101 protein-coding genes, 4 pseudogenes and 1 riboswitch (1 of these 106 cut by a window edge) are annotated in these 113912 nt (G+C 70.1%); of the genes and pseudogenes, 44 read left to right on the forward strand and 61 right to left on the reverse strand.

The window, feature by feature from the left end:
* Positions 1-116 precede the first annotated feature (116 nt).
* Positions 117-569 (reverse strand): hypothetical protein, encoded by a 453-nt coding sequence (locus ACGFNH_RS29620; RefSeq protein ID WP_393658945.1) that lies wholly within the window; start codon positions 567-569, stop codon positions 117-119.
* A gap of 234 nt (positions 570-803) precedes the next feature.
* Here ACGFNH_RS29620 and ACGFNH_RS29625 point away from each other — a divergent pair, with 234 nt between their 5' ends.
* Positions 804-1286, forward strand: a complete 483-nt coding sequence (locus tag ACGFNH_RS29625; RefSeq protein WP_393658947.1) for a hypothetical protein — start codon at positions 804-806, stop codon at positions 1284-1286.
* 70 nt (positions 1287-1356) lie between these two features.
* Here the strand turns inward: ACGFNH_RS29625 and ACGFNH_RS29630 are convergent, their stop codons facing one another.
* The 3 genes from ACGFNH_RS29630 to ACGFNH_RS29640 form a co-directional block, all read right to left on the reverse strand.
* Complete coding sequence (locus ACGFNH_RS29630; protein WP_393658949.1) at positions 1357-1611, reverse strand: hypothetical protein; 255 nt, start codon at positions 1609-1611, stop codon at positions 1357-1359.
* Between the two features lie 135 nt (positions 1612-1746).
* Complete coding sequence (locus ACGFNH_RS29635) at positions 1747-2181, reverse strand: VOC family protein (protein WP_393658951.1); 435 nt, start codon at positions 2179-2181, stop codon at positions 1747-1749.
* Positions 2182-2482: 301 nt separating this feature from the next.
* Positions 2483-3559, reverse strand: a complete 1077-nt coding sequence (locus ACGFNH_RS29640; RefSeq protein ID WP_393658953.1) for a protein kinase family protein — start codon at positions 3557-3559, stop codon at positions 2483-2485.
* Between the two features lie 822 nt (positions 3560-4381).
* Between ACGFNH_RS29640 and ACGFNH_RS29645 the strand changes: the two genes are divergently transcribed.
* The gene (locus tag ACGFNH_RS29645) at positions 4382-6793 is read left to right on the forward strand and encodes an ATP-binding cassette domain-containing protein (protein ID WP_393658955.1); all 2412 of its coding nucleotides are present in this window, start codon (positions 4382-4384) and stop codon (positions 6791-6793) included.
* 200 nt (positions 6794-6993) lie between these two features.
* On the opposite strand, the gene ACGFNH_RS29650 is transcribed toward ACGFNH_RS29645, so the two are convergent.
* The 3 genes from ACGFNH_RS29650 to cobN all read right to left on the reverse strand — a co-directional run bounded on the left by ACGFNH_RS29650 (position 6994) and on the right by cobN (position 12677).
* Positions 6994-7893 (reverse strand): hypothetical protein, encoded by a 900-nt coding sequence (locus ACGFNH_RS29650; RefSeq protein WP_393658957.1) that lies wholly within the window; start codon positions 7891-7893, stop codon positions 6994-6996.
* A 248-nt stretch (positions 7894-8141) separates the two neighbouring features.
* Complete coding sequence (locus ACGFNH_RS29655) at positions 8142-8642, reverse strand: hypothetical protein (RefSeq protein ID WP_393658959.1); 501 nt, start codon at positions 8640-8642, stop codon at positions 8142-8144.
* 435 nt (positions 8643-9077) lie between these two features.
* On the reverse strand, positions 9078-12677 hold the full coding sequence (gene cobN, locus ACGFNH_RS29660) for a cobaltochelatase subunit CobN (RefSeq protein ID WP_393658961.1): 3600 nt from the start codon (positions 12675-12677) through the stop codon (positions 9078-9080).
* A 33-nt stretch (positions 12678-12710) separates the two neighbouring features.
* Positions 12711-12862, reverse strand: a riboswitch (cobalamin riboswitch).
* A 55-nt stretch (positions 12863-12917) separates the two neighbouring features.
* Here cobN and cobG point away from each other — a divergent pair.
* Genes cobG through cobJ form a run of 3 tightly spaced genes read left to right on the forward strand, consistent with a single transcriptional unit; the run spans position 12918 to position 16407 of the window.
* A complete protein-coding gene (gene cobG, locus ACGFNH_RS29665; protein WP_393658963.1) occupies positions 12918-14210 on the forward strand; it encodes a precorrin-3B synthase in 1293 nt (430 codons plus the stop codon).
* 14 nt (positions 14211-14224) lie between these two features.
* A complete protein-coding gene (locus ACGFNH_RS29670) occupies positions 14225-14851 on the forward strand; it encodes a precorrin-8X methylmutase (RefSeq protein WP_393659205.1) in 627 nt (208 codons plus the stop codon).
* A 59-nt stretch (positions 14852-14910) separates the two neighbouring features.
* Complete coding sequence (gene cobJ, locus ACGFNH_RS29675) at positions 14911-16407, forward strand: precorrin-3B C(17)-methyltransferase (RefSeq protein WP_393659207.1); 1497 nt, start codon at positions 14911-14913, stop codon at positions 16405-16407.
* On the opposite strand, the gene ACGFNH_RS29680 is transcribed toward cobJ, so the two are convergent.
* Complete coding sequence (locus ACGFNH_RS29680) at positions 16392-17204, reverse strand: cobalt-precorrin-6A reductase (protein WP_393658965.1); 813 nt, start codon at positions 17202-17204, stop codon at positions 16392-16394. The genes cobJ and ACGFNH_RS29680 overlap by 16 nt on opposite strands.
* Before the next feature lie 11 nt (positions 17205-17215).
* Between ACGFNH_RS29680 and ACGFNH_RS29685 the strand changes: the two are divergent.
* The 3 genes and pseudogenes from ACGFNH_RS29685 to ACGFNH_RS29695 form a co-directional block, all read left to right on the forward strand.
* Positions 17216-17506 (forward strand): annotated as a pseudogene (locus tag ACGFNH_RS29685) (cobalt-precorrin-5B (C(1))-methyltransferase); the annotation flags it as partial.
* A gap of 82 nt (positions 17507-17588) precedes the next feature.
* Positions 17589-17912: a hypothetical protein gene (locus ACGFNH_RS29690; RefSeq protein ID WP_393658967.1), complete on the forward strand. Its 324-nt coding sequence runs from the start codon at positions 17589-17591 to the stop codon at positions 17910-17912.
* A 128-nt stretch (positions 17913-18040) separates the two neighbouring features.
* Positions 18041-18211: pseudogene (locus ACGFNH_RS29695) on the forward strand (transposase); the annotation flags it as partial.
* 148 nt (positions 18212-18359) lie between these two features.
* On the opposite strand, the gene cobM reads toward ACGFNH_RS29695, so the two are convergent.
* Entirely contained in the window at positions 18360-19109 is a 750-nt protein-coding gene (cobM, locus tag ACGFNH_RS29700; RefSeq protein WP_393658969.1) for a precorrin-4 C(11)-methyltransferase, read from the reverse strand.
* A complete protein-coding gene (gene cbiE, locus ACGFNH_RS29705) occupies positions 19106-20359 on the reverse strand; it encodes a precorrin-6y C5,15-methyltransferase (decarboxylating) subunit CbiE (protein ID WP_393658971.1) in 1254 nt (417 codons plus the stop codon). The genes cobM and cbiE overlap by 4 nt, the downstream gene beginning before the upstream one ends.
* 392 nt (positions 20360-20751) lie before the next feature.
* Here cbiE and ACGFNH_RS29710 point away from each other — a divergent pair, with 392 nt between their 5' ends.
* Entirely contained in the window at positions 20752-21792 is a 1041-nt protein-coding gene (locus tag ACGFNH_RS29710) for an AI-2E family transporter (RefSeq protein WP_393659209.1), read from the forward strand.
* A gap of 365 nt (positions 21793-22157) precedes the next feature.
* A complete protein-coding gene (locus tag ACGFNH_RS29715; RefSeq protein WP_393658973.1) occupies positions 22158-22610 on the forward strand; it encodes a Sec-independent protein translocase subunit TatB in 453 nt (150 codons plus the stop codon).
* A gap of 137 nt (positions 22611-22747) precedes the next feature.
* Here the strand turns inward: ACGFNH_RS29715 and tatA are convergent, their stop codons facing one another.
* Both tatA and ACGFNH_RS29725 read right to left on the reverse strand, forming a co-directional pair.
* On the reverse strand, positions 22748-23029 hold the full coding sequence (gene tatA / locus ACGFNH_RS29720; RefSeq protein WP_393658975.1) for a Sec-independent protein translocase subunit TatA: 282 nt from the start codon (positions 23027-23029) through the stop codon (positions 22748-22750).
* 129 nt (positions 23030-23158) lie between these two features.
* Complete coding sequence (locus ACGFNH_RS29725) at positions 23159-23353, reverse strand: hypothetical protein (RefSeq protein WP_393658977.1); 195 nt, start codon at positions 23351-23353, stop codon at positions 23159-23161.
* Here ACGFNH_RS29725 and ACGFNH_RS29730 point away from each other — a divergent pair.
* A pseudogene (locus tag ACGFNH_RS29730) lies at positions 23352-24392 on the forward strand (LCP family protein); the annotation flags it as partial. The gene ACGFNH_RS29725 and the pseudogene ACGFNH_RS29730 sit on opposite strands and share 2 nt — an antisense overlap.
* A gap of 104 nt (positions 24393-24496) precedes the next feature.
* Here ACGFNH_RS29730 and mgtA read toward each other — a convergent pair.
* Positions 24497-27190 carry a magnesium-translocating P-type ATPase gene (mgtA, locus tag ACGFNH_RS29735; RefSeq protein WP_393658979.1) on the reverse strand — a complete coding sequence of 898 codons (2694 nt, stop codon included), beginning with the start codon at positions 27188-27190 and terminating at the stop codon, positions 24497-24499.
* Positions 27191-27220: 30 nt separating this feature from the next.
* Entirely contained in the window at positions 27221-27583 is a 363-nt protein-coding gene (locus tag ACGFNH_RS29740) for an ArsR/SmtB family transcription factor (RefSeq protein WP_393659211.1), read from the reverse strand.
* Positions 27584-27948: 365 nt separating this feature from the next.
* Between ACGFNH_RS29740 and ACGFNH_RS29745 the strand changes: the two genes are divergently transcribed.
* Positions 27949-29046: an NAD(P)-dependent oxidoreductase gene (locus ACGFNH_RS29745; RefSeq protein ID WP_393658981.1), complete on the forward strand. Its 1098-nt coding sequence runs from the start codon at positions 27949-27951 to the stop codon at positions 29044-29046.
* Between the two features lie 181 nt (positions 29047-29227).
* On the opposite strand, the gene ACGFNH_RS29750 is transcribed toward ACGFNH_RS29745, so the two are convergent.
* The 6 genes from ACGFNH_RS29750 to ACGFNH_RS29775 form a co-directional block, all read right to left on the reverse strand.
* Positions 29228-32203: a BTAD domain-containing putative transcriptional regulator gene (locus ACGFNH_RS29750; protein WP_393658983.1), complete on the reverse strand. Its 2976-nt coding sequence runs from the start codon at positions 32201-32203 to the stop codon at positions 29228-29230.
* 312 nt (positions 32204-32515) lie between these two features.
* The gene (gene rpmF, locus ACGFNH_RS29755; RefSeq protein ID WP_393658985.1) at positions 32516-32686 is read right to left on the reverse strand and encodes a 50S ribosomal protein L32; all 171 of its coding nucleotides are present in this window, start codon (positions 32684-32686) and stop codon (positions 32516-32518) included.
* A gap of 272 nt (positions 32687-32958) precedes the next feature.
* Complete coding sequence (locus ACGFNH_RS29760) at positions 32959-33843, reverse strand: cytochrome c biogenesis CcdA family protein (protein ID WP_393658987.1); 885 nt, start codon at positions 33841-33843, stop codon at positions 32959-32961.
* Entirely contained in the window at positions 33840-34616 is a 777-nt protein-coding gene (locus tag ACGFNH_RS29765; RefSeq protein WP_393658988.1) for a DsbA family protein, read from the reverse strand. The genes ACGFNH_RS29760 and ACGFNH_RS29765 overlap by 4 nt, the downstream gene beginning before the upstream one ends.
* A gap of 118 nt (positions 34617-34734) precedes the next feature.
* Positions 34735-35241, reverse strand: coding sequence for a hypothetical protein (locus tag ACGFNH_RS29770; protein ID WP_393658990.1), 507 nt, complete (start codon positions 35239-35241; stop codon positions 34735-34737).
* A gap of 119 nt (positions 35242-35360) precedes the next feature.
* Positions 35361-36554: a hypothetical protein gene (locus ACGFNH_RS29775; protein ID WP_393658992.1), complete on the reverse strand. Its 1194-nt coding sequence runs from the start codon at positions 36552-36554 to the stop codon at positions 35361-35363.
* Between the two features lie 459 nt (positions 36555-37013).
* Here ACGFNH_RS29775 and ACGFNH_RS29780 point away from each other — a divergent pair, with 459 nt between their 5' ends.
* The gene (locus tag ACGFNH_RS29780; protein ID WP_393658994.1) at positions 37014-37439 is read left to right on the forward strand and encodes a VOC family protein; all 426 of its coding nucleotides are present in this window, start codon (positions 37014-37016) and stop codon (positions 37437-37439) included.
* A gap of 396 nt (positions 37440-37835) precedes the next feature.
* On the opposite strand, the gene ACGFNH_RS29785 is transcribed toward ACGFNH_RS29780, so the two are convergent.
* Positions 37836-38786: a hypothetical protein gene (locus ACGFNH_RS29785; protein WP_393658996.1), complete on the reverse strand. Its 951-nt coding sequence runs from the start codon at positions 38784-38786 to the stop codon at positions 37836-37838.
* Positions 38787-39047: 261 nt separating this feature from the next.
* Between ACGFNH_RS29785 and ACGFNH_RS29790 the strand changes: the two genes are divergently transcribed.
* The 6 genes from ACGFNH_RS29790 to ACGFNH_RS29815 all read left to right on the forward strand — a co-directional run bounded on the left by ACGFNH_RS29790 (position 39048) and on the right by ACGFNH_RS29815 (position 44748).
* On the forward strand, positions 39048-39884 hold the full coding sequence (locus tag ACGFNH_RS29790) for a poly-gamma-glutamate hydrolase family protein (protein ID WP_393658998.1): 837 nt from the start codon (positions 39048-39050) through the stop codon (positions 39882-39884).
* A gap of 108 nt (positions 39885-39992) precedes the next feature.
* Positions 39993-40844, forward strand: coding sequence for a GNAT family N-acetyltransferase (locus ACGFNH_RS29795; RefSeq protein ID WP_393659000.1), 852 nt, complete (start codon positions 39993-39995; stop codon positions 40842-40844).
* 269 nt (positions 40845-41113) lie between these two features.
* Complete coding sequence (locus ACGFNH_RS29800) at positions 41114-41926, forward strand: polysaccharide deacetylase family protein (RefSeq protein WP_393659002.1); 813 nt, start codon at positions 41114-41116, stop codon at positions 41924-41926.
* 409 nt (positions 41927-42335) lie between these two features.
* The gene (locus tag ACGFNH_RS29805; protein WP_393659004.1) at positions 42336-42473 is read left to right on the forward strand and encodes a hypothetical protein; all 138 of its coding nucleotides are present in this window, start codon (positions 42336-42338) and stop codon (positions 42471-42473) included.
* Entirely contained in the window at positions 42470-43942 is a 1473-nt protein-coding gene (locus ACGFNH_RS29810) for a peptidoglycan D,D-transpeptidase FtsI family protein (protein WP_393659006.1), read from the forward strand. The genes ACGFNH_RS29805 and ACGFNH_RS29810 overlap by 4 nt, the downstream gene beginning before the upstream one ends.
* 95 nt (positions 43943-44037) lie before the next feature.
* On the forward strand, positions 44038-44748 hold the full coding sequence (locus tag ACGFNH_RS29815; RefSeq protein ID WP_393659008.1) for an alpha/beta fold hydrolase: 711 nt from the start codon (positions 44038-44040) through the stop codon (positions 44746-44748).
* On the opposite strand, the gene ACGFNH_RS29820 is transcribed toward ACGFNH_RS29815, so the two are convergent.
* On the reverse strand, positions 44681-45433 hold the full coding sequence (locus tag ACGFNH_RS29820) for a TIGR03943 family putative permease subunit (protein ID WP_393659010.1): 753 nt from the start codon (positions 45431-45433) through the stop codon (positions 44681-44683). The genes ACGFNH_RS29815 and ACGFNH_RS29820 overlap by 68 nt on opposite strands.
* Positions 45430-46440, reverse strand: a complete 1011-nt coding sequence (locus tag ACGFNH_RS29825; protein WP_393659012.1) for a permease — start codon at positions 46438-46440, stop codon at positions 45430-45432. Before ACGFNH_RS29825 ends, ACGFNH_RS29820 begins: the two co-directional genes overlap by 4 nt.
* 1160 nt (positions 46441-47600) lie before the next feature.
* Between ACGFNH_RS29825 and ACGFNH_RS29830 the strand changes: the two genes are divergently transcribed.
* Together ACGFNH_RS29830 and ACGFNH_RS29835 are read left to right on the forward strand one after the other, a co-directional pair.
* Complete coding sequence (locus ACGFNH_RS29830; RefSeq protein ID WP_393659014.1) at positions 47601-47786, forward strand: hypothetical protein; 186 nt, start codon at positions 47601-47603, stop codon at positions 47784-47786.
* A 393-nt stretch (positions 47787-48179) separates the two neighbouring features.
* On the forward strand, positions 48180-49037 hold the full coding sequence (locus ACGFNH_RS29835) for a maleylpyruvate isomerase family mycothiol-dependent enzyme (protein ID WP_393659016.1): 858 nt from the start codon (positions 48180-48182) through the stop codon (positions 49035-49037).
* 75 nt (positions 49038-49112) lie between these two features.
* Here ACGFNH_RS29835 and ACGFNH_RS29840 read toward each other — a convergent pair whose 3' ends face one another.
* The 5 genes from ACGFNH_RS29840 to ACGFNH_RS29860 form a co-directional block, all read right to left on the reverse strand.
* The gene (locus tag ACGFNH_RS29840; RefSeq protein WP_393659018.1) at positions 49113-50153 is read right to left on the reverse strand and encodes a S8 family peptidase; all 1041 of its coding nucleotides are present in this window, start codon (positions 50151-50153) and stop codon (positions 49113-49115) included.
* Positions 50154-50556: 403 nt separating this feature from the next.
* Positions 50557-51741, reverse strand: a complete 1185-nt coding sequence (locus ACGFNH_RS29845; protein WP_393659020.1) for a beta-1,3-glucanase family protein — start codon at positions 51739-51741, stop codon at positions 50557-50559.
* A 194-nt stretch (positions 51742-51935) separates the two neighbouring features.
* Positions 51936-52934: an NAD-dependent epimerase/dehydratase family protein gene (locus tag ACGFNH_RS29850; protein WP_393659022.1), complete on the reverse strand. Its 999-nt coding sequence runs from the start codon at positions 52932-52934 to the stop codon at positions 51936-51938.
* Positions 52935-53026: 92 nt separating this feature from the next.
* Positions 53027-54151, reverse strand: a complete 1125-nt coding sequence (locus tag ACGFNH_RS29855) for a Gfo/Idh/MocA family protein (RefSeq protein ID WP_393659024.1) — start codon at positions 54149-54151, stop codon at positions 53027-53029.
* 308 nt (positions 54152-54459) lie between these two features.
* Positions 54460-55047 (reverse strand): ATP-binding protein, encoded by a 588-nt coding sequence (locus tag ACGFNH_RS29860; RefSeq protein ID WP_393659026.1) that lies wholly within the window; start codon positions 55045-55047, stop codon positions 54460-54462.
* 357 nt (positions 55048-55404) lie between these two features.
* Between ACGFNH_RS29860 and ACGFNH_RS29865 the strand changes: the two genes are divergently transcribed.
* Positions 55405-55896, forward strand: coding sequence for a MarR family winged helix-turn-helix transcriptional regulator (locus ACGFNH_RS29865; RefSeq protein ID WP_393659028.1), 492 nt, complete (start codon positions 55405-55407; stop codon positions 55894-55896).
* A gap of 139 nt (positions 55897-56035) precedes the next feature.
* Here ACGFNH_RS29865 and ACGFNH_RS29870 read toward each other — a convergent pair whose 3' ends face one another.
* Together ACGFNH_RS29870 and ACGFNH_RS29875 are read right to left on the reverse strand one after the other, a co-directional pair.
* On the reverse strand, positions 56036-56218 hold the full coding sequence (locus tag ACGFNH_RS29870) for a hypothetical protein (RefSeq protein ID WP_393659029.1): 183 nt from the start codon (positions 56216-56218) through the stop codon (positions 56036-56038).
* 132 nt (positions 56219-56350) lie between these two features.
* On the reverse strand, positions 56351-59101 hold the full coding sequence (locus tag ACGFNH_RS29875) for an AAA family ATPase (RefSeq protein WP_393659031.1): 2751 nt from the start codon (positions 59099-59101) through the stop codon (positions 56351-56353).
* Between the two features lie 573 nt (positions 59102-59674).
* Here ACGFNH_RS29875 and ACGFNH_RS29880 point away from each other — a divergent pair.
* From ACGFNH_RS29880 to ACGFNH_RS29890, 3 genes are all read left to right on the forward strand, one after another.
* Positions 59675-60955 (forward strand): ATP-binding protein, encoded by a 1281-nt coding sequence (locus tag ACGFNH_RS29880; protein ID WP_393659033.1) that lies wholly within the window; start codon positions 59675-59677, stop codon positions 60953-60955.
* 439 nt (positions 60956-61394) lie between these two features.
* Positions 61395-62168, forward strand: a complete 774-nt coding sequence (locus ACGFNH_RS29885) for a hypothetical protein (RefSeq protein WP_393659035.1) — start codon at positions 61395-61397, stop codon at positions 62166-62168.
* 18 nt (positions 62169-62186) lie between these two features.
* The gene (locus ACGFNH_RS29890; protein ID WP_393659037.1) at positions 62187-62417 is read left to right on the forward strand and encodes a hypothetical protein; all 231 of its coding nucleotides are present in this window, start codon (positions 62187-62189) and stop codon (positions 62415-62417) included.
* A gap of 37 nt (positions 62418-62454) precedes the next feature.
* Here ACGFNH_RS29890 and ACGFNH_RS29895 read toward each other — a convergent pair whose 3' ends face one another.
* From ACGFNH_RS29895 to ACGFNH_RS29915, 5 genes are all read right to left on the reverse strand, one after another.
* Positions 62455-62961, reverse strand: a complete 507-nt coding sequence (locus ACGFNH_RS29895) for a hypothetical protein (RefSeq protein ID WP_393659039.1) — start codon at positions 62959-62961, stop codon at positions 62455-62457.
* A gap of 118 nt (positions 62962-63079) precedes the next feature.
* The gene (locus ACGFNH_RS29900; RefSeq protein ID WP_393659041.1) at positions 63080-63751 is read right to left on the reverse strand and encodes an O-methyltransferase; all 672 of its coding nucleotides are present in this window, start codon (positions 63749-63751) and stop codon (positions 63080-63082) included.
* Positions 63752-64206: 455 nt separating this feature from the next.
* Positions 64207-64611: a hypothetical protein gene (locus tag ACGFNH_RS29905; protein WP_393659043.1), complete on the reverse strand. Its 405-nt coding sequence runs from the start codon at positions 64609-64611 to the stop codon at positions 64207-64209.
* Positions 64608-65297, reverse strand: coding sequence for a hypothetical protein (locus tag ACGFNH_RS29910; RefSeq protein WP_393659045.1), 690 nt, complete (start codon positions 65295-65297; stop codon positions 64608-64610). Before ACGFNH_RS29910 ends, ACGFNH_RS29905 begins: the two co-directional genes overlap by 4 nt.
* On the reverse strand, positions 65288-65935 hold the full coding sequence (locus ACGFNH_RS29915; RefSeq protein WP_393659047.1) for an RNA polymerase sigma factor: 648 nt from the start codon (positions 65933-65935) through the stop codon (positions 65288-65290). The genes ACGFNH_RS29910 and ACGFNH_RS29915 overlap by 10 nt, the downstream gene beginning before the upstream one ends.
* A gap of 193 nt (positions 65936-66128) precedes the next feature.
* Between ACGFNH_RS29915 and ACGFNH_RS29920 the strand changes: the two genes are divergently transcribed.
* From ACGFNH_RS29920 to ACGFNH_RS29940, 5 genes and pseudogenes are all read left to right on the forward strand, one after another.
* Positions 66129-66614: an Asp23/Gls24 family envelope stress response protein gene (locus ACGFNH_RS29920; RefSeq protein ID WP_393659049.1), complete on the forward strand. Its 486-nt coding sequence runs from the start codon at positions 66129-66131 to the stop codon at positions 66612-66614.
* Between the two features lie 48 nt (positions 66615-66662).
* Positions 66663-66845: pseudogene (locus tag ACGFNH_RS29925) on the forward strand (hypothetical protein); the annotation flags it as partial.
* Positions 66846-66979: 134 nt separating this feature from the next.
* Entirely contained in the window at positions 66980-67399 is a 420-nt protein-coding gene (locus ACGFNH_RS29930) for an Asp23/Gls24 family envelope stress response protein (RefSeq protein ID WP_393659051.1), read from the forward strand.
* A gap of 259 nt (positions 67400-67658) precedes the next feature.
* Positions 67659-68162 (forward strand): DUF6286 domain-containing protein, encoded by a 504-nt coding sequence (locus ACGFNH_RS29935; protein ID WP_393659053.1) that lies wholly within the window; start codon positions 67659-67661, stop codon positions 68160-68162.
* A 103-nt stretch (positions 68163-68265) separates the two neighbouring features.
* Entirely contained in the window at positions 68266-68871 is a 606-nt protein-coding gene (locus tag ACGFNH_RS29940; protein WP_393659055.1) for an alkaline shock response membrane anchor protein AmaP, read from the forward strand.
* 904 nt (positions 68872-69775) lie between these two features.
* On the opposite strand, the gene ACGFNH_RS29945 is transcribed toward ACGFNH_RS29940, so the two are convergent.
* Positions 69776-70576 carry a MerR family transcriptional regulator gene (locus ACGFNH_RS29945; protein WP_393659057.1) on the reverse strand — a complete coding sequence of 267 codons (801 nt, stop codon included), beginning with the start codon at positions 70574-70576 and terminating at the stop codon, positions 69776-69778.
* Between the two features lie 82 nt (positions 70577-70658).
* Positions 70659-71363 (reverse strand): DUF2470 domain-containing protein, encoded by a 705-nt coding sequence (locus ACGFNH_RS29950; RefSeq protein ID WP_393659059.1) that lies wholly within the window; start codon positions 71361-71363, stop codon positions 70659-70661.
* Between the two features lie 385 nt (positions 71364-71748).
* Here ACGFNH_RS29950 and ACGFNH_RS29955 point away from each other — a divergent pair, with 385 nt between their 5' ends.
* Together ACGFNH_RS29955 and ACGFNH_RS29960 are read left to right on the forward strand one after the other, a co-directional pair.
* Positions 71749-72090 (forward strand): PadR family transcriptional regulator, encoded by a 342-nt coding sequence (locus tag ACGFNH_RS29955; RefSeq protein WP_393659061.1) that lies wholly within the window; start codon positions 71749-71751, stop codon positions 72088-72090.
* 86 nt (positions 72091-72176) lie between these two features.
* Positions 72177-72758 carry a hypothetical protein gene (locus ACGFNH_RS29960; RefSeq protein ID WP_393659063.1) on the forward strand — a complete coding sequence of 194 codons (582 nt, stop codon included), beginning with the start codon at positions 72177-72179 and terminating at the stop codon, positions 72756-72758.
* A 269-nt stretch (positions 72759-73027) separates the two neighbouring features.
* On the opposite strand, the gene ACGFNH_RS29965 is transcribed toward ACGFNH_RS29960, so the two are convergent.
* From ACGFNH_RS29965 to ACGFNH_RS29975, 3 genes are all read right to left on the reverse strand, one after another.
* Complete coding sequence (locus ACGFNH_RS29965) at positions 73028-73984, reverse strand: glycoside hydrolase family 6 protein (protein ID WP_393659065.1); 957 nt, start codon at positions 73982-73984, stop codon at positions 73028-73030.
* A 421-nt stretch (positions 73985-74405) separates the two neighbouring features.
* Entirely contained in the window at positions 74406-75356 is a 951-nt protein-coding gene (locus ACGFNH_RS29970) for a LysR family transcriptional regulator (RefSeq protein ID WP_393659067.1), read from the reverse strand.
* A 92-nt stretch (positions 75357-75448) separates the two neighbouring features.
* Positions 75449-76243, reverse strand: coding sequence for an ATP-binding protein (locus ACGFNH_RS29975; RefSeq protein WP_393659069.1), 795 nt, complete (start codon positions 76241-76243; stop codon positions 75449-75451).
* 820 nt (positions 76244-77063) lie between these two features.
* On the opposite strand from ACGFNH_RS29975, the gene ACGFNH_RS29980 reads away from it, so the two are divergent.
* The 4 genes from ACGFNH_RS29980 (at position 77064) to ACGFNH_RS29995 (ending at position 81664) form a co-directional block, all read left to right on the forward strand.
* A complete protein-coding gene (locus ACGFNH_RS29980) occupies positions 77064-78602 on the forward strand; it encodes a cellulose binding domain-containing protein (RefSeq protein WP_393659071.1) in 1539 nt (512 codons plus the stop codon).
* A 98-nt stretch (positions 78603-78700) separates the two neighbouring features.
* Positions 78701-79690: a hypothetical protein gene (locus ACGFNH_RS29985; RefSeq protein WP_393659073.1), complete on the forward strand. Its 990-nt coding sequence runs from the start codon at positions 78701-78703 to the stop codon at positions 79688-79690.
* Between the two features lie 115 nt (positions 79691-79805).
* A complete protein-coding gene (locus ACGFNH_RS29990; protein ID WP_393659075.1) occupies positions 79806-80684 on the forward strand; it encodes a spherulation-specific family 4 protein in 879 nt (292 codons plus the stop codon).
* 128 nt (positions 80685-80812) lie between these two features.
* Positions 80813-81664, forward strand: a complete 852-nt coding sequence (locus ACGFNH_RS29995) for an endo alpha-1,4 polygalactosaminidase (RefSeq protein WP_393659077.1) — start codon at positions 80813-80815, stop codon at positions 81662-81664.
* 752 nt (positions 81665-82416) lie between these two features.
* Here ACGFNH_RS29995 and ACGFNH_RS30000 read toward each other — a convergent pair.
* Positions 82417-82620: a hypothetical protein gene (locus ACGFNH_RS30000; protein WP_393659079.1), complete on the reverse strand. Its 204-nt coding sequence runs from the start codon at positions 82618-82620 to the stop codon at positions 82417-82419.
* Positions 82621-82664: 44 nt separating this feature from the next.
* On the opposite strand from ACGFNH_RS30000, the gene ACGFNH_RS30005 reads away from it, so the two are divergent.
* Positions 82665-83444, forward strand: a complete 780-nt coding sequence (locus tag ACGFNH_RS30005; RefSeq protein ID WP_393659080.1) for an IclR family transcriptional regulator — start codon at positions 82665-82667, stop codon at positions 83442-83444.
* A gap of 150 nt (positions 83445-83594) precedes the next feature.
* Here the strand turns inward: ACGFNH_RS30005 and gap are convergent, their stop codons facing one another.
* The gene (gap, locus tag ACGFNH_RS30010; RefSeq protein ID WP_393659082.1) at positions 83595-84605 is read right to left on the reverse strand and encodes a type I glyceraldehyde-3-phosphate dehydrogenase; all 1011 of its coding nucleotides are present in this window, start codon (positions 84603-84605) and stop codon (positions 83595-83597) included.
* 145 nt (positions 84606-84750) lie between these two features.
* Positions 84751-85677: a DMT family transporter gene (locus ACGFNH_RS30015; protein WP_393659084.1), complete on the reverse strand. Its 927-nt coding sequence runs from the start codon at positions 85675-85677 to the stop codon at positions 84751-84753.
* A gap of 170 nt (positions 85678-85847) precedes the next feature.
* Between ACGFNH_RS30015 and ACGFNH_RS30020 the strand changes: the two genes are divergently transcribed.
* Positions 85848-86384 carry a CGNR zinc finger domain-containing protein gene (locus tag ACGFNH_RS30020; protein ID WP_393659086.1) on the forward strand — a complete coding sequence of 179 codons (537 nt, stop codon included), beginning with the start codon at positions 85848-85850 and terminating at the stop codon, positions 86382-86384.
* Positions 86385-86483: 99 nt separating this feature from the next.
* Here ACGFNH_RS30020 and ACGFNH_RS30025 read toward each other — a convergent pair whose 3' ends face one another.
* The 6 genes from ACGFNH_RS30025 to dhaL all read right to left on the reverse strand — a co-directional run bounded on the left by ACGFNH_RS30025 (position 86484) and on the right by dhaL (position 91789).
* Positions 86484-86888 (reverse strand): cupin domain-containing protein, encoded by a 405-nt coding sequence (locus ACGFNH_RS30025; protein ID WP_393659088.1) that lies wholly within the window; start codon positions 86886-86888, stop codon positions 86484-86486.
* Between the two features lie 55 nt (positions 86889-86943).
* Positions 86944-87948, reverse strand: coding sequence for a TauD/TfdA family dioxygenase (locus tag ACGFNH_RS30030; protein ID WP_393659089.1), 1005 nt, complete (start codon positions 87946-87948; stop codon positions 86944-86946).
* Positions 87949-87953: 5 nt separating this feature from the next.
* Positions 87954-88574, reverse strand: coding sequence for a cysteine hydrolase family protein (locus ACGFNH_RS30035; RefSeq protein ID WP_393659091.1), 621 nt, complete (start codon positions 88572-88574; stop codon positions 87954-87956).
* A complete protein-coding gene (leuD, locus tag ACGFNH_RS30040; RefSeq protein ID WP_393659213.1) occupies positions 88571-89170 on the reverse strand; it encodes a 3-isopropylmalate dehydratase small subunit in 600 nt (199 codons plus the stop codon). The genes ACGFNH_RS30035 and leuD overlap by 4 nt, the downstream gene beginning before the upstream one ends.
* A 14-nt stretch (positions 89171-89184) precedes the next feature.
* Positions 89185-90588 carry a 3-isopropylmalate dehydratase large subunit gene (gene leuC, locus ACGFNH_RS30045; protein ID WP_393659093.1) on the reverse strand — a complete coding sequence of 468 codons (1404 nt, stop codon included), beginning with the start codon at positions 90586-90588 and terminating at the stop codon, positions 89185-89187.
* A 442-nt stretch (positions 90589-91030) separates the two neighbouring features.
* On the reverse strand, positions 91031-91789 hold the full coding sequence (gene dhaL, locus ACGFNH_RS30050) for a dihydroxyacetone kinase subunit DhaL (RefSeq protein ID WP_393659095.1): 759 nt from the start codon (positions 91787-91789) through the stop codon (positions 91031-91033).
* A 326-nt stretch (positions 91790-92115) separates the two neighbouring features.
* Here dhaL and ACGFNH_RS30055 point away from each other — a divergent pair, with 326 nt between their 5' ends.
* Positions 92116-92847 carry a DNA-binding response regulator gene (locus ACGFNH_RS30055; protein ID WP_393659097.1) on the forward strand — a complete coding sequence of 244 codons (732 nt, stop codon included), beginning with the start codon at positions 92116-92118 and terminating at the stop codon, positions 92845-92847.
* Between the two features lie 99 nt (positions 92848-92946).
* Here the strand turns inward: ACGFNH_RS30055 and ACGFNH_RS30060 are convergent, their stop codons facing one another.
* From ACGFNH_RS30060 to ACGFNH_RS30075, 4 genes are all read right to left on the reverse strand, one after another.
* Positions 92947-94119: a pyridoxal phosphate-dependent aminotransferase gene (locus ACGFNH_RS30060; RefSeq protein WP_393659099.1), complete on the reverse strand. Its 1173-nt coding sequence runs from the start codon at positions 94117-94119 to the stop codon at positions 92947-92949.
* A complete protein-coding gene (locus tag ACGFNH_RS30065; RefSeq protein WP_393659101.1) occupies positions 94116-96050 on the reverse strand; it encodes an FAD/NAD(P)-binding protein in 1935 nt (644 codons plus the stop codon). Before ACGFNH_RS30065 ends, ACGFNH_RS30060 begins: the two co-directional genes overlap by 4 nt.
* Before the next feature lie 85 nt (positions 96051-96135).
* Positions 96136-97323, reverse strand: coding sequence for a LeuA family protein (locus ACGFNH_RS30070; RefSeq protein WP_393659103.1), 1188 nt, complete (start codon positions 97321-97323; stop codon positions 96136-96138).
* 417 nt (positions 97324-97740) lie between these two features.
* Entirely contained in the window at positions 97741-98070 is a 330-nt protein-coding gene (locus ACGFNH_RS30075) for a hypothetical protein (protein ID WP_393659105.1), read from the reverse strand.
* Between ACGFNH_RS30075 and ACGFNH_RS30080 the strand changes: the two genes are divergently transcribed.
* Positions 98051-98575 (forward strand): hypothetical protein, encoded by a 525-nt coding sequence (locus ACGFNH_RS30080; RefSeq protein WP_393659107.1) that lies wholly within the window; start codon positions 98051-98053, stop codon positions 98573-98575. The genes ACGFNH_RS30075 and ACGFNH_RS30080 overlap by 20 nt on opposite strands.
* A gap of 457 nt (positions 98576-99032) precedes the next feature.
* Positions 99033-99818: a hypothetical protein gene (locus ACGFNH_RS30085; protein ID WP_393659108.1), complete on the forward strand. Its 786-nt coding sequence runs from the start codon at positions 99033-99035 to the stop codon at positions 99816-99818.
* 15 nt (positions 99819-99833) lie between these two features.
* Here ACGFNH_RS30085 and ACGFNH_RS30090 read toward each other — a convergent pair whose 3' ends face one another.
* Both ACGFNH_RS30090 and ACGFNH_RS30095 read right to left on the reverse strand, forming a co-directional pair.
* The gene (locus tag ACGFNH_RS30090) at positions 99834-100118 is read right to left on the reverse strand and encodes a beta-1,3-glucanase family protein (protein ID WP_393659215.1); all 285 of its coding nucleotides are present in this window, start codon (positions 100116-100118) and stop codon (positions 99834-99836) included.
* A 107-nt stretch (positions 100119-100225) separates the two neighbouring features.
* The gene (locus tag ACGFNH_RS30095; RefSeq protein WP_393659110.1) at positions 100226-100870 is read right to left on the reverse strand and encodes a CatB-related O-acetyltransferase; all 645 of its coding nucleotides are present in this window, start codon (positions 100868-100870) and stop codon (positions 100226-100228) included.
* Positions 100871-101090: 220 nt separating this feature from the next.
* Between ACGFNH_RS30095 and ACGFNH_RS30100 the strand changes: the two genes are divergently transcribed.
* Both ACGFNH_RS30100 and ACGFNH_RS30105 read left to right on the forward strand, forming a co-directional pair.
* Entirely contained in the window at positions 101091-101432 is a 342-nt protein-coding gene (locus ACGFNH_RS30100; RefSeq protein ID WP_393659112.1) for a hypothetical protein, read from the forward strand.
* 1624 nt (positions 101433-103056) lie between these two features.
* A complete protein-coding gene (locus ACGFNH_RS30105; RefSeq protein WP_393659217.1) occupies positions 103057-104709 on the forward strand; it encodes a CocE/NonD family hydrolase in 1653 nt (550 codons plus the stop codon).
* A gap of 164 nt (positions 104710-104873) precedes the next feature.
* Here ACGFNH_RS30105 and ACGFNH_RS30110 read toward each other — a convergent pair whose 3' ends face one another.
* The 5 genes from ACGFNH_RS30110 to ACGFNH_RS30130 form a co-directional block, all read right to left on the reverse strand.
* The gene (locus ACGFNH_RS30110) at positions 104874-106232 is read right to left on the reverse strand and encodes an EamA family transporter (RefSeq protein ID WP_393659114.1); all 1359 of its coding nucleotides are present in this window, start codon (positions 106230-106232) and stop codon (positions 104874-104876) included.
* Positions 106229-107575, reverse strand: a complete 1347-nt coding sequence (locus ACGFNH_RS30115) for an ATP-grasp domain-containing protein (RefSeq protein ID WP_393659116.1) — start codon at positions 107573-107575, stop codon at positions 106229-106231. The genes ACGFNH_RS30110 and ACGFNH_RS30115 overlap by 4 nt, the downstream gene beginning before the upstream one ends.
* A gap of 1268 nt (positions 107576-108843) precedes the next feature.
* Positions 108844-109554, reverse strand: a complete 711-nt coding sequence (locus ACGFNH_RS30120) for an MBL fold metallo-hydrolase (RefSeq protein ID WP_393659118.1) — start codon at positions 109552-109554, stop codon at positions 108844-108846.
* 61 nt (positions 109555-109615) lie between these two features.
* Entirely contained in the window at positions 109616-110494 is an 879-nt protein-coding gene (locus tag ACGFNH_RS30125) for an SDR family NAD(P)-dependent oxidoreductase (protein ID WP_393659119.1), read from the reverse strand.
* A 21-nt stretch (positions 110495-110515) separates the two neighbouring features.
* Positions 110516-111100, reverse strand: coding sequence for a TetR/AcrR family transcriptional regulator (locus tag ACGFNH_RS30130; protein WP_393659121.1), 585 nt, complete (start codon positions 111098-111100; stop codon positions 110516-110518).
* 393 nt (positions 111101-111493) lie between these two features.
* On the opposite strand from ACGFNH_RS30130, the gene ACGFNH_RS30135 reads away from it, so the two are divergent.
* Positions 111494-112105, forward strand: coding sequence for a hypothetical protein (locus tag ACGFNH_RS30135; protein WP_393659123.1), 612 nt, complete (start codon positions 111494-111496; stop codon positions 112103-112105).
* Positions 112106-112435: 330 nt separating this feature from the next.
* On the opposite strand, the gene ACGFNH_RS30140 is transcribed toward ACGFNH_RS30135, so the two are convergent.
* On the reverse strand, positions 112436-113912 hold the 3' portion of the coding sequence (locus ACGFNH_RS30140) for an SMP-30/gluconolactonase/LRE family protein (protein ID WP_393659125.1). The gene runs 104 nt beyond the window's last position; only the last 1477 of its 1581 coding nucleotides appear in the window; the start codon falls outside the window, past its right edge — the gene reads right to left on this strand; the stop codon is at positions 112436-112438.

Here is a 113912-nt window from a genome sequence, read left to right on the forward strand (position 1 = left end):
CCCCGCCCGCCCCCCCCCCCCCCCCCCGCCCCGGGGCGGGCCCCCCCCCCCGCCCCCCCCCCCCCCCCCCCCCCCCCCCCCCCCCCCCCCCCCCCCCACGGCCGGTCGGTCGGTCGCTATGCGGTACGCGGGGCGGGGGAGAAGTACGCCTGCGAGCCCGGCAGGAACATCAGCACGACGACCGCGACGGCCACCGCGTCCGGGAGCGAGTGGACCACCTCGTCCCACGCGAAGCCGCTCATGCTCAGGCTGTTCATCAGGAACAACACGCTCAAGCCGGCGCCGACCGTGAGCACGATCCGGGCCCAGTTGCGGCCCGCCCGCATCATCACGGCGACGAAGAGCCACAGCCCCGTGATGACGACCGTCACGGCGCCGGAGACGGCGGCCTGCACCATCGCTGTGTCCTGCCCGTCCGCATCGCGCATCTGCTGCAGTCCCGTGGGCGCGATGACGAACACGTCCAGCACCCACATGACGGCCTGGATGGCCATTGCCGCCACCGACAGCCAGAAGGCCATCTCGACTTCTCTCGGGCGCTCGGACCGTCCTGTTCCTGCGCTGATCATCGTTCTCCCTCTCCACCGGGGCGGTTCGCTCCCGCCGTTGTCACTCGCCGTGACTGCGACCCTGCTCCACGTCTGCTCCGGGAAAGACTGCCAACTGCACTGCCGGGTTCCACATCGCGACGCGATCTTCACGTGCACGCAGCTGAGGTACGGCCGTACGCGTCGGGGCGTGATGGCCGTACCTCACGGACGGTAGAGTCGCCGCCCCAGAGAGGGTTCCTGGAAGGGGATTCCATGGCCGAGCTCCCGGAACCGCGCGTCTTCTCTCCGGTGACCAAGGACGGCTACGTGCTGGAGTTCGAGGACACCTTCGACGGCGACGCCCTGGAGGAGAGCCGCTGGCTGCCGTACTACCTGCCGCACTGGAGCTCCCGCGCGTCGACGGCCGCGCGGTACCGGATCGGGGACGGCACCCTGCGGCTGCTGATCGAGCAGGACCAGCAGCCCTGGTCCCCGGAGTTCGACGGCGGCATCCGCGTCTCCTCCCTGCAGACCGGGCTGTTCTCCGGCCCGGTCGGCAGCAACGTCGGGCAGCTCCGCTTCAAGCCCGGCCTCACCGTGCGGGAGGCGCAGGAGGACGTCCGCCTCTACACGCCGCACCACGGCTTCTACGAGTTCCCCGACGACCCCAGCGCCCCCGCGCCGGCCCGTCCCTACCCCAAGGAGTTCGCGGTCGACTACGTCCGCGGCTACCGGCCTGCGCGACACGACACCTAGGCGGCGGGGCCCGGACGGCCGAGGCCGGTCATCGGAGAGGCGGGCCGGTGCCGCACCGCTCATGGTGCGCCTAGGCGGGGTCGAGGTGGAAGACCTCGGGCGGCCGCCGGTACCACTGGTCGAACGGGTCGTCCGCGACGGTCCGGAAGATCTCCTCGGCGGACGCCTGGAAGGCCTCCTGTGATTCCCACAGGGCGAGGCCGATCAGCCGGTCGCTCTTCTGATCCCGCCAGGCCCCGATCCGGATGAGACCGGGGGAGCCCTGCGCGGCCTCGTCGACCCGGTGCATCGAGGCGAGGAGGCGGGACGCGCGGCTTGAGGGCATGGGTGTCCGGGCGCTCGCCCGAAGGCACGGGTTCCATCGCCGGAACGTGCGGGAGGGGCTGCAGCGCCCCGACAGGTCTGGGGCGGTTCTTCGTCCTGGCCCATGGGGACAGAACGAGGACACGTTCGCGGCCCCTCAGTCGAGACAGAACTCATTGCCCTCGATGTCTTGCATCCCGAGGCACGACTCGTTGACTCCATCGGCAAGCAGCAGTTGCCCGCGTACCGCGCCGAGCGGGACCAGTCGTGCGCACTCGGCCTCAAGTGCGGCCAGGCGCTCCTCACCCACGAGTCCGGTGCCGACCCGCACGTCAAGATGCAGCCGATTCTTGACGACCTTGCCTTCGGGGACGCGCTGGAAGAACAGTCGCGGGCCCACACCTGTGGGATCACTGCAGGCGAACCATGAATCCCGCTCCTCAGGTGGCTGCGAGCGCTGGAAATCCTCCCACGTGGCAAACCCCTTCGGTGGCGGTGGTACGACGTATCCCAACACCTCGCACCAGAACCGAGCGACGCGCTCGGGTTCGGCGCAGTCGAAGGTGACTTGGAACTGCTTGATCGATGCCATCAGCCCTCCCGATCGCGTGCTGTTCACCGAACCCCGGACGTCATCGCCGCGTGGAGAGCAGACGCGACCACCAGGACGCATCGATGTCCACCCCGTCGCCGTGCAATTTGGTGATCCGGTCAAGGCTGGCGAGCCTGCCACATGATCACCCGAGGCTCAATGAATTTTCCACCTGCTGACCGGGGCCGTGCCTGACGTGCCTGGGGGCAGCCGTGCCATCCGACGCGGACGGATGGAGCAGAGCCTCCTGGGAGGCGTACGGACAACACCATCTGCGGTGCGGCCGGCCGCCAGGTGTACGTCAGCAAATGGAGGAGCTGTGTATCCCGCCAAGCCGGCGGATCTCCTCCAGCGGGTATGGCGTCTGCCTGCTCCGGCGCTGGAACTCGCGGTTGAAGTCGGACATCAGCGCGGCGATCGGCGCATGCCGGGCGAGGATCGCCGCGGCCTCCTCCGGGATTCCTGTGGGGCGCTTGCCCTCTGCGTAGGCGCGCACCAGTGCGTAGCGGCCGTCCTGGTCCTCCCTCTGGTATCCGTGCAGAGCGGTGACCAGCCAGTTCACCAGATATGTGGCGGTGTAGCACTGGTCGTAGGTCTGGTGCCGGTCGAAGAAGGCGGCCTCGTCGTGCGACAGCGCGAACCCGGAGGACATGGCGAGGCCGTAGTCCGCGAAGTAGAGGCGCCGCCCGTCGGTCAGGACGTTCTCGAAGTGCGCGTCGAAGTGCAGGAGTCCGCGGCTGTTCATGTACGAGGTGCCGGCTGCCAGTTCTCTCTCCACCATGGCGCAGGCTCGGTTGGCGCTCTCGTCGCCTGCTTCGACCTGGGTGCCCAGCCACTGGTGCAGGTTCTCCGGGATGTACTCCAGGAACAGCGCGACGCTCGCCGAGGACTGTTGAAGAGCCTCGATCCGGCGGCGAACCGACGATCCGCCGCCCCAGTAGGCAACAGCCCGTTCGACGTCGGCCAGTTCCTCGGGCAGTGGCATCGAGTCCGGCAGCACCCTCCAGTGGTACATCAGGGGGAAGCCCTCGTGTTCTGCCGCGAGCACCCAGTTCGTCGTCATGGTGTGCACGGCGAGCTCTCTCCAGGCCCCGAAGCCCGGCCCGCCGATGGTGCCGACGCCGTACTGGCAGAAGACAGGCAGCTCGAACAGATTCGCCGTGGACCGGACGTGCTCAGGCTGCCTCTCCACGTCCGTGAGGGGCACCCGCTTCACGAAGACCGGGGTTCCGGCGACCTCCATGAGGGCCGACTTCCCGCCGATGCCGGATCCGATCGGCACGGCCGTGTCCACGAGTTCGCGCAGGGCGCGATCACTGCGCAGGGCCAGGGATGTGGAGACGGCACCATGGGCGGTCAGACGCGCACCGCGCGACATGTCAGGGCACTTCACTTCGGCCTCCACCTGGGTGCCGACCTCGATTCTGCAATGGCTCCGCAGTCCCGCAATAACTCCGCAGTCCCGCCGAGCGCAACGACGCGTGGCTCCGCGGTTCGGCTTCCGGAGCGGGCAGAGGGCGTCCAGATCCGTGCGTGACGACGACCTGAGCACCCTCCTGACCGCAGCCTATGTGAAGATCGACGACGAAAATGGAGGAACCCGGTGCCTCGGCAGACCGCCGCTGCTCGTGACTCCGAACCCCTCTGTCGTGCTGTGGCTCAGGCTTTCTTCGGGTGCCACTCGGAGGCCCGGTGGCGGGGCGGGTCCGCCGGCCGATCGAGTCGGTCGACTGCACCCTCGATCCAACGGCTACGGCGAGTCACCGTACGGCTACCTCATGACGCGGATCGAGCGCGCGATGGCGCTGTTGCATGGCGGCGATGGCGACCTCGGCGTCACCGCCCACCACCTACAAGCACCACGCGGCGGGTTCGACAGACGGGATTCCGTCGTGCGTGACGAAGGGGAGACCGGACCGATCAGGATTCGAGAAGCGGAGGTCACCGGGCCGCGGCTAGCGTCACGCCATGGACATCACGATGCCATCGCATGCGCCGCGATGAGCTGGGTCACGACCCACGCCGGACGGGCGCGCTTCGCGCCACCCCGGCCGACACCGCCGATGAGGTGGGCAGCGGACCGTTGCTGCGGCCGCGCCGACGAAGTAGAACGAGACGTACTGCTCGGAGCTGGGCAGATCGAGCCAGGCGACACCGACGGAGACCGCGCAGACGGCCCCGCCCAACAGATGGAGACACGATGAGCAAGGCCACGAGGACGGGCCCGCAGTCGCCTGCGTCGCACGTTGCCGACAACCACGATCTGATCCGCGTGCACGGCGCCCGTGAGAACAATCTCAAGGACGTCAGCATCGCGATCCCGAAGCGCCGCCTGACGGTCTTCACCGGCGTCTCCGGCTCGGGCAAGAGCTCCCTGGTGTTCAACACGATCGCCGCGGAGTCGCAGCGGATGATCAACGAGACCTACAGCTCCTTCGTGCAGGGCTTCATGCCGACGCAGGCGCGGCCCGAGGTCGACGTACTCGACGGGCTGACGACCGCGATCATCGTCGACCAGCAGCGCATGGGGGCCGACATCCGCTCCACGGTCGGCACAGCCACCGACGCGAACGCGATGTTGCGCATCCTCTTCAGCAGGCTCGGAAAGCCGCACATCGGCTCGCCCAACGCCTTCTCCTTCAACGTCGCCTCGGTCAAGGCGAGCGGTGCGATGACGGTCGACCGCGGGCCCTCCAAATCCAAGGCCGAGAAGGTGACCTTCAGCCGCACCGGCGGCATGTGCACGCGCTGCGAAGGCCGGGGCACGGTCTCCGACATCGACCTGACCCAGCTCTACGACGATTCCAAGTCGCTCGCCGAGGGCGCGTTCACCATCCCCGGCTGGAAGTCGGACAGCTTCTGGACCGTGCGGGTCTACGCCGAGTCGGGCTTTCTCGACCCGAACAAGCCGATCCGCAAGTTCACCAAGAAGGAGATGCACGACTTCCTCTACCGGGAAGCGACCAAGGTGAAGGTCGAGGGGGTGAACCTCACCTACGAGGGGTTGATCCCCAAGATTCAGAAGTCCTTCCTGTCCAAGGACAAGGAGGCGCTGCAGCCGCACATCCGGGCGTTCGTGGAGCGGGCGGTCACCTTCACGTCCTGCCCCGAGTGCGGTGGCACCCGGCTCAGTGAGGCGGCACGCTCGTCGAAGATCAAGAAGATCAGCATCGCCGACGCCTGCGCGATGCAGATCAGCGACCTGGCCGAGTGGGTCCGCGGCCTCGACGAGCCGTCGGTGGCGCCGCTGCTCACCACGTTGCAGCAGACCCTCGACTCGTTCGTGGGGATCGGCCTCGGCTACCTCTCGCTCGACCGGGCGTCCGGCACGCTGTCGGGCGGCGAGGCGCAGCGCGTCAAGATGATCCGCCACCTCGGCTCGTCACTCACCGACGTCACCTACGTCTTCGACGAGCCCAGCATCGGCCTGCACCCCCATGACATCCAGCGGATGAACGAGCTGCTGCTGCGGCTGCGGGACAAGGGCAACACGGTGCTCGTCGTGGAGCACAAGCCGGAGATGATCGCGATCGCCGACCACGTCGTCGACCTCGGCCCCGGCGCCGGTACGGAGGGCGGCACCGTCTGCTTCGAGGGCACCGTCGAGGGGCTGCGGACCGGCGGCACCATCACCGGCCGCCATCTCGACGACCGGGCCGCCCTCAAGGAGACGGTGCGGAAGCCCACCGGGGCGCTGGAGATCCGCGGCGCGACGACGCACAATCTGCGCGACGTCGACGTGGACATCCCGCTGGGGGCGCTCGTCGTCGTCACTGGCGTCGCCGGCTCGGGCAAAAGCTCGCTCGTGCACGGGTCGCTGGTCAAGAACGCAGATGCCGCCGACGCGGGCGTGGTGGCGATCGACCAGACCGCGATCCGCGGCTCGCGACGGAGCAACCCGGCGACGTACACAGGACTGCTCGAGCCGATCCGGAAGGCGTTCGCGAAGGCCAACGGCGTGAAGCCCGCGCTGTTCAGCGCCAACTCCGAGGGTGCCTGCCCCACCTGCAACGGCGCCGGCGTCATCTACACCGACCTGGCGATGATGGCCGGAGTCGCCACCCCCTGCGAGGAGTGCGAGGGGAAGCGGTTCCAGGCATCGGTGCTGGAATACCACCTCGGCGGCCGCGACATCAGCGAGGTGCTCGCGATGTCGGTGGCCGAGGCCGAGGAGTTCTTCGGCGCCGGGGAGGCGCGCACCCCGGCGGCGCACGCCGTCCTCGACCGGCTCGCCGATGTGGGGCTCGGCTACCTCAGGCTCGGCCAGCCGCTCACCACGCTGTCCGGCGGCGAGCGGCAGCGGCTCAAGCTGGCGACCCACATGGGCGAGAAGGGGGGTGTCTACGTGCTCGACGAGCCGACCACCGGCCTGCACCTCGCCGACGTCGAGCACCTGCTCGGCCTGCTGGACCGGCTCGTCGACTCCGGCAAGTCGGTCATCGTCATCGAGCACCACCAGGCGGTCATGGCGCACGCCGACTGGATCATCGACCTCGGCCCCGGCGCCGGTCACGACGGCGGCCGGGTCGTCTTCGAGGGCACACCCGGCGACCTGGTCGCCGACCGCTCCACCCTCACCGGCGAGCACCTCGCGGACTACATCGGCGCCTGACCGAGCCCCTCGCGAACACCACCGGGGCCCGTTTCCTGTCGCGGGACGCGCGTCAGGCATACGGGCCCCGGCAGTGCGGGTACGGCGGTGCGGGAACGGCCTTCGAGTACAGGGGAACGGCCTTCGAGTACCGCAGTGCGGCCCCCGGCAGTGCGGGCACGGGAGTTCGGGCCCGGACGAGCGGGAGCGAACGGGCGAACTCAGTAGTGCGGCGTGCCGATCGGGCCCTCGTCGCTCAGCAGGTTGGCCAGTGCGGAGTCCGCCACGACGTCCGCGAACGGGCGGTCCTCACCGTCCACCCGTACCGTCCCGCCGACCAGGCGGATGCCGTGGCTGTAGTCGGTGTAGGCCTTCTCGTGGGCGGTGCTGAGCGGCTGGATCGGGACACCGTCCCTTCCGTGCCAGCCGTAGATCGCCACGGAAGAGGGGTGGGATGTCATGCGGTTGCTGACGACCACATCCTTCTTCTGCCCGGCCGTGAGGTCGTGCGGAGCGTCCCCGCGCTGCTCCTCGATGAGCTTCTGGTGCTTGGCGATATAGGCATTGGACCCCATGTCCGGCCCGGCCGGGAGCGGGGACGGAGTGAGCTGGAGCGCGGCCTGCTTCCAGGCGGCGTCCACGACCTTCGTGGTGGGAATCTGCAGACCCCAGGCGTCGGCCAGCCGTTGGGCCGCCACGCACGTCAGGGGTACGCGCAACCAGTCCTCGTCCGAGCCCACGGCGAGGTAGTCGGGCATCACCAGGACGACGGCCGTCTGTGCGCCGGCAGCCTCCGATGCGGTGAGCTCGATCTCGGTGAAGGAGCGCAGGAAATCAGGGAGATTGCCGTTGGCCAGTTCGTCGGCGAAGACCTGGTCGCGCTCGGCGGAGGACAGGCCGTCGGTCGCGGCCAGTACGGCACTTCCGGTCCGCGCGTCCGCGGGGCGGTCGGGTATTCCGTCCGCCGACGCTCGCCTCGCGCTGCCGCCGGCGGAGCGGCCCGGGGCGGGTTCTCCGGCGGTCGCTCTGGTTCCCACGAGTCCCATCGCCCCGGCCGCGCATCCCGCCATCACGGCTTGGACGAAGCGGCGGCGGCCTGGATTACTCGGTGTGCTGATCACGGTCGACCTCCGGTGTACTGCGGCTGCTGGTCACGGCTGCGATACCTGGTGGCGCTCTGCCAGCGGGTGGCTGGGGACGGTGCAGGGCCCTCGTACGGCCTGGTGAACTCTCGTACGAAACCGGGCCCGTACGCATGAGTAAGGACTACCTCCCTACGCAGCGGAGCAGGCCGCATTCGAGAACAGCGCCGTCGGCGCAGTGCGGCAACTGCTCCCGCGCGTACCCGGCGGTCTGTGCCGGATCAGGGTCAACGCGCGGCACTCACCGAGTGCGTCCGCTTCTTCCAGCAGGCCCACAGAACCACGGCCAGGGCCAGGTTGGCGGGGGAGGCGCCGGTGAGGAGGACGCTGCCCACGGAGGAGAGCTGACTGCTGGCCCCCACGTAGGTCCAGTCGGTCGCCATGTCGCTGGCGCGCAGTGCGGCGATGGCGAACAGCCAGGCGGGTTCCTGCCGCCAGCGGAGCGCTGCCGTCGCCTGGAGCAGGGCGAACATGGCCCATGTGGCGCCGGTTCGGGGGAGGAGTCCTTGCGGGTCCACGTAGGGGGCGCCGTGCATGATGTCGAACCACCACGCCGGGGCCGTGAAAGCCGTCAGTGCGAGCCCGAGGTCGAAGGCTGCCAGCGTCCAGAGGAGCGCCGATATCCACCGGGGGCCGGTATCGTTCCGCGCCGCGGCCGGGCTCTGCGGTCCCGGTGTCGCGGATTCGGTACGCCGGGCCTCGGTCCGGGGGTGTGCGATCTCATCCATGGGCCCCAGATGTACACCAATCTCCACTCATACGTCCGTTCCCTTTCGTGCTCGCGGCATGTGGCCGTCGCTCGGGGATCCGCACGGACACGGGCGCGCCGGGAGCCCGGCCGAGGCTTCCTCTCGATGCGGCGTCGGGGGAAGGGAGGCAGTCGGTGGGCCTGGGGATCGGCGACGAGCTCTCCGGACCGGCCACTCCGACGGTCTCGAACCCGGCAACGCCTCGGCGGGCACACCGATCGGTACGGGCCGCCGTAGCTGCGAACGCCTGAACTGCCCCCCATTACGCCCCCGCTGGGACAGCCCCTCGCCGTCGACGAGCACAGCAGCACGTCGTGCCCTACCCGGTCATCGGCGGCGAACCCCGGTGACCGGTGGGCCAGTTGGTGGCGAGGGGCCCCCGCGTCCGGATGCCCGTCTGCGTCCGGACGCCCGTCAGTCGTCGCCCTCCAGGTCGCCCTCCGCCTCCAGGAAGACCTGCCGCAGCGCCTCGAGCACCGCGGGGTCGGGCTTGGCCCACATGCCCCGGGACTCCGCCTCCAGCAGCCGTTCGGCGATGCCGTGGAGCGCCCACGGGTTGGCCTCCTGGAGGAAGGCCCGGTTCTCCGGGTCCAGGACGTACGTCTCGGTGAGCTTGTCGTACATCCAGTCGGCGATGACGTCGGTCGTCGCGTCGTAGCCGAAGAGGTAGTCCACGGTCGCGGCGAGTTCGAAGGCACCCTTGTAGCCGTGGCGGCGCATCGCCTCGATCCAGCGGGGGTTGACCACACGGGCGCGGAAGACGCGCGAGGTCTCCTCGACCAGCGTGCGGGTGCGGACGGTCTCGGGGCGGGTGGAGTCCCCGATGTACGCCTCGGGCGCCGAGCCGCGCAGGGCGCGCACGGCCGCGACCATGCCGCCGTGGTACTGGAAGTAGTCGTCGGAGTCGGCGATGTCGTGTTCGCGCGTGTCCGTGTTCTTCGCCGCCACGGCGATGCGCCGGTACGCGGTCTCCATGTCCTCCCGCGCCGGGCACCCGTCCAGTTCGCGCCCGTAGGCGTAGCCGCCCCACACGGTGTAGACCTCCGCGAGGTCGGCGTCGGTGCGCCAGTCGCGGCTGTCGATGAGCTGGAGGAGGCCGGCGCCGTACGTGCCGGGCCGGGAGCCGAAGATACGGGTGGTGGCGCGGCGTTCGTCGCCGTGCGCGGCGAGGTCGGCCTGCGCGTGCGCGCGGACGAAGTTGGACCCGGCGGGCTCGTCGAGCGACGCCGCCAGCCGTACGGCGTCGTCGAGGAGGCCGATGGTGTGGGGGAACGCGTCGCGGAAGAAGCCCGAGATGCGCAGGGTCACGTCGATCCGCGGGCGGCCGAGCTCGTCGAGGGGGATGGGTTCGAGGCCGGTGACGCGGCGGGACGCGTCATCCCAGACGGGCCGGATGCCGAGCAGGGCGAGCGCTTCGGCGACGTCGTCACCGGAGGTGCGCATCGCGCTGGTGCCCCACAGGGACAGTCCCACGGAGGTGGGCCATTCGCCGTTGTCGCCGCGGTAGCGCTCCAGAAGGGAGTCGGCGAGAGCGACACCGGTCTCCCACGCCAGCCGTGAAGGTACGGCCTTGGGGTCGACGGAGTAGAAGTTGCGCCCGGTCGGCAGCACATTGACCAGACCGCGCAGCGGGGAACCGGAAGGCCCGGCCGGGACGAACCCACCGGCCAAGGCGTGCACGGCGTGGTCGAGTTCGGCGGTCGTGGCGCCCAGCCGCGGGACGACCTCGCGCGCGGCGAAGTCGAGGATGGGGGCCGTGTCCGCAGGGTGCCCGTCGGCGACGCGCTCGACGGCTGCCGGATCCCAGTTCGCGTCCTCCATCGACTGCACCAGCGCGCGCGCCTGTTCCTCGACCGCGTCCGCGGAGGTACGGGTGGCCGCGGACTCGTCCAGGCCAAGGGCCTCCCGCAGTCCGGGCAGGGCCGCCGTACCGCCCCAGATCTGGCGGGCGCGGAGGATGGCGAGAACGAGGTTGACGCGGTCGGGCCCGGTGGGCGCCTGGCCGAGGACATGGAGGCCGTCGCGGATCTGGGCGTCCTTGACCTCGCACAGCCAGCCGTCGACATGGAGGAGGAAGTCGTCGAAGCCGTCGTCGTCCGGGCGGTCGTCGAGGCCGAGGTCGTGGTCGAGCTTGGCGGCCTGGATGAGTGTCCAGATCTGGGCGCGGATCGCGGGCAGCTTCGCCGGGTCCATGGAGGAGATCGCGGCGTACTCGTCGAGGAGTTGCTCCAGGCGCGCGATGTCCCCGTAGGACTCGGCGCGGGCCATGGGCGGTACGAGGTGGTCGACGAGGGTGGCGTGGACGCGGCGCTTGGCCTGCGTGCCCTCGCCCGGGTCATTGACCAGGAACGGGTAGATGAGCGGGATGTCGCCGAGGGCGGCGTCGGGGGCGCAGGCGGAGGACAGGCCGGCGTTCTTGCCCGGCAGCCACTCCAGATTGCCGTGCTTTCCGAGATGGATCATGGCGTCGGCGCCGAAACCGCCGTCGCCCGCGGCGGCCGCGATCCAGCGGTAGGCCGCCAAGTAGTGGTGGGAGGGCGGCAGATCGGGGTCGTGGTAGATGGCGATGGGGTTCTCGCCGAAGCCGCGGGGCGGCTGGATGAGGATGAGCAGATTCTTGCGGCGCAGCGCGGCGAGGACGATGTCGCCCTCCGGATTGCGGCTGCGGTCGACGAACATCTCGCCGGGCGCGGGCCCCCAGTGCTCCTCGACGGACTCCCGCAGTTCGGCGGGGAGCGTGGCGAACCAGCGCCGGTAGTCCGCGGCCGGGATACGGACCGGGTTCCGGGCGAGCTGTTCCTCGGTGAGCCAGTCCTGGTCGTGGCCGCCGGCCTCGATGAGCGCGCGGATCAGCTCGTCGCCGTCGCCGGACTCCAGGCCGGGGACGGGCTCGTCGCCGAAGTCGAAGCCCTCGGTCCGCAGCCGGCGCAGCAGCGCGACGGCGCTGGCGGGGGTGTCGAGCCCGACCGCGTTGCCGATGCGGGAGTGCTTGGTCGGGTACGCGGAGAGGACCAGGGCCAGTCGCTTGTCGGCGGCGGGGATGTGGCGCAGCCGGGCATGACGGACGGCGATCCCGGCGACACGGGCGGCCCGTTCGGGATCCGCGATGTACGCGGGGAGACCGTCCTGGTCGATCTCCTTGAAGGAGAACGGCACGGTGATGAGCCGGCCGTCGAACTCCGGTACGGCGATCTGGCTGGCGGCGTCGAGCGGTGAGACACCTTCGTCGTTGTCCTCCCAGTCGCCGCGCGAGCCGGTCAGGCACAGCGCCTGCAGGATGGGGACGTCCAGGCCGGTCAGCGCCCCGGCGTCCCAGCTCTCGTCGTCACCGCCCGCCGACGCCTCGGCGGGCCGGGTGCCGCCGGCCGCCAGGACGGTGGTGACGATGGCGTCCGCGCCGCGGAGCGCGTCGATGAGGTCGGGTTCGGGGGCGCGGAGGGAAGCCACGTACAGGGGCAGCGGCCGGCCGCCGGCGTCCTCGATCGCACCGCAGAGGGTGTCGACGAAGGCGGTGTTGCCGCTCATGTGGTGGGCGCGGTAGTAGAGCACCGCGATGCACGGGCCCTCGGCGTCGGCACGCGCGGTGCGCTCCAGCGGGCCCCAGGTCGGCGCGGGTGCGGGCGGCTCGAAGCCGTGCCCGGTGAGCAGCACGGTGTCGGAGAGGAACCGGGCGAGCTGGTCGAGGTTGGCCGGGCCGCCGTGGGCCAGGTACGCGTGGGCCTCCGCGGCGATCCCCACCGGGACGGTGGAGGCCTCCATCAACTGGGCGTCGGGGGCCTGTTCGCCGGTGAGGACGACCACCGGGCGGCCGCTGCCGCGCAGTTGGTCCAGGCCTTCCTGCCAGGCGCGGACGCCGCCGAGGAGACGTACGACCACCAGGTCGACGCCGTCCAGCAGAGCGGGGAGCTCGTCGAGGCCGAGTCGCGAGGGATTGGCGTAGCGGTAGGGCACGGGCCCGTTCGCCGCACGGGCGCTGAGCAGGTCGGTGTCGGACGTCGACAGGAGCAGGATCATGCGGCGTCTGGCCTTCCTCGGGGTGTCCGCGCCCCGGGCGGTGTCTGACGGCGGGAGTTCCTGGCTCATCCGGCTGTCACCGGATTCACAGTGGCGGGACCGCGCCGGATTCTCACCGGGCTTCCTCCCCTGTCGCCGTCGATGGCGATGGCAGGCCGGCCGGCCCGCCGGGATCATAGTAAGGGCGGGCCGGTGGATGCGGGGCATACGGCCGATGTGCCGATGGGTATGCTCGCCGCCATGCCCTCCCCCTCCGCACCGCTCCCACCTGCGCGGAACCGTGACGACGCGTGCCCCGGTGCGCTCCGTCTCCACTCCGCGGACGATGGGGCGCTGGCGCGGGTGCGCATACCCGCGGGGGTGTTGGACGTCGATCAGGCGGGTGTTCTCGCCGACGTCGCCGAGCGGCTCGGTGACGGTGAGCTGCACCTGACCTCGCGCGGCAATGTGCAGATGCGCGGGCTCGGCGACGGCTGCGGGAGCGAACTCGCGGAACTCCTCGACGCCGCGGGACTTCTGCCCTCGCGCCGGCACGAGCGGGTGCGCAACATCGTGGCCTCACCCCTGTCGGGCCTCGACCGTACGGGCCGGCGCGATGTGCAGCCCTGGGCCCGGGGGCTGGACGGCCTGGTGTGCGTGAGCGGGACCGCCGCCGACCTGTCCGGAAGGTTCCTCTTCGCCGTCGACGACGGCCGCGGCGACGTCGCGGGGCTCGGCGCCGATGTGACGATCGTCGCAGAGGCGGAAGGACCGTACGCCGCCGTGCACATGGGAGGCTCACCGGCGGTCCGCGTGCCGGGCGATGACGCGCCGCGTGCCGCCCTCGCCGCGGCCGAGACCTTCGTCACCTCGGTGCGGGAGCGCGGCATCCGCGCCTGGCGGATCCGCGAACTGCCCGACGGCGGCGAGGCGTTGGCCCGCGATCTGCTCCGGTCTCTCGTGACGGAGGGCGTGGCCGCCGCCCCGGCCGGTGCGGTCCTGCCCCACGGCTCCGAAGGGCCCGAGCCCGGCTTGATCGAGGGACCCGACGGCGCCCGAGCGGTGTCGGTCCTGGCCCCGCTCGGCAGACTCACGGTCGCACAGTGGCGGCTGCTGGCGGCCGTCGCCGGCCATGACGGCCGCGGTGAACTGCGCCTCACCCCTTGGCGGGGAGTGGTCGTGCCCGGGCTTCCCCGTGCGTCGGCACCCCGCCGCCTCGATGACCTCCGGGCCGCAGGTCTGGTCACCGACCCCGGGTCGCCCTGGCTCGGGGTCGGTGCGTGCACGGGGCGGCCCGGATGCGCCAAGTCCCTGGCGGACGTACGGGCCGACGCCGAGGCGGCCCTGCTGCCCGCACCCGGCGGACTCCCCGTGTACTGGTCCGGCTGCGAACGCCGCTGCGGCCACCCCCGCGGGGAGTGGGTGGACGTCCTGGCGACCGGCGACGGCTACGACATCTCCTTCGGCGGCCTACGGCAACACCCGGCCGTCACCCACCCTTCCGACCTCGCCTCCGCGGTAGCGGCGGCGCGGACCACACCACCCAGGCAGTGACGAGAGAGAGCACCGTGTTCGACTACGAGAAGGACGGCGCGGCGATCTACCGCCAGTCCTTTGCCACCATCCGTGCGGAGGCGGACCTCGCGGGCCTGCCCGCCGAGGTGAGCCAGGTCGCCGTCAGGATGATCCACGCCTGCGGCATGGTCGATCTGGTCCGCGATCTGCTCTACACACCCGACGCGGTGCTCGCCGCGCGGAAGGCCCTGCGGGCCGGTGCCCCCATCCTGTGCGATGTGGCCATGGTCGCCAGCGGCGTCACCCGCAAGCGGCTGCCGGCGGACAACGACGTGGTGTGCACGCTCTCCGACCCCGCCGTGCCCGGACTGGCCAAGACCCTGGGCACCACACGCACCGCCGCCGCGCTGGAGTTGTGGGGTGACCGCCTGGACGGCGCGGTCGTGGCCGTCGGCAATGCGCCGACCGCGCTCTTCCGGCTGCTGGAGATGATCGAGGACGGCGCCCCGCGCCCCGCCGCCGTCATCGGTGTGCCGGTCGGGTTCGTCGGCGCGGCCGAGTCCAAGGACGCGCTCGCCGCGCACTCCTCGGGTCTGGAGCACCTGGTGGTGCGCGGACGCCGCGGGGGCAGCGCCATCGCGGCGGCGGCGCTCAACGCGATCGCGAGTGAGGACGAGTGAACGAGCAGAGGACCGGACGGCTCTACGGCGTCGGGCTCGGCCCCGGCGACCCGTCGCTGATGACCGTACGAGCCGTGGAGGTCATCGCCGAGGCCGAGGTGATCGCCTACCACAGCGCCCGGCACGGGCGTTCCATCGCCCGCTCCATCGCCGCCCGGCACATCCGTGCGGACCACATCGAGGAAGCGCTGGTCTACCCGGTCACCACGGAGACCACCGACCATCCGGGCGGCTACCGGGGCGCGTTGGACGAGTTCTACGCCGTCGCCGCCGCCCGGCTGGCCGCGCACCTCGACGCGGGCCGCACCGTCGCCGTGCTCGCGGAGGGCGACCCGCTCTTCTACGGCTCGTACATGCACATGCACAAGCGTCTCGCCGACCGCTACCCGACCGAGGTGATCCCCGGCGTCACGTCGGTGAGCGCCGCGGCGGCACGGCTCGGAACCCCGCTCGCCGAGGGCGAGGAGGTCCTCACCATCCTTCCCGGCACCCTGCCCGAGGAGGAGCTGACCGCGCGCCTGGCGTCGACGGACGCGGCCGTGGTCATGAAGCTCGGCCGGACCTTCCCTCGCGTACGGCGGGCGATGGAGAGCTCGGGGCGGCTGGCGGAGGCACGCTACGTCGAGCGGGCCACCATGGCGGGGGAACGCACCGGTCGACTGGCCGACACCGACCCGGAGTCCGTGCCGTACTTCTCGGTTGCGGTGCTGCCCAGCCGGATCGGCGCACCGGCGGGGCCCGACCACACCGCCACAGCAGCGGACGCCGACGCGGGCTCCGGCTCGGACACAGGCACCGGCACCGGCACCGGCGAGGTCGTGGTGGTCGGCACCGGACCTGCCGGGCCGCTCTGGCTCACGCCCGAGACGCGGGGAGCCCTGGCCTCCGCGGAGGACCTCGTCGGCTACACCACCTACCTGGAGCGGGTGCCCGTACGCCCGGGTCAGCGCCGTCACGGCTCGGACAACAAGGTGGAGTCCGAGCGGGCCGAGTTCGCGCTGGAACTCGCCCGGCGCGGGCGCCGGGTCGCCGTGGTCTCCGGAGGCGACCCTGGGGTGTTCGCGATGGCCACCGCCGTCCTGGAGGCGGCCGCGCAGGAGGCGTACCGGGAGGTGCCGGTCCGGGTGCTGCCCGGGGTGACCGCGGCCAACGCCGCCGCCGCGAAGGCGGGCGCCCCGCTCGGTCACGACTACGCGGCGCTCTCCCTCTCCGACCGGCTCAAGCCGTGGGAGGTCATCGCCGAGCGCCTGCACGCCGCCGCGGCCGCCGACTTGGTGCTCGCCCTCTACAACCCCGGTTCCCGCAGCCGCACATGGCAGGTCGGCAAGGCCAGGGAACTGCTGCTGGAGCACCGCGCACCCGACACCCCGGTCGTCCTGGCCCGGGATGTCGGCGGGCCGGAGGAGAGCGTACGGATCGTGCGACTGGCCGATCTCGACCCGTCCGCGGTCGACATGCGCACCATCCTGCTCGTGGGTTCCTCGCAGACCCGGGTGGTGCGGCGCGGGGACGGTCAGGAAGTCGTCTGGACCCCGCGCCGCTATCCGGAGACCTGACCCCGGCCCGCTCCCGTACGGCGGGGGAGGGAGTCGATCCAGGCCAGGGCCTCGTGCGGTGTCGCGGCGACCGGTACCCCCTCGGGCACCGGCGGCCGCCGCACCACGACGACCGGGACGCCCGCTTCGCGGGCAGCGGCCAGCTTGGGCGCGGTCGCCTCGCCGCCGCTGTCCTTGGTGACGAGGACGTCGATGCGGTGGCGGCGCAGCAGTTCGCGTTCGCCGTCGAGCGTGAACGGCCCGCGGTCCAGCAGGACTTCCATGGCGGCGGGGTGCGGGGCCTCCGGGGCGTCCACGGACCGTACGAGGAACCACAACGCGTCCAGGTCCGCGAAGGCGGCGAGCCCCATCCGCCCTGTGGTGAGGAACACCCGCCGCCCCAGGGAGGGCAGGAGCGCGGCCGACTCGGCCAGGGAACCGGCCGGGTGCCAGAGGTCGCCGTCGCCGGGGACCCAGCCGGGGCGGCGGAGGGCTAGCAGGGGAACATGGGCATCCGCGGCCGCCGAGGCCGCGTGGAAACTGATCGTGCCGGCGAAGGGATGTGTGGCGTCGATGAGCGCGTCCACCCGGTGCTCGTGCAGCCATTGCGCGAGTCCGTCCGCGCCGCCGAATCCGCCGATGCGCACCTGCCCCGGCGGCAGCACCGGCCGGGCCACGCGTCCCGCGAGCGACGTCGTGACGCGCAGCCCGGAGTGGGGGCCATCCGCGGTGCGGCCGTCGAGCGTCTCGGCGAGACGGCGGGCCTCCGTCGTGCCGCCGAGGACCAGCACATGGCGTATCGCGTGCGTGAGCACCATGAGGGCCTTTCATGGCTGAGTCGGGTACGAGCGGACCGCGGGCCGCGGGCGGGCGCAGCGCCCAACTCAAGCACACCGGGCTGCGACCCGGGTGGACGACCGGGGCGTGCGCGACCGCGGCCGCCACCGCCGCGTACACCGCCCTGCTGACCGGCGACTTCCCCGACCCCGTGACGATCACCCTGCCGAAGGGCCAAACCCCGGCGTTAGCCCTGGCTGCCGAGGAGTTGGGGGACGGGCGTGCCATGGCCGCGGTCGTGAAGGACGCGGGCGACGGTGCCGCCGTGAGGTGTCCATCTCGCTGCGTAAAGTGTTGGCTCGTATGCCCGTCTGTGATGGCTACGCGCACACTGACGGTTCCCGTTCGACCCGAAGGACTGAGCCGTGCCCGACCGACCTGAGATTGTCTGCATCTGCGGCTCTACCCGGTTCGTGCACGAGATGAGCGCGGCGAACCGTGATCTGACCTTCGCAGGTGTCATCGTCGTCGCGCCAGGCGTCTTCCTGCGCGCCGAGGATCACGATGCAGACGAGTTGATCACCAATGAGCAGAAGACCGCGTTGGACGCCCTCCACCTGCGCAAGATCGACCTGGCTGACCGGATTCTGGTCGTCAACCCAGGCGGGTATGTCGGCGAGTCCACGAGCAGGGAGATCACATACGCCCACGCCACCGGCAAGCCGATCTCGTTCACCGATCCCGTCTGACCAGTAGACGCTTCGTGGTGCCCGCGGGCAACGAGTCTCGGTCAGCCTCCGAGCGTGTTGCCAGGGGGTCTTCGAAGTCGTCGGGCGCAGCCTGTGCTTGTGTCGCGTGAGGTGTTTTCTGATGAGGCGTGATCCGTGCTCGGGCCTCTGTTTCCCGCTGTGGAGGCTACGAGCCGTCCGCGGGTAGACCGACGGTGGTCGAGGCGACGGCGTGGCGGTTCCGCACCGGGGCGCCGTGGCGTGATCTGCCCGAGCGATTCGGGAACTGGAACACGATCTACAAGAGCATCGACCGCTGGTCGAAGGCAGGGTCTGGGCGCGCGTCCTCGAGCAGGTCCAGGCGATGGCTTACCAGGGCGGCGACGTCGACTGGATCGCGTCGATCGACTCCACGATCGTGCGTGTCCGCCAGCACGGCGCGACCCTGCACAGGGGGCACAACATGGCCTAGCAGCTGTGCCGCTCGCGTTCCGCCGAGTACAGATGACTGTCGCGGAACTGCTCCGCAGCCAGCGTTCGGCCGACCATGATGACGGCGGTGCGCACGATGCCCGCCTCCTTCACCTGGCCCGCGATGTCGTCGAGGGTTCCCCGCAGCAGCAGTTCGTCGGGGCGGCTGGCCATGGCCACCACCGCGGCCGGGCAGTCCGCGCCGTAGTGCGGCAGCAGCTCGTCGACCACCCGGTCCACGTACCTGGCCGCGAGATGGAGCACCAGCAGGGCCCCACTGCGCCCGAGCGTGGCGAGATCCTCGCCCTCCGGCATGGGGGTGGCCTGCTGCGCGACGCGCGTGAGGATCACCGTCTGGCCCACGGTCGGAACGGTCAACTCCCGCTTCAGCGCGGCAGCGGCGGCGGCGAAGGCGGGCACGCCGGGCACGACCTCGTACGGTACGCCGGCCGCGTCCAGGCGCCGCATCTGCTCGGCGACCGCGCTGAAGACCGAGGGGTCGCCGGAGTGCAGCCGTGCCACGTCGTGCCCCTCCGCGTGGGCGCGCACCAGTTCCTCGGTGATCGCGTCGAGCGTCAGATGCGCCGTGTCGACCAGCCGTGCGTCCTGCGGGCAGTTGTCGAGCAGTTCGCGCGGCACCAGGCTCCCCGCGTACAGGCAGACCCGGCAGGAGGCGAGCGTACGTGCGCCGCGCACCGTGATCAGGTCGGCGGCACCGGGCCCGGCGCCGATGAAGTACACGGTCATCTCTGGTCTCCTGCCTGAGTGCCGGCGGTGTTCTTGCGGACGGACCACTGGGTGACGGGCATGGCCTGGCGCCAGCCGGTGAAGCCGCCCACGGGTACGGCGTGCGCGACCGACAGCCGTACCAGGTCGCCGCCGTGGCGGCGGTGCCATCCCCCGAGCAGGGCCTCGGACTCCAGCGTGACGGTGTTGGCGACGAGACGGCCGCCCGGGGGAAGCGCGTCCCAGCATGCGTCGAGCAGGCCCGGGGCGGTGAGCCCGCCGCCGATGAACACGGCGTCGGGAGCGGGCAGTCCGGCCAGAGCGTCGGGCGCGGCTCCGGTGACGACGCGCAGCGCCGGAACGCCCAGCGCGCCGGCATTGCGGGCGATGCGCTCCGCCCGTACCGGGTCGCGTTCGACACTGATCGCGGCGCACGAGCGGTGGGTGCGCATCCATTCGACGGCGATGGAGCCGGAGCCGCCGCCGATGTCCCAGAGGAGTTCACCGGGAGCGGGGGCGAGGGCGCCGAGCGTCGCGGCGCGCACATGCCGCTTGGTGAGCTGCCCGTCGTGGGCGTACGCCTCGTCGGGCAGACCCGGAACCGCGCCCAGGCGCAGGGCTTCCGGGGCGAGACGGCAGTCGACCGCGACGATGTTGAGCGGGTCGCCGGGCGGCTCGGCCCATGTGTCTGCGATGCCCTCGACGCACCGCTCCTGCTCGCTGCCGAGCTGCTCCAGTACACGCATCCGGCTGGGGCCGAACCCGCGCTCCCGCAGCTGGGCGGCGACATCACCGGGGCCATCGGAACCGGCGCTGAGGACGAGCAGCCGGCGGCGGTCGTGGAGCGCCGCCGCCAGGTTCGCGGTGGGGCGTCCGACGAGGGTCACGGTCTCGGTGTCCTCCAGCGGCCAGCCCAGGCGCGCACAGGCGTACGCCACGGACGAGGGATGCGGCAGCACCCGGAGCGCCCCGGCGCCCAGCACCTCGGTGAGCGCCCGCCCGATCCCGTAGAACATGGGGTCCCCGCTGGCCAGGACGCACACTCGGCGTCCGGCGTGCGCGGCGAGCAGCCCGGGGACGGCGGGACGCAGGGGCGAGGGCCAGGCCACGCGCTCGCCGCTGCACTCCTCGGGGAGGAGGCCCAGTTGGCGTGCTCCGCCGATGAGAGTCTCCGCACTCCGCAGGGCCTCCTGCGACGGCGCGGGGAGCCCGCTCCATCCGTCGGCGCCGATGCCGACGACGGTCACGACGGGTTCGGGTGCGGGGCTCACGACGGGATTCCTCGGGGACGGGAAGGGGATGCGGAACGGAACTCTACCTTCGGTGTTCCGCCGTTCGGGGCGGAGGGGAAGCGCATCCGACTGCTCCGACCTGCGCAGGAGGAGGGGGCTGCGCTGTGGCACAGAGCTCAGGCGCAGGTGGTCCGTTCGCCGTCGAACTGCTTCAGGGCCACGGCTGCGCTGCGGACCACCCGACGTCCCCAACCGGGTCACTCCCTTTCGGGGGAATGTGCAGCCGTCGCGTTCCACTGTCGCCAGCCGGTGATAGGAGGACTTGCGTATCCGCGGCAGAAGGTGGTGGGGACCAGGTGCGCACCCGTTCCTTCACGCCTTCCGGGCAGGACCGAGCCCGTGCCCGTCACAGGGACGACGCCGCCCGGCGGGTGTCTCCCGCGCTCCGCCTGGCGGCGGCGTACGCGTGGCGGCTCATCGTCGTGGGTGTCGCGGTGTACGCCCTCTTCGCCGGGCTCGGACGATTCCATCTCGTCGCGGTGGCGGTCTTCCTGGGCCTCGTGCTCACCGCCCTGCTACGGCCCGTGGCCGATCTGCTGAGCCGCCGGCTGCCCCGCCCGGCGGCCGTTGCCATCGGCATGCTGGGCAGCCTGCTGCTGTTCCTGGCCGTGCTGTACCTGGTCGGGGAGGGCGTGGCGGGGGAGTGGCCGACGCTGCGGCGCGAGTTCGGCGGAGGCGTGGCGAGGATCGAACGATGGCTGGAAAGCCCGCCGTTCCGGGTGCGGCCCGATGCGCTCTCGGACCTCCAGGAGCGGATCGGGCGGTTCCTGTCCAGCCACCGGACGACGGTGATCAGCACCGCGCTCACAGGTGCGGACCGGGCCGTGGAGGTCCTGACGGCGGCCGCGCTCGCGCTTTTCTGCTCGGTCTTCTTCATTCATTCCGGCGACCGGATGTGGCGATGGTTCCGCGGCCAGCTGCCGCTGCGGCTCCGGCGCCCGGTGGAGCGGGCGGGGACCGCCGCGTGGACCGCGTTCACCGGGTACACGCGCGGCATCGTGCTGGTCGCTGCGACCAACGCCGTACTCGTCGGCATCGCGCTGTTCGTGCTCGGTGTGCCTCTCGCCATGCCGCTCGCACTGCTGGAGTTCTTCGCCGCTTTCGTTCCGCTCATCGGGTCTCCCGTGGCGCTGGCGGTGGCGGCGGTGGTCGCCCTGGCGACGCAGGGTCCCTGGATCGCCGCGATCGTGGTGCTTCTCATCGTGGTGATCGGGCAGATCGAGGGGCACGTGCTGCACCCGCTCGTGATGAGCTGGGCAGTGCGTCTGCACCCCGTGGTCGTGGCCCTCTCGGTGGTGTCCGGCAGTATCGCGGCGGGCGTGCTGGGCGCGGTCGTCGCCGTACCGCTGGTGTCGGTGGTGTGGGCGGTGTACGGCGTGCTCCGCAAGCCCCCGCCCCCGCCCCCGCCCTGACCGGACTACCTGGCTTCCCGGCGACGTCCGTGAAATCCCCGCCACGGCCTCACCGCGCTGCCGGACACCGTGGCGCTCAACACGAGCATCCCGTCAAGGAGGCCGCCGCGGGGCACCGCGGGACGTCGTCGACGCCGCCCTGGTCCGGCAGTTGTACGAGATCGAGGCCGATGTGCTGCACGCCCGTCGACGGTGCCCCGGCGGTCGTCCCCGCCGTGAACCCGGTGCGGGCCGCCACGCCCCCGGCCGCTCCGGCCGCCCCTGTCGCCCCGGAGTGACCTCGCCCCCTCGCTATGGTTGCATTACTTGCGCAATATTGAAAGTGTCGCGAGTGTGCCGGTGATGCGGAGTGCGAGGGGTGACTGGTGTTCGCTGAAGTGGGTCCACTGGGGCTGATCACCGTGGCCGTCCTGGCCTTCCTCCTCTTCGGTCCGGAGAGGCTGCCGGAGGCCGTGCGGAAGGTGCTGGGACTCCTGCGCGCGGTGCGAGAGTACTCCGACAGCGCCAAGGAGCAGATTCGTTCCGAACTGGGGCCGGACTTCAAGGACTTCGAGTTCGAGGACCTGAATCCGAGGGCTCTTGTGCGCAAGCACCTGCGGGAAGGCGACCGCCTCGGACTCGACGAGATCCGCGGCGCCCTCGACCCGAGGGCCGAGGTGGCTGAGATCACCGGAGTCGTACGTGATGCGGCGGACGGCGGCGCATCGGCGACGTCTCCGGCGCCTGGTGTGACCCTGACGAAGAGCGGCCCGGCGGGGGCGGAGGGCGAGCCGGCCGGGGTGTCGGCGCGCCCGCCGTTCGACCCGGACGCCACCTGACCCGGTGCCGCTCGCGTGCTCTCCGGGGCGGACTCGCGGTTCTGTGGAGCCCCGGCGTCTCCGCGGCGTCCCGGTGTCTCCGTGGCGCCCCCGTCTCCGCGGGGTCCCGGCGTCTCCGTGGCGCCCCCGGCTTCGGTTCAGCGGGCCGCCGCGTCCTCGGCGGCCGCCCGGTGCGGGGTCGCCTCGCCGGGTGCGGCCTCGACGACATGCGGAGCCGGCTGTCCCGAAGTCTCTCCGGACGGAGTCGCCGAAGAGGGTGAGGCGCCGTCGTCCTTCATCGCCTTGGCCTCGCTCTTGAGGATCCGCATGGACTTGCCCAGGGCGCGGGCGGAGTCCGGCAGCTTCTTCGAGCCGAACAGCACGATGACGACGATCGCCACGATCAGCAGGTGCCAAGGTTCCAGTGCGTTGCGGAGCATGCGCCCACCCCTCTCTTTCGACGGATGGTGCGGCGCGCACGGCGGCCGCACATCCCGTATCAATTGCTATATTGCGCAACTGTACAACCAATGAGTGGGATCGGTCGTCCCCTCAGATATGAGCCGCAGCTACACGCGCACGCGCAAGACGACGATCAGCCGCCGGGCGAGCCCACGCCACCGCAGGACGACACCGAAGCCGCCCCGCCGTCCACGGGGCGGGAAACGCCGCGGCGCGACCGGGGGGCGGCGCAGGAACAGCCGCGGCCGCAGGCGTACGAGGGCGGTCCTGGCCGTCGCGGCGTCCGTGCTCGCACTGATCATGATCGCCGCCGGCTGGGCGTACCTCGAACTGAACGACAGCATCGACACCTTCGGCGCGGACGGCATCGCGCGCGACCGCCCCGAGCCGGGCTCGTCCAAGGGGCAGAACGTCCTCGTTCTCGGCTCCGACGCCCGCACCTCCGGCAACACCGCCCTGGGCGGTGGCAGCAAGGACGACACCGGCCGCTCCGACACCGCGTTCCTGCTCCACATCTACGCCGACCAACGGCACGCCGTGGCCGTATCCATCCCCCGCGACACCCTGGTCGACATCCCGCCGTGCAAGCTCCCGGACGGCAACTGGACCAGGACACGCGAGAACACCATGTTCAACGAGGCCTACTCGGTGGGCCGGACCCCCAAGGGCAACCCGGCCTGCGCCCAGAACACCGTGGAGAAACTGACCGGGCTGCGCGTCGACCACACGATCGTCGTCGATTTCAAGGGCTTCTCGCGGCTCATGGACGTCGTGGGAGGCGTACCCGTATGCCTGCCCCAGGACGTCTACCAGAAGGACCTCGACCCGGGCCGTGCCACCCGCGGCAAGCGACTGCTGCGCAAGGGCAGGCAGACCGTCGCGGGCCGGAGGGCGCTGGACTACGTACGCATCCGGCATGGCATCGGTGACGGCTCGGACATCGGCCGCATCAAGCGCCAACAGGCGTTCGTGGCAAGCCTGGTCAAGCAGGTGAAGAGCGAGGGGCTGACCCCGACCAAGCTGCTACCGCTCGCGGACGCCGCAACGAAGTCGATCACCGTGGACCCGGGGCTGGGGTCCGCCGACAAGCTGATCTCGTTCGCGATGTCGCTGAAGAACATCGACCTGCCCGACATCCGGTTCGTCACCGTTCCCTGGCGGTACGAGGGCCCGCGCGTCGCCCTCGTCCAGCCCGACGCCGACGCGCTGTGGCGCGCCATCAAGGACGACCGGACCATCGACGGCAAGGACGCCGGTGGCAAGGGCGCCGGTGGCAAGGGCGGCCGCGGGAAGAGTGGCACGTCCTCGCCCTCCGGCGGGACGGACGGGGCGTCGGAGACCTCGGTCCCCCCGAGCGTGAAGGACGACTCCCGGTCCGCCGACGACGACCTGTGTTCCGGCCTCTCCTTCGGATGACGGGCGCCGGGCGCCCGTGCGCCCGGGCCTCACGCCGCGCCGCGCCGACCCTCGGTCACCGCGGCGTGGCGTGACCGCAGGATCGCCAACGCGGCCGCGTACAGGGCGAGTACGGCCACCAGCAGCACGTAGTAGAGGGCGGGCAGCGCCGTCAGACCGAGCAGCGGGCCGAGCGGTGAGAGGGGCAGCGCCACTCCCACGGCGGCCAGGGCGACCGCCGCCCATCCGACCGGGCCCGGCGTACGCCCCCGGGCTGTGCTCCGCCCCGCGCGCAGGAGCAGCATCACCAGGGCCTGGGTCACCAGGTTCTCGGTGAACCAGCCGGAGTGGAACATCGCCGCGTCCCCCAGGGCGCCGGACCCGTGCAGCGCCAGCGCGAGAACGCCGAAGGTGGCGAGGTCGGCCACGGCGTTGAGGGCGCCGAAGCCCGTGACGAAGCGCAGCAGTTCGCGGGCGCGCAGCACGGTCGGGCGGCGCAGCACCGCCGGGTGCGGCCGGTCGTGGGCGAAGGCGAGTTGGGCCGCGTCGAAGCACAGGTTCTGCACCAGCACCTGCGCGGGGAGCATCGGAAGGAAGGGTAGGAGCAGCCCCGCCGCGAGCATCGCGATCACATTGCCGAGGTTCGATGACAGGCTGACGCGCAGGTACGTGGTGATGTTGCCGCTCGACCGCCGTCCCACTGCGACTGCATGACCGATCGCGGCGAGGTCCTTCCCGGCGAGCACCACGTCCGCCGTCTCCCGGACCACGGGCACGGCGTCGCGCGGTGAGATCCCGACGTCGGCGGCGCGCAGCGCGGGCAGGTCGTTGACGCCGTCCCCGAGGAAGCCGACGGTGTGCCCGCCGGTGCGCAGGGCGGCGGCGATCCGCGCCTTGTGCTCGGGAGCGCACCGTGCGAAGACCGTCGTGCGCTCGGCGGCTTCGGCGAGTTCGCGGTCGTCGAGTCCGTCCACGCGGTCGGCTGTGAGTACGCCGCCCGCGGACACGGCGATCCCCAGATCGCGGCAGGCGCGTACCGCCGTGCCCGGATGGTCGCCGGTGAGGACCTTGACGGTGACGCCCCGGCCGGCGAGTTCCGCCAGGGCGCCGGCGGCGGTGGGCACCACCGCGTCCCGCAGGGTGACGAAGCCGCGGAACGTCATGCCGCGCGCGTCGGCGGGGGAGGGGGTGCGGGAGAGGCGGGCCGGGCATGTGGCGGTGGCGACGGCGAGCACACGATGGCCTCGCCCCGCTTCGCGCGCGGCGAGGGCGAGCAGCCGTTCGCGCTCCTCCTCCGTCAGCGCGCAGCGCTCCAGGACCGTCTCGACGGCGCCCTTGGCGGCCACGGTGTTCCTGCCGAGCCGCCCCGGGGTCCGGACGACGGCGACGGCCAGGCGCCGCACCGGATCGAATGGTTCCGCCGCCACGCCCTCGTACGCGGTCACGCCCTCGTACGCCGCCGGGCCACCTCCGTGCGACGTCCGGCCGTCGTCGTTTGCCGCCGGGCCGCCCTCGTACGCCGCTCGGCCGTCCTCACCCGACGCGTCCAGGACCGCCTCGTCCAGGGCTTCCGGCGCGGGAAGGTCGGCGAGCTGCAAGGTCCACCAGGCGTTCACCGCGGCCCAGTGCAGCACCTCCGGATCCTCCCGGCCGTCCCCGTCCAGGGCGCGGTCGACGACGGGGCGGTCCCGGGTGAGGGTGCCGGTCTTGTCCAGGCACAGCACGTCCATGGCACCCAGGTCATGCAACGCCGGCAGCCGCCGTACGAGCACCTCGCGCGTACGAGCCAGCACCGCGGCCCCCCGCGCCAGGCACGTGGTGACGACGACCGGGAGCATCTCCGGGACCAGCCCCACCGCCACCGCGATCGCGAACGGCAGCGTCGCCAGGCCGCGCCCGCGCAGCGCCGCGTCGGCGAGCAGCACCAGCGGCGGCACCAGCAGCATGAACCGGACCAGGGCCCAGGAGACGCTGTGCACACAGCGGTCGAAGGCGCTCGGCTCGCGCCGGGTGGTGAGAAGGCCGTGAGCGGCGGCGAACCGTGTCCGCTCCCCGGTGTCGACCACCACCGCGGTGCCACTGCCGGACGCGACACTGCCGCCCTGGAAGCACAGTTGGGGCCGGCCGAACACACCACCGGCGCCCGCGCCCGCCGTGTCGGCGGCGTCCTTGGGAGCCGGTGACGACTCGCCGGTGAGCGCCGCCTGGTGCACGGACAGGCCGTACGACCGTAGGAGACGCACATCGGCCGGCACCAGGTCGCCGGGGCCCAGACGGATCACGTCGCCGGGGACCAGTTCGCCCACGGGGATCTCCCGCGCCACCGGCGCCGCGTCCGCGTCGGCACGTCGCAGCACCGTGGCCGTGCTGACGACCAGGTCGCGCAGGGCGGTCATGGACCGGTCGGCGCGGTGCTCCCCGTACGCGCGAAGGGCACCGCTGACCGCGACCAGGACGAGAACCACACAGGCGGTGCCCCAGGAGGCCAGGGCCGCCGACACCAGTCCGACGCACAGCAGCACCGCGGTGAACGGATCACGCAGGCTGCCGGCGAAGAGCCGAGGCCAGGACGGGCCGCGCCGGGCCGGAACCGTGTTCGCCCCGTAGCGGGTCAGGCGCTCCCCGGCCTCCGCCTCGGTCAGTCCGCGCGGACCGGCGTCGAGCCCCCGCAGCACTTGCAGGACGGTCGGCGCGCCCGGCCCCCCGCTCCTGGCGTCGGCGACCAGGGCGTACGGGGATGCCACGGCCTTCTCAGACACCGGTCCCGCGCACTGCTATGCACCGGTCCCGCGCAGCCGTGCCACGGAGGCCGAGGCTTCCCCGGCACGTGCGGCGAGCTGCCCGACCATCAGCCGTACGACGGTGACGATGTCGGGGTCGTCGACGAAATACACCTGTCGCCGCCCTTCGCGGCGGGCGCGCACGAGGCCGGCGAGCTTCAGCTTGGTGAGGTGCTGGCTGACGGCGGGCAGGGCCCCGCCCACGCGGTCCGCGAGACGGGTCACATCGCTCTCGCCCTGGGCGAGGGCCCACATGATGTGCAGCCGGGCCGACGACGCCAGCAGCCCGAAGGCCGCGGCCGCCTCGGCCAGAACCTCGGCGGACGGATCCTCGAAGCCATCGCCGCCTGCCGCCACAGCCTTCTCCCGTTCCGCCCCGATCGTCACCACCGCGTTCGCGCGCCCCAGTCTAGGCGCCCCGCCGTGAAAGCCGCGGCGCTCCACTGGGCGGTGCGGGGAGAGGGCTGCCGGGGCGCCGGCTGCACCGGCCCCGTCGAGTTCGCTGTACCGGGCGGCGGCGATCATGGTGCGCGCGCCCGCACCGGCGGAGCTCGACATCCGACTCGGTCAGGTGGAGAGGGGCCTCGTGAAGGGCGCGGAGGTGAGCCGGAACACGTCCCCTGGCCCATGCGCGCATTCCGGAGAGAGGCGCTGGGACGGGATGATCTGCGGTACCGGCCCTTCTAGGCCGGGTCGGTGCAGGTCGGATACGAGCGGAACACGTGAGCACACATCTTGATCACCATGTACGCGGCCGGATGCTCGTTGTGGACCCGGCGTTGGGCGAGCAGGCCCTGACGGAACTGGCCGCCCTCACCGACCTCGGCCTGGTGCCGACGGTCAACCTCCGACGCGTGGCGGACGCCGGACTCCGAGCCCGGATCGAGGCCGGCTGGGAGACGGTGGACTTCGACGGCTTCTCCGAGGAAGAGCTGGCTCTGCACCTCGAGGACGGAGGGCGTGGCCATCAAGCCCTGAAGTGCCGCGCCGGCATTCCGCTCACCCGGGCGGTGCTGGAGCGGGGGACGCAGGACGGTCTGCAGCGGCGCCTGGCGCTGGTCGGGCGGGCCGCTGCCGGATCCGACACCTTCGACCGCGTGGCGGCGCAGCGTCTGGGAGTCGCGATCCGGACGACGCCGGGAGCCAACGCGGCCGCGGTGGCCGAGTTGACCGTCGCGCTCATGCTCGACGCGCTCCGCGGGGTTGCGAGGCGGGGCGGCGCCCTGCGCGAGGGCTCGTGGAGCGCAGCGGTCGAGGACCTGCCCGCGAGCAGCCTCGCCGACGCGCGGGTGGGGCTGGTGGGTTCCGGGGCCATCGCCCGGAAGGTGGCCGAGTTGGTGCGCCCCTTCGGCGCCGAGGTCTGGGTCTTCGGGTCGCCACGGTTCACCCGGAAACGGGCGGCCGGGTGGCCCGGTCATCGGGTCGAGTCCCTCGCCGAGTTGCTGGCCGGCTGTGACGTGGTGTCGGTCCATGTGCCGGCCACGCCGCAGACCGACGGTCTGATCGGGGCGGAGGAGCTGCGATTGATGCGACCGGGCTCGGTCCTCATCAACACGGCTCGGGCGAGCGTGGTGCCGGAGGAGTCCCTCGACCGGGCGCTCCAGGACCCTGCCTCAGGACCCCGGTGGGCCGCGGTGGATGTCTTCGGAGTGGAGGGGCCCGGCTTCTCCTCGGTACTCGCGGACAACCCTCACTGCACCCTGTCTCCCCACGCCGCGGGCATGACCCGGTCGGCGATGCGGGCAGCCTCACACCGCCTTCTTCAGGAGTTCGCGCAATTCGTGAAGGAGAGCGGACTGTTGAGCGGCGGTCAGCGATGATGCCGGACAGGGTGTCCCCAAGGCGGCCCTCGACCGGGCGACGTTGCCAGCCGGGTCCTTCTGGCCGGAGGGCGGCTCGACCCGAGCTTCGTACTGCGGCGGAAGGACGGCGCTACGGGCAGTCCCGCGGGGCGGCCCGCGGAACAGCCGTACGCGCGGCCGCAGACGGTGAGGTGACGCATCAGCCCGGACGGGAAGCGCCCCGCAAGCGCTCCCGCTGTCGCTCGACCGCGGTCAGGGCGAGCTCGACTGCCGTGTCGTCGGCGGGAGTTGCCGCTTCCGGCCATGTCGTCGCCGTCCGCTGCCGGCCCACGCGCCGGCGCGATCGCTCCACGGCATCGGCGAACGCGTCCTCGTTCTCCTGGTAGCTGTGCGGTGCCGACGCGCGGGCCGCCATCAGGTGGTGGAGGCGTACGGCCGATTCGTCCTCCTCCAGATCGGAGAGCACGGGGATCAGATGGCGCAGGGTGATCCACAGATGGGTCCGGTTCCCGGTGTCCCGCCAGTGGCGCAGGGCTCGTGCGTACGTCGTCAGGCGCTCGACCGGATCGGTGCGCCGTCCCGGGAGCGTCTGCAGCGTGACCAGACTCGTCAGGGCGACACCGCTGAGGAAGTAGGCGCCGATCCGTGAGGCGATGTCATGACTGTGCGTCAGCTCGGCCAGGGCCTCCTCGGGAAGGTGCGGGATCTTCGCCGCGCCGGAGAAGTAGGCGGCGTAGGCGGTCACCAGAGGCGAGGGGAGCCGGCGCGCGCAGTCCCAGCCGCGCTCGATCCACGTGCGGCAGCGGGTCCAGTCGCCCGCGTAGCTCGTGGTGATGGTGCCCAGTCCCGCGTACTCCGTCTCCGTGACGACATCGCCGACCTCGCGTGCGAGCGTCCATCCGCGCACACACAGGTCGGCGGCCTCCTTCGGATGGCCCCGGAAGAGCAGGCAGTTCGCGAGTACGGCATGGGCGTGCAGGGCTTCGAGCTCCGTGGACGCGAGGGCCACGGCCTCCTGGGCACGCCGTTCGGCCAGCCGGAGGTCTGCCCGCCCGATGGCGGCGAGTGCCGCAGCCCCGTAGAGGTCGGGGGAGAGCGGGGGATGCGGCGGGCCGTGACGCCCGATCTCCTCCTCCGCCCAGCCGAGGATCTCGAAGTCGGTGCGGGCGAAGGCGTAGCGGCCGAACACGGAGGGGAGGGCGACCGAGGCGGCCCGGTCGTGCGCGTACGCCCACGCCCGTGCCGCCCGCAGATCGCCGGAGCACCCGGACAGCAGCGCGAACTGGCTGCCGTCACCGGTCCCGACGGACTGCGCGGCACGGCTCATCCAGCCGAGGGTGTAGCGGGCATGTGCCTCGCGGAGGGCCGGTTCCTCTCCCGCGGCGGCGAGTTGCTCCGCGGCGAACTGCCCGACGGTGGACAGCAGTGCGTGCTGCCGGTCCCCGACGAGCGGGCGGGAGCGGTGGACCACGAGCGACTTGCCGACGAGAGAGGCCAGAACGTGCGCGATCCGATCCGCCGCCAGGTCCTCGTCCGCGCACACCTCTTGGGCCCAGGCGACCGAGAACCACCCGGGGAAGACGGACAGTCGGCGGAAGACGATCCGTTCCTCCTCCGTCAGCAGGCCGTGGGACCAGGTCAGTACGCACCGCAGATCGTGATGGCGCCCCGCTCCGGACCGGCGCCCGTCGGTCATTTCCAGCGGGTCCGCCGCGCCGAGGGCCGCCTCCAGGCCCAGGGACGCGGCGGAGACCGCGGCCAGTTCGAGCGCGAGCGGCAGCCCGTCCACCCGCTCCGCGAGGACCTGGATCTGCCGCCGGGTCCGGTCGTCCTCCTCGACCGGCCGGTGCCCCGCCGACCGCATGCGGTCGGCGAGCAGACGGGCGGCCTCGGAATCGCCCCGCTCCCGCGCGACGGACAGGGGCGGGACGGCGACGATCTCCTCGCCCTCGACCGCGAGACGTTCGCGGCTGGTCGCCAGGATCCGTATGCCGGGGCAGTGCCGCAGGACGCGTTCGGCCACCTCCGCCACGCCCGCGACGACATGCTCGCAGTTGTCCAGGATCAGCAGCGCCTGCCGGCCGCTCAGCACGGAGACCAGCCCGTCGAGCGGGCCGTCGGCGGGCGGATCGGGCACATCCAGGGCGTCGAGGACGGCCGCGGCCACCGACCGCGGGTCGCCGAGGGAGGCCAGCTCGATCCAGTACGTGGAAGGGGGCCGGTCGAGGAGCGCTGCGGCCTCCATTCCCAGTCGTGTCTTCCCCACCCCGCCGGGGCCGGTCAGAGTGACGAGCCGGGAGCGGCTCACGGCGGACCGGACCTCGTCGATCTCGGGCTTCCTGCCGACCAGGGACGACAGCGCGACGGGAACGCGTGCCGATGACTCCGGCGCAGGCGGCGTGGCCGGTTCCGGCTGCCGCGCGGGCCGGGCCGGTCCCGCCTCGCCGCGCAGCAGCCGCACATGCAGCTCCCGCAGTTCCGCCGACGGCTCGATCCCCAGCTCGCCCGCCAGGCGACCCCGCAGCTCCTGGTACGCGGACAGCGCCTCCTCGACCCGCCCGCGGCAGGCCAGCGCCCGCATGCGCAGGGCGTAGGGCCACTCGCGCAGCGGCTCCTGCGCGGTCAGGGACTCGGCGGTCGCGAGGGCGGCTGAGACGTCCCCGGTGGCCAGCAGCAGTTCCACCCGCTCCTCGTCCGCCGCGACGCGCAGATGCTCCAGGGCCACGGCCCGGGGGCGGGCGAAGCCGTCGGCGAACTCCCCGAGAGCCGGCCCGCGCCACAGGCTCCCCGCCCGGTCCAGCAGGCGCAACGCGGCATGAGGATCCGCGTCCTTCACCCGGCGGGCCTCGCCGACCAGCCGCTCGAACACCACCGAGTCCACGTGCTCCTGCGGTACGTCCAGGGCGTAGCCGGTCGTGTGCGTGACCAGCACGGAACGCGAGGGACCCAGATGCGCCCTGAGCCGGGAGAGATGGTTCTGCAGCGCGGCGACCGGCTCGCCCGGTGGCGCCTCACCGGTCCAGACGCTGTCGATCAGCCCCTCGCGGGAGACGATCCGGCCCGGCGCGAGAAGCAGCCGGCTGAGCAGAGCGCGCTGGGGCCGGCTCCGTATGGGCAGCGGCCGGCCGCCGCACCGGATCTCCAGCGGGCCCAATATCGCGAAGTCGACTGTCATGGACTCATCCCGGTGCGCAGCCCTTGTCCGGTGTGCACCTCTCGAGGACACCGTCACGCCGTCGGCCAGGACCGTTCCGATCACGCCCGGCGTCCGCCCACAGTACGCCGCGGGGCACTGCTGCGGATCACCTCGCGCGGTGACGGTTCTTCTGCCGCAGGCGCGGCGACAGTGCCCATACGGATGGTGCGCGGCACCCCGTCGTGGCGGCCGGGATCCTGCGGGTGAGGGGAGTGGGAGAGGCCGCACGGGCCGAAGGGGAGTGGGGCGGGGGAGGCCGGCGCTGTCCACGAGCCGCCCTCCCCGTACGCCTCAGTCCTCGGGGCGCAGCAGCCCGCGCTCGTAGGCGCGGACCAGACGCTGCGGCACCAGATGTGTGGAGCCGTCGACGGTGACGGGCACGAGGTGCGGGGTCGTGGCCTTCCACTGTGCGCGGCGGTGACGGGTGTTGCTGCGGGACATCTTCCGCTTCGGAACGGCCATGGTGATCCTCCTCGGGGTGGCGAGCAGGACAAACGCTATATGAAAATGGGAACCATGAGCAATTAGCCTCGGTGGTGCAGCGCCCGCGCCGGCCCTTCCCGGGGATGGAAGGCCCGGCGCGGCCACGTTCGCCTCGGGACGCCGCGGTAGGGCGCCATGGCAACTACCGTGAAGAGCGCGGCCGTTGAAGTCGACAGGGGGCGGCCCGCGGCACTGGGCCTACGGTGCCGCAGTGTCGGCCGTGGGCACTCTGCCGTTGGGCGGCGTGACCTTCACGAGCCCGCGCTTTCGGTCTCCTGGGCGCGGGCGCCGGAGTCGGCCCCATCCGCCTCCCGGGCCGGGCGCCGTCCGCGCATCCCGTGAACGACCAGGGCCACCGCTACGATCACCACCAGCCCCGCCAGCAGCAGGGTGTCCGGGACCGACGTCCCGAGCCGCTGTGCCCAACGCTCCGCCGCGAACGCGCCATCGACGCCGAGCAGTCCCGGCAGCGCTGAAGTCCCGTCGTACAGCAGGAACACCGAACCGATGGCGATGAAGAAGATCCCCGAGGCCAGCGAAGTCGTGTGCAGCCGCAGGCGGCCGCTACGCAGCGGCCTGCCGCGCAGCCAGCGGCGGTTGCCCAGGTCGAAGCGCTCCCAGAGCAGGGCCAGCAGGAACAGCGGCGCCGCCATGCCCAGTCCGTACACCGCCAGCAGCACACCCCCGTACGCCGGGTTGCCGCTCACCGCAGCCACTGTCAGTACGCTGCCGAGGATCGGGCCCGCGCAGAAACCGGCCAGCCCGTAGACCGCGCCCAGCGCGTAGACGGAGGCGGCGGACGTGGGCCGTATGCGGCCCGACGCCGCCTGGAGCCGCCGGGACGCGAAGCCGAGCCCGAGTATCTGAGCCGCGCCGAAGGCGATGATCAGCCAGCCGCCTGCACCGATGAGCAGGTCCCGGTGGCCGGTGAACAGCCGTCCCGCATAGGAACCGGCCGCACCCAGCGGAACCAGGGTCGTCGCCAGGCCCAGATAGAAGATCCCCGTCCGGGCCAGCAGCCGGGTCTGGGACTCCATCGAGTACGCGAAGAACGCCGGAAGCAGCAGCGCGCTGCACGGGCTGAGCAGCGCGAGCAGACCGCCAAGGAAGGCGGCCAGGTAGCCGATGTCCGTCACTTGGCGCCGCCCTTTCCACCCGGCTGCTTGCGCGCCTCCTTCGCGGCCGCGTCGATGGCCTCGGTGAAGACCTCGTCGGGCTGGGCCCCCGCGATCGGGCGCCCGTTGACGAGGAAGGACGGCGTGCTGGTCGCGCCGAGCCCGTACCCCTCCTGCTGGTCGCGCCGTACGGACGCGCGCGCGGCATCGCTGTCGAGGTCGCGGCGGAAGCGCTTCAGATCGGCAACTCCGGCCTCGCGCGCCAGCGCGTCCAGGCGCTCGGCCCCGAACCCCTTGGCCTTGGAGTCCTCGTCGGCGTAGGCCGCGCGGTGGAACTGCCAGAAGCGGTCCTGCCGGCCGGCCGCCCAGGCGGCGCGGGCGGCGCGCTCGGAGTCCTCGCCGAAGATCGGCAGATTGCGCCACTCGATACGGAGGGTGCCGCGGTCGACGTACTTCCGTACGAGCCCGGGCTCGGTGTCACGGGCGAACTTCCCGCAGAACGAGCAGTCGAAGTCCGCGTACTCGATGAGGACGACGGGCGCGTCCTTGCGGCCCTGCGCCATCTTGTCCCCGGCCTCCCGGCGCGCGAGCGCGGCGAGGCCGGGATCGCCGCCGGACGGGGACTCGCCGGAGGCATCGGCGCCGGAGCCGGCGGACTCGGATGATCCGGAACCGGAGCCGCCGGTGGCGAACTGGGACAGGACGCCGAGCAGGAGCGCGGCGAGTACGACACAGGCGCCGATGACGACGGAGCGCCGGGAGGTCCTGCGGCGGGGTGGGGTGGCCGGAGCCATGTGTTCTCCTCGGAACGGTGCAGACGGCGGCGGCGCGCGCGGACGAAGCGGCGCACGGCCGACGGAAGGACAGGGCAGAACGGAGCGGGCTCGGGCGGGAACCGCCCGGAGCTGCCGTCTACACCCGTTGCACCACCGAGAGCTTCACCGGCGTGGAAGGCGGAAGCGGGGGGCCCGCAACGGCGGGAGGCGAGGTGAGGACCTGCGGCACGGCCCGGTCCTCGGGAACGGCCCGCTCACCGGCCAGTGGCCCGTGATCGTAGGAGGACCCGGTACGGGGCGGGACCGACGGCTGGGCGCCGTTGTCGTCCCGCCGGTCGTCCTGGCAGCCGGGGGTCTCCCCGCCGGACGTGGTGGAGAAGTCTGCGGAAGCACTCGCCGGGTCCGCGGCGTCCGCGACGTCCGTACGGTCTCCGCGCAGGTCCTCGACCCCGGTGTTGTACGTCCCGGCCGGCGTGTACGCGGCGGTGCGCGGGTCCTGCTGCGACGTCACGGCCGCCGAAGGCGGCTGTGCGGACGCGGCGGTCGCCCACGGCTTGCAGATCAGCAGAGAGGCCAGTGCCAGCAGCACACCCGCCGCAACGGCGGCCACGCGCCGTCGTGCCGGGGGAGTGCTGTGGTTCATGTGCCCGTTCTCTTCCAGGGAGTTGGTTCGGATGCTACCGGCCTGACGATGCGGCCGGACGAGGGGGCCCGTTGCCGCGGGCGCGGACTCCTCGGCGCGCGGACGGTCAGGACGGCGGCCTACGGTCCGGAGCCGTCACCGCCGTCCGAACCGTTCTGCGGGTCGTTCCCCGTACGGGGGCCGGGCTTGTCGCCGTCGTCGTCCTTGCCGCCTTGGCCGCTGTTCCCCTCGCTCGTGCCGCTGTTGCCGCCGCTGCTGTCCCCCGTGCCGCTGCTGGACGACGAGCCGGACCCCGACGGCGAGGGCTCGCCGGTGGGTCCCGTCGAATCGCCGGAGTCCTCGTCGGGCTTCGACGGCGCGTCCGGGTCCCCGCTGTTGCTGCGCGACGGGTCAGGGGACCGGTGGTCGTCACCCGCGCCACCCGAGTCGCGACCGGACTGCTGTCCGCCCGACGGGGAGGGGGCGGGCGTGTCGGGCTGCTGCCCGTCGTCGCCGCCGTCGGTGTCGTTGCCGCTGTCGTTGCCCACGATGCGGCCGACCGTGGTGCCACCCGTGCCGCTCGCCGTCGAGCCGGTGAGGAGCTCGATGACCGTGATCGTGCCCATGGCCAGGACGAACACGGCCAGGGCGGCGAGCAGTGAACGCCTCCAGCCGCGCAGCCTGCTGCCGTGGGTGGTGCCTTCGGTGTACGCCTCGGGCGCGCTGCCGGCCGGACTGCGCCCGGCCGGACCGTGCTCGAGGGACACCGGCTCCGTGGTACCCGTCGAGGAGGTCCCGCCGCGTACCTGAGGCAGCATGGTGGTGGCGTCGAAGGACGAGGAGTCGTGCGTCACATCGGCCGCCGCATCCACCCGCGGCATCATCCGCGTCGTCTCGATCTGCTCGAGAAGCCGCGTGCGGTCCTCGTCCGCCTCTCCGGTGAGCGGTGCACCGAGCCGGGGGAGTGCCATGGTGGGATCCGCGGTGCTGTCGGCGCTGCCGCCCGTGTGGCCGCCCGTATGGCCGCCTGTGCGATCTGTGCGATCGACGTAGCCCGGGTCGGCGACCGGAACCTGGCGCCCCTTGGGCTTGGCCTGTTCGGTCACGTCGCGGATCTGCTCACCGGTGCGCCTGAAGAAGTGCTGAAAGAGCGTTCCGCCTGTGCTCGCGACCACACTGACGACGCCCGCCCCCAGAACGGTGCCGTACACCCCCAGTTTTCCCGCGAGCAGCGCGGCCACAACGGCTGCGATCGCGCTGCCCGCGACCTGCGCCATGCTGAGATCGACGCGGCTCTCTTTCTCTTCGGCCTTGGTCTCGGCCCGCAGTTTCATGGTCAGCCTCAGAACGAACGTCCTTTTCTCCCTCTCTGCAGGGAGACCTCCGGAGAGCTCAAAAGGTTTCTGATGCGGACATAATGTGAACCTTGACACGCATGGAGCGGCCAACCGGGCGCAATGGATGGACAAGCGCTGATCGCCTCGATCCGGCCTGTTGACGAGCGCTGCACGACGCGTCATGGCCCGGTCGCTGCAGCGGACGGGGAATACGGCCTGCGGCGTGGAAAGGCGTCAACGGGTATTGCCCGAAAGGAAATCGGGTGGGGACCCGGCCCTGTGTGGTGGGGGGCACAGAAGGCAAGAGCCCAGGCTTTGGCGTTCCTCGCGTGCTGCTCACCTCACGCCGTACTCGCGCACGGCGGCACCGGCGCATTCCTACGGCATCCCGCACCGGCCCCGGCACGCACCTGGCGCCTCCACCCCTCCGGCCGCCGCTCACGGCACAGTGAGGACATGAACGCAGATGACAGCACCGCTCTGGCCCGGGGCCGCGTCGCGACCAGGCTGCCCGCCCAGGATCTGGAGCGGGCGCGTCGCTTCTATTCCGAGCGACTGGGCCTGGATCCCGTCGACGAACGTCCCGGCGGGCTGCTCTATCGCTGCGGAGGCACCGATTTCGTCGTCTTCCGATCGACCGGAGGGTCTCCCGGGACCTTCACTCAGATGGGCTGGGAGGTCGACGACATCGAAGCAGCCGTATCGGAACTCAAGCGGCGCGGTGTGGTGTTCGAGGAAGTGGACGTGCCCGGGATGCGTACGCGGGACGGGATCGCCGAGATCGAGGGCAACTACCCGAGCAAGGGTGCCCGGGGTGAGCGCGGTGCCTGGTTCCGTGACAGTGAGGGGAACATGCTGGGCGTGGGCGAGCCGGTCTTCTGACGCGATCCGAAGCCGGCGGCCCGAGCGGAGCGGACGCGCATCGCGTGCGCCCGGCCGCCGTACCGCCGCACGCGATAGTCACCTCTCTCAATGTCCCGATCGCGGGCTCCGGCCGGGAGCTCTGTCGTACGCCTCAGCAGTCACACCGGATACGGGACAACAACCCTTGGCCATGAACTGCGAGTTCCCGCAGTGGCTCCCGCAAAAGGCCCCCGTCGTAGGGCACTACTTCCTGTGTCGGCGGCCTCACCGCGGACGGTCGTGAGCCCAGGGTGAAGTCTCCGCCCTTATTGCCCCGGGGAAAGGCCCGGCCCCCGGCGCATGACGCCGCCGGGGGCCGGAAGCTCGGCTGAGAGGAAAGACCCTACGGGCCGGGACGTACGAGGGTGAGGCTGTTCACTCCGCGTACGGATTGCGGGTGTACTCCAGTGAGTAGTCGCCCTTGTTGTCGAAGTACTGGTCGATCAGATAGGCGGGATCCGTGGCGATGCTGCCCTTCTGCAGGTCGCTGCCGTCGTCCTTGTCGTCCCACGCCCACGGCGTATGCGCGGCGTTGTCCTTGCCGTCGTCACCGCCGAAGGCCCCGTACTCGGCGTAGGTGACCGGGTCGTGGCGGCGCTCCCACAATCCGCCCGGGGCGAAGAAGTCGACCAACTGATACTGCACGGAACGGTCGTTGCCGCTGTCGGGAACCTCGCCGGGGCCGCCGGGCGCCCCGGGGTAGTAGACGATGCCGTCACCGCCGTCGAACTCCTCGCCGTCCCAGCGGTAGGTGCCGTGGCCCTTGGCCTCCTGGAAGCTGGTCGGGTGGGAGTTGCCTTCGAGGGGCTGCGTGAGCAGATCGCCGTCGATGCTCTCCCGGCCCTCCGTCCATGTACCGCCGCGCGGGATGTACGAGTAGTAGTGGTTGTGCGCCTGGGAGATCATCGCCTCGAGCGTCCCGTAGGGCGTCCCGTCCTTGCGGACGACTTCCATCACGCCTTCCATGTCGTTCTCGTGCCCGCCGAACGGCTGCCAGTCGCGGGGGTGGAAGTAGGCGTAGGTGATGAACCAGTGGGTGCCGGTCTCCACGACGGAGTAGTAGACGGTGGCGTTGAGGCGGTCCTGGTGGGTGGACAGGGACTGCTGGTTGTTGCGGGTGTCCCAGTCACCGTCGAAGTCGACGGAGGAGAGGTAGTCCGCGGTCGGCTTGTCGTCGGCGGTGTCCTGGTAGTGGACGGGCGCCCAGCGCTGGGCGAGCTCCGCGTCGCTCGGCGCGGCCTCGGCCGTGGAGGGCAGGGTCAGGACGGTCGCGCAACACGTGGTGGCCACCAACCACGTCGCGAGGGCAAGGCGCCGGCGCCGCATGCGTCACTCTTTTCTCAAGGCGAGTCGGATGACGACCGGACGCGGCGCAGACCGACCGGGGCCGGGCCGGACGCGTCCGACGTGCGGGGGACGCTAACGCGCAGCCGGTGCCCGGCACATGAGTAATGCGTGCCTGTATTGCTCCCTCGCGGGTGGCCTGTGGGGCGCGAGGCCGGGGGCGGCGCGACCGCTTGGGGAGCAGGTACTCAACCTCGGTGCGCGATCTGGAAAGATCCGGGCGGCGGGTGAAAGGCTTCACCCATGGCGAGCATCGGACGTCGATCGATACTGACCGCGGCCGCCGCCGCGGTCGTGGGTGTGCCCCTCCTCACGACGGTGGCGAGCCGGGGCAACGCTTCCGGGGTGGCGGACGACCGTTACGGATCCAACACCGAGCTCTACCGGAAGCTGGCCGACCGGGAGGGCAGCGACTGGGCCCGGCGGTCCCGGCAGCCGTCCGGATCCGTCCGTACGACCCTCCTGGCTCCGCACGGGGGCGGCATCGAGGCCGGGACGAGCGAGTTGTGCCTGGGCATCGCCGGCTGCCGGCCGGAGCTGCCGAGCCGGCCGCTGTTCTCGGGCGCGGCCTACGGCTACTGGATGTTCGAGGGGCTCCGCAGCTCGGGGAATTCCGTCCTCCATGTGACCTCCGCGCACTGCGACGACCCGGTCGCTCTCTCCCTGGTGCGCAACGGCGACTTCGCGGTCTCGCTGCACGGCTGTCGCGCCGACCAGTTGACCGACGCCCCGGTCGACCCGGCCGGGAGCAAGAACCGGGCCGTGGTCGTCGGCGGGAGGGACGCGCAGCTCAGGTCAGCGGTGAAGCAGGCGATCCGCGGATCCTTCACCTCCGCCCAGATCACCGTGCTCGACGGCGAGGACGTCCCAGGACTGGACGGCGGGGATCCCGCGAACATTGTCAACCGCACCGCCACCGGCCGCGGCGTCCAGCTGGAGATGACCGCCGAGCTCCGCGACGCGATGTTCGGCGACGCGTCGAGTGCGGCGAAGCGCCGCGAGACCTACGACGCGTCCGGAGCCTGGTTCCGTGAGTTCTGCACAGCCGTCCGCAGCGCGATCGGCGGTCACGAGAACTGAGCGGGGACGGGTCTCGGTCCGACGGTCCCCTGGCCCGGGAGCAGAAGCCATGGAGGGGGCGGCGAAATTCAGAGGCCGAGGGCGCCGTGAGGGTTGTAGCCTTTCTGGATGAATCCGCAACATATGCCGCTTTTCTGTGACATCGAATTGGCCGAACGTATTGAGCGGGCCGAAGCGCAACTCATCACGAAAGGCAGTGAAGCCGCCCATCGCCGCAAGGGAGACGGCACGGGTTTTCTGAAGCCGATGTCGGGCGGAGTGGCCGCTTTTGCCGAGGACGACTCACCCCTCAACAAAGTCGCCGGAATCGGATTCGGCGGCGTACCGGATGCCGCTGCCCTCGATGAGATCGAGCACGCCTTCGCCGACCGCGGTGCGCCCGTGCTGGTGGAGCTCGCTCATCTGGCCGACCCGGCCATCGGGGCCCTGCTGACGGAACGCGGGTACCGGCTCACCTCGTACGAGAACGTGCTCGGCCTTCCGCTGGCCGGTGAGTACGCGCGCGTCGAGCCGGACGGGATCGACGTCAGGCCCAGTGGTGACGAGGAGTTCGAGCGCTGGCTCGAGGTCGTGGTGGACGGCTTCGCGCACCCCGACACGCAAGGCGTGCCATCGCACGAGGAGTTCCCGTACGAGGCGGTCGCCGCGGCGGTGCGTGACCTGGTGAGCGCCGCCGGAATGCGGCGCTACAGCGCACTGCGCGACGGGACCGTGGTCGGCGGGGCCAGCTTCCGTACGGCCGAGGGCGTCGCCCAGCTGACGGGCGCGGCGACGGCACCGGGCCACCGCCGACGCGGTGTTCAGACGGCGCTCCTGACGGCCCGGCTGGCCGATGCCGCCGCGTCGGGCTGCGATATCGCCGTGATCACCACTCAGCCGGGTTCGAAGTCTCAGGAGAATGCGCAACGCCAGGGATTCCACTTCCTCTACACCCGCGCCGTTCTGATGAAGCAGAGTTGAAAGGTCCCACGCCCATCAGACCGTGATGAGCGGCGCGGTGAAGGAGAAGCGCAACGACGTCCTGAGTTTCCACGGCGAGTGACGTCATCGAATCCAAGCGTTCCTGGCCGCATTGACGGGGAGGGGTCGAACCGGCGGGCCCGGAGCATGGCCTCACCTGTATTCGCGACAAGGGCACGGCACGGCTCCGCGGCAATCAGCGGCGGAGCCGTGCCGCCGTGCGCGCGCCCACCCCGCCCTGGTGAGTAATGCCTGTACGGTCCCGTTTTATGGTATTTCGTCGCGTCTCCCGTTCGCTGCGCCGGGCGTGCGTCGCCCTGCCGCTGGCCGCCGCCCTGCTCGTGCCCACCGGTGCTGCCGGGGACGAACAGCCCGTCCCGGAGCACCTGTTCGGCTCGGCCATCCGCACCATGCCCACCCAGGAGAAGGTCGTAGCGCTGACCTTCAACGCCGCGTGGAACGAGGAGGGCCTGGACACCGTTCTGTCCGTCCTGCGCGAGCAGAAGGCCGCGGCAACCTTCTTCCTCACGGGCGATTTCGCCGATCGCCTTCCCGAAGCCACCCGGCGTATCGCCGCGGCGGGCCACGGGATCGGCAACCACTCCCACACCCACCCGCACTTCGGCGCCCTCACTCCCGCCGGACGCGCGGCGGAGGTCAACGCCGCGGAGGAGGCCCTCCGTGCGGCTTCTGGCACCGAACCGCTGCCGTTCTTCCGCTTCCCCTACGGCGACACCACCCCGGCCCAGATCGCCGAGGTCAACGGACTGGGGTACGCCGACATCGAGTGGACCACCGACACCAACGGCTATCTGGGCCCGGCGGGCGGGATGACCGTCGACAAGGTCGTCGACCGCGCCCTGGCCGCCCTCACCCCGGGCGAGATCATCCAGATGCATGTCGGTCAGGGCACCGGCCAGGGCCCCGTCCTGGACGCGGAGGCGCTGCCCGAGATCATCGACGCCGTACGGGCACGTGGCTACGCCATCGTCGACCTGCGGACCCTTCTGACCGCCCCCGCGCAGCAGCGGGATGCCGACCTTCCGATGCCCTGGGCCCTTACGGCGGCCGGCCTCCGGTGAGAGGCGGCGCCTCCTCCTCGCAGGGGTGAGGCGGGCGGCGGTCGGCGCGCTCCTTCCGGTGGGCCCATGGCGCGGTGGCATGCGAAATCTGCATGAAAGTACGCAGGGGCGCATTGGACCGTATCTGTGCCGCGAGGTGAGGGTTGCGTTGCGGTTCCGCTCGCATTCGTGCGAGGGCGGGCGGAACCCACGTGGGGATAAGGGACTCCTTCAGTACAGATATGCCCGGTGTGCGGTGTTCATGGTGTTGGCCGTGCTCGTCATGGTCTGTGCCACTGCATGGGCAGAGGGGTCCTCAGCGCAGAGGGGGCACTTCTCGCGGGTCCGCGCGGCTTGCGGAAACCGGTCCCCGGTCGCTGCCCACCCCCGTACACGACCGCACGCTCACCCGTGCCTGGAGGAAGGACCGATGATGATCACCGGACACCCCGCCCACCGTGGCGCCGCCCGCACCTGTGCGGCCGGCCCGGCCGAGCCCGACGCCGGCGCCGCCGATCTCCTCGCGGCGGCTCCCCCTGCCGCCGTCTTCACCCCGGTGGCGTCGTGAATCGGCCGCTGCGGCACATAGCCGTGCTGTGCGGGGTGTTGGCGATGGCGGTGCTGGCACGGGCGACATGGGTGCAGTTCATCGAGCACAAGGAACTCGCCGAGCATCCGGACAACCGTCGCGTGCAGATCGACACCTTCGGGCAGCCCTTCGGCGACATCATCGTCGGTGGCAAGGCCGTGACCGGTTCCGCGGAAACCCCTGGCTCGGACCTCCGCTACAAGCGGACCTACACCGACGGCCCGATGTACGCGCCGGTCACCGGCTACCTCTCCCAGGCCCAGGGATCCACCCTGCTGGAAGGGGTGAACAAGGACCTCCTCGGCGGCACCGACGACCGCCTCGGGGCCACGCCGCTCGACATGCTGACCGGCCGGAAACAGCCGGGCGGGGATGTCGTCACCACCATCGATCCCGCCGCGCAGAAGGCCGCCTACCGCGGCCTCACAGACCTGGGCGCCAAGGGAGCGGTGGTCGCGCTCGACCCGCGCAGCGGCAGGGTCCTGGCGATGGCGTCCACCCCGTCCTACGACCCCACGGCCTTCTCCGGCCTGTCCGGCAAGGAGGGCAAAGCCTTCCTCAAGCTGGACAGGGACAAGGCCAAACCCCTGCACAACCGGGCCATACGCGAGGCCTATCCGCCCGGCTCCACCTTCAAGATCCTCACCGCGGCCGCCGCGCTCGACCACGGCACCGTCACGGACATCGACGCCCCGAGCGGCGCCCCCGCCCCGTACCGGCTGCCGCAGAGCACCACCCGGATCGGGAACGTGGTCCCCAACTCCCAGTGCGACGGCGTCTCTCTCAAGACCGCCCTGCAGTGGTCGTGCAACAACGTCTTCCTGGACACCGCCCACAGGATGGGCCAGAAGAAGATGCGGGAGACCGCGGAGAAGTTCGGTTTCAACGCCGAGCAGTTCACTCCGGTGCGTACGGTCGCGAGCACCTACCCCGACCACCTGGACCAGCCGGGGACAGCGCTGACCGGCATGGGCCAGGGCAGTGTGACCGCCTCTCCGCTGCAGATGGCCATGGTCACCGCGGGCCTGGCCAACGACGGCGCGGTCATGAAGCCCCATCTGGTCGACGAGTTGCGCGGCTCGGACCTCTCGACGATCCGGAAGAACGAGCCGGAGGAACTCGGCCGGGCCGTCTCATCCGAGACCGCGAAGACGGTGCAGGGGATGATGGAGCACACCGTCACCGAGGGGACCGCCGACAAGGTCGCCATCCCCGGCGTCACGGTCGGCGGCAAGCCCGGCACGGCCCAGCACGGCGCCGATGTGCGGGACCAGCGCCCGTACGCCTGGTTCGTCTCCTACGCCAAGAACGCCGACGGCTCGTCCCCGGTGGCGGTCGCGGTCTTCGTCGATCCCGAGGACATGAACATCTCGCGCTCCCAGATCGCGGGCGGACGCCTGGGCGCGCCGATCGCCAAAGCGGTCATGAAGGCCGTACTCGACCAGTAGGCGGCCCTGCGGCAGGGTGATCTTGTCGCTGACCGCAGGGTCCCGTGGTCCGGGGCTGAGGTCACTGGTCTCAAGTCGACCTGAGGAGGGGTGAATTGGTTGCGGTGGTGCTCGTTCACGGCCTGTATCACCGTCCCGAGCACTTCGCCGTGTTGGCGGAGAGCTTGCGGACCGCAGGAACCGAGGTCTTCGTTCCTGAGCTCCACCGGGGCTCATTGCTCGCCGACACAGCCGCGGTCCAGGCTGTGATCGACGCGCTGCACGAGCCTCCGATCGTGCTGGGTCACTCCTACGGGGGGTCGGTGATCACCGGGTTGCGCGGAGCAGGACACTTGGTCTACCTGGCGGCCTTCGTGCCGGATGCCGGCGAGAGTGCTGCCGGTCTGGGTGGGGCGTCCGCGCAGCTCCGGGACGCGATCAGGCCGGAACCCGACGGCTGGACCAGCCTGCACCCCGATCGGGCCGCCGCCATCCTCTACGGCGACTGTCCCGAACCTCTCGCCGCCTGGGCGGTCGACCTGCTGCGCGCCCAAGCCCCCGGCTGCGGGCGAGGAGTTCCGGAGCACCACGGTTGGAAGCGCACTCCCTCCACGTACGTCGTGTGTGCACGGGACCGGGCCATCGACCCGGGCCTGCAGCGGAGGATGGCCTCGCGCTGCACTGACGCGCACGAGTGGCGGACGGGCCACTCCCCGTTCGTGGGACAGCCCGGTCTCATCCGTGAACTCCTGCGGAACGTCAGCCACCCCAGCTCTCGTACGGGTCACCGGGTGCCGGGACCGGCCTGGCCCGGTCGACGTCGATGAACGGGATGACGCCACCGTTGATGGGGTCCTTGCCCCGTCGGCCCGTGTAACTGCCGGAGACTTCGAGCCAGGTGTCGGGCTGCAGGACGGGGGGAGTGCGTCCGGACAGGCCGATCTTGACCGGCTGGGCGTCGGCAGCACAGCAGTTGAGGACCATCCTGGTCAGGTAGGGACGTCCGCTGCGGTCGACGGTGATGAAGCCCCTCAGCGAGATCCGCCTGTTGTCGAGGGCGCGTCCGTGATCGTAGACAGCACGGCCGGCGTAGTCGACGACGTCGAGGCGGAGAGGGTCGCCGGCGGGGAGGGCGGGAAAACCCCAGGGCTCTTGCAGCGCCGTGCCGGTGCGCATCGCGCTGTAGGAGCCCAGAGCGGGCGGGGCGACCAGGACGAGGGCGAGCAGGGGCAGGACCATGAGCCAGGAGACCGCCGGTTCGCGATGGGCGTGGTCCGGTCGGCGACCGGGATTGCGCTCCCGCCGGGGCTCCCGGCCGCCCGGGGCCGATCGGGAGCGCCGTAGTTCGTACCAGACGGTTGCGACGGCGGTGGCGATGAGGACCGCCCCGGCCACGACCAGCAAGGGGCGCAACCCGGCCTTGACATAGCGCAGGTACTGATCGCTGAAGCCGGTACGCAGCAGTGCCGCGCCGAGGAGGAAGAGCAGGGCCGCCTGCGCCTCCCGGTTCACAGGACGACCGCCCCGACGAGGGCCGACATCAGGACGGCCAGCACGAAAGTGACAGGAGCGAACCGCAGCGCGAATCCGCGGCCGAACGTGGCGGTCTGCATGGCGAACAGCTTGAGGTCGATCATCGGCCCGACGACCAGGAACGCCAGCCGGGCGGTGAGCGAGAACTGGGACAGGGACGCGGCCACGAAGGCGTCGGCCTCGGAGCAGATCGACAGCAGCACCGCGAGAACCGCCAGGGCGAGGATCGACACCACCGGGCTGCCGGCCGCGGCCTGCAACCAGGCGGCCGGTACAACGGACTTGAGGGTGGCCGCGGCCATCGCGCCGACCACGAGGAAACCACCGGCGTGCAGCACGTCGTGGCGTACGGACGCCCAGAACGCCGCCCCCTTGCCCAGGCCGTCCAGCGACGGATGGGCGGGTTGCCGCACCCAGTCGGCCCGGCCCAGCCGCTGCCACAGCCAGCCCATCGCGCACGCCACGAGCAGACTCGCCGCGAAGCGGGCGAGGACCATCTCCGGATTCCCGGGAAAGGCCACGGCGGTGGCAGTGAGCACGATCGGGTTGATCGCCGGGGCGGACAGCAGAAACGCCAGCGCCGCCGCGGGTGGGACACCACGGCGCACGAGGGACCCCGCCACCGGGACGGAAGCGCACTCGCAGCCGGGCAGGACCGCCCCCGCCATCCCGGCAGCCGGTACCGCCAGGGCCGTTCGCCGCGGCAGCGCGCGGGTGAAGAACGACGGCGGGACGAACACCGCGATGACAGCCGACAGCAGCACGCCGAGAACGAGGAAGGGCAGGGCCTGGACGACCACCGCGACGAAGACCGTCATCCAGCTCTGCATCACCGGCGCGGACAGTGCCCGGCGGATCGGCCCCTGCAGCGCCACCCCCAAGAGCAGGAGCATGGTCAGGACGAGGGACGAGTTGAACTGCCGGCCCGGCGGATCGAGTTCCTTGCCGCGGCGCGTCCGGGTCGCCGCCGATTCCGTAGCGGTCACAGGTGAATGTCCTCCGGCAGGGTGTGCATCGTCGGGCGGACCCTCGGGGTGGGTCCCTCTTCACCATCAGTACGCCCGTCACGGGACAGAGGCTCACTCCTCGTCCGGTCTCTTGCTCGCAGTGGCCCGGGTGCAGTGGCCGGATGCAGGGCCTGGATGCAGCGGACCGGAGCGGGCCCGCGACCTACGGACGGCACGGGCACCCCTCTCGATCCCGCTCACCCGGCCACAAGCTCCCTGTGTTGGCTGACATCGTGCGCGTGGCCGGTGTGTGGGCGGGCACTCGGAGATGGAGCGCTCAAGATCCAGGGGCTTGAGCGCGGGTGGCCTCCGCAGAGGACGAACGGCCGGCGGGGCCACGTAGGACAGGGGGTGGGCTCCGGCGCAGCATCTGGGGAACCCGGAGCCCGCCGCCTGCTCCCTCGGTCCGTGAAGGGGCCGGTTGCGGTGGTGTCGGTGTCGCGCTCATACCGTTGCTTCTGGCCCTGGCGCCCCTCGGCCGCTCCGAGGAGTCGACGTTCGGTGGCTGCCGCCGCAGAGCGCTTTCCGACCTGACCGGGCACGTCTGAACCGGACTGTTCGTGTGCGGAAGCACGGGTGTGTGCCGTGAGGGCGCAGGCCCGCTCCGCTATGCCCGCGGCCCGCGCCGGCCGTCGGCTCATCGGGCCGCTCGCCCGCGTCGACGACGCCCCGGGCCGGCCGGGCAGGCAATTGATCGCGACGGGGGAGGGGGACGGAGGACGGGCGGCGGCCGGGCGCGGCGGGCTTCGGGCGAGCGCTCCCCGTGGGCCCGGGGGACCGGCGGCCGCCGCAGCGGCAGGATCGGTCCGGACCGCGCTGGAGGGGCCGGACCCGCATGATTCAGGCCCCGGACCCCGCACCGAGCAGGCTCCGTACTCCCTGGGGAGTACCGGCAGCGGCCTCCCGGCACCCTCCCTGGAGTACGCATGTGCCACCTGTGGCTGGATGTGCAGAGCCCTCACCGCGGGCCAGCCTGGATATTGGCAATGTTCCTCGCACGATGATGCGGGAGGTTCCTCATGACAGCCCGGGATGTGCCTATGGAGAGCTTCTTCGAGCCTCCCGGGCGCGCAAACGCGGAAGTCGTGCCGGTGGAGCGGTACGGGTCCGTGGAGGAGGCATCGTCGGGGTGGTGGGAGGTGACACTGCCGATCATCACAGCGGACGGCCATCCAGGGACCCACACCTTTGTCACGTGCGCCGCGACCGCGGACGAAGCGTTCAATGCCGCTGTGCGCGATGCCGTGACACCGAAGGCCCGGCGCAGACGGCGCGATGCCGACATCGACACCACTGTGGCGTTCGTCGTTCCGCGATCCGAGTAGACGGGCGCGGCCAGGCCGAGCGGATCATGCGCACGCCGCCGCATCAGCAGCGTGCCTCGGTCACCTGCGGGAGGCCGTGGCATGCCGCGGCGACGTCCCGGGAGGGCTACGAGCAAGCATCCGGCGAGGCTCCGGTCACCTCTGCGAGCGGCCGGCTCCGGGCACCCGTGCGGTGCCGAGAGCCACGGACCGCGGCTCGGCCGGTGCCAGGCCTTCGAGGTTGAGCGGCCCGCGGAACATGAGCGACGATCCGCCGATGCCATGGCGCGCGGAACCCTGGCCGAAACGGCCTCGACATACCGAAGCGCCCGTCGTACGGCAGTACGGCCGACCGCACACGGACCTACGGATATGCAGTGGCAGGTGGGCTCCTCCGCTTGGCAGGGTTCGGTCATGGATTCCCCACTTCACGAGGTTCCCGACCGGCCCTGGCTCGGCGCCCCGATCGATGCCCGCCCCCTCTTCGCCCCGGAACATCAAGCGCTGATGTCCACCCTGCGTGCTCTGGGGCCGGACGACTGGCGCAAGGAGGCCGTGCCGGGCTGGACGGTGCACGATCTGGCCGCACACATCCTCGCCGACCTCTACGGGCGTCTGGCCCGCGACCGTGACGGCCACCAGGGCGGGCCGGCGTTTGCGCCGGGCGAGACCGTGGAGAGGTTCGTCCACCGCATCAACCACGAGTGGGTCGAGACCTGTCGCAGGGTCAGCCCCGCGTTGCTCGTGGACACCCTGGACCTCATCGGCCCGCAGCACGCGCGCTTCATCGAGACCGCGGACCCCGGCGCGCCGTCGCTCGGAGTGTCATGGGCGGGTGCCGACCCTGCCCCCAGGTGGCTCGACAGCGCTCGCGACTTCACCGAGTACTGGACCCACCGCCAGCAAATTCGCCATGCAACCGGCCGGAGCACCGACCTCGACGCACAGTCCCTGTCCGTGGTCCTGGACACGTTCATGCGGGCACTCCCGCACACCCTGCGCGACACCCCTTCGCCACCGGGCACGCAGGTCCGGTTGACCATCGACGGTGAGGCCGGCGGCACTTGGACGGTCACCGCCACCGAGGAACGCTGGTCCCTGGCCGAGCCGTGCCACGGCCACCCGGCCGCCCATGTACGTCTGGATACGGAGACCGCGTGGCGGCTGTGCACCCGTGGCATCGAACCGGACACGGCACTGGCCCGTGCCCACGTGGACGGCGCCCCCGGACTGGCTGAAACCGTCTGTCGGATCGTGTCCATCGTCCACTGACACGAGAGGCACGGCACATCGCCACGTTGCCCTGGCGTGAGGTGCGCTCGATCCGCTGTATCCGCGAACAGCCCGTCAGAGACCGTGGACGTTGAGCAGGAGGTCCGTCGTGTTGCTCGGGACCTTCCGGACGGCGCCGGAGGTGGCGTGGCGGAGGAGCCATGAGCGGACGTCGGCGGGCTCGGCATGCGGATGCGTCTGCAGGTAAAGGGCGGCTGCCCCCGAGACATGGGGCGCCGCCCACGAGGTCGCCCCTGACATCGAGGTGGTGGTGCCGTTGTCGAACAGCGAGCTGATGTGATCTCCCGGCGCGTAGAGATCCACACAGCGTCCGCCGTTGGACCCCAGATATTCGTTGTCCTTCCAGTGCCCGTCCTTGCGGGTGGAAGCGCCCACGGTGATCACCTCGGCCATGTCCGCCGGTGGGTGGGCACAGGCGTCGGCTGCGTCATTGCCTGCCGAAGCGACCACCGTGACACCCTTGTCGATCGCCTTCTTCACAGCGGCCCTGAGCGCGGGAGAGGGGCGGTCGAGGTTCAGGGAGAGGTTGGCGACGGCCGGCTTCCTTGCGTGTTCGGCAATCCAGTTCATGCCACGGACAATGCGCTTCTCACTCGTCTTCTTCGGTACGGGGCGCTCCCCTTCACCCCCCGACATGCTGCGCACCGCGACAATGCGGGATTTCGGTGCCACGCCGGTGTCCTTGCCGGCGATGATACCGGCGACGAACGTGCCATGGGATACGCCCATATCGTCGTGGCATCCCCCCGGCTTTCCCCCGACCGTGTCCGCACCTTGCGATACCCGTCCACCCAACTGGGCATGGTCCAGGTCGACTTGGCAATCGAGCAGGTAGACCCGTACCCCTTCGCCCGTGGCGGTGGTGTGGAACCGGTGGTCGAGATCCGGTGCGGACTGGTCGATCCGGTCCAGATTCCAGGGCAGTTCGCGGGACTTGTGGCCCGCGGGGTCCTTGGACTCGTGGTCGGCCTTGCCGTCGGCCTTGCCGTCCGGGGAATCGCTCGGCTTCGAGGCGTGGGTGCGGGATGCCGAGCCCGCTGACTCTTGTTCCTCCCCGGTGCAGCTGGTCACTCCTGCCAGGCCGGTGAGGGCCAAGGTCACGGAGACGAGAACGCGGGCAGCGTGCGCCATGGGGGGAGCCCGTCCTTACGGTGGAAATTCCGGGCGCGATGTGTCCGGGCACGCACGCGGAGTCGGGAGATGCCTACTCGAACCTAGGTGTCACGAGATGACGGGCGGAGAGTAGGCATTACTCATCCCACGGGTCGGTTGCCTTGCTCCGGCCGGGCGCGGACCGCGGTGGATCCGTTGGTGACCGTTGCTCCTCCTGTGCGCCTGGTGGCGGCGGGTCTCCGCGGACGCGTGGCTCGCATCGCGACCCGTCGGACCTGCCCACCTCGGCCTCGCCCCCGCCCCCCGCTTCCTACCCGGCCCGCACAGTCGCCTGCCCGCCCGGCGTGCTGCCGGGCGGGGCATCCACGGGTGGGTGCGAGTGAAGTCACCCCACGCTGACGTGCCAGCGGGTGGGGTTGGGGTCGTGGGCGCTGCCGTCGACCGGGTGCTGGCCGGCGGGGCTCACGTCGTCGTAGGGGAAGCCGTATCCCTGCGGGGAGTTGGCGTGGATGATCCGTGACCAGTGGTTGGTGGTCTCGTCGCGGTAGTAGTCCTCGGGGCTCGCGCCGCCCGGCTGGTCGGGGTGGGTGAGCAGGGTGCTGCGGTTGAAGGCGGCGGCGAGGCGGGCCATGACGGCGAGTTGGGGCTTGGAGCCGGCGTTCGTGAACGGCCCGGAGTCGCAGCTGAAGATGTCCGCGGAGGTCGGCTTGGCGAAAGGCCTCTCCAGGCCCGGGAAGGTCAGGGAGCCGTTCTGTACGCGGCCGGTGAACGCGCCCAGATCCCCGGTGTCGATCCGCAGATCGGCCGAGGCGTACTTCTCCCAGACCGCGTTGGTGTACGAGTCCCAGTAGCCGTCGAAGGAGCCCTTCGACGCGGGGAGCTTCTGTGGGGATATCGCACGCAGGACCGTGCCTCCGTCACTGATGACCAGCTTGTCCCAGGGATACCCGTCCTTGGCGGCCTGGGCCCGGAGTGCCTCGGCGATGCGTTCCGCCGCGTCCAGTTGCAGCGGGGCCACGGTGTGGGACGCGTCGCCGGCCAGCGTGAAGCCGATCGGCAGGGCGGTGACGAGGTCGACGTAGCTGAGGTTGGCGTAGAGCTGTGTGGTGTCGAAAGTGAACTCGCAGAACGACCAGACCTTGCTGTAATTCTTGTCGGCTTCCGCGACGAAGCTCGGCTCGACCAGCTGGCTCACTTCGTTGACGAAGAAGGTGATCTTGTCGTTCCGGACGAAGTAGACCCGTGCTCCGTACATTTGCGGAAGTGTCACCACCGTCGGTCCGCTTCCGGCGGCCTTCAGTGGGATCGAGCAGTCCTCGATCTCCTGCATCTGGCTGCTTTGCGGCAGATAGAACTTGCTGCCGTCGCTGCGCAGCAGAATCCACTTTCCCGTGCCCTGCTCATGGCCGGTGACATAGGCGTTCACCGAACCGGACAGGCTCTTGTTCTCCAGTGCCAGTTCGCATGTGGCGGGAGTTGCTGCGGCCCGGCTGCTGAGCAGGGAGCCCGCGAAAGGGGCGGTGATTGCCGCAGCGCCTGCGGCGGTGAGGAATTTTCTTCGGCTGACCATGACTTATGTACCTCCGGGACGGGCGACCCCCGTTTCGGACGGGACAACTGTCAGCCGCCGCAAGGGGCGAGTCAAGGCTGTGGACGGAATTTCTGAGAGCGCTCTCACCAAATTCCTGGAAAGACCGTGCAGAACTAGAAGGATTGACTAGGTCCGGTGCGTGAGGGCGAGTTGAGTCCGTGCGGGCCACCTGACTACACCCGGCCCGGCCGGTACGCCTCGATGAGCCTGTCCGTGAGGGCGTTGATCCGGGTGTCGATCGTCTGCCGGCGCGGGTCCTCGTCGTACCAGGAGACGATCTCGCGGGCCCCTTGCGAGAACGGGACCCGGGCGACGAAGTCCGGGACGATGCCGCGGATCTTGGCATTGTCGAAGATCTTCGAGTGCGCCTTGTCGCCGAGAAGCTCCTCTCCCCAGCGCCTGTCGGCGGCGGCGATCGCATCGGACGGAAGGTGCACCAGCCGTGGCTCGACGCCCGCCGCTTCGGCCATGGCGCCATAGATCTGATTCCAGGTCAGCACCTCGTGACCGGTGATGTGGAAAGCCTCCCCGAGAGCGGCACGGTTCCCGAGGAGTCCGGCGAATCCGTTCGCGAAGTCCGTGTGGTGCGTGAGAGTCCACAGCGAGGTGCCGTCGCCGTGCACCAGGATTTCCTGCCCGCGCCGCATACGGTCCACGACCGTCCATCCGCCGTCGAAAGGGACAGCGGTGTGGTCGTAGGTGTGCGAGGGACGGACCACGGTGACCGGGAATTCCCACTCGCGGTAGGCACGTATGAGCAGGTCCTCGCAGAGAATCTTGTTCCTGGCATACGCGGAGTGCGGGTTGCGGAGCGGAGTGGACTCGACGATCGGCAGCCGGCCGGGCGGGGTCCGGTACACGGCCGCGGAACTGATGAAGACGTACTGGCCCGTACGCCCGGAGAACAGGTCGATGTCCGCCTGGACGTGGGCGGTGGTGAAATTGAGGAAGTTCACCACCACGTCGAAGTCATGACCTCGTACGGCCGCGCGCATCGATTCCGCGTCGCGGACATCGGCGGTCAGCATCCGTGCGCCACTCGGAGTCTTCCGGTGCGACGTGCTGTTGCGGTTGAGCAGATGCACATCCGCGCCGCTTTCGGCGGCCCGCTGTGCGCAGGCGGCGCTGATGACACCGGTTCCCCCGATGAACAGGACCTTCAGGTTGTGCACGGTCTTCCCGTCGCTTTCGTTCGAGTGGGTCGGGGCCGGCGGGCCGCGACAGCTGTCCCGGCCCGCGTCGGCGTGTGCGCTCTGGGGAGTGGTCACTCTCCCGGGAAGCGGGCGCCCACGGTGAGACGGATGTCGTCCAGCGCGCGCATGATCCGCAGCGTCTCCGCGAGCGGCATCAGATCGGACTCCCTACGGCCGGCCGAGACGCATCGCGCCACCTCGGCGGCCTCGAAGCACAGCCCCCCGTCGAGCCGGGACGGGGAATGGACGTCGAGGAGTTCGTTGTCCCGGCCGATCAGCCGGACCGAACTCGGCGCGTAGAAGGCACCGTCGAGCTCCAGACGGGCGCGCGTGCCCGAGATGGTCGCCGTAGTCGGCGTACGCGCATGGAGCGTTGTGCTGAGCAGGCCGTGCGCCCCCTCATGGTTGGTGACGACGACGGACGTCTGCCCGTCCACTCCGGTGAACGCCTTGGTGCCGACCGCGGTCACCGTGGCGAAAGGCCCGAGGACCATCGACGCGAAGGACACCGGGTAGACCCCGAGATCGAGAAGTGCGCCACCGGCGAGCTCCGGGGCGTACAGACGATGCGCGGCATCCTCGGGCATGAATTGCCCGTGATCGGCGATGACCGTCCGCACGTCGCCCAGGAGACCGGAGTCGAGAACCTGCCGCACCACATCGATGTGCGGCAGAAAGCGCGTCCACATGGCCTCCATGAGAAAGACGCCTCGCCGCTCCGCCACGGCGACGAGGTGTTCCGCTTCACCGGCATTGCGTGTGAACGCCTTCTCCACCAGCACGTGTTTGCCCGCCTCGATGGCGTCCAGCGCGTGCGTGAAGTGCTCGGAGTGCGGTGAGGCCACGTAGACGACCTGTACGCGACGGTCCTCCAGGAGCTCGCGATGGTCGCCGTACGCGGCCGGCACGTCGAACCGGGCGGCGAACGCACGGGCTCTCTCCGTACTCCGTGAAGCCACCGCGACCACGCGCTGCGCCGTGTACGCGCGGACGGATTCGGTGAACGCCGAGGCAATGCCACCGGGGCCGATCACACCCCAATTCAGTGCAGGCGCCTGGAGGGGATCGGGGGTGCGCGGCGCAGGCAGGGAGGAACGGCGGTCCCCGCCGCGCTCCCCGTCGCCGGGCGTGAGACGACTCGCCACGAGGCTGACCTCCGGAAGAGTGGGGAAGGTGATCGCCATGGCCTGGGACACGCGTGCTCCGGGAACGTTGCGCTCGCCCGCGGAGCACGCCGCGGACGAGCGGTTGTCGTCCAGGAGGTCTGCCCGACCGGCCCTCTTCACCCAAGCGGACACCGAATTGCCCACGCAAGCTCAACTGGAAGGATTGACCAGGGTCGGTTGTGTGACGGTTATGTGGGGACAGCCCTGAACCGCCGCAGCCTTGCTGCCGCTGAGGCCGTACCCGGTGGCGGCCCCCTGAGGGACCGGGCGTGTCATGGTGCCGCCCGGTCTTCCTCTACGGCTCCAGCGACGGCGGGTGGTTCACGCCGGTGCCTTGATCACCGGGCTGGAGCCGTGGCCGTGGCAGTGGCCGGAGCCGGAGCCGGAGCCGGAGCTGGGGTCGAGGCCCGAGCCGCCGTCGAGGCCGGATCCGGGGCCCGGGTCGGGGCCGGGACCGGGGCGGGTCGATAGCGGGAAGGCGGCTCGAACGGGGTTCGGAGTTGCGGGTGGCTGATGCAGGCCCGGACCGTCTTTCCTTCGTCCCGCCGGAGGACGTACCACGTCTCGGCAAGGCTTGAAACGATCTGCATGCCGAAGCCGCCGCCTTCTCCGCGCATGTCCTCGGGCACCGACGCCGGGGGTATGGGACTGGGGTCGTCGACATCGACGACAAGACAGGTACCGTCCCACGTCAGACGCATGGTCTGGGGACCGCTGGTGTGGTGGCAGGCGTTGCTGACCAGTTCACTGGCGATCAGCGCGGCTGCGTCGATCAGCTCCGTCACGGCCGGTCCACGGTCGGTGGTCAGACCGACCGAGGCCAAGTGGCGGCGCACCACATTGCGCGCATGACGCACCGGGTCGTGCCGCAGAGGGAGATCCCTGCAGCAGGATGTGTACGGGACCACCGGCTGCGCAGTCGACATAGGCCTGCTCCTTCCGGCCTGCATATGAAGCGAAATGCACTGACTCGACCACTGTCGCCTCGCATGCTCGGGGCGTGGATCAGGGAAACACCCCAGTGCGATGTGCCAGTCCCGTCCGGGCGGCGAAAACGCTTGCGGTTGCTGGGCTCGGGCCACATGCACCACCGCGGAATCAGAGGGGGGCCACGGCACGGATCGCCCTGTGTGCATCACTGCTCACGTGCCGACGTCTGGCAGGCGAGGGCTGCCGACGCGAGCCGGCATACGGTCCGGCGTCCGTCTCCTGGGTCGGTGCCGAGACGGTCGACGCGGCTTCGGCGGTGTTCACCTGCGCGAGAGGGAGATAGCTTCGCGATCATGGAACCGCTGACTGACACCGCCACCGACCAGGCGCCCGCCGATCCGGCCGCCCCCGACGACATGCTGGCCACCCAGCCCATCGGGTACTGGAGCGGCCTGGCCAACGCGGCCGTCACCCGGCATCTGCGTGATGCCATGGCCACGATCGACGTCACGCAGCCGCAGTACTGGGTGCTGAACCGCGTGAACGGCGGATCCGCGGCGCCGAGCCGCGAGGAGGTCGTCATCCAGCTGACGCCCCTCGCGGACGGGCAGTACGAGATCGCTCGGGTCGTCGACCAACTGCTCCACCGAGGCTGGCTGCGGATCGACGCCGAGCGGCGCCTGCACCTCACCGAAGCCGGGGAGGCTGGCAGGGTGCGGGTGCGCGAGATGGTGACCGAGTTGCGTGCTGTGGTTCACGAGGGCATCAGCGATGAGGAGTACGTGGCCGCGCTCAAAGTGCTGCGCAGGATGGTTGCCAACGTTGAGGGCGACGACGGCTCCTAGTGCTACGGCCGTAGATCGCGACTGTGACCTGCGGTGACGCGGTGACGCGGTGTGACGCGGTGTGCATGGCTGGACGCAGGGCGGCCTTCGCGTCAGGGTGCGGTGTTTGTGCGGAACAAGCCGTCGGCCTCGCCACCCATCAGGTCCGCCGCTGAGCCTGGGGGAGGAAGAAGACCGGGCCCTGCCAGGCGTCGCCGCCCCCGTAGGGGCGGGATCCGGAAAACGCGTCCCAGCCGTCCCGGCCGCCGAGCACAGCACCGGTGGTCGCGGTGTACTCCTCGACCAGCCCGGGTCTGCTGGAGAACCCGGACATCCAGTCCATCTCGTGGTTGCACGGGGTTCGACAACCGGCGAACCCATCGGCGAGGCATGTTTCCGGACGGCCACACGGCCATCCATCCGAGGGACAGAGGGACAGAGGGACAGAGGGACAGAGGGGCAGAGGGACAGAGGGTCAGAGGGACTGCACCAGGTCGCGCAACGCTCGCCGGTTGGCTATGCCGGACTTCGCGTAGATGTTGCCCAGGTGGTATTCGACCGTCTTCGCACTGACGTAGAGCTCGTCGGCGATCTCCCGATTGGTCCAGCCGTGGCCGACCAGTCGCGCGACATCCTGCTCCCTGTTGGTCAGGTGATCCCAGAACCGCACGGCTCGGCCGGCCGCCGCGGAGAGCTCCGGATCCTTGAGAAGGTCCAGACACATCTGCACGTACGGAAGGGCTTCCAGGGCCGTGAAAATCCGTGCGGTATCGCGCAGACGATCCCCTCCCTCATCCGTCCGGCCCGAACGCATCAGTACGCGTCCGAGGGCGAGACCGATCAGCGCCCTGTGGAAGGCCGGATCGCCACCGTCCGGGGGATGGGCGAGCCCGGATCGGAACTGCTGCACGGCCCCTTCGACATCGCCTTGGGCGGCGAGGATCTCTCCGTGTACCCAATGGGCTGCCACGGGATGAAGGGCCCCGGTGGAGCCGCTGTTGCTGAGCCGGGACAGTGCCTCCTCGGCCGATCCGATATCGCCGATCGCTGCACAGGCGGAGCCGAGGAACGGCAGGTACCACACCGCGTAGAGCCCGGAACGCGTCGCGTTGGTCGGCTCACCGTCCGCCTTCTTGATCAGCTGGGCGACGCGCTGCTGATTCCCCCGGGTGTACTCGATGAAGGCCGTCGTCATGATGCGGTGGAACTCCGGACCGGAGAAGTCGAAAACCCGGGTCGAGTGCTGCGATTCGGCGAGGTCGGCACTTGCGGCGTCCCAATGCCCTTGGGCGGCATGAAGAAAGGCCGACAGGCAGTGCAGGGAGCTGAATTCCACCGGCCGGCCGCATGTGCGTGCGACGTCGAACGCCAGCGAGACCTCGCGGCGGGCGTCATTCCACTCGCCCAGCAGGATGAGGCACCACGTCTTCTGCACGTGTGCCACGGCGACATTGCCCCGGGTCGCTCCCACCGGCCTTCTCCGCGTGACCACCGACAGATCGGAGACCGCCTCGCTGAGGCGGCCGGAGAGGCCGCGCAGAAACCCCCGGTGCGTCAGCGCTTCGATGTCGATGTTCTCGACCTCGACCGGATTCTCGGGAAGTCCGGCCAGCTCCTCGAGTCCTGCCGGCGCACCGTCCATCAAGGCGCGGGCGTGTGCCGCTGCCGCTTTGGCCGTCCCCGAGACCAGAGACCTGGGATGGTGGGCCAGCGCGAAGGACGCGGACGAGTAGCAGGCTTCGCCCAGCCCCAAGGAGGCCTGGACACCTGCCAACGAGGCCGCCGCGTACGCCGCGTCAGCCTGGGATCCGTCCGCGGCGTATCCGTCCACCGCGAGCTGGAAGTGATGGCAGGCGGTGGCGTCCATGCCCTCGGCGAAGAACAGCAGTCCCAGAACCTCGTCCTTGAAGGGGGATGCGGGGGTGTCGACCACATCGCCTCGGTAGTAGAGAGCGCGGTTGTACTGTCCGCTGATCACCAGTAGGCGTACGGCGTTGAGCAGCGCAGCGGGGCGCCCCTGGCTGTCGGGATCCATCTCGGCGACACCGAGGGAGAGTTCGGCCGCGAGGGGGAGGTTCCCGCCCTTGAGTTCCGCGGCCGAGGCTGTCCTCAGCGTGTCCGCCAGGTCGGCGTCGTACGCGTCGGCGGCCGCGATACTGTGCCGCCACTTCGCGGGCGGCTCGAGGAACTCGGCGATACGCCGGTGCATGCGCCGCCGTTCCGACGGGGGGATCGCGGAGTACAGAGCGTCTCGTTGTCCCCTGTGTACGAGCTTGAGCCGTGGCACGCCCGCCACGTTGTCCCATTCGGCGGCCCCGGAATCGATGAGGGGCTCGACCTCCTCGGTCAAGCGATCGGAATCGATGAGCGCACGGAGAAAGGGGATCGTCGCCGGAGAATCGAGGACGGCGAGATACTGCAGGGCGCGTCGGCCCGTCGGAGGGAAAGCCAGGGTCCACTGGCCCACCGCATCCGCCAGCGTGCGAGGTATCTCGATCAGCGAAGGATCCTCCGGAACATGAGAGCCGGAGCGGGCTCCGAGCACCGCACGGAGATACAACGGGTTTCCGCCCGTCCAGTCCATGAGATTCGCCATCCGGGACTTGGACGGCACGTCCGCTCCGTGCGTCTTGATGAACTCCTCGGACTCGGCCCTGGTGAATCCGCCCAGCGATATTTCCGTGAATCGGTCGCTGCGCGGGGTCAGCCCCATGCCCTGCCGGGTCGACGATGCGTTCTCGGTGTTCACGACGACCAGGATCGGATCGGCCCACAGCCGGAGGAAAGTGAAGCCCAGTACGTGCAGGGAATCCGTGTCGAGGAGTTCGGCGTCCTCTATGACGAGAACCGTCGGCGCGCTGGTCGATTTGACTCCGCTGTCCAGGGATTTGATCAGCTTTCCGCCGATCTCCATGACCGACATCTCGCGGAGTTCATCGAGTGAACTGAGATTCCCGCGACGTTCCATGGAATCGAATGACGCGAGCAGTCGGTGTACCGCTGCGAAGGGAAAGCTCTTCTCGCCGGGCATTCCATGGAGAACAACCTTCGAGGCGCCGCTGAGGGAGGACAGAAACTGTTCCGTGAGGGCACTCTTGCCGGCACCGGCCGGTCCCGAGACGAAGACGATCCGGATTCCCTGGCTACGAGCCCCTTCCGACGCCGCCGTCATACGTGCCAGTTCACGGGTACGGCCTATGAAAGGGGAGACTTCCTGATCTTCCATGCGGCGCTCCTGGACGCGGCAGCCACGACTGGCAGTCTACTCGTCTTCGTCGCGTCTCGCGCCGTCGGCCGAGCGGTGGATTTGCGCACCGGCGCCGGGGGGTGAACTCCGGGGAAATGGTCGAGAGAATCATCGAGGCAGATCCATTGGTCCGGCTCGTGGTGCCGTGCGGGTATTCGAGCCGTCTCGGGTCTATTCCATGATGCTTTTCCGTGAATTCAATCCTGGTGCAGGCAGATGGGACTCGTACCGCCGCTGCGTTGCGGCGTGGCGCCCCCGGTCCAAGGAGGCCACCGGACAGCCAGGCCAAGGCACCGGAGAAGTCCGGTCGCCCGCGGCCCCAGGGCGAAGCCGGCGGCGTCCCGGGGGTACCCGTGACGCAGTGGGCGGAGGGAAAAGTCGACGGCTCTCCGCCCGGGGGCGGACAATCGAGAGACGCGGCACGAGTGGCGAAGCACGGGGGAGCGCCCTCGCCCCGTGCACAGACGTGACCACGTGACCCGAGGTGTCTGGAGCGCGCGCAGGCCCGGGCAATGGCCACGGCGAGGCCCGGCTGGTGCAAGGGTGGCGATGATGCCGACGTGGCGATTGCGGGACTTCCACGACGACGATCTCGACCGTGCCATCCGCATGTGGGAGCAGGATCGTCAGGCGGACGACTCGTACCCCGTTTTCCCCATCTCCGAGGTCATGGCCGCGGCCCGTGCCGGTGGATCTGCCGTGGTGGCGGTCGTGGGCGACGACGTGGTCGGGATGGCCGTCTCCAGGAACGAGGGAGAACGGGCCTGGATCACGCTGGTGGCGCTGTCGGACACCTGGCGCAACCGAGGAATCGGCAGCGCACTGATCACCGAACTCGAGCGACGTATGCGATCCCAGGGAGTACGCCGGATCGGCGCTCTGCTCGCGCCTGGAGCCACCGGAACCAAAGCCCTGGAGAACTCCGGCTACCGCTCCCGCAGCGGACTGCTCTACTACGAGAAGGCAGAGCACATCGCCCCCAGCGACGCGGGCCTCCTCGCCGAACTCGGCGGCAGACTGCTGCCCCCGGGGCTGTGGAGTGACCTGGCCGGCATGGAACGCGAGAAGGGCACCATCGAGCGCCGCATCGTGCTGCCCCTTGCCGAACCCGCGCTGGCCGACCGGTACGGCGTCATACCACCCAAGGCAGTCATCCTCTTCGGCCCCCCGGGCACGGGAAAGACCAGCTTTGCCAAAGCCGTTGCCTCGCGCCTCGGCTGGCCCTTCGTGGAACTCTTCCCCTCACGGATCGCCGCGGCAGGATCCGGAAGCCTGGCCACTTCTCTGCGGGAGAATTTCGCCGACCTCGCAGAACTCGAAAGTGTCCTGCTGTTCATCGACGAAGTCGAGGAAATCGCCGGCACCCGCTCCGGCCTGGCCGTCGACCCCAGTCACGGAGTCACCAATGAACTCCTCAAACTCATCCCCGGCTTCCGCGACCACGACGAGCGCCTTCTGATCTGCGCCACCAACTCCGTACGGTCCCTGGATCCGGCGTTCCTGCGCCCGGGACGATTCGACTACGTCATCCCGGTGGGTCCCCCCGATTCCTCGGCCCGTTCGGCGATCTGGCAGCGCTATCTGGGCCCTGCCGCCGACACCGTCGACCTGCACCAACTGGTCGAGGCCAGCGAGATGTTCACGCCTGCCGACATCGAATTCGCCGCTCGCAAAGGCGCCCAGGCCGTCTTCGAACGCGAAGTCGCCCACCGGCAAGGCACCCGAGCGACCACTCAGGACTATCTCACCGCCATCACCGACACCCGCCCCACACTCACCGACCAGGTGCTCACCGAATTCAACGAGGACATCCAGACCTACGTCCGCATGTGAGAGCCCATCCGCGTCGTCGATCGCCGTAACAGTCGTGCGGGCCGCACGCTCCCGTGATCTGCGCCTTCGTGGGGTTGCGTGGGGCCTGCCGGGAGCGCATCCCCGTGAGGGTGCGGTTTCTCGTCGGCGTCATGCCGCGTGCCGGGCCACTACTCAGACTTCTGACGACTCTGGCGTTCGGCCCGCTCCCGGCTGTGTAGTGGGGAGGATGCGGCCCAGCCGTGCCGTGTACGCAGCCGCGCCCGCCCGCGCAGGTCCGGTTGTACACGCGAAGGGCCGACGCAGGGGCGGGCCGAGGGCGCAGTGCCCGGCGCTGCTCCGGCCCGATGGCGGCCGGAACGGGACGGCTGTCTGCGCCCGGAAGGCGGGCGGAAACCTCCCGACGGGACGCATTCGCCGGACGCAACAACTTGCTGAACCGCACGGCCGACGGGGAGACATGACACACCACGACGATCCCGAATGGGAGTTCACGGTCGAGTTCGAACTGCTCGGCAAGGGCATCGACGCCGAGACCGCCGAGCGGATCGTCCGTGAGGCACGCGAGCACTGCGCCGAGACGAACCAGGCCCCGGTGGAGGCATTCGGCGTTCCCGAGGAGTACGCGGAAGAGATGGCCCGGACCCGCCGCTCCATCGCCCAGCGAGCGCGCTGGGATTACCGGCATGACATCGACGTCGAAGACATGTGGCGCTTCGTCGTCGGTTCGCCGGGCTGGATTCTGGTACTCGGCGGCATCGTGGCGTCGCTCAGGAACGGCATATGGACGAACCTCACCCCGTCCGGACTCGCCTTCGCAGCCGCCTTCTGTCTGACGTGCTCCCTCGCGGCACTGGGGCAGATGTTCCGGACGAGCGGCCGACCGAGGCTGATGACCGCTGCCTGGGCCACCACCGCCGCCGGAGTGATTCTGGCCGCGATGTGCAGCGAATTCGTGTCGCACGACCGTGTCGGGCGCATCCCCACGGTGTTCCTGATCGCGACCGGGGCCGGGCTGCTCTGGCTGGGGTTCCGCATCAAGCCCCCCGCCGGTCTCATCTCCCCGAAGCCGGGGCGGATAACGGAGACCGAGCAGTGGCTCCGCCGACTGCACGGACTGCTGCGCCACCGGCACCGCGTGCGGCGTGCCTCCGCACGGCAGGTGCTGGCGGAGACCCGCGTGAAAGTGGAGGCGAGCGGAGCAAGCCCGCAGGAGAAGTTCGGTGACGTCTAGGAGTACGCGCTGCGCCTCGTGGAGAACGGACGGGTCGACCGGCCGTCGCGCAAGGCCCTCACCTGGAATTCCCTTGCCCTGGCAACCGCGGCTCTGTGTGTCAGCATCACGTCTTTTCACCGTGATCCCGGATGGGAACTATGGCTCCGCCTCGCTTTCCTCGCCTATCTGGTCCGCTGGCTCATCAAGAACCGCGGTGACCGGTGGCCCGGAGCGGCCGCACGCCGGCCGGGAGACGGCAACGTCTGACCGGGCGGAGTCCGTGCGGGGACCTGCGGGGTGGGAATCAGTCGACGGAGGCCTTGAGGGCTACGACGATGAGCCCGAGGAAGCCGGCGAGGGCCGCGGAAACGATCACAGGTCTGCCTCTGAGACCGCCTCGTCGTGCGCCGACGGCTCCGAAGCAACCGAGTAGCAAGACGGCGAACCACACAGCGATTTCCACGGCCACGGTGGCCGTTGCGCCGCACAGCAGGGCCAGCAGCAGTACGAGTACGGGGCCCATCGCCGACTGAATGATCGGCCACTGCGTACGCAGCGTGGCCCGCAGCCGTCGCGCGGAGAAGGCGATGCCCTGCTCGGCGCGTACGAGTTCTTCGGCGTAGACGTGGGCGAGCCAGTAGATCACCACGGTCGCGGGGACGTTGATGAGCACATCGTCCAGTGCGACGGGCGGGTCGGAGTACGCGGCCATGACTGCGCCGGTGATGACGGTGCCGTAGACCGCTTGCGCCGGATAGTCCAGGGGCAGCAGCAGCCGTCCCAGTCCCACCGACCATTCCCGCAACTGCATGGCGTCATCATTGCGGCCTCGGGCTGTATGTGTCGCAACGACACCCCAGTCCGCCGCAGGATGATGGCGCCCAGGAGCCGCCGGGTCCGCATGTGCACCCCGTACGCATGGGTGGGCCCTAGCGACCGGAGAGCTTGACGGACCAGGCGGTTTCGCCGAAGGAGTGGGTGCGCCAGAGGGCGGTGTCGCTGAGGAAGTCGGTCACGTCGCGGTCGGGTCCCAGGATGAGGTTGCCGGCGATGAGGGATCCGCCGGTACGCAGGAGCCGGTGCAGCTCCGTCACCACGTTCAGGGTCGGTGTGAAGCCGTCGAAGAAGGCGAGGTCGTAGTCGCCGTCGTCGAGGGTCCTGAGTGCGTTTTCGGCTGTGTCGTGCAGCACGGTGATGCGGTCGGCCAGGTGATGTGCTGCGATCTGTTCCTCGGCGAGGCGCACATGTTCCTGGTCCATTTCGATGGTCTGGACGTGTGTGTCGGGTGTCGCGTGAGCCATGGCGATGGCCGTATATCCCAGTGCGGTGCCCACCTCCACGATCCGGCGGGCGCCGACAGCGGCCGCGGCCGTCGCGGGCAGGGTCCCTTCGCCGTAGGCATAGGCGCCGCAACGGTGTGCTCGCCGGTGGCTGCGCGTGGCGGCCCGGACCGCGGCGAACGGGTCGTCCACGGTGATGGGCCGTCGTATCGCGGCCAGCGCCGCCACGGCAACCGGCCGGAACCTGTTCGCCACCGTCGTCATCACACTCTCCCTCGTGTGCAGGGCCCGGCGCAGGGCCGGGCTGTTCGTGGTGGCCACCGTGGCAGTTGAAGCGCCGTTCAAGTCAAGGTGGGATATCCGGTGGGCGAACGGCTTTTGGACATGGGGGAGGTGGCCGAGCGCACCGGTGTGAGCGCATCGGCCCTCGCTTCAACGAGCGTCTGGGGCCTGATGCAGCCCGCGGGGCGCAACGGTCTGCAAGACGGATCTACCGGCAGGATGCCCTCGACCGCATCGCGTTGATTCTCAGCGCCCGGGCCGCGGGCCGCGATGGAACAACGGGCCCGAGTTCGCCTCGGCCATGCGCCGCCTGCCGTTCCCCCCACTCCTGGATTGCCCCACCTTCCGCGCCGAACTGTGCACGCACGCTGCCGGGCCCGAACAAGGAGCACCCCTCGCCCCGGGTGACTTTCGGCCCGAACGGTCACGCCGCTCGCAACGGGATTCCTCATGGGGGAGCCGCAGGTTCCTGGGGTCGGCTCGGGGGATGTGGGTCAGGTGGTGGGTGGCCGGGGCGAGTTGGTGGATTCGGTGCCGGCCCTGGTGGGTTCGGTGCGGGTGATGGTGACCAGTACGGCGACCGGTTCTGGTGTGCCCTCTCGGGCGAGTTGGGCGGTGACGGCGGTCCGCACGCGTTCCCGTACGTCCCGGGCGGTGTCCAGGGCGCGCCGTTCCTCGTCGATGATGCAGCGGACCTCCACCTGCCAGCCGGGTGGGTCGGCGATGTGGTCGGCGCGGATGCCCGCCTCGGGAGGCGCGGTGGAGGCGTGTGCGCTCTGCACGCCCCGGGCCGCGGCCGCCAGCCGGTAGCCGAGCCCCGGTTGCAGCCCTTGCACACCGGGTACGTCGAGGGCCGCGCGGGCTGCGGCTCCGTGGAGGGTGTCGGCCTGGACGGTCATCGGGCCTGTCCTTCCCGTTGGACGGCTGCGCGGGAGCGGAGGGGGTGGAGGCGTCCGATGACATCCACGATCTCGACGTCGACAGCGGCGACGGCCAGTCCGAGGCGGCGGTCCGCGGCGCGGAGGACGGCTCGGCGTACCAGTTGGGCCCGTTGGTGCAGGGGCGTCTCCAGCCCGGAGGCCAGGCTGAGTGAGACGTGCACGCCGGTGCCTTCCTCGCCGGGCGTCACGCGGCAACTGCATGCCTGCGAGCCGGGCACGGTGTCGGCCGCCCGGCGGAGGACCTTCGTGGCCGCTGTTTCCGAGATCTGCAGGTCGCGCGCGGGATCGTCCAGGGCGAGCAGCGGGCCGATCCGGACCTCTGCGCGCACCGCGTCCATCACCCGGCCGGCGAGGGTCCGCCCGCTGGGGCGTTGCTGAGCGCGGAGGGCGAGCGTGGCCCGGTCGAGAGCTGTCAGCCCTTCGACGGCCTGCGTGCAGTACGGGCAGGAGGCGGTGTGCGGGTCGGTTGCGGGGCCCTGGTCGCGGGCCTGCTCCCAGGCGAGGCTCAGTGGGCGTCCGCAGGGAAGCCGCTCGTCACCGGCCAGCGGTGCGGCATCGCCGGACCGCTTCGTCGCGATGCTCCCGATGCGCGCTCCCGGCGGGTCGCTGCCGGAGTGCGGGGGATGCGGGCCGTCTAGCGCCATGAGTTCATCTCCTTCGACAAGGAGCGCCGTGCTCGGAAGAGCCTGCCGCGCACGGTCGGTGCGCTGGTGCCCATCACCTGGGCGATCTCTTCGTAGTGCAGGCCGTGCAGCTCTCGTAGCACCCAGCATGCGCGCTGGTCGGGGGGGAGCGCGCCGAGTGCTCGGACAAGGGCGGTGGTGGCGGCGTCTGTCTCGGCGGCGCGTTCGGGGGAGGCGTGTCCGTCGCGGGTGGTGGACTCGGGGGCGTTCTCCAGGGACACGGTGGGGGTGCGGCTACGGAGGGTGTTCAGGCAGCGGTTGGTGACGATGCGGTACATCCAGGTGCGGAACTGGGCGTCGCCACGGAACTCCGGCAGCCGGCGCCAGGCGCCGATGAAGGCGTCCTGTACGGCGTCCTCGGCGTCCGCGGGGTTGCCGAGCATGTGGTGAGCGAGCACCAGCAGCGCGGGGGTGTGGCGGCGGACCAGGACGGCGAAGGCGTCGTCGTCGCCCTCGCCCGCTCGTACGGCCAGCAGCCAGTCCGTCGCCGCGCTCAGGTCGTCATCCCCGGCCGCGGGTCGGGCGGGGAGGTCCTGGGCGCCGCCGTGCGGCGGGTCGTCCTCCTGCGGAGGTGGCGGGGTTCCGTTCTGCTTGCGCATCGGTTCTCGTTCGCGGTCCGAGGGCCGGGGTCGGGCAGTCACGTCACTCTGAGTGCCCGCACCGTATGCACCGCATTCATATCTTATGCAAGAAATGTCCCTCTTCTGTGTGAGGGGTGCGGCTGAGAGGTGTCCAAGGGTGTGACGGGCATTGAAGCGGTGTCCGCGGAGCGCAATCGCTGAGGAGATCCTCATGACGGACATGAAGAGCCCTCCTGCCACGGGCAGAGGCCACTCGAACGAGACCGGTAAGGAACGGCAGGGCGGCAAGAAGACCTCCCAGGCCCCCGAGAACCGCGGGCGGACCACGATCTCGGACAGCGTGGTCGAGAAGATCTCCGCGATGGCCACCCGCGAGGTACCGGGCATCCACAGCCTTGGGGCCGGGATGTCCCGGAAGATCGGCGCAATGCGCGACCGGGTCCCCGCCGGCAGGCCGGGACTCACCCGCGGGGTGTCGGTCGAGGTGGGCGAACGCCAGGCAGCGGTGGACCTCGATGTCGTCGTCGAGTACGGCGTCTCGATAGCCGATGTCGCGGGCGAGGTGCGCGTGAACGTCGTCTCCGCCGTCGAGCGCATGACGGGTCTGGAGGTCGTCGAGGTGAACATCGCCGTGGACGACGTTCACCTGCCTGACGAGGAGGACGAGACGGAAGAGAGCGAAGGCCGCGTGGCGTGAGCCGGTGAGCCCTCAGAGAAATGATCACCGGACAGGTGAGTGAGACACATGGGAAAGGGAACAATCGGGCTGCTCACAGGCATGGTCCTGGGCTTCGCCGGCTACTTCGGAGGCTTCGGAGCATTCGTGGTGGTGGCAGTTCTGGGCGCTGTGGGCCTGATCATCGGCGGCTTCCTCCAAGGCGACTTCGCCCTCGGCGACTTCGTACGCCCCAGGGAAGAGGAACGCCGCCCCCGTGGCGAGACGCGGCTCTCCCGCAACGAGGGACGTCGCCCCCGTGACGAGGCGCGACGTACCCGGGACCTCGGTCCTCAGCAGTCCAGTCGCCCCCGAAGTGACGTCGGACCTGCCAGGAGCCGGGTGTCATGAGCGCTCAGCTCTCAACTGCCGCTCCTTCGGGCGACCCGCCCCGGGAAACGGGCGTAGCTGCCTCGGAGCTTCCGCCGCCGGCCGAACGCGGCGCGACCGTGATCCCGGAGCGGGTGGTGGCACGGATCGCCGCTCGTGCGGCGCGCGAGTCCCTGCTGCGGCATCCGGTCCCGGCACTCGTGCGCCGCGACCTGGCCGAGCCCCGGTCCTCCGTGGTGGTGCACCACGGGGCGGCTCGGCTGGGCCTGACCGTGGACCTGCCCTACCCCGTAGACATCGCCGACGCATCACTCCGGATGCAGAATCACGTCGCCGAGCGCGTGGCCGAGCTGACGGACCTGCGCGTCACCGAAGTGACGCTCGTCGTCCAGCGGCTCGTCTCCGCCGAGAGCCTGGCGGGGAAGAGAGTGGCCTGATGGCCGGTTGCCCACCCGGGCCGCGGAAGGAGAGCCCATGACGTACCACCCGACGCCGGTCTCACCCGAACCCGATCGGCTGCCTCCTCGCAAACGGCCGTCCCCCGCAGCAGACGCGGGCAAAGCCCCTGAACCTGTGGGCAAGGCCCCTGAACCCACGGATAAGAAGCCCGCGGGAAGCACATCCCCGCCCGCTCCCGCGCGCAGCGATGACGACCATCGTCCCCATCGGCCCTGGTCCGCGCGACGCGTACCGGCCATGCTTGCCGCACTGGCTTTGCTGCTGGCCGCCGGGATGCTGTTGTTCGACGTGGTCTGGGTACGCACCGGACACCAAGCCACCCCGTGGCGCAAGGACTTGGCGGATGAACTGGCCACCCGGCCGGTGGACGACGTCTGGGTGCTCACCGGCGCCGCGATCGTCGCAGCCGTCGGACTGTGGCTGATCGTGCTGGCGGTGACTCCGGGCATGCGCCGTCAACTGCCGCTGCGCGTACCCGAGGACGGTTCGGCGCACGCGATGCTCGACCGCGGCAGCGCGGGACAACTGCTGCGCGACGCCGCCATGCGCGTCCCCGGAGTCAGCCGGGCCAGGGTCCGGGTCCGCCGGCATCGGGTCAAAGTCCGCGCGGACGTGCGCTTCCGCGACCCACGTGAAGTCCAGGACGAGCTCATCGACGTCCTCGCACACGAACAGACCGAAGGGCTCGTCCTCGCCCACCCGCCGCGGCTGAAGGTACGCGTGCGGCAGCGCACCGCATGACGGCAGCCCACACGGACGGCCCACACCACGCCGGCCGTACGAGCCCAAAGCGCGGGGGAGGGCCGTACGAGCCCAAAGCGCGGGGGAGTTGGAGGAGAGGACGATGCAGACGCAGGCCAGGGTCAACCGGACCCTGCTGGCGCTGGCAGGCGTGGTCCTGCTGGGCGGTGGACTCCTGATACTCGCCGGCGGTTTCGACGTGTACCGGCATTTGAACCTCAACCCTCCCAGTGGCTGGCCACTGACCGCCCCCAACGACGTCCTGCTCAGCCGCGCCGACCGTACGGCGTGGACCGGCCAGGGCTGGTGGTGGCCCACCGTCATCGCCGGCCTGGCAATCGTCCTCCTGCTCGCCCTGTGGTGGCTTCTGGCCCAGATGCGCCAACGCCACCCGGGCCGTATGCCCGTCGGCGGACCGCGCCCCCAGCAAGGCGTGCAGCTGCGCGACGATGCGCTGAGCGACACCCTGGCCGCTGAAGCCGGCCACCTGCCCGGAGTTCAGGACGCGGCAGCCCGCATGACAGGGCGCCCCGCACACCCCGAAGCACGTGTCCGCCTCACCCTCGACCCCGACGGCGCCCCTGGGCCCGCACTCACGCAGCTGTGGCACGGACCGGTCGCGCGAGCCCGCCGGTCCACCGGCTGGGAGCAACTTCCCACCTCGGTGCAGGTGCGCGTCGCCCGGCAGAAGCCCCACCGCGTCGAGTAGGAGCGGCGACACGCACCTGAACGCTCATCTGTCCCAGCGGAGCCCCGGATCACGTCCTGTGGAAGGCCGCACGGGCACGGAGTTCGGCGACGGCTGATGCCGGATCCTCGGCGTAGCAGCGGAAGATGCGGGCCTCCGCCGCTTTGCCCAGCGGTCGGGTGAAGGGCGATCGGTTCCGTCAGTTCCACGGTGACCGTCGTCTGGCCGGCCACGGCGATGTCCGCACCGCCGTCCTTGTCCACCGCCGCCAGCCCGCTCTCGGGGAAGCGGCGTTCGACACGGGCGGAGGCTATGCGCCGGGCAGGGATGCGGATACCGAGCAGCACCCCGTAACGCAGCCATAACGCGCCGTCGGCGCCGATGACATGCGGGCGTACGACACAGGAGGCATGCAGAGCGATGACGAAGTACACGCCCCAGACGTCGAGGACGAGGACGATCATGTGCACCACGGGCCAGGGGATGAGATACGCGAGAGCCACGGTCTCCACGACGGAGACGAAGAGGAAGCCGTACATCATGGCCGTCTGACCGGAGGCGTACGGCACCGCGATGTCGCCCTCGCGCACACCGTGACGCCCACGGCGCGTCACCCAGCGCAGGAAGCTGGTGAAGAGCCACACCTCGTGCACGGTGAGCTTGCGTACGGGGACCGGGACCGAGTCCGATACGGCAGCGAGGACGGCCTGGCGCCGGTCCAGGCCCTCGCGCCGGTGACGGTGACAGTCCAGAGCCAGCACCGTGGCCGCGGCCACGAAGACGACGAACACCGCCAGCCCCACGGTGATGCGTGCCGCCGGTGCCACGCGTATCCCGGACCCCAGGCAAACCACCAGCACGACTTCGCCGGGCACCACCGCGGCGAACGACCACCGCACAACCTTGCGCAGCGCCCGCAGACCCGTCATCGGGTCCGCTCCTGCAGCAGCTGGATGGCACGGCGTATCGCCGCGGCCTGCGCCGGCGCGAAGTCCGCGAAGAACGCCTCTGCGAAACCACCGCCCGCCGCCTCCGGTTCCTCGCCGCCCGGGAGAGTCATCGCCTCGAGCACCCCGTCCGGCATGCTGCCGACGATGGCACAGGCTGTCCTCTCCACCCGAGGATCGTCCTCAGGCGCTCCCACCAGTTCATCGAGCTGGGTGTAGACGGCGTACGCCCGCGTGATGGCCTCCGGATCGGACCTCAACGCGTGCATCAACCCGTCGAACCAGCGGCGGTCACCGCCCGCAGCGTTGGTCTCCAGCAGCGCCAACAGCTCGCGCTCCTTGACCGCCATTGCGGGTTCCGGTCCGGGCAGCCCGGCGGAGACACGGGCCAAGTCGTCGAACAGCGCGGCGAGAGCGGGAGAGACCGGTGCCTCGGCGGACAGCCTGCCGCCCTCCTCCGCCTGCCGCAGCAGCTGCGCCAAGCGGACACGTCGCTGCCGGATGGACTCCTCCTGGCGTGCCAGATCCGCGTCGAGCTCGGCGAGCACCTCGGTCAGGTCCTTGCCCGCGTCCTCGGCCAGGACGTCGCGGACCTCGTCCAGGCCCAATCCCAGCGCCGTGAGGCGGCGGATACGGGCGAGCTCGACGGCGTCGCGCAGCGTGTATTCGCGGTATCCGTTGGGTTGTCGCGAGGGCTCGGGCAGCAGGCCGATGCGGTGGTAGTGCCGCACGGCGCGTGGGGTGATGCCGGCCACGCCGGCGAGTTCTCCGATCCGCATGACATCAGTAGAAACGTTGTCGCTGCGACAAGGTCAAGCGAAGTGCTGGGGCCACTCGTGATCGGGCAGCGGCCCTCGGTGATCAGGCCGGCAAGTGGTTGGGGTGGGAGGCCCGGCGGGCCGCGGACAGCAGGGCCTGGATTCGGGGGCCGACTTGGTCGGGGTCGGTCACGGGTGTTGCGAACGCCAGTCGGGCATCGCAATAGGTGCCGGGATACTCGAGGCGCAGTGTCACGCCGTAGCGGTCGAGCGCCACAGGAAGGGCGCGCACCATGCCCTTGTCCGGCTGCGCTTGCACGAGACGCAGGAGCAGGGGAACGAATTCACTGTGGTCGTCCAGAAGATGCGTCAGCATGCCGGCCTCGCAGCCGGCCAAGGGGTCGGGGGCGGTCGCCTGCAGCGCGTCCAGCGTTACGAACACGCGTCCGCGCGAGTCTTCGAGGACGGCCTGACCGAACTCCATACAGGTGCTCTCTTTGGACTCCCTGTCGTACGGAGCCGCGAGCAATCCGGTCAACGTGACGCGAGCCCGCAGCCGGTCGCGCACGGGTGTGGGTGCGATGTCGGTCAGTTCCAGCCTCACCGGGATGCGCACGTCCCCTTGGAGAGGGCCGGTCTCGGTGGGGGTGTGCAGGTGGACGTGCCCCATTGCCCCCGTGCCGTGGAGTCGATGCACCCCGGTATGAAGCCCGTCGCTCACCACTGTCATCGATTGAGCCGCGGCCAAGATCGACAGAACGCGTTCGGCGGCGGTCGGCTGGGTGACGCGAGTGCGGAAGGGGCGCATCCAAGTTCTCCCATGGCAGCGGTCGCAGAGACCCGAGGAGGTCAGTTAGGCAAGCCTAACCTAACTCAATGTGGGGGGTGGGGGTAGCCCTGCCGATGCCCTGCACGGCAAGTTCGAGGAGGCGGGGGAGTCAAGTGCGGCACCGGGCTTCGGGGCTCATGTGGCCGCCGACGGCCGCCTCATGGCAGAGGTCGATCGCAACCTCCCTTCGCCCGGCCTCGATGGGAGATTTCGTGACAGCCGTTTCCCGCGGGGTGGCGAGCTGAGCGACTCGTGGGCCTGTGGCCGGGGTGCGGCCGGGGGCCCCGACCATCCCAGGGCTCATCGCCGCACCACTCCACGATCGCCCTTGCGTAATACTCAGCTGGGCGTAGCATTGGCGCTCGTGACGAGCCGACGTGCCCTCAGCGAGCAGGACTACCTGATCCTGGTCTCGATCTCGCCCCAGCCCCTGCATGGCTACGCCATCACTCAGCAGATCAAGCAGCTCACGGCGGACGTCATGGCGCTGAGCCCAGGAACGCTCTACAAGGCACTCGACCGCATGCTCGCCAAGGGATGGATCGAGATCTCCGGTGAGGAGATCGTCAACAGTCGGCTGCGCCGCAACTATCGGCTCACCGGGGCAGGACGCGCGGTCCTCGATACGGAAGTGGCGCGTCGCAGTCGCATGGAGAAGGAGGTGCGCAGAAGGTTGCGCGGACCAGCACTGGGAGAAGCGACGTGACGACGGGCCCACCGGCAGACCGGCGTTGCTACTGGCAGGCGTTGCGTTTCTACTCCAGAGCCTGGCAGGAGCGGCACGGTGCCGACATGGTGACCATGATGATGGATGCCGCCGAGGACGGCGAAGACCCTTTGAGTGATCACGGGCGGCGTTCGCTCATGTGGTCCGGCCTCTGCCAGCGATTCGCCTCCCGCCCGTTCGCCGGGCTCTTGACCGTGCTGATCCTTCTGAGTCTGGGCGTCTTCGAGTGGAGCACCTATCGGATGGTGAAGACCGCACTCCATGTCGACGCTCACGACACCGGCGGCAGCGTCTCCGGCGATCTGTGGTTCTGGCTGCTACCCGCCTCCTCGGCACTGCTGCTCCTCGCGGGCATCACGACGCTCACCATCAGCATGCTGCGTCTGCCACCGCTCCCGCGCCGCCCCGCCGGTACCGCGCCGTGGGGCTGGACGGCTTGGCCGGCCCTTGGAGCTTCGCTGGCAATGCCACTGGTCGGCAGCGTGCTCGCCGTTGTGAGTCTCGTAGCAGGTGTTCGGCTGTATCACCGAACCCGGCAGGGTCGCTATCGCGTCCTCGCAGCGCTCAGTGCGGCTTCTATCGCCTTGACGGCGCTGTTTCTGCTTCCGCAGGCGAGCATTCTGCTGTTGGAGAATCAGGTCGGGTAACGCGAGTTGGGGCGGGTCGCCTGCTGAACTGTATGCCGCACGACCCCTGATGGCCTCTCCGCACCGAGGAACCACCTGTCGAGAACAGCCTGTCACGCCCGCACCCTCCTCCTGGACGGCTGTGCGGAGAGATGAACGGGAGCGCGTCCCGCAGGGCATTCGGGGACGCGCTCCCGTTCGCATGGAGCCGGTGAGCCGGTGAGCCGGTGAGCCGGTGAGCCGGTGAGCCGGTGAGACGTGACGTGGGTATGAGGAAGCGGGTGCCGGGATCAGCCGGCCGTGTTGCGGACGAGTTCGTCCGCCAGCTCCGGTGAGAACGTGCCCGCGCCTGGGCCGCCGTTGCAGTATCCGTCCGACTCGCCCGGCTGCTTGACCCACAGGAACGCGTGCACCGCGCCGTCGCCGGTGCTCGTGGTGGGCTGGGAGCCCAGGGCGCGTCCGGAGGGATTGCACCACTGGCTGTCGGGCGTCGGGCCGTTGCCATTGCGGCTCGTGTCCACGACCAGGCCCAGGGAGCTGTCACCGATCTCGCTCAGCAGTTGCTTCCCGTAGGCGACCTCATCTGCGGTGGTGCGGAAATTCGAGACGTTGGTGACGACTCCGTCGCCTTGTTCGACACCCGCGGCCCGGAGGTCGGCCGAGGAGACCTTCCAGCCGCTGTGCCCGCCGTCGTAGTACACCTTCGCGTTCGGGTTGGTCGCGGTGATGGTGGCGCCGGCCTGCTTGAGGGCGGTGAGCCGCTGTTCCTTGTCGACGCTCTGGCAATTCGCAGACTGGGCTATGGCGTCCGGTTCGAGGAGGACGAAGACTTCGCGGTCGCCCAGCCCCTGGGAGAACGCCTGGATCCATGAGGTGTAGGAGGCGTAGTCCGGGGCGCCTCCGGCCGAGTGGGAACCGCAGTCGCGGTTCGGAATCATGTAGGCGACCACGGACGCGGTGGTCCCTTCGGCGGCGGCCCCGTCGGTCACCTTCTTCACCGACGCGGTCACGTTCGAGGAATTGGCGTCGTACGAGGCGAACCACGTCGATCTGGGGACATCCGCGATCTTCTGCTGGATGCCGGCCGCCCGCGGGTCTCCGCCGTTGTTCCGAACCCATTGGTTCGCCTGTGATTCGGTGTTGACGTAGAACGCGGCGGCCGTCACCGCCCCCGACGCCGGTGTGAGAATGGCCAGGGATGTCGCCACAGGCATCACGAGGGCGGTCACGATGAGGGATCTTCTCATGGCATTCCTTTCAGCGAACGGACCGTTTGTCGTCATGACCGCATCGCCCCGCAAAGGAAGGCGTATTGCGTGACGAAAAAGGGTGTGAGAACGGACGAGGAATGATCCCGGCGGATTCGTGGGAGCGCTCCCACCCGAATGGGAAGAACGCTACTGGAGTGTGTTTCCGGCCGACAACCCTCGGGAGAGAGGTCCATGACCGGGTACCGGCATCGACAAGCGGTCGCGGTCAATTCCGCCGGCAGCGCGGTGCGTCACCTCGGACATCGGTCCGCGCACGGCGCTTCGGGACCATCAAGTGGTGTGAATCGAGGTGCCGGTGGGCTCGAACGTGTCTCCCTCGGCACCGGGGAGCCGGCGCGCGGAGAGGCCCGATGACGCGGGGCGAGGGGCGCGCACGACGGAATGACGGCCCGCCCGATCACACCTCGCGCTCTCCCGTACGGGGCTTCGGCAGAGGACCCGCAGATGAGACGAGGCGAAGGGCGCTCTCCGCGAGGATCTCGATCAAGAGGTCGAGCAATGGCGGGGCGCTGCGCGGGTTCCAGAGCGCCGAGTAGCCCACCGTCACGGGGGAGTTGACGGGCACGGCCACCAGCCCCCGAGGGAGATGGTCCGCGTACGAGGCGGGCTGCGGCATCACGAGGTCTTCTGCACGCAGCCGCAAGTAGGACAGGCTCAGCCAGGCCTCGTGGAGGATGGGCACACGCCCGAGGGAGCTCGCGAGTGCGTGGAGGGCGTTCCAGTAGCCGGGGTAGCTCGTACGAGGCCAGCACAGCCAGTCGTAGGCGGACAGATCGGAGAGCTCCACCTCGCGTGACCGGGCCAGCGGGTGCTGACGGCCTACGATCGCGCACAGCTTCTCCCGGCCGAGGGGACGGCCGACCAGACCGGGCCCCGCCGCGCCGAGTTCGAGTCCCACGCCGATGTCCACGCGGCCGCTCAGCAGGGCCGGACGCAGCGACTGCTCCGTGCATTCGGTGCCACGCAGGTGCAGCCCCGGCTCCTTGCGTTCCCAGGTGCTGACGCCTTCGGGCAGGAGCCGGTGGGCCGCGCTGGGGGTGTGGCCGATGCGGATCAGCCACTCGCCGGACGCGCCCACTTCCTGTACGGAGACCAGGGCGCGGTCCAGTGCCTGGAGCGCGGGGTCGATCCGGTCGCGCAGCACTCTGCCTGCGGGGGTGAGTTGCACGCGGCGGGTGGTGCGCTCGAACAGCTGCACCTGAAGGCTGGATTCCAGTGCGCGTACCTGGGCGGAAACGGCCTGCTGGCTGAGGTAGAGCCGACCGGCGGCCCGGGTGAAGCTCAACTCGTGCGCCACGACCAGGAAAGCCCTGAGCAGGCGCACATCCAGATGGCCTATCTCGGTCAACGTGCCTGCCCTTGTGGTCTGCCGATCTCGTCCTATCGGCACAGGTTGATCATCCGGAGGTGGTGACGGTGGGTCAACACGCGCCCTGCCAGTCACAGGCGATCGCTGTGAACCGAGGGCGGGCCGACCGCGGTTGCGGGGCCGGCATCGCAGCCGAGAGGTGCGCCGCAGCCGGTCCCTTCCGCGGGATCGACCGGCGGCTGCCGGGTCGCACGAGTGGAGCCGGCGGCCGAGGACTGACCATCGGCGCTTGTCTCTCGGCGCTCGGGCCCCGGTAGGTCGCCCCGCGGCGACCCCCGAGCCGTCGGGACGAGTGAGGCTCCGTCGCTGTCGTGACCCTGCCTCGTGTTCGCCTCCGGCGGCATCTCCCCGACGGCGGGCGGGCACCCCGCGGGCTTTCCCGTTCCGCCGGGCAGCCGGTGACCTTCGGCCGGCCCCTGCCAGGGAACCGAGCCGTGACGGGACGGGAACGACATCCGGGCGCGCACGGTCTTCCCGCCGGGATGCCGGTGAACGGACCACTCGTCCGCGAGGCTCGCGACGATCTGCAGCCCGAATCCACCGGACTCCCCGCGCCGCTCCTCCGGTACCGGGACCGGCGGCAGGGGGCTGGGGTCGTCGACCTCGATCGCGAGTGATTCGCGCTCCCAGAGCAGGAGCAGCGTCAGCGGGCCGCTGGTGTGACGGCACGCGTTGGTGACCAGCTCGTCGGCGATCAGCAGGGCCGCGTCGATCAGTTCCGCGGCTGCCGTCTCACCGCCGGGGGCGGGATCGGCCGAGGTCAGGTACCGGCGGACAACGCCGCGTGCGTGGCGCACCGGATCCTGCCGTGCGGCGAGATCGACGCAGCGCGCGGCGCATGGGATCCTCCACTGCGCCTGCGCCATGACGCGGCTCCTTTCCGGGCCGGTTTCCGGGCGTACGTGCACCCATGACCACGGTCCTCCCTCCCCGCGCGGGCCGTACCAGGGAGAATCCCCAGGTCCCCGGCGGCCGCGGCATGGTCGCCAACGGCCCGTCATGGTCCCCGGAGCAAGCCGTTCCGCCTGGTCGGGAGCGCTGAACCCCGGGGTCGCGGGGCCTGTACGACTCGTACGACCCGCTGCGTAACGGGATGCGCCCGCACCGCCGCTCGCCGGCCGGGTCGGTTCCATCTGCGCGGCCCGGCCGCTCCGCCGCGACATCCGGCCTCGCCCACCCGTGCCGCGCGGCCCCGAGCCTCACCCCATTTCCGGGACCCACGCACGATGCTTGTTGATGGATCGCGCCCATCACCCTCAGCCCGGCACGAGGGCGTGCGCCTCCGACCGCACGGGAGGGGTGGAGTGCCCTTGAACGGCGCCTTCGAAATGACGGCCCGCTCCCGACGTGAATCGGTGCGGTGCCCCGTTCGGTCGCGGTCCGAAGACTGGTGAAATGCCTTGGACCGTCGGTCCATTGACCTCGCTCGTTTGTCTATGGCGCAGCGAGAAAGTGCGTGTTGTTCCGGATCCCTGTCGTGCAATTGCACACTCCAGTACCGTGCTCGCCACACCAGGGTTTTCCGGACTCGATTCCGGTTCGTGGTGCATCACTTCTCCCGGATGGCCTGGATGGCCGAGCTCCTTTGCGAGTCCCGGCGAACGGAATCCGGTTCGGTCCCAATTCCTCGTGGGGGGCATCATGACCAGATCTCGCAGTCTCACATCCAAGCTCAGATGGTATGCGGTGGCCGCCCTGTCCTCTCTCGGACTCATCGCGTCGGGCCTTGCCCTGTCTCCGACGGCGTCGGCCGCCGAAACGTACTCCGGTGTCGGTACGCACTTCGATGCCACCGGTCAGGACGGCGGCGCGTGCGGTGTCCCGCCGGAGCAGATCGAGAGCCGGAACTTCGTCGCGCTCAATGTGTGGGACACCCCGGGCTACTTCGAGTACGACCTCCCGCGGCCCGTTCCGCCCGACCGCGCCGACATCAAGGGGATGTGGGACAACGGCCGCAACTGCGGCCGCTGGGTGCAGATCAAGCTGAGCGACTTCTGCTCCGTGGCCAACGGCGGGCAGCCGGGTGCGGGAATCTGCACCGGTGGCGAGTGGCGGCCCGACGAGTACAACGGCGCCACCGTCAACGCGGTCATCACCGACAGCTGCGGTGACGGGAACGAGTGGTGCCGGTCGAGCAAGTACCACCTGGACCTCTCCCGCTACTCGCTGGGCCAGTTCACCCAGGGCGGCAGCCCGGTCGGCGACCTGGAGACCATGGGCAAGTGGAACAACCGGAAGATCGATTGGTCGTTCATCCCGGCCCCCGGCCACAGCGGTGACATCAAGCTCGGCTTCGCCAAGGACGCCTACGAGTACTACTCGCCCGTCATCATCACGAATCTGCCCAACGGCATCCACGGAGTGCAGTACCACGACGGCTCCTCCTGGAAGTCCGCGCAGACCACCGGCGACTCGGGGCAGCGGTACGAGATCCAGCCGTACTCCGCAGACCGGCGCGACTACAGGATCCGTGTCATCGACGCCGACGACCAACTGCTGTACGGCGGCCGCGAGTACGCCTTCAGCCGGCCCAGCGGCTGCGACCGCTGCACGGCGCTCTACACCCCCGTCGACTACACCACCAGCGGCGGAGGCGTGTCACCGGAGAACCCCACCTCGGAGGACACCCAGGCCCCCGGCGCCCCGTCGGGTCTGACGGCCACCGGGACCACCGGCAGCAGCGTGTCCCTCGCGTGGGACGCCTCGTCGGACAACGTGGGGGTGGCGGGCTACGACATCCACCGCAACGGCCAGAAGGTCGGCAGCTCGTCCGGCACCTCGTACATCGACACCGGCCTGTCGCCGTCCACGGCGTACGCGTACGAGGTCAGGGCGCGCGATGCCGCGAACAATGTCTCGTCGGCTTCGAACACGGTCAACGCGTCGACCCCGGCAGGCGGATCGGACCCCGGAGGCGGCTCGGACTGCATCGCGTCGATGGCGGTGACCCAGTCGTGGAGCGGCGGATTCAACGCCGATGTGACCGTGAAGAACACCGGCGGCACCGCGACGAAGGCATGGAAGGCGCAGTGGACATGGCCCGGCGGCCAGTCCGTCTCCAACCACTGGAGTGCCCAACTGGCCCAGTCCGGCAGCTCGGTGACCGCGTCGAACGTGGACTACAACGCCTCGGTGGCGCCGTCGGGCACCACCACCTTCGGGGTCACGGCGAACGGCAGCGTTCCGTCGTCCCTGCCCGCGGTGACATGCACCGTCACCGGCTGATCCCCGCCGCGGTCCTCAGGGGACCACGGCGGTCCAGGCGGGAGGGCGCCGTCGCCAGGAACGCCCTCCCGCCTCCCACCCCCACAAGGAGCCCGATCATGGGACGTTCGATGCGGTACGTCGTGGGGGCAGCGCTGTCCCTCCTCCTCATCCCGCTCGTCAGCCCCGCCGGCCCGGCCGGCGCCGCCGACGTCACGGAGCCGGTTCCGGTCGTGTTCGACCCCGGCCCCAAGGCCCGCTGTTTCGGTGTGGTGCGGGAGTTCTACAGCGTGACCCCCCAGAACGAGACCAACGACTCCTACGACACCTCCGGTTGCGGCGCCGTGGACGACCCCGCGCGCGTGGACGGCAACTGCCAGGACCGCTTCCCGTACACCGGGGCGTACGGACCGGCCTGTCCCGCCTGGGACTTCGTGACGATGGACTGGAACTCCTCCGGCCTCCGCCAGTACCCGGGCTACGACCACCAGGTCTGGGGCTCCTCCGGCTCCCCGCTGACCCTGGTGATGCAGAACAACAGCCGGACCCTCGGCGACTGCACCCTGCGCGAAGTTGCGTTCTCGTACCACTACCCCTCCAGTTCGCTGCGCCGGAAGGAGAACGGGAACGAGTACCGGCTCGCCGACGGCAGGCTCACGGTGTCCTACGACGCCTGGGCCGAGCAGTCGGGAGGCTTCGCCTGTGACGAGAAGCGGGCGATCCTGACCACCGATCTCATCTACAAGGCCAACGGGAAGAAGAACGTCATCTCGGTGGTGCACCACGACCCGGGGAACTTCGCCGGCACCCCCGACCAGAACGGGGTCCTCTGGAAGAACGACTGCGCCGACGGCTGCCGCGTCACGGTCCTCGGCGAGCGGATTCCCGCCGGGTCCACCACCCGGATCAGCGTCGACTTCACGGACCTCGCGGGCAGACTCGCCCCGTACCTGGGGCACGACCCCGTACCGGGCGACTCGTCCCTCCTGGCGGTCCAGATCGTCAACAGCGGGAAGGGGTCCGACCTGCAGACGCGCGTCTCGAACGCCGCGGTCACGCTGCAGCCCGACGGGGCGGGCGCGAGCACCGACCGGGACGACGGCCGATGAGCCGGCCCGCCCCGTCCACCCGCCATCCGACCGCCTCCCCGGTCGGCGCACCGTCCTGCCGGGCCCACCGAGCCGTGGCCCGCAGCGCGTTCACATCTGAAAGGAAGACCGTCCCATGAAGAGCACCGGAAGACGCCTCGCCGTCACGGCCGCGTGCGTCGTGCTGGCCGCCGGCAGCAGCGGACTGCTCAGTTCCGCACAGGGCGCCGCCGCCCCGCGGCAGACGATCGCCGTCCCCGCCTACATCTACCCCTCGGACAACGCCTGGGGGAAGCTCCACAACCCCGCGCCCGGGGCAGGCCTGATCGTGGCCAATCCGGCCAGCGGTCCCGGGACCGGCCGGGACCCCGCATACGCCGAGGCGATCCGGGACGCTCACGACGCCGGGAAGAAGGTCATCGGCTACGTCGACACCGGCTACTTCGGCACCACGGGCTGGGCCGTCCCCGGGACCGATGACTCCTCAACCTCCGCCTGGATGGACGCAGTCAAGGAGAACGTCGACTCCTGGTACCGCCTCTACGGCGACTCCGGCGTCGGCGGCATCTTCTTCGACGACGCCCTGAACGACTGCGGCCCCTCATCCGGGAGCACGGCCCATGTGGACCTGTACGAGGAGATCCAGGCGTATGTGAAGTCCAAGGATCCGGCCGCCCACGTCGCCGCCAACCCCGGCACCCACCCCGACGAGTGCTACGCGGACGCCGCGGACACCCTGGTGACCTTCGAAGGCAGCTACGCCCAGTACGAGGACTGGTCCCCCTCCTCCTGGGAGACCGCCGTCGCACCCTCCAAGATCTGGCATCTCGTATACGAGACCGACCAGTCCCGAATGCCCGGCGCCATCTCCCTCTCGAAGGACCGTAACGCCGGATACGTCTACGTCACCGACGACGACAACACCCCCGTCGACGGGCTGCCATGGGGCAACCCGTGGGACACCCTCCCGCCCGACGCCTACTGGTCGGCCGAAGTCGCCGCCGCCGGGGAATGACAGAAGGACCCAGGCGGAGCGCCGTCGATTCCTCACTCCCGAACCGTCACGCTCAATCCCCGAGAAGACGCAGCGGATCCGGTGCACGCCCCGTGCACCGGACCGCCCCCTCACCCCAGGGAGCCCCCATGTCCACCGACCACCAGCCCGGTTCCTCCCTGCGCAGATGGATCCCCTTCATCTCCGCCGCCACGCTGGCGGGGGCGGTTGCGCTGCTGTCCGGCCACGCCCAGGCGCTTCCGGCGTCCCCGGCGCTGCCACCTGCCAACTCCGGGTTCGACTACCAGATCGGCGGTGCCTACACCCCGCCCGACGGCGTACAGGTGGTGAGCCGGGACCATGGCGACAGCCCGGCCCCGGGCCTCTACAACATCTGTTACATCAACGCGTTCCAGACGCAGCCCGGCGAACGCGACGAGTGGCCCTCGGACCTCATCCTCAAGGACTCCGACGGCAAGGACGCCGAGGACCCGGACTGGCCGGGGGAGTACGCCCTGGACCTCGCGACCCCGGAGAAGCGTTCCGCCGTCGCCGAGAGGATCGGCGGGCTGATCGACACCTGTGCCTCCAAGGGCTTCGACGCCCCAGAACCGGACAACTACGACACGTTCACCCGGTTCGACGGGCTGACGGCGGAGCACGCGAAGGCGTACATGTCCCTGCTCGTGGATCGCGCTCACGCACGCGATCTGGCCATCGCCCAGAAGAACACCGTCGAACTGGCCGCGGACGCCCGGTCCTTGGGCATCGACTTCGCCGTCGTCGAGGAATGCGGTGTTACGTGGCCGGGCTCGGACGGACCAGAGTGCTCCGCCTATGAGGAGGCGTTCGGCGACCTCGTCCTCGACGTGGAGTACACCGAGGAGGGCTTCGAGGCGGCCTGTTCCGGATGGTCGGGCCGCTTCGGAATCGTGCAGCGCGACGTGGACGTGAGCACGCCCGGTTCGGGCGACTACGTGAGAAGGACCTGCGAGGACTGAGGCGCTGGGCAGGCGCAGCCGGCCGGCCGGCCGGCCGGCCAGCCAGCCAGTCGGCCGGTCGGCCAGCCGGGCGGTCGGCCAGCCGGGCGGCCCGGCCGTGACCGTCCAGTGGCATGCGCACACCGGGCATCGGTCGGTGCGATGCCCGGCCGACTGTCGGCGGTGACCGTTTTTGCAAGGTCGAACGAACCGGGCGTCGCCGCAGAATTCCGCCCCGGCGATACAGAGTCGTGGAGTTCCGGTGGACGGCGCTTGCGTAAGTCCTTCCTCTGCCGCGACCCGGTCGCCGCGGCCGCCATCACCCACAAACGCATACGCCCCTACCGACCGGATCCCCGGTGTCGCCGCCTCTCTGTTAAGCGCCTGCCCCTTAGTTGGTTCGAGAACGACCGGCCACGCTGCCGCAGCTGCACGACAAGGCGTCACCACGCCGCATCCGCCGCCTGCGCCGCAATCTGAGGATTCAGCCAAGGTGGCGCCCGAGTCCGGTGTCCTCTCGTCGGCCAACTTCCCTACCTGCACGCGGACTTCGACCTGTGCCGACCTTTCGTTCGGCCGAGGCGTGGGCGCCGAGGAGACGGGAGACCGCCAGGTCGGAGGCCACCGGGCCGGCGGCTCCCGCCACCTGCGACGACCGCGGCCCCCGAATCCCTTCGTCGCCTTCCGGACTGCATCGACGCGCACGACGGCGATGAGCTTTTTCACCGTCGGGACTCTGCCCTTCCGTGCTTTGAGGGCGTGGATTGCGTCAGTCAATCCGGCATCGCCTCGGGTGCATCGCGCACCGGCACATGTCGATCACAAGCGGACCACACGCCGATCACGAACCGTCCGATACTCTCTGTGATCCGATTGATCTCGGTCGCAAAGGGGCGGCGGACTTCCCATTCATCGGCAAGCGCGGGCAATACGCTCGAAATGACACTGAGAGTGCCCGCTGACAGCAGTGCTAACATTTCCTGAATGGCGTTCCGCAATACTGAATGCGAGTAGAAAAATCATGGTGCAGTCCGTTCAGCGTGCGGCACGCATCCTGCGGGAACTGTCGGCGTCGGGCCCCCGCCTGGGCGTCACCGAACTCGCTGAGCGGATCGGCGTCTCCAAACCGGCCGTGCACGCGCTGCTGCGCACGCTGGAGGCCGAGGGCCTGGTGCGCCAGGAGAAGGAGACCAACAAGTACCTCCTCGGGGCGGCGCTGCTTCGCCTCGGCAACTCCTACCTGGAGACACAGGAGTTGCGGTCCCGCTCGGTCGCATGGGCGGACACCCTGGCCGAACGCACCGGCGAGGCGGTGTGGGTCGCCGTACTCGACGACGACCGGCACATGCTCGTCGTGCACCACGCCTTCCGGCGCGGCAGCGGGGTGCAGATCCTGGAACTGGGCGCCAGCATCCCGTGGAACACCTGCGCACTCGGCAAGTCCCTTGTGGCGTTCCTGCCGCAGCAGCGGCAGAAAGAACTGCTGGAGGGGGAAATGGCCCGGCTGACCGGGAAGAGCGTGGTGAACCCGACCGCAATGGCGGACCAGTTGGCGGAGATCCGGCAGACCGGTTACGCGCTGGAGGACCAGGAGAGCACGTTGGGCGAAGCCGGCATCGCCTCGCCGGTGTTCGACCGGTACGGCGATCCGGCGGGCGCGATCGGCACCGTCGGCCCCGTTGAGCGGCTCCTGGCCGAGGCCGACCGGCAGCGGCACGCCGTGGCCGTACGCGAGGTGGCGACGCTGCTTTCCCGCGAGCTCGGGGCAGGCCGGGGCATCGCCTGGCGCATGACCGACTGACCGCGAGCTCGGCCCCGCCCGGCTGGACCCGACCGTACGGCTGTGGGGTCGGGTCGCACGGCCCGGCAACGCAGCCGAACGGCCGCGCCCCGCGCGGCGCGTCAGGGCACCGGCGCGGGGCGCGGCCGTGGTGGTGGACGACGGCAGTGGTCAGCCCCGAGTTCCCAGCAGGCGTACGACGTCGACGACCCGGTGCGAGAAGCCGGACTCGTTGTCGTACCAGCCGAACACCTTCACATGGCGGCCGTCGCCGGTGACCGTGGTCAGCTTGGAGTCGAAGATGCAGGATGCCGGGTCGCCGACGATGTCGGTGGAGACGAGCGGGGCGTCGGAGTGGCGCAGCACCCCGGCCAGGGGCCCGGCCGCCGCCTCGGCGAAGGCCTCGTTGACCTCCTCGACGGTGGTCGGCCGCGACACGTACGCCGAGAGGTCGGTCAGCGAGCCGACCGGCACCGGCACGCGCAGCGAGAGGCCGGCCAGCCTGCCGTTGAGTTCGGGCAGGACGAGGCCGATGGCCTGCGCGGCGCCGGTGGACGTCGGCACGATGTTGAGCGCGGCGGAGCGGGCGCGCCGGGGGTCCTTGTGCGGACCGTCCTGCAGGTTCTGGTCCTGGGTATAGGCGTGCACGGTCGTCATCAACCCGTGCTCCAGGCCGAGCTGTTCGTGCAGCACCTTGGCGAGCGGGGCCAGGCAGTTCGTGGTGCAGGAGGCGTTGGAGACGACGTGGTGGACGGCGGGGTCGTAGTTCGTGTGGTTGATGCCGTACGCGAGAGTGAGGTCCTCGTTCTTGGCCGGGGCCGAGATGAGGACCTTGCGGGCGCCCGCGTCGATGTGTGCGGCGGCCTTCTTGGCATCGGTGAAGATGCCGGTGGACTCCACGACCACGTCGATGCCCAGCTCGCCCCAGGGCAGCTTGGCCGGCTCGCGCTCCGCGTGGACGGCGATCCGGCGGTCGCCGACCACGAGCGCGTCGCCCTCGGCGACGACCTCGGCCCGGAGCTTGCCCATGGTGCTGTCGTAGGCGAGCAGGTGGGCGAGCGTCGGCGCGTCGGTGAGGTCGTTCACGGCCACGACCTCCAGATCGGCTCCCTGGGCGAGCGCGGCGCGGAGGAAGCCGCGCCCGATGCGGCCGAACCCGTTGATGGCGACCTTGATGGTCATGTCTGCCCCTCTTCTCTGCATGGTCGAACGTGTCGCACCGGCGTACGGCGTGCCGGTGATGGTGGGTCAAGGCGTACGCGGGTGACGGCGGGTGCGGATGACGGCGTGCGCCGCTGACGGCGTGAGCGCGTGCGGCCGCGGCCGGCTACTTGCGCGCCGCGAGGAGGACGCCGGCCCCGCCGAGGACGAGTCCGACGATCGCCGACGGGTTCAGCGTCTGGCCCATGACCAGCCAGGCCAGCAGGGCGGTGACGGCCGGGGTGAGGAAGAAGAGCGTGCCGACCCGGCTCGCCGCCTGCTTCTTGAGCATGAAGTTGAGCAGGAGGAACGTACCCACGGAGTTGATCAGCACGATCCAGGCGAGCGATCCGCCGAACGCCCCCCAGTCGGTGACCTTTGGGTCCTCCAGGGTCAGCGTCATCACCAGCATCACCGGCGCGCTGGCCAGGAAGTGCAGCGCGGTGCTGCTGCGGACGTCCGCGCCCTGGGCGAAGCGCTTCTGGTAGACCGTGCCGGCGCTCAGGCCGAGCAGGCCGACGAAGGAGAGCACGATGGCGCTGGTGGAGAAGTTCAGCGCTCCGGCGACGGCCAGCGCGACACCGGCGCCGCCGACGGCGAAGCCGAGCCACTGCTGCCGGGTGATCTTCTCACCCACGAAGAAGCCCGCCATCAGGGCGATCAGCACCGGGTTGAAGCCCTGAATCAGTGCGACCACACCGCCGGGCAGCCCGTCGCCGATGGCCGTGTAGAAAGCGCCGAACTGCACGGCCTGCATCAGGAGACCGGTGACGACGACGTGCAGCAGCAGCCTGCCCTTCGGCCAGGGCGACCTGGACACCAGGGCGACCACCGTGAGCAGGACGCCGGCGACCGCGAAGCGGGAGAACGTCAGCAGCAACGGCGGTGCGGCGTCGGTGCCGATCACCGCTGCGATGAACGCGCTGCTCCACAGGAGGACGAAGACGGCGGGGACGGCGGCGGAGGCCCAGGCCGGTGCCTCGACGGCTGCGGGCTCGGGGGAGGGCGGCGCATCGACCTCCGTCTCGGTGACTTTCAGGTCGTCGCGTTCCATGGACAAGGGTGGCCTCTCGCTCAACAACTAACCAGCTGTGGGGGTTAGTTGGCACACTACAGATGGCCCGGGTAACCGGTCAATGCGGTCACTTGCGGTGTGTGAGTAACCGTACTAAGAGGTTAGTGAAGGGGTGCCATGGAACCGCTCGGCGCGGCTACTCTCGTGGGATGAAGTTCGCATTCGTCAGCGGCAGCGTGGCCCTTGACTTCGTCGGCACGGTCCAGAGTCGACGCGATGACCCGCTGGACCTCCTCACCGCCCCGGCCGACCTCGCCGACTGGACCGCCGCCGCGGGCCTACTGGACGCGGCGGCACCGGCGACCACGGCGGACCTGGCCGCGGCGGTGCATCTGCGCGAGGCGATCTACCGCCTGGTTCTCGCCTCGGCCGGCGGATCCCCCCTCGCGGCGGAGGACTGCGCCGTGCTCAACCGCGCCACCACCCGCGTCCCGGTACGCCAGGACCTGCAGCCCGACGGCACGGTCGTACGGCGCGGCTCGATCGGCGCCGTCCTCGCGACCCTGGCCCGTGACGCCGTGGAGCTGCTCACCCAGTCGCCAGGACAGGTCAAGGAGTGCGCGGCGCCCCGCTGCACCCGGCTGTACGTGGACCGCTCCCACCGTTCCTCCCGCCGCTGGTGCACCATGACGCGCTGCGGCAACCGGGCCAAGGCCGCGACCCACCGCTCCCGCCACCCCTCCTGACCGCCGTACGCACCCTGAAGAGGGACGGGGGAGACGGACGCCAGCACCTCCCGCCCACCTCCCCCTCGGATCCTCGGATCCTCGGATCCGTCCGCGCGGTCACAGCACCTGGACGGGCCGCTCCCAGATGACCAGGCCGAGGCAACCCTTGGGGCTGCGCGGTGCGTGCACGCTGTCCGGCGGCATGACCAGCAGGCTGCCGGCCCCGTACGTGCCGTCGTCCGTCTCCAGTTCACCGCTCAGGACGTAGATCATCTCGTAGCCGGGATGCCGGTGGGCGGGGGCAACGCAGCCCGGGAGGTAGCGCATGATCGCCGCGGCCGGCCCGCCCTCCCCGGTCTCCTTGACCGTGTAGAGCGGGACCATCTCGGCCTGGGAGCGCCCGTCGGCGTTGACGGGCTGGAAGACCAGATCCCGTTGAGCGAAGTTGGCGCCGGGCAGTCCGGTGAAGAGTGTGGGCAGCAGCTCGGCCATGGCGGCCTGGGCCTCGGGGGTCGACGTCATGGGTTCCCTATCTTCGGTTCGGTGTGGGCCAGTTGGAGAGGGGCGACGGACGAGGTCAGTCGCCGACCCGGCCGGCCACGCCGTCCACCCAGCGGTCCGCGAATCCGTCCGCGACGGCCCGGCTGCGCAGGGTGTACGTCTTGAGCAGCCAGCGCGAGCGGGACCGCTCGGGGTCGTTGACCTCGATCAACTCGCGGCTGTGCAGCCCGTTCTGGTTGGCGAAGATCAGCAGGTCGCCCTCCAGGATGCGGTGCCGCTTCTTCTGTGCCCGGGTGAGCGCGTTCTTCAGCTCGATCAGGGCGTCCTTGGCCACGCCCGGGGCGTCCGGCGCGACCGTGGTGTGCGTGTCCAGGTAGCGGATGCCGTAGTCGCCCTGGAAGATCGGATGCTTCTCCGAGACGCTCAGGCTGCTGTTGTTGTCCCGGGAGACCACGTCGAAGGGGGTGACGAAGTGTGCCTCCCCCAGGATGCGCAGCGTGTCCTCGGGCAGCACGGCGCGCAGGGTGCGGGCCTCGACGAGGCTGGTGCAGGTGTACTCCTGCACCGGGCAGCGCATGCCCAGCAGGCTGATGTAGTCGGCACGCACGGGATGGGCGGTGCGGTCGTTGTGGTAAACGAGCTCGCCGTCGCTGTAACCGGTCTGCTTCCCGTGGTACTTGCTGATGGAGTACACATCGGTGAAGAAGTCCCCGTTGAACCGGGTCGCGTAGGCCATCACAGGGGTACGGGTGAGGTGCGCCATGAGCTCCAGAAAACCTTCGCCCACGAAAGTCCGCTTGCGGGCGTACTTGTCCGCCTGCGGGTCGTCGTGGCCGAGCTCGGGAAGCTCCTTGTCCACCGGGCAGTTGCGCAGCACATGCGTGTCGGAGACGCCCTGCTCGCGGTCCGCCCGGATCCGTTCGGCCGCCTGGACCAGCGACTCGGGAACCTGGCCCTTTGTGGCCTGCCGTACGGCCGCGGAGAACGCGTGGTAGTCGTCGTACGGGTTGGTCTCGACGGCCTCGAGCACGCCGTACAGTTCGTCCTTCTCCCGGTCGGTGATGATGTGGAACGGCTGCATCGGCCTCACTCCTTCCCTTCGGTTTCGTTCTCTCCGGCGTCCCGTGTCCGCCCCAACGCCGCGTCCACGGTGGTGACTTCGGCGGTGCGGCGCAGCAGGGTCAGCGCCGCCTCGTGCAGTTCCGGGCTCGATGTGGCGGTGGCGTCCTCCAGCACCTCCACGCCGAAGTCCAGGTCGTGGGCCTCGCGGGCGGTGGACAGGATGACCAGGTCCGTTGTCACTCCGGTCAGCAGCAGCGTGTTCACGCCGTAGGACCGCAGGATCAGTTCGAGGTGCGTGCCGAGGAACGGGTTGACCCGGCGCTTGGCGACGACCGGCTCGTGAGTCTCGGGCTTGAGGGAGTCGTGCACCTCGGTGCCCCAGGTCCCCAGGATCAGCCGGTCGCCGTCGGCCGCCTCGGTGAACAGCGGGGACGTCGGCGGCCAGTCCGCGAGCCCGGGGGAGAAGCCGACGACCACGTACACCACCGGTACGCCCCTTTCACGGGCGCGGTCGATGGCGCGGCGGGCATGACCGAGGACGCCTCTGCTCTCGATCTGGTCGAGGCAGACATCGTTGTACTTGCCGTCGGGGTGGGCGATCTCGTTGATGAGGTCGAGCACCAGCAGGGCGGGGCGTCGGGTCATGCCGCACTCCTCGTCGTCGTGGGCAGGAGCGGCCGGCGCCGCCGCTCGTGCGCGCTGATCTCGGCCTCGTGCCGCAGGGTGTCGCTGATGGTGTCGGCGCCGCGCAGCAGCCGGTCCCGGGCGCCCTCGTTGATGCCGAACTCCTCGACCCGGTCGGCGAACCGGACCTGCCGCTGCTCCAGGTCGACGGTGATCCGTGTGGTCGGATCGGCCTCGGTCAGCTCCCACAGCCGCTCCACGGCGTCCGCCGTCAGTTCGACGGGCAGCAGGCCGCGCATGAGGGCGTTCTCGCGGAAGATGTCGCCGAAGCTCGGGGCGAGCACGGCACGGAGCCCGGACTTCTGCAGCGCCCAGACGGCGGACTCCCGGGAGGAGCCGGTGGCGAACTCGTTGCCCGCGACAAGGATGGTCGCGCCCTGATACTGGGGCAGGTTGGCGGGGAACGACGGCTCGTCGCGCCAGTCCCCGAACAGGCCGTTGCCGTGCCCGGTCAGGCTGAAGTAGGGGACGAAGCGGGCGGGGATGATCTGGTCGGTGTCGACGTTGCTGCGCCTGAGCGGCAGCGCCGTGCCGACGTGCACGGTGAACTGGTCCATGGCGGTGCGTGGCCTCACAGGTCGGTGGGTGCGGTGATCCGGCCGGTGACGGCGCTGGCCGCGGCCACGGCCGGAGACGCGATGTGGGTGCGCGACTGCTTGCCCTGCCGGCCTTCGAAGTTGCGGTTGCTGGTGGACACGGCGCGCTGTCCGGGCCGCAGCCGGTCCTCGTTCAGACCGCAGCACATCGAGCAGCCCGCGATGGGGCGGAAGTCCGCGCCGGCACCGGTGAAGACCCGGTCGAGTCCCTCGTCCAGGGCCTGCTGATGCACCGCGGCAGAGCCGGGTACGACGAGCATGCGCACCCCGTCGGCCACCCGGCGCCCGCGCAGCACCTCGGCCGCGGCGCGCAGGTCCTCTATGCGGCCGTTGGTGCAGGAGCCCACGAACACGGTGTCGACCCCGATGTCCGTCAGGCGGCCGCCGGGCTTCAGGTCCATGTACTCCAGGGCGCGTTCGGCCGCCGCGCGCTCGGTGGCCGTGGTGAAGTCGCCCGGACTCGGCACTCGGCCGTCGAGCGGCAGGCTCTGTGCCGGATTGGTCCCCCAGGAGACGTACGGCCGGACCGTCCCGGCGTCGAGGGTGACCTGCTTGTCGAACCGCGCGTCCGGGTCGGTGCGCAGGGACTCCCAGTACGCCACCTCCGCGTCCCAGTCCGCGCCCTCGGGCATGCCGGGACGCGTGCGCAGATAGGCGAAGGTCGTCTCGTCGGGGGCGACGAGCCCGGCCTTGGACCCGGCCTCCACCGACATGTTGCACAGGGTCATGCGGCCTTCCATCGACAGCGCCTCGACGGCCGGACCCCGGTACTCGATGATGTGCCCCTGGCCGCCGCCGGTGCCGATGAGCGCGATCAGCGCCATCACCAGGTCCTTGGGTGTCGCGTCCGCCGGGAGCCGCCCTGTGACGGTGACCGCCATGTCCTGGGGCCGGCGCGTCCACAGTGTCTGGGTGGCCAGCACGTGCTCGACCTGGCTGGTGCCGATGCCGAACGCGATGGCGCCGAACGCGCCGAGGGTGGTGGTGTGCGAGTCGCAGCACACGATCGTCATCCCGGGCCGGACCAGCCCCTGTTCCGGCCCGATGACGTGCACGATGCCGTGTCCCTTGTCGCCGCGCCGGTGCACGGTGATCCCGAAGGCGTCGCAGTTGTCCCGGAGTTGGGCGGCCTGCCGACGGCCCGCCGGATCGCCGAACCCGTCGAGGAGGGATGTGGTGGGCACATTGTGGTCCTCCGTGCCCAGCGTCAGCTCGGGGCGACGCACGGCACGTCCGGCGGCCCGCAGGCCGTCGAACGCCCGGGGCGTATTCACCTCGTGGAGCAGGTGCAGGTCGACGTAGAGGAGGTCGTCGCCCCCTGCCTCGCCCCCGCGGACCGTGTGATCGGCCCAGACCTTCTGCGCAAGCGTTGAACCCATGACCGCAAGGCTCGTGGCACGCGGTGCGCCGGGGCATCGGCCGATGGTGGAGGCCTCCTCCACCGATGCACGGCACTCCTCCTTCGGCGCACCCGGGCCATGACGGCCGGTCATGTCCTCCGTCGGTGGATGACGCGGCGGCTCGGGACGATCAGGATGAACGCGCGTCCCGCTCCCGTTCTGATTGCCGTCGGCACCCCGGAGGAGAAGTGAAGGGACACCTCGACGCACTCGTCCCGGCGGAACTGAATCCGTGTCCGGTTCACCGCCGGCCCGGACCGGACCGCCGCCTGTCCGGTCCGGGACGCCCGGGAGTGGGGGTTCGTCGGCCACGGAGTGTCGGTGTGGACGTGTCACGAGGCCCTCGTCCTCGACGACGAACTGCCCTTCGTGCGGCGCACGTCCACCGGCGGAGCGACCTGATCTGCCGGCCGGGCCCGCGTTACGTTCTGGCCGATGAGCTCTCGTGCATCACGACCGGCAGGCATCCTTCCCGCCCGCAGGACGACGTCGCCTCCTGCGCCACCTGCTCGGCGAGTGATCTGAAGAGCATCTCGGTGGAGGCGGCCCCCGGGTCCGGGTGGCCGATGCTGCGATAGCCGAGATACGAGGCGCGGCCCTTGCGCGCCTGCAGCGGGACCGTGGACCGGGCGCCTTCCGCCGCGGCCGCCGCGGCGGCCGCAGCCGCGGCCTCCAGGTCCCCACCCGCCACGCACACCTCATGAAAGGCCGTCACGGCCGGCGCAAAAGCGTCGACCATGGTCTTGTCGCCCCGGACCGCGGCTCCCAGCCCGACCACTGCGGCGAGTCCCGCCTCCAGGGCATCGGCGAGCTGGGCCACCCCCGCCCGATGGACCGGCAGCGCGGCGCCCATCGCCTGGAACGTACTCCCGTACAACACGCCGGACGCTCCGCCCACATGGGTCCGGAGTAATCGCCCTGTCTCGCCGAGCAGTTCACCCACGGTGCTGCGCGGCTCGTCCTTCAACAGCAGCCGGCGGACCTGGGACATGCCCCGGCGCATGTTGACGCCGTGGTCACCGTCCCCGATCGCGGAATCAAGAGCGGTGAGTCGGTCCACGCCCTCCTCGACCGCCCGAGCGAATGCTAAGAGCCAGGATCTGGCCAGCGCGATATCCACGATTCTCCCCGTTACAGCGACACATGGGCGCCGACACCCGACAGCCGTGCCGAGCGACACCCGTCGGAGGGGCCCCGGTGAGCTGCTGTGTGCTCACGCAAAGAACCGATCTTGCTCCCCCGCAAGAGCCCGACGGTAATGCCGACCCTGTCGGCCGGTCAAGGCACTTCTGTGGAAGGGGAGTTCACGTGCTCCTGCCTCATGAGGGCGCGGACCTCCGCCGGCGAGCCGCGGGGTTCGCACCCGCTTGAACCGGGACCGTGCGGGAGGCAGGCACAGTCCGACTGTCACGAATCTGTTCAGAACGCTGTTCGTCATTGCTGAACGCAATTCCCGTGATTAGGCTTCAGGTCGATCGATCGCACACTTGACGAAGGGCGTACCTCATGTCTCTGGAACGTGATCTGTTCGGCGCGGAATCCGCCGACGACAGAGCGCGCGTGCTGGTGGCGGACCACGACCCCATCTCGCGCCACGTTCTGACAAGCGTCCTCGGTACCTCGGCCCAACTCGACGTGGTGGGCAGCGTGAACAACCAGCAGCCACTGCAGCAGTGGCCGCTCGGTCACGTCGATGTGGCCGTCCTGGCCATCGCCCCGCGCGAGGACGCCACCGGCCTGATCCGGCAGCTGGACCTGCGGAAGGTGCGGGTCCTGGTCGTCGGCACCGGCTGGACCCAGCGGCGCCTCGACGCCGTCTTCGCGGCCGGTGCCACCGGTTGCCTGGTGAAGACCATCAAGGTCGCCAAGGTCGCCGCTGCCATCCGTGCGGTTGCTTCCGGCCACACGGTGCTCTCCCCGGAGCTGCGTGCTCTGTACACCCGGCGGGTGTCCGCCCCGCCGGTCCCGGCCCCCGCCGGTTCCATGGACCTCCTGCACACCCTCACCTCGCGCGAACAGGAGGTGCTGCGGCACCTCGCGGAAGGCATGTCGACGGCCGAGACGGCGGTCCGATTACGGGTCTCGCCCGCCACCGTCAAGAGCCATGTCTCCCACGCGCTGACCAAGCTCGGCGCCCGCAACCGGCTGGAGGCCGTGCTGCTGTTCCAGCAGTCCTGGCGCGCCGAGAGCGACACAGCCGCACCCGCCGCCCGGCGCCGGTCGGCCGAAGTGGCCTGAAACCGGCCCGACGGCAGACGGACGAAAGGGCGCCGGCCGCCCCGAGCGGGGCAGCAGCCCTCCTTTCGTCCGTGTCGCCACGTCCTTGTCGCCTCCCGATCAGTTCGCCGCCCACTGGGTCAACCGTTCCATCGCCCCCTGCAGAACCTCCCGGGACGCCGCGAACGACAGCCGCACGTACCCCTCGCCGCCCGCCCCGAACGCCGAGCCCGGAGCCACCGTGACCGCGGCCTCGTCGAGCAGCCGCTGGGCGAAGGCGGCCGACGTGAGCCCCGTGCCCCGTACGTCGGCGAACGCGTAGAACGCGCCCCCCGGGTAGGCGCAGGTGACGCCGGGCAGCGCATTCAGCGCGGAGACCGCCATCTCCCGTCGCTCCGTGTACTCCGTGAGCATCCCCGCGACGTCGTCGGCCGTCCGGGTCAATGCCGCCACACCCCCGCGCTGCACGAAGGACGCGGCACAACTCACCGTGTGCTCCTGGACCTTGAGGGCATGTGAGATCAGCGGCTCGGGCCCCGCCAGGTAGCCGAGCCGCCAGCCCGTCATCGCGTACGCCTTGGAGAAGCCGTTGACCGTGATCGTCCGGTCCGCCGCGCCGGGCAGGCTCGCCAGGCTGAGGTGACCGCGGCCGTCGTAAACGATCTTCTCGTAGATCTCGTCCACGACGAGTACGAGGTCGTGCGCCACCGCGAACGCCACGATCTCCTCGGCCTCTTCGCGGTCCAGTACGTGCCCTGTCGGGTTGGCCGGCGTGTTCACGACCAGCGCCCGGGTGCGGTCCGTGACCCGGTCCTCCAGGACCCGCCGGGACAGCCGGAACCCGTCCTCGGCGCTGAGCTCGGCCGCCACCGCGCGGGCGCCGAGCAGGCCCGCCATCGCCGGGTAGCTCACCCACGCCGGAGTGGGCACGATGACCTCGTCCCCCGGGTCGAGCACGGTCATCAGCCCCGTGAACAGCGCTTGTTTGGCCGACGGGGTGACGATGACGCCGGTGGCCGGATCCACGCGGATGCCGTTCTCGGCGGCGAGCTTGTCCGCGACGGCCTCCAGGAGTTCGGGGACGCCCCGGCTCGGGGTGTAGTGGGTGTCGCCGTCCTGCAGCGCCGAGACGGCCTCCGCCACGACGGGCGCCGGCGTGGTGAAGTCCGGTTCGCCACCGCTGAGGTCCAGCACCTCGACACCGCTGCGCCGCAGCCGCTGGACCGTCTCCAGCAGGGCGACGGTCGCGGACCGCTCGACACCCGAGAACCGCTGTGCGACGCGCACGCTCATCCCGCCTTCATCTCCGGCGATCGCTCGCCTGCCGTCTCGACACCCGGGCCGACCAGCTCGGGGGTACGCGCCCGGGGCACACCGGTCCGGGTCACCGGACGAAGCGCGTGCGCCGCAATGGCGTCGGCGTCATGGACGAAGTCGCTCCACATGCCCGGTCGGCTGCTGCCGACCTGCATGAACCACCTGGTGTGCTCGGTGGGGATGCCGAGGACGTACATGCCCTCGTCGACGCTGCCGTCACGGTCCACGGGATGGAACGGGCTGCGGGTCACGGCGAGTCCGCCGGTGTCGTAGCCCGCGCCGTCGCTGTGGTTGACATAGCTCGTCCACGCGCCGGACTCGCGCAGCCGGGCCGTGAGCGAGCTGAGGTCCCGGCGCAGATCGGGGTCGGGGATCCGGGCGTCGACCAGCGTTGTGACCCGGACTGCGGAACCGGGGACCTGGGGCGAGGACACCACGAAGCGGCCCTCGGTCGGGCCGGTGTCGAAGCGAGTCCGCGGCCCGACGACGCGCAGCATCCCGTGGTCGATCAGGGCGAGCACCTGCTGGAGCCGCTCCCTCGGCGGCCCGGCCGCGAGGAACGAGGCCCTGGGCACGTACCAGCCGAGGAAGTCCTCCCGCTGTGAGCGCCCGGTCAGCCCGGAGAAGTCGACCAGGTCGCGGATGACCCAGCGGGTGTCGCGCATGACGTCGAGCGCCGCCTTCAGCGGGGCGTCGACGTTCCCCTCGGCCGCGTACGTCAGATCCTGCTCGATCTCCTGGCGCAGCGCGCGCTCGAAGTCTCCCGGACCTGTGAACCTGCGGTGCGCGAACGGCCGGGCGAGCGCGTCGATGTCGATCGGCGGAACGTCATGCAGCCCCAGCCGCCCGGCGATGGCCTCCACCGGTGGCACGCCCTGCTCGGCGGCGAGCTCCACCTGTGCGCGAAATCGTTCGGCGACCTCGCCTCCGAAGGCGCGCCGCAGCGCCGTTCCGTAGTACACGAGCTCGATCTCGGCCATGAGCCACGGGAAGAGATGGCTCATGAAGTCGAGCGGCCCGCGCGGCTGGTGGGCGCGGACGCGTGCGGGGGTGAACAGCACCGGGCGGTAGGAGTACCGGGGAGGCTTCTGGTTGCGGCCCCGGGCCGGCAGGGGCATCCCGCTGCGGGAACCGGCGACGATCACCGGTTCCTCGCCGCTCGGCCGGTAGACGAGCGTGCCGTCATCGCGCGGGGTGAAGCGGCCGCCCCGCCCGATGGTGAGGGCGGCCATCACATCGTAGAAGGACAGGCCGAGCCCGATCACACCGACGCCGGAGCCGGGCGCGATCTCGTCCAGGGGCATGTCGGCCGCCGACTCGCCCTGGATGTAACGGAGTTCCGGATGCTGCCGCGCGAAGTCGGCGAGGTCGCCTTCCCGGCCCGTGAGCCGGTTGCGGGAGTGCCCGGTGGTGAGCACGACCCGGTCGACGTCCAGCCGCTCGCCACTCGACAGCGCGATCCCGTAGCGGCCGTCAATGCGTGCGACGTCCTCGACCCGCTCCTTGATGCAGCGCAGTCGTACGCCGGACGGCAGGGACGCTTCCACCGCGGTGAGCACCGCGCGCAGATAACGGCCGTACTGCCGGCGCGGCGCGTAGCTGTCCGGGCCGGGGTAGTCCCCGACGGACTCCCACCACTCGCCGAACGACGGACCGGCCCCGGCCCGTGCCGGGCCGCCGTCGGGCTCGCCCGAGTACGCGGAGCACTGCCCCGCCACGGTGTTCATCAGGAACCAGTCGGGCTGGTCGGTCCGGTAGACCTGTCCGGCCCCCGGCTCCACCGCGTCCACCAGGAGCAGCCGGACATCCAGGGGGCCCGGGTGCTCCGAGAGGCGGGCGGCGAGCCGCTCGAGCACCATCATCCCTCTGGGCCCGCCGCCGATCACAGCGATGCGCGTCGCACTCATGCGGCCGCCCTCTCCCCGCCGACCTCGCGGTCAACGATGTACGCACAACTCCCGGGCAGATTCAGCGATTCGATGGTGCGGAACCTCATCGCGCCGCTGCCACCGCCATGCGCATGCCGAGCTCACGCGCGAGCCGCTCCCGTACGACCGACAGGTCCTCGCAGTCGCCCCTCTCGCGCTCGGCGATGTGGACGCGGTACAGCTCGTCGAGCTCAGCCTCGTCGACCGTCACGTCGAGCTGTTCGATGAGGTGGCGCAGCACGGTCCGTCCGGAGTGGCGCCCGATGAGCAGGGAGCGTTCGCGGCCGAACCGCGCCGGCTCGACGTACTCGTAGGTGCTCGGGTCGCTGAGTATGCCCTGCTGGTGGATACCGGCCGCGGTGCCGAAGACGTACTGGCCGAAGATGGGCTTGTTGCGCGGCACCTCCAGCCGGATGATCTCGCGCAGCCGGTTGTACGCCGCGTACATGGCCTCCAGACGGACACCGGTGGTCATCCCGAGCAGCTCGGTCTTGTACGCGAGGGCCGCCGCGACCTCTTCGAGCGAGGTGTTGCCGGCCCGCTCGCCGATGCCGCCGAGGGCGACCTGGATCTCGTCCGCCCCGGCCGCGAGACCGGCCAGCGTGTTGGCGGTGGCCAGGCCGAAGTCGTTGTGGCAGTGGGTGGAGACCTTGATGGGCGGCGGCGCCCACCGGCGGATCTTGCCGATGAGCGTGCCGAACTCCTCGGGGAGGTGGCACCCGGTCGTGTCGGCCAGGATGATGCAGGTCGCGCCCGCGTCCACGGCCGCCTCGGTCAGCGCGCGCAGCAGGTCGTCCTCGCCGCGGCTGGCGTCCTCGATGCCGACGGCGATGTCGGTGACGCCCAGTTCGACGGCGAACTTCACCGTGTCCACGACCTCCTGCACTGCCGCGTGCCGGGTGATGCCGCGCTTGTGGGTCAGGTGGATCTGGCTGCCGGTGGCCACCATCTGCACCTGATGGTTGTCGGTGCCGCCGGCCTCGACGGCGATCTCGACGTCCTTGCGGGTGGTGCGGGAGAACGTGGCGAACTTGGTGCCGGACAGATGCTGCGCGATCAGCCGGGTCGCCTCGAAGTCGCTGGGTGAGGAGGCGGGAAAGCCCGCCTCGACGGTGTCCACGCCCAACCCCGCGATCAGCTGGGCCAGTTCGAGCTTCTGCTCAGGATCCATCGCGTTGCCCGGCGCCTGTTCGCCGTCGCGGAGCGTGGTGTCGAAGACGGAGATACGACGGGGTGCTGCGTGCTCGTTCACTCTTCCCCCAAGGGCCTGGGACGCGCTCGGACTCCTCGGCCGAACGGCACCGATCCTTGGCAATGGGCGGCTGCGCGTCATCAGCCGATGGAGGAGCGCCGGGCGCCGCACCGCACACTCGGAATCACTCCCGCGTCTTTGGTGGAGCGGGGTCCACCAAAGGCCATGGTCCGCACACCGCGTCCTCCCAAGGCCGATGCGCGGCCGACCTCGCTGCCATGCCGTGCCGGGACCGGCCGCCGGAGTCGGGGGCGATGGCTCCCGATCGACCCGTCCTCGGAGGCGAGGGGGCAGACCTAGGTCATGACGCCGTTGGCTGCGGGTAGCGGGGCACTTGATGCTGAGCAAGCCCCGTGCTGGGCTGACGCGCCGGGTCGAAGCGTGGCGGCCGCCCGCGATGGTTTCCGCGACCCATGGTCACCCTTGCCGTGGATTCACCCGGCAGTTGGTATGGAGGTATTGGGAAGTGCCGTTGGTGAAGTCGTAGATCGCGACCGTCTGGGTGTCCTCCAACGGATGCGCCGGCGGCATCAGGAAATGGGTCTCGCTCACCGGGAGCAGCTCATATCTGATCCGGTCCGGCTTCCGGAGGAACTGTGCCTGCACCGGATCGAGGACCAGGGTCAGGTACACGGGCCCGAACATGTGGGGATCCGGTACGGGCACCCGCGAACGCAGCATCTCTCGAATGCTCTCGGCCGAGACGATGCGCTTTCCACTGGGTGTCGTGCCGTGGTTGAGGTCCATCGGCTACCTCGAAGCCATGGAACTGGTCGTGCGCCAACCGGATCCCGGCGGGCGCCGCGAACGCTACGTCATCGACGACGACGCCTGGCTCCGGGCGTGGCAGGCCGACACCGGCGCACACTCCAAGATCGCAACCGCCGCACAGCGGGGCATCCAGATCTTCGGCGCCGACACGACCGCCGGCACCCGACTCGGCGCGATGGGCCAGTTCTTCGCCAGGCTCAGCGAGCAGATGAGCGGCAGCACCCTCACCGCGACCGCCGTGTACGACGCGCTGACCGTGGTCGCTGCCTTCGTGCACGCCGACCGACCGCTCTCCCTGGGCACGCTGGCCACCGCACTCGATTGGCCCGAAGACCGCGCCACCGCCGCCCTGGACGCGATCCGGCGGCAACCGGCCATCGCAGATCCCCTCACCCTGAGGACCGTCGGACCCCGGACATACACCCTCACCACGAGACCGGACCGCCTCAGCCCGGCGCAATCCAAAGCACTCCGCCAGTAAGTCGCGCCAACCCCTCCACGCGCCAACGCCTCCACGTATCTGGGCGGTAGGGCGTGGAGCCGGTCAAGTACTGGATCTCGCACCTGCCCGCCGACCGTCCTGCAACGAACTCGTCGCCGGGAAGGTCTCGTTGGCGGATCGGGCCCGATGGCCACGACGCCGGGACTCCAGAGGCGCGACCCGCAGCTCCGACCCCCGCAGCCCCGCCACCTTCCCCGCGTCGTCGGCGCGGCGCAGTGCGACCTGTCTCTCCGTTCGAGACGAACAGGCTTACTCCGGTCGCGAAATGACCCGGCGCCCTACCTCCCGGGATCGATGCCCAAACCCTCTACCGGCAGTAACTAGCAGAAGTTTCCTGACTCTTCTTCCCACTGCGAAGCCACGATGGAGCGACGCTCAGGATGGCCGGCCCGGCGGCCTCGTGCCCCCTCGCACATGCATGTGCTCCGGGAGAAAGGTGAAGAACGACTTGCGCGCGATCAAGCTGAACCGCAGGGGAGTTGTGGTCAAGGGAGCTGTGGCTCTGGTGGCCGGTGGACTGCTCGCCACGCTGAACCTCTCCTCCGCTTCCGCCCACGACATGCCCGGCTGGGATGCGGACAACCCCGATCTGGTGGGCGACTGCAACGGAACCAACCCCTACGACGACGATGTGAGCCCGTCTCAGGAAGACGGCTGCCGCTACCAGGTGGACCGGCGTGAGGTCATCGAGGGCAAGGCGCAGCGGACGTCCAATGTCTTCGAGAACTGCACCGGCCCGGGCAACGCCCTCATAGCCATCACCAACACCCACACCGTCACCTCCGATGTCTCGCTGGCGCGGACGCACACCGTCGGCATCACGGTGAGCAATCTCTTCCAGAAGGTCCTCACGGCGGGTGCCAACTACCAGTACTCCGAGACGAGGACGACAAGCTTCGGCAAGGCCACGGCCAAGGCCGAGGCCGTGACGATCAACATCGAGCCCGGCTACAAGGGTTGGCTGGAGTTCCGGCCCAACATGACCCGTACGCACGGCACTCTGATCGCCGAATACGGCGAGCCCGTCGGCCCCGAGGGCGACCAGCACACGATGTGGTCCTACGGGGACGTCTTCGCCGACACCCCCATCACGGAGAACGGCATCGCCTCCGGCACCTGGGTGCGCCGTAGTGCCAAGTGCGCGAAGGGCGACAAGACGGTCTCGGCCAAGGTCGCCGAGGCGAAGCGGAACCCCTCGGGCGCCGCCGCGGTCCGGGGCTGACCTTCCCGTACTCGCTCAAGGCCCACCCCAGTCGTCAGCGTTCACGACCGTCCGGCCGCCCCGCACGCGGGGGCGGCCGGACGGTGCCGTTGCAGGGGAGTGCCGCACCTCGCTGATGCGCCGGCGGGTGGGGGTGGCGTCGTTCGTCCCGCCGTCGACCGGGTGTTGGTCCGCGGTGCTGACGTCGTCGTACCGGAAGCCGTATCCCTGTGGGGAGTTGGCGGGGACGATTTGTGACCAGGGGTCGGTGGTCTGATCCCGGTAGTGGTTCCACGGGAGGATCGCTACGACCGGAAGGATGGATCAGGCTCGCTCGTGCCGGCGGAGCTTGCACGTCCGCCTCGCCATCGCCTGAACTTGTGCCGCGAGGAGCCCGCCATGTCCGGCGCCCGTCCCAAGGGCAGCCCTCAGTCCCTCCGCGCAGCCGCTGCCTCAAGGGCGTCGATGTCGCCGGACATGATCGTGCGAACGTGCTCGGTGATGCGCTGGACGGGCCAGTCCCACCAGGCCAGGTCCAGAAGTCGGGCGCGGTCCCCGTCGTCGAAACGGTGGCGGATGAGCCTGGCCGGGTTGCCGCCGACGATTGCGTAATCGGGAACGTCGTCGACGACGACGGAACCGGAGGCGATGACCGCTCCATGACCGATACGGACGCCGGGCATCACCGACGCCCCGTATCCGAACCAGACGTCGTTGCCGACCACGGTGTCCCCGCGGCCGGGCAGGCCGGTGATCAGATCGAAGTGCTCGGCCCAGGACCCGCCCATGATCGGGAACGGAAATGTCGAGGGGCCGTCCATGCGATGGTTTGCCCCATTCATGATGAACCGCACGCCCTCGCCCAGCGCGCAGAACTTACCGATGACCAGCCTCTCCGGACCGTAGTGGTACAGAACATTGCGCGTCTCGAACGCCGTCGGGTCGTCCGGATCGTCGTAGTAGGAGAACTCCCCGACCTCGATCAGCGGTGAGGTGACCAAGGGCTTCAGCAGCACCACACGCGGCTGCCCGGGCATCGGGTGAACCACAGTGGGATCAGGAACAGATGGCATCACACGTCTCCTCCCGTACGCGGTCGAAGCCAGCCTCTCATGATCGCGTCCTTGTCCTGCCCGACCGGTCGCGTACCCGGCGGAGGGGGCCGTTTCCGCACCCGGAGCAGCCGTCCGCCCCAGGGCCCGGATCCGTACGCAGCCTCCGGACCGTGGCCGTGTCCCGAACTGAGTAGGAGAGCGGATGCCCCGCCCGAACCCGGGTGCTTGACTCGTCGTCGTGACGACGAACGAGAACGAGAACGAGACCGGGCCCGAAAGGCGCTCCCGCACCCTCAGCCACCGCGAACTGCGCCTCATCTCCGGTATCGCGCTCGCTCTCCTGCCTGCGGTGTTCTTCGTGTCAGTGCTCTTCACCATCGATGAAGCCCTCGACGGCAGCGGCCCCGGCCCATCGGGCCTTGCGGACCTTGGCGCGTGGTTGCTCGGGTGTTCCGGGGTGTTGGGTCTCGCCGCTCTGCTGCTGCCCGCACGCAGGGTGGGACACAGGGGGCGGTGGGCTCTGCTGATCGGCCAGGTCGTGCTGATGCCGGTCGGGCTGGCCCTTATCGTCGCCGCGTAGCGGCAGGTCGAATCGGGCAGTACCGGCGGACGACGGTTGCCCGGAAGACCAGCTTGGGCCGGGGCCCCGGCGTCACGCACCAGACGGCGGGTCGGCGGCAAGGTCATCGTCCGCCGACCAGCTTCTCCCGGGCCGGTTCTGCATCATCCCCACCGCAGGGCCGCACGCTGTCCCTCATCGCACCGACCGCTGATCAGCGGTCGGGCGAGCGGGCGAGCGGGCGAGCGAGCGGGCGGGCGGGCGAGGTGCGGAGTGGGTCGTGCCAGCCCCCCCCCGAAAACGTGTGCTGCGGCCAAACGCAACGGGCTGCGGATTCGCGGCAGGACAGGTCGGGGGAGCGCGGAGCCGCGCAGAACATGACTCCTTGCCCTCGATGCGGTCGTTGGGGAGGGCCACCAAATCCGGAGCCGTCGTCCTGCGCGCCAACTCCCATCGCGGATCAGCAGGGAGATGCCCGCAGAGCGAACAACATGGTGGTGCTAGCACCACCCCGTAGAAGTGAAGCTACGGCCAGTGCAATGCACTGCGGATCGCGGCAGGGTTTCCATTGCGGGGACGACATCGATTTCCCCCCTCTCATCCAACACGACATCGAGAAAGGTTGGTCAGAGCCGCCATGAATCGAAGAATCACCCCCTGATTCACCATGGGTGCCGTCGCGCGGTTGGTCGTCCTGGGCGGTGGAGCACGGCTTTCCTGCCGAGATGCATGCCCATGTCAAGGCGTCGTAAAGGGCATCTGCTTACCCAACGAGTCCTTTTCCTGGGGGCAGATACGGATGCTGGATCGACCCGTACAGCCCGGAAGTGCGACCGACCTCCGCCGCACCCTGCGCATGCCCGTGGTGGGCAGTCAATTTGGCGCCTGCCTGTACCCGACTCCGAGGGCGCGGGTGGCCTCCGAGCCGGCGCGCTGCGCGTGCTCGGAGCGGGTGCTGAAGGTCGGCTCCCGGCCAGCAGGTGCAGCTCAGCGCGCGTGACGGGCAACCGCCCCTGCGCCATCCGACCTGCTCCAAGTCGTCGTCGGCGAGGGTCGCCGACTGCCCTGCACCGCGCTCCCGGATTCCCAGGAAACAGCGTGTCCCGGCCGGATGCAGCATTTCCTGCCCGTTGAGTAACGGGCGCGGCCCGTGAGGGACCACTGGCCGTGACGTCGACCGGGGAAATGCACTCCGGGTGCGGAGCGTGGCCGTCGCCTCGCGCTGCGAGTTGAGTAGTCCGTGCCCGTCACGAGAAACCCGGAGCGAAATAACCTCCGCTGCTGGAGTCGGCCGAGCACGTCTTGTCAGAACACCTCTCCGCGAGCATGCCGTGCTCAAAGCTGTGAGATTTTCCGTTTTCGATGCAAAGGAGTCTTCCCGTGCTGCACATACGAACCGTCTTCACCTGTGACCAGAAGGAGAGAGTCAGTGCGTCTGCGTAGTTCGCTTATCGCCGGAGTGGTCCTTGCAGGCGCATCCGTGGTCGCCCTACCAGCGTGCAGCTCCACCACCGACAAGTCCTCGGACTCGCCATCGGCGTCCAATGCCACCACTGGCAAATCCTCCGCCTCTCCATCAGCATCCAAAACCGTTGAACGCCCTACCACCAACCGGAAGGACAGGTTTCAGTCGCTGTACGTGCCGATGCGCGACGGCACACGGATCGCTGTGGACGTTTGGCTGCCCCAGCCGCTCGCAGCACGCGGGAAGGTCCCGACGGCGATGAAGGCGACCCGCTACTGGAAGGGCAGGGCGGGTGACTCCGGCACCGCGGAGACCAAGCGCTGGACCAAGGCGGGCTACGCCCTCGTTCTGGTGGACGCTCGCGGCAGCGGCGCGTCCTTCGGTACCCGCACCAGCGAGCTGTCCAAAGCCGAAGTCGCCGACTACGGCGAGATCCTCGACTGGATCAGTGCCCAGCCATGGTCAACGGGCCGGGTCGGCACCTTCGGCGACTCCTATGACGGCGACACCGCCGAGATGATGGCGCGGCTCGACAACCCCCATCTCACCGCGATCGCGCCTCGGTTCAACGACTACGAGATGTATCACGACCTCATCCGGCCGGGCGGCACGGAGATGGCTGTGATCTACAGGTGGTTGACGGCCTCCCGGGCGCTGGACGGCGTCGACGGCGCGGTGTGCGACCTCGCCGAGAAGCTGGGCAAACCCTGCGACGACAAGTGGCGTGCCGAGTTCGGCAAGCCGCGCCCCGTGGACGGACGGCAAGGCTCCGCCCTCGTCAAGGCGGCACAGCGCGAACACCAGTCCAACGTGGATATCGCCCCTCTCCTGAAGAAGAACTCGTTCCGCGACGACCGCCAGGGCGGAGTTTCCCTGACCGCCGGCAGCACGGGCAGCTACCAGCGGGAAATCTCCCGTTCTCGGGTGCCGATGTTCGTGCCCGTCGGCTGGCTCGACGCGGGTACGGTCAACGGCGCGCTCTCGCGGTTCCTGAGGTTCGGCAACGCGCAGGAGGTCGTGATCGGTCCGTGGACCCACGGCGGAGAGGCTGACGCCAATCCCTTCAACTCACCCGACAAGCCCGCCGCGCCCTCCCCGGCAGAACAGTGGAAGGCGCTGATGGACTTCTTCGACCGGCACGTCAAGGCAGCCAGTCCCGCCAAGGCGAAACGGATCACCTACTACACCCTCGGTGAGAACCGCTGGCGCACGACGACGGTGTGGCCCCCTTCGGGAACCGAGACCTACAGCCGGAAGCTGGGAGGCGGGTCCACCGACGTCTACAAGGTCGACCCGAAGGCCAGTACCGGACCTGCGAGCCGCTGGAACGGCAACCTCACCAGCGAGGACATCGTCTACCCGGACCGGCGTAAGGCCGACAGTCGCTTGCTGACCTACACCGGCGGGCCGCTGCGTCGCGATGTCCGGGTCACCGGTATGCCGGTCGTCAAGCTGCGTATGGCGGTCGACAAGCCCCATGCAGATGTGCGTGTCTATCTGGAGGACGTCGCTCCCGACGGACGCGTCACCTACATCACCGAGGGCCAACTGCGGCTGGCCAACCGCCGGGTGGATCCCGGCAAGTACCCCGATGCGGCGGTACGAGTCCCGCACAGCTACGCGCGCAAGGATGCCCGCCCGATGTCTCCCGGAGAGATGGAAGACGTCACGATCGGCCTGGTGTCCACCTCGGCCCTGTTCCGCGAGGGGCACCGCGTGCGTATCGCCATCGCCGGCGCGGACGCCGGCAACTTCGTCCCGTTGAAGGGCGGGGCCACCGAATTCACGATCGACCCCGGCCGGTCCACGGTCAGCCTTCCGGTCGTCCGTTGACGAGGTCGTCGGAGCGTGGCGCTCACTGTGGACCAGGTCCACGGTGAGCGCCGGCATCGGGGCCGGCCATGGCGGGATGTGGAGCGGCTCGCCATCCCGGCGGGCCGGCTGGAAGCGGCATCGGACCGTCTGCAACGGATCCATCACCACCATCGGGCGCAAGGTCACCACTGCCCCCGCCGCGAGGGTCGCCGTCGCTGTCCGTTCCGACGATGCGGCCGTCCTGGTCCCGCCGCACGTGCATGGTGCGCTCCTGCCGGCCTCGCGAGTGGGCGCGGGAGGCGAGTTGCTCGACCGGGCCGCTCATCGTGGCTGCGCAGGCCCCTGGAGTTGGGCCACGGGCGGCCCGAAGCCGGTGGAGACGACGAGGGCTTCAGGAGGGCCGGCACGATGATGCGCACGACCTCGGTGGTGCCGTCGCGGTTCAGGCGCAGGCGCGGTCCATCGCCGAGGAGGACGCGGGCCGGTGCGTCTCCGTGGGCTCGACCGTCGTCCGCCCCCACCCGTACGCCGCCCCGCGCCTCGCTCTGCCGACCGCGTCGGGACGCCTTACGGGCGCGGTGGCTGCTCGGGTGCTCACTGAGGACGTACGCCAAGGAGACCGCCAGTGCCGCACCGGTCAGGGCGAGGAGAGTGGTGTCGGGGGCACGGCCGAGAGCCCATTCGAGTCCCAGGGTGATCGCGGGCAGGCAGGAGAAGAGCAGCAGGAACACGATGGGCCTGATGCGGTGCAGGGCGATCTGGAACAGGAAGAGGGGGACGACCACGGCCCCCAGACCCAGCGCGACCATGAGGAGCAGACGCTGCCAGTCGGTGGGCAGGGCGCCGGCGGTGATGAAGTGCAGCGCCAGCGCCAGGATGTAACTGAGGTGGAAGCGGACGGACATGACGTGTGTGGGGCTCACGCCGTGACGTGCCAGATGATGCGAGCTGACGGCGACGAAGGCCACACCGACACCGGAGACGAGCGCAAGTGCGGCCCCGGCAACGGTCTCGGCGGTGCTGTGTTCCCGCAGCGCCGCCACGCACATCAGAAGGCTGATCAGTGGCATGACCGAGGCGAGCAGCCACTGGGCGCGCCCGCGTTTGTGCACCAGCGTGCCGTTCCTGCTCGAGGAGAGCGTGACGAGGCCGAGGAGCACGAGCGGCCCGGCGGAGGCCTCGACCACGGTGACGATGGAGGCGGGGAGCAGGGTGAGGGCCGCGTAGAAGCAGAGGAACGACACGGCCCCGGCCACATTGATGGCCCGTACCCAGCGGCGGACCTCACGGTCCGCAGAGGCGCGTTCCGCCGTCGTAGGTGCCGTAGAGAGCGGTCCTGTCGTTGCGGGTTCCTTCGTGGCGCGTCCTGTGGGGGTCCGTGAGGACCGGCCGCCCAGATGCCGCACCACGAGGAACACCACCGCTGCCAGGACGAACGCCACGAAGGAGAAGGCCAGGCTCTCCCGGGGCGAGAGCAGGATGGACACCGCGTTGTGGCAGAGGGCTTGGAGGAAGAGGGCGAAGAGCACCAGGGCGATCATCGGCCGCCGCCCGTGTCCGTCCCGGCCCCCGCGGGCATGTGTGCCTCGGCTTCGTCGACGCGGTAGATCTCGCGCCGGTCCTCCATGGCGTGCAGCGTCCGCAGCGACTCGTCGACGACGGCGGGGTCGGAGTGGACGAAGAAGGCGAACCCAGCCTGTCCGCAGGAGAGCCACGGCTCCTCCACGCGGCCGCCGGCGGGGACGATGCCCGTGACGCCGTGGAACCCCGGCAGGGCGCGCAGCCGGTCGAGACCGGGCATGCCCAGCACGGTGCCCTTGCGGGGCAGGTGCAGAAAGGCGGTGCCCAGGGCTGCGTGCGGGGCGTAGGGCTCCGTGAGGCGACGCAGGAAGCGGCCGGGGGAGAGGTACCTTTCGGCGATGAGGTCCGCCTGATTGTGGCCGAGCGCTGCCGAGTAGGCGGAATGCGAGAGGGTCGCGCCCATGAGCCGCGCGTTCACCTCCACCAGCCGCGGTCCCCGGTCGGTGAGACGTATCTCCGTATCGGCACCACCGTTGCGCACCCCCAGCCCGTCCAGACACCGGAACGCGTAATCCACCACCTCACGGTGCTCTTCGCTGAGAGTCCGTACGACCTGCTGGTTGCGGTACACCGGGCGGCCCTCGACCTCGTCGATACGTGAGGTCTGGAAGTCCGTCAGAAGGTGACGGCCTTGGTGGCTGACGGTGTTCACGATGAGCTGCGGTCCGTTCAGCAGCTCCTGGATGATCACGGTGTCGTTGAGATTCCGGAGCAGGTTCCTGCGCCCGGCGATCCGGGCGAAGGCCGTACGCACCTCGCCCGCGCTCCGGCAGGTGAAGCACCCGTCGCTTCCCGCGGCGTTGGCCGGCTTCACGAACACGGGGAACCCCGGAAGGCTGAGCAGCGCATCTTCCAGCTCATCCGCGCTGCGTACGGACCGGGTCAGGGGGACGGGGACACCCTGAGCCTCCAGTTCCCGCATCATGCCGAGCTTGTTCCGGCGGACCGTGGATCGGGCCGGATCGTGGAGGTCGAGGCCCATGCGGGCGTTCAGGGCGTCGGCGTGCGGGACGCCGTACTCGCTGCCGGGGACGACGGTCCGCACATTCCGCGCCATGAGGCTCTCCGCGGTCTCCTCGACGGACCGGCTGAGCACGGACGGGTGTCCGTCCGCAACGGCCTTCCGGTACCACTCCGGGTCGTCGTACACGTGCAGGGGTTCCTCGCCCCGGTCGCGGAACGCCCGGATGAGCTCGGTGCCCGTCGACAGCGGGTCGACCACGGCCACGAGGCCGTGCGGGGGCCGGTGCGGGAGGGCGTCGACACGGCTCGTCGGTCCGGTGAGGACGGCGGTGGACGTCATGGTTCACGGCTCCTTGCGGAATGGGCGGGGCAGACGCTGCAGGTGGGCGTCCGGTCCCGCGAGCTGCGGGTCATCGGGCAGTCGACAGGGGCCCGCCGGTGAGGGCGCCGGTGTCACGGAGGGCACCGACATGTCGTGGAGGCCGGGGGACGTCGGAACGTCGGGCACGATGGTGCCGGGAGGACCTCGGGGACGGTTTCGACTGGGCTTTCCGCGTCGATCACCATCCAGTCTGGGCGGTGATCTGCATCCTGAGACCGGGAGATATCCCTAGTAATGTCCGCTTTGCCGGTTTCCATGATCGAACGCCTTCTCGGGGAGGTGGACCGGCCGGGACGGCGGGTCCGCCCCGAGGTCATCCCGCCGCACGGGGCCGGTCCGGCACATATGGATACCCTCTGATTGCGGGCGCCTACAAGACGTGACGAAGCGGTCCAAGGGAGCATCGCCTACGCGGAGTTGCTCCGGTCCGCACCCTCCGGCCCGCCGCAACGGCCGCTCCCGGCCCCGTGCGGCGCCAATCACGCGCTGGTCGCGCGCTCCTTCCCTCCGTAACGGACCAGGCTCGATCCGATCAGCGGCCGAGCCCGGCGGCGCCGCCATCCGGGAGCTCGACGCGATCGGTTCGCCTGCCGGGCCCGACCGCTGTGCCCTCCCGGCCTCGACGCTCCGGAGTCGATCCCTTCGTAGGGCCGCGCCTCCGTGGGGAAGCCCCGTGTGCCGGCCCGCGCGCTCGGGAAGCGCATCCGGATCGTGGTCCGGATCCGGATGCGCTGCCCGGCCGCATCCGAAGCGCCCCTGTCGTGGACCACCGCGGAGCGCCGGCTTCCCGCGGCTTCCCTTCGCATGAGGGTGGATGACCTCGAGGCGTCAACGGGCCCGAGCCGGGCCCCGTAGAGCGCCCTCCAGCGCCCCTTGAGGTCCGGTCGCCAGGCGTGCGCGCCTGTTGGAGCAGATCTTTGCGAGTCGCGGCGATGTGCGGTGCGCCCTCGATGCCCGAACGGCCCACGCGATGGCGGGTGTTGATCCGGGGAACCCCGGGGTCGAGCGGGGAACACGGCGACGGTGGCGAGTTCTTCGATGCGCGCAGGTCCCGGGGCAGGACGCTGGCTCCGGCCACTGCCATGGCCCGAACGGCTCTCAGATCGGGGAGGACCAAGGCGGGGCTGCGTGTGGTGCGAGTCCCGAAAACGGCGTGCCGGCAGCGCCGGTTGATGGGTGGATCCGGGGTGTCCGACTCCCTGGGGAAGCCATGGTCTTCAGCAGCGTCACAGCGCTACTTGCGCCGCGGCGACCGCCTCGGCCGGCGACCCGTGCCAGGGAGCGCCGTGAGCGGGAAGCACCCACGACACATCGAGTCCGGCGAGTCGTTCCAGCGACGACGCTGCCGCTGCGGGGTCCTGGGAGAACGGCGCGGGCTGCGGACCCCTGCGTCCGGTGAGCAGGTGACGGGTGACGAACGCATCGCCGACCATGACCGCGTCGGCGATGGCGACATGGATGGCGATGCTGCCGGGGGAGTGGCCCGGGAGTCCGATGATCTCGGGATCGCCGGGAAGTGGCAGTACATCTCCGTCCGTTACCTCCACGACCTGCTGGATGTGTTTCGCGCGGAGGCCGTCCTTGCGGAGGGCGTAGGCGAAGAAGCCCATGGTCGGACCGAGGCGCATGGGGCCGGTTGTCGCCTTCGGTCTTTCACCGGTTCGAGCCTGGTCGGCGTCAGCGGCATGCACGTAGACCGGTACGCCGTGCTGGCTACGCAGTCGTTCGGCAAAGCCGATGTGGTCGCAGTCCCCGTGGGTGAGGATCAGGCCCTTGATGTCGGAGATCCGCTTGCCGAGTGCCGCGACTTCCTTCTGCAGATCACGCCAGTGGCCGGGAAACCCGGCGTCGATGAGGGTGATTCCCTCCGGGGTGTCGATGAGGTACGTCGCGACGACGTCGTTGCCGAGGCGGTGGAGGTGTGGCGCGAGTTGCATGGTCTCTTCGTCTTCCTGCTCAGGGGCGAACGGCTACGGCCTGTCGTTGCGGATGTGGGCTTCAGGGGTGCGCGCGGTCCAGCTGGTACATGCGTCTGTTCATCGCCACCCTGGCTGCCCGTGGGAGTCGGGTGATCACGTGATCGACAAGGCTTGCGTCGATGCTCAGGTTGTTCTTGAACCGCGGGTTCGGCTTGTCGACGATTTTGTAGAGCTTGCGGGCGACCTTCTCGGGGGTGGCGAGCATGGGCAGCCCTTCGGAGCCGGCACTCATGGTCGCGTAATGAGCAAAGAGGTCTTGGTATCGCGCTCGTCCCTCGGTCGGCATCGCGTCCAAGGTCGCCGTCCCGTCCTCGGTGGTCTTCGCCAGAAGGGGTGTCCTGGTGATTCCCGGTATCGCGAGGACCGTGTGGATGTCGAGGAGTTGCAGGTCGTAGAACATGGACTCGGTGAGCCCGATCACTGCGGATTTTGAGGCGTTGTAGAAAGCGATGAACGGCGATGCCATGAGACCCGCCCACGATGCGATGTTCACCACCCGTGCTTTCACGTGGCTGCCCTTGTTGTGCGCGAGGAGCAGGGGGATGAATGTCTGGGTGATGCGGTACGGGGCCATCACGTTGACTTCCATGACCTCTCTCGCGCGCTTCTCATCGAGGAACTCGAACGGGGCCGAGTAGGTGATGCCGGCATTGTTGAGCACGGCGTAGAGCCCGGCCCCTCCCACCTCGTCCGCCACCGCCGCATAGGCCCGCTCAAGATCAGCAGCATCGGTCACATCCATCTGGATCGGGTGGACGTTGTCGATGGCCGCGAGCTCGTCGCGGTGGGCGTCGGATCGATAGGTGGCGAAAACCTGGTATCCCCGCGAGGCGAACTCGATGGTGGCGGCGCGCCCGATTCCGGATGTGCTGCCCGTTATCAGGATTGACTTCTTCATGCTCCATCCATCTCTCTCGCTTCAGGGGTTGCAGACGAACCGGATGGTTCGTCGCATCTTGTCGAGGTAGTCGGGCACTGAGGAGGCGATGCGCTTGAGTCCGGCCGAGGTGGCATAGAGCACGGTCGCGACGGATTCCGCGGTGTCGCCGTTCCGCCGCCAAGGGCTCGAATCCGCGGTGCCCTCCAGGGCCCTCGCAAATTCGGCAATGATCGCTCCCTCCAATTCCCTGGCAGTGCGACCTGTCAGCCGTTCCGCGGTTTCCAGGACTTCGTCCAACCGTGAAACGAGGGTTTCTCCGGCCATCGATTCGAAGGCCTTGAGGATCCGCTCCTCGAGCGGGATCCCGGGCGCTTTCAATGCGGCGCGCGAGGAGGCGATGCTCGTTTCGAGGAGATGGTCGATCGTGGCGGCGAAGAGTGCGTCCTTGGTCGGGAAGTGCTGGTAGAGCCCCTGTCGTGAGATGTCGGCCAGGCGTGCCACCTCATCCACGGATGCCTTCCGGAAGCCGTACCGCAGAAGAGTCGCCGCCGCCGCATCAAGGATCGCCACGCGACGATCGCGCTTCGCTCCTCGCGGCGCCTCACCCTCGTTCATGCTCGTCATACGACAAAGTTGACACTAAGCGACAGGTTTGTCAACCAGTATCCAGTGGGTACGGCCGCGCCTCCGGGCACGCGCTCCAGGCCGAAGCGGCAGGATGGTCGCTCTTGTAGATCGCCGTCGGTGTGATGACCGGGCGGTGCTGGCGGCGATCGTGTTCGTGGCCGCGTCGGGTTGCACCTGGCGGCAGCAGCTGTCGTCGACTCGCCTTCCTCGCCTTCGTCGGCACCGTCAGCGACCTCATCTGCCACCGCCGCGCCATCATTGAGACGGCCCGGTAGGCCGGCCTCGCGGCGTCCGGAGTTACGTCACCAACTGGCCTTCCAGTCGGGCTGGTGACGACCGGTCCGGAACATTTCTGATCACAGTCAGAGTCAGGCTGTGTTGGATGGCCGCATGAGCCAGACAGCTGCCCTGCGCCTGCGGCAGGCGATCGCACGGACCGAAGACGCCACGCGGGAACGTATCCCCATCGGGCGTCGCCCGGAGGAGGCCGACGATCTGCTGGGCACCTTCGCCACCGACGGGGCACTCGGCTTTGATCCTTTCCCCTTGCTCCAAGCACTCCATGACGCCGGCTCGCGCGCGGTAGTCATCGGCCAGGTCGCCGGCATCATGCACGGCTCCACGGAACTGACCGGAGACCTCGACCTGCTCTGGGACGGGACCCCTGACGAGGCGCGCGCCTTGCGCGACGCCCTCTTCCTGTGCGGCTGCACCGAACTGCCCGATCTCGACAGCGCGCAGGTGGGATATCGGGTCACCGGTGCAAGCGGAGACATGTGCACTCCCGCCCTGCCCTGGGGTGCCATGGATGTGACCCCCTGCCTGACCGGGGCGGAGACCACTCGTGACCCCGCGGGCTTCACCATCCGCTACGCCGCAGTTGACGATCTGATCCGCATGCGGAGAGCCCTCGGACGACCGAAGGACCACCGCCGCGCAGACGAACTCGCACAACTACAGACCCGACCCGGGAGGGCCGACTCCCGCCGCCGCTTCCCGTGAACGGTCGTGCCCCGCGACTTTGCCGGGAGCGTCCGCGACCGCGGCGCACAAACTGAACGACGTCTGAGGCGCTCGGCGCGTGGGGATCGTTCGTTCCTCGGGAGTGCAACCCGGAGTGTTGCTGGTGCCACGACCCAGGGATCTGGGTGGCGGCACCAGCGCGGTGCGGGGCGTGTTCCAGGAAGGGCGCTACTCGGAGGTTGTCCCGTAACCGGTGGGGCAATTTGTGCGACCGATCAATGATGAGGGCCACGGCGCCCCGACCTGGGGTTCCGTGGCCCTCGCAGGACCTTCGAGAGGATTCGAGAGGTCCGGTTGGTCAACTGCCGGTCAGCGCCAGCGCTTTGCCCACACAGGGGCGGTGTCGCTGCTGGGTCGGTGGGCCGGGGTACCGGTGTGGGTGGCGAGGTAGCCGTGGCGGCGGAGGTCCTCGTAGAGGCGGTTCAGCCTCAAGGCCCGGTCCCGGACAGTGGCGTGGCAGCGTGCCACCCCCCGGCTGTCGGTGACCGCCGTGCACAGCCTCCGCGTCTTCGCCGTGGTGGTGAACTCGATCGTCTGGCCGGCCACCGGGGAGCCGTTCGGCCTGGTCAGTGTGGCGGACAGGCCCTCGACCCGCAGAACCGGTGGCTGGACGTGCAGTTTCTCCACGGCAGGCGTTGCGGTGAGCCTGGTGCGGGCCCCGGGGTGGCCCGCGGGGATCACGACGGTCGCGGACCGGGCCGAACGGAAGCTGGTCGCCTGCCCGGCGTTGGTGGCGGTGACGGTGAACCTGTACCGGTCGCCCGGAGTGAGACCGGTGACCGTGATGGGGGAGCCGGTGCCTTGGGCTGTCTGTCCCCCGCGGGAGGGGCGGGTGAGGTCGGTGGCGGTGACGGTGTAACCGGTGACCGAGGGAGAGGTGCTGGGGGTGAACGACACCGTGGCCTGCCCGATGCCGGCGGTGGCCGTCACCCCTGTGGGCGGTACGGGGTACGGCGGGATCGCCAGCCCGACCGGAGTGTGCAGGCCGGTGGTCGGGACGATGGTCTGCGGATCGCCGTTCGCGGGGACCTTCACCACCCGGTCATGCGGGAAATCGGCGATGAACAGGTTGCCGACGGCGTCGAGCGCCAGTCCCTCCGGGGCGTCAAGACCGTTGGTGGGAACCGTGGTCTGGGGACCGCCGCCCGCGGGGACCCTCACCACCCGGTCGTGGGCGCTGTCGGAGATGAAGAGGTTCCCGGCCGGATCGAGGGCAAGCCCGGTCGGCTGGGAGAGACCGGTAGTGGGAACCGTGGTCTGCGGACCACCGCCGACCGGGATTTTCACCACCCGGTCGTTGAAGAAGTCGGAGATGTAGAGATGGCCCGTGGCGTCCAGTGCCAACCCGTTGGGACGGACCAGGCCCGTGGTGGGAAGGGTGGTCTGGGGGCCGCCGTCCGCGGGGACCTTCACCACCCGGTCGTTGAAGTCGTCGGCGATGTAGAGATCGCCTGCCGCGTCGAGCGCAAGCCCGAGCGGCCGGTTCAGGCCGGTAGTGGGGACGACGGTCTGCGGACCCCCATCGGCGGGCACCTTCACCACCTGGCTGTTTCCGGTGTCCGAGATGAAGAGGTTCCCGGCCGGGTCGGCCGCCATCCCGGTCGGGCGGACCAGGCCCGTGGTGGGGACGGTGGTCTGCGGGCCACCGTCCGCGGGCATCTTCAGCACCGTGCCGTCGGTGTAGTCGGAGATGTACAGCGGCGCGCTGCCGGGAGTGGGTACGGCGGCCGAGGCCTCTGGGGCCACCGAGACGAGCCCGGCCGTGCAGAGCATCGCGGTACACGCC

Source organism: Streptomyces sp. NPDC048639, from assembly GCF_043199075.1.
Classification (GTDB): Bacteria; Actinomycetota; Actinomycetes; order Streptomycetales; family Streptomycetaceae; genus Streptomyces.

Bases quoted from the DNA above. Each gene is read 5' to 3' on its own strand.
- ACGFNH_RS29945 (WP_393659057.1), bottom strand. From the start codon at position 70,576: ATGCGGATCGGAGAACTCGCCGGCGTGGCCGGCATCACCCCACGCGCC.
- ACGFNH_RS30020 (WP_393659086.1), top strand. From the start codon at position 85,848: ATGAAGTTCGCATTCGTCAGCGGCAGCGTGGCCCTTGACTTCGTCGGC.
- ACGFNH_RS29805 (WP_393659004.1), top strand. From the start codon at position 42,336: ATGATGATCACCGGACACCCCGCCCACCGTGGCGCCGCCCGCACCTGT.
- ACGFNH_RS29910 (WP_393659045.1), bottom strand. From the start codon at position 65,297: ATGGCGCTAGACGGCCCGCATCCCCCGCACTCCGGCAGCGACCCGCCG.
- ACGFNH_RS29765 (WP_393658988.1), bottom strand. From the start codon at position 34,616: ATGGCTCCGGCCACCCCACCCCGCCGCAGGACCTCCCGGCGCTCCGTC.
- ACGFNH_RS29845 (WP_393659020.1), bottom strand. From the start codon at position 51,741: ATGGTCAGCCGAAGAAAATTCCTCACCGCCGCAGGCGCTGCGGCAATC.
- gap (WP_393659082.1), bottom strand. From the start codon at position 84,605: ATGACCATCAAGGTCGCCATCAACGGGTTCGGCCGCATCGGGCGCGGC.
- ACGFNH_RS30030 (WP_393659089.1), bottom strand. From the start codon at position 87,948: ATGCAGCCGTTCCACATCATCACCGACCGGGAGAAGGACGAACTGTAC.
- ACGFNH_RS29990 (WP_393659075.1), top strand. From the start codon at position 79,806: ATGAAGAGCACCGGAAGACGCCTCGCCGTCACGGCCGCGTGCGTCGTG.
- ACGFNH_RS29635 (WP_393658951.1), bottom strand. From the start codon at position 2,181: ATGGCATCGATCAAGCAGTTCCAAGTCACCTTCGACTGCGCCGAACCC.
- ACGFNH_RS29625 (WP_393658947.1), top strand. From the start codon at position 804: ATGGCCGAGCTCCCGGAACCGCGCGTCTTCTCTCCGGTGACCAAGGAC.
- ACGFNH_RS29680 (WP_393658965.1), bottom strand. From the start codon at position 17,204: ATGGTGCTCACGCACGCGATACGCCATGTGCTGGTCCTCGGCGGCACG.
- ACGFNH_RS29885 (WP_393659035.1), top strand. From the start codon at position 61,395: ATGACACACCACGACGATCCCGAATGGGAGTTCACGGTCGAGTTCGAA.
- ACGFNH_RS29780 (WP_393658994.1), top strand. From the start codon at position 37,014: ATGAACGCAGATGACAGCACCGCTCTGGCCCGGGGCCGCGTCGCGACC.
- ACGFNH_RS29630 (WP_393658949.1), bottom strand. From the start codon at position 1,611: ATGCCCTCAAGCCGCGCGTCCCGCCTCCTCGCCTCGATGCACCGGGTC.
- ACGFNH_RS30005 (WP_393659080.1), top strand. From the start codon at position 82,665: ATGGTGCAGTCCGTTCAGCGTGCGGCACGCATCCTGCGGGAACTGTCG.
- ACGFNH_RS29620 (WP_393658945.1), bottom strand. From the start codon at position 569: ATGATCAGCGCAGGAACAGGACGGTCCGAGCGCCCGAGAGAAGTCGAG.
- ACGFNH_RS30120 (WP_393659118.1), bottom strand. From the start codon at position 109,554: ATGCAACTCGCGCCACACCTCCACCGCCTCGGCAACGACGTCGTCGCG.
- ACGFNH_RS29800 (WP_393659002.1), top strand. From the start codon at position 41,114: ATGGTATTTCGTCGCGTCTCCCGTTCGCTGCGCCGGGCGTGCGTCGCC.
- cobG (WP_393658963.1), top strand. From the start codon at position 12,918: ATGCCCTCCCCCTCCGCACCGCTCCCACCTGCGCGGAACCGTGACGAC.
- tatA (WP_393658975.1), bottom strand. From the start codon at position 23,029: ATGCTCCGCAACGCACTGGAACCTTGGCACCTGCTGATCGTGGCGATC.
- cobJ (WP_393659207.1), top strand. From the start codon at position 14,911: ATGACCGTACGAGCCGTGGAGGTCATCGCCGAGGCCGAGGTGATCGCC.
- ACGFNH_RS29920 (WP_393659049.1), top strand. From the start codon at position 66,129: ATGACGGACATGAAGAGCCCTCCTGCCACGGGCAGAGGCCACTCGAAC.
- ACGFNH_RS30105 (WP_393659217.1), top strand. From the start codon at position 103,057: ATGCGCGACGGCACACGGATCGCTGTGGACGTTTGGCTGCCCCAGCCG.
- cobN (WP_393658961.1), bottom strand. From the start codon at position 12,677: ATGATCCTGCTCCTGTCGACGTCCGACACCGACCTGCTCAGCGCCCGT.
- ACGFNH_RS29640 (WP_393658953.1), bottom strand. From the start codon at position 3,559: ATGTCGCGCGGTGCGCGTCTGACCGCCCATGGTGCCGTCTCCACATCC.
- ACGFNH_RS29985 (WP_393659073.1), top strand. From the start codon at position 78,701: ATGGGACGTTCGATGCGGTACGTCGTGGGGGCAGCGCTGTCCCTCCTC.
- ACGFNH_RS30115 (WP_393659116.1), bottom strand. From the start codon at position 107,575: ATGACGTCCACCGCCGTCCTCACCGGACCGACGAGCCGTGTCGACGCC.
- ACGFNH_RS30060 (WP_393659099.1), bottom strand. From the start codon at position 94,119: ATGAGCGTGCGCGTCGCACAGCGGTTCTCGGGTGTCGAGCGGTCCGCG.
- ACGFNH_RS29655 (WP_393658959.1), bottom strand. From the start codon at position 8,642: ATGGATGAGATCGCACACCCCCGGACCGAGGCCCGGCGTACCGAATCC.
- ACGFNH_RS30135 (WP_393659123.1), top strand. From the start codon at position 111,494: ATGAGCCAGACAGCTGCCCTGCGCCTGCGGCAGGCGATCGCACGGACC.
- ACGFNH_RS29995 (WP_393659077.1), top strand. From the start codon at position 80,813: ATGTCCACCGACCACCAGCCCGGTTCCTCCCTGCGCAGATGGATCCCC.
- ACGFNH_RS30025 (WP_393659088.1), bottom strand. From the start codon at position 86,888: ATGACGTCGACCCCCGAGGCCCAGGCCGCCATGGCCGAGCTGCTGCCC.
- ACGFNH_RS29960 (WP_393659063.1), top strand. From the start codon at position 72,177: ATGGTGACCATGATGATGGATGCCGCCGAGGACGGCGAAGACCCTTTG.
- ACGFNH_RS29725 (WP_393658977.1), bottom strand. From the start codon at position 23,353: ATGATCAGTGCGAGCACGGACGCCGCGACGGCCAGGACCGCCCTCGTA.
- ACGFNH_RS30130 (WP_393659121.1), bottom strand. From the start codon at position 111,100: ATGACGAGCATGAACGAGGGTGAGGCGCCGCGAGGAGCGAAGCGCGAT.
- ACGFNH_RS29895 (WP_393659039.1), bottom strand. From the start codon at position 62,961: ATGCAGTTGCGGGAATGGTCGGTGGGACTGGGACGGCTGCTGCTGCCC.
- ACGFNH_RS30065 (WP_393659101.1), bottom strand. From the start codon at position 96,050: ATGAGTGCGACGCGCATCGCTGTGATCGGCGGCGGGCCCAGAGGGATG.
- rpmF (WP_393658985.1), bottom strand. From the start codon at position 32,686: ATGGCCGTTCCGAAGCGGAAGATGTCCCGCAGCAACACCCGTCACCGC.
- cobM (WP_393658969.1), bottom strand. From the start codon at position 19,109: ATGACCGTGTACTTCATCGGCGCCGGGCCCGGTGCCGCCGACCTGATC.
- ACGFNH_RS29645 (WP_393658955.1), top strand. From the start codon at position 4,382: ATGAGCAAGGCCACGAGGACGGGCCCGCAGTCGCCTGCGTCGCACGTT.
- ACGFNH_RS29950 (WP_393659059.1), bottom strand. From the start codon at position 71,363: ATGCGCCCCTTCCGCACTCGCGTCACCCAGCCGACCGCCGCCGAACGC.
- ACGFNH_RS30055 (WP_393659097.1), top strand. From the start codon at position 92,116: ATGTCTCTGGAACGTGATCTGTTCGGCGCGGAATCCGCCGACGACAGA.
- ACGFNH_RS29930 (WP_393659051.1), top strand. From the start codon at position 66,980: ATGAGCGCTCAGCTCTCAACTGCCGCTCCTTCGGGCGACCCGCCCCGG.
- ACGFNH_RS29785 (WP_393658996.1), bottom strand. From the start codon at position 38,786: ATGCGGCGCCGGCGCCTTGCCCTCGCGACGTGGTTGGTGGCCACCACG.
- ACGFNH_RS29940 (WP_393659055.1), top strand. From the start codon at position 68,266: ATGCAGACGCAGGCCAGGGTCAACCGGACCCTGCTGGCGCTGGCAGGC.
- ACGFNH_RS30035 (WP_393659091.1), bottom strand. From the start codon at position 88,574: ATGACCCGACGCCCCGCCCTGCTGGTGCTCGACCTCATCAACGAGATC.
- ACGFNH_RS30125 (WP_393659119.1), bottom strand. From the start codon at position 110,494: ATGAAGAAGTCAATCCTGATAACGGGCAGCACATCCGGAATCGGGCGC.
- ACGFNH_RS29975 (WP_393659069.1), bottom strand. From the start codon at position 76,243: ATGGCGCAGGCGCAGTGGAGGATCCCATGCGCCGCGCGCTGCGTCGAT.
- ACGFNH_RS29790 (WP_393658998.1), top strand. From the start codon at position 39,048: ATGGCGAGCATCGGACGTCGATCGATACTGACCGCGGCCGCCGCCGCG.
- ACGFNH_RS30110 (WP_393659114.1), bottom strand. From the start codon at position 106,232: ATGATCGCCCTGGTGCTCTTCGCCCTCTTCCTCCAAGCCCTCTGCCAC.
- ACGFNH_RS29870 (WP_393659029.1), bottom strand. From the start codon at position 56,218: ATGGACTGGATGTCCGGGTTCTCCAGCAGACCCGGGCTGGTCGAGGAG.
- ACGFNH_RS29915 (WP_393659047.1), bottom strand. From the start codon at position 65,935: ATGCGCAAGCAGAACGGAACCCCGCCACCTCCGCAGGAGGACGACCCG.
- ACGFNH_RS30015 (WP_393659084.1), bottom strand. From the start codon at position 85,677: ATGGAACGCGACGACCTGAAAGTCACCGAGACGGAGGTCGATGCGCCG.
- ACGFNH_RS30075 (WP_393659105.1), bottom strand. From the start codon at position 98,070: ATGGACCTCAACCACGGCACGACACCCAGTGGAAAGCGCATCGTCTCG.
- ACGFNH_RS29865 (WP_393659028.1), top strand. From the start codon at position 55,405: ATGGAACCGCTGACTGACACCGCCACCGACCAGGCGCCCGCCGATCCG.
- ACGFNH_RS29835 (WP_393659016.1), top strand. From the start codon at position 48,180: ATGGATTCCCCACTTCACGAGGTTCCCGACCGGCCCTGGCTCGGCGCC.
- leuC (WP_393659093.1), bottom strand. From the start codon at position 90,588: ATGGGTTCAACGCTTGCGCAGAAGGTCTGGGCCGATCACACGGTCCGC.
- ACGFNH_RS29770 (WP_393658990.1), bottom strand. From the start codon at position 35,241: ATGAACCACAGCACTCCCCCGGCACGACGGCGCGTGGCCGCCGTTGCG.
- leuD (WP_393659213.1), bottom strand. From the start codon at position 89,170: ATGGACCAGTTCACCGTGCACGTCGGCACGGCGCTGCCGCTCAGGCGC.
- ACGFNH_RS29860 (WP_393659026.1), bottom strand. From the start codon at position 55,047: ATGTCGACTGCGCAGCCGGTGGTCCCGTACACATCCTGCTGCAGGGAT.
- ACGFNH_RS29965 (WP_393659065.1), bottom strand. From the start codon at position 73,984: ATGAGAAGATCCCTCATCGTGACCGCCCTCGTGATGCCTGTGGCGACA.
- ACGFNH_RS29905 (WP_393659043.1), bottom strand. From the start codon at position 64,611: ATGACCGTCCAGGCCGACACCCTCCACGGAGCCGCAGCCCGCGCGGCC.
- ACGFNH_RS30000 (WP_393659079.1), bottom strand. From the start codon at position 82,620: ATGTTAGCACTGCTGTCAGCGGGCACTCTCAGTGTCATTTCGAGCGTA.
- ACGFNH_RS29875 (WP_393659031.1), bottom strand. From the start codon at position 59,101: ATGGAAGATCAGGAAGTCTCCCCTTTCATAGGCCGTACCCGTGAACTG.
- ACGFNH_RS30095 (WP_393659110.1), bottom strand. From the start codon at position 100,870: ATGCCATCTGTTCCTGATCCCACTGTGGTTCACCCGATGCCCGGGCAG.
- ACGFNH_RS29935 (WP_393659053.1), top strand. From the start codon at position 67,659: ATGCTTGCCGCACTGGCTTTGCTGCTGGCCGCCGGGATGCTGTTGTTC.
- ACGFNH_RS29880 (WP_393659033.1), top strand. From the start codon at position 59,675: ATGCCGACGTGGCGATTGCGGGACTTCCACGACGACGATCTCGACCGT.
- ACGFNH_RS29795 (WP_393659000.1), top strand. From the start codon at position 39,993: ATGAATCCGCAACATATGCCGCTTTTCTGTGACATCGAATTGGCCGAA.
- ACGFNH_RS29775 (WP_393658992.1), bottom strand. From the start codon at position 36,554: ATGAAACTGCGGGCCGAGACCAAGGCCGAAGAGAAAGAGAGCCGCGTC.
- ACGFNH_RS29750 (WP_393658983.1), bottom strand. From the start codon at position 32,203: ATGACAGTCGACTTCGCGATATTGGGCCCGCTGGAGATCCGGTGCGGC.